The sequence below is a fragment of the Erysipelothrix sp. HDW6B genome (assembly GCF_011301115.1).
In the GTDB taxonomy this organism is placed as follows: domain Bacteria; phylum Bacillota_I; class Bacilli_A; order Erysipelotrichales; family Erysipelotrichaceae; genus Erysipelothrix; species Erysipelothrix anatis.
The window spans coordinates 2,128,641-2,243,983 of the sequence record NZ_CP049860.1 but is presented as its reverse complement, the minus strand read 5'-3'; the positions used below and the strand labels follow the sequence as shown (position 1 = coordinate 2,243,983).

98 protein-coding genes, 2 tRNA genes, 11 rRNA genes and 2 other annotated features (2 of these 113 cut by a window edge) are annotated in these 115,343 nt (G+C 40.1%); of the genes, 95 read left to right on the top strand and 16 right to left on the bottom strand.

Features of this window, described 5'->3' with window-relative positions; translation table 11 throughout:
• From G7061_RS10765 to rplA, 14 genes are all read left to right on the top strand, one after another.
• Nucleotides 1-1,798, top strand: a 23S ribosomal RNA gene (locus G7061_RS10765) (it extends 1,110 nt beyond the left edge of the window).
• Nucleotides 1,799-1,863: 65 nt separating this feature from the next.
• Nucleotides 1,864-1,977 (top strand): 5S ribosomal RNA (gene rrf, locus G7061_RS10760).
• Nucleotides 1,978-2,345: 368 nt separating this feature from the next.
• Nucleotides 2,346-3,882, top strand: a 16S ribosomal RNA gene (locus tag G7061_RS10755).
• A gap of 290 nt (nucleotides 3,883-4,172) precedes the next feature.
• Nucleotides 4,173-7,080 (top strand): 23S ribosomal RNA (locus tag G7061_RS10750).
• A 65-nt stretch (nucleotides 7,081-7,145) separates the two neighbouring features.
• A 5S ribosomal RNA gene (gene rrf, locus G7061_RS10745) occupies nucleotides 7,146-7,259 on the top strand.
• Between the two features lie 368 nt (nucleotides 7,260-7,627).
• Nucleotides 7,628-9,164 (top strand): 16S ribosomal RNA (locus tag G7061_RS10740).
• 290 nt (nucleotides 9,165-9,454) lie between these two features.
• Nucleotides 9,455-12,362, top strand: a 23S ribosomal RNA gene (locus tag G7061_RS10735).
• 65 nt (nucleotides 12,363-12,427) lie between these two features.
• A 5S ribosomal RNA gene (rrf, locus tag G7061_RS10730) occupies nucleotides 12,428-12,541 on the top strand.
• Nucleotides 12,542-12,909: 368 nt separating this feature from the next.
• Nucleotides 12,910-14,446, top strand: a 16S ribosomal RNA gene (locus tag G7061_RS10725).
• A gap of 290 nt (nucleotides 14,447-14,736) precedes the next feature.
• A 23S ribosomal RNA gene (locus G7061_RS10720) occupies nucleotides 14,737-17,644 on the top strand.
• 65 nt (nucleotides 17,645-17,709) lie between these two features.
• A 5S ribosomal RNA gene (rrf, locus tag G7061_RS10715) occupies nucleotides 17,710-17,823 on the top strand.
• Together the 16S, 23S and 5S rRNA genes form the textbook arrangement of a ribosomal RNA operon.
• 75 nt (nucleotides 17,824-17,898) lie before the next feature.
• Nucleotides 17,899-18,816 (top strand): aldo/keto reductase family oxidoreductase, encoded by a 918-nt coding sequence (locus tag G7061_RS10710; protein ID WP_166121211.1) that lies wholly within the window; start codon nucleotides 17,899-17,901, stop codon nucleotides 18,814-18,816.
• Nucleotides 18,817-18,952: 136 nt separating this feature from the next.
• Nucleotides 18,953-19,375, top strand: a complete 423-nt coding sequence (rplK, locus tag G7061_RS10705; RefSeq protein WP_159639533.1) for a 50S ribosomal protein L11 — start codon at nucleotides 18,953-18,955, stop codon at nucleotides 19,373-19,375.
• A gap of 5 nt (nucleotides 19,376-19,380) precedes the next feature.
• Entirely contained in the window at nucleotides 19,381-20,064 is a 684-nt protein-coding gene (gene rplA / locus G7061_RS10700; protein ID WP_159637785.1) for a 50S ribosomal protein L1, read from the top strand.
• A 230-nt stretch (nucleotides 20,065-20,294) separates the two neighbouring features.
• Here the strand turns inward: rplA and G7061_RS10695 are convergent, their stop codons facing one another.
• From G7061_RS10695 to G7061_RS10680, 4 genes are all read right to left on the bottom strand, one after another.
• Nucleotides 20,295-21,014, bottom strand: coding sequence for a YaaA family protein (locus tag G7061_RS10695; protein ID WP_159639532.1), 720 nt, complete (start codon nucleotides 21,012-21,014; stop codon nucleotides 20,295-20,297).
• Nucleotides 21,011-21,370: an arsenate reductase family protein gene (locus G7061_RS10690; protein ID WP_166121207.1), complete on the bottom strand. Its 360-nt coding sequence runs from the start codon at nucleotides 21,368-21,370 to the stop codon at nucleotides 21,011-21,013. Before G7061_RS10690 ends, G7061_RS10695 begins: the two co-directional genes overlap by 4 nt.
• A 24-nt stretch (nucleotides 21,371-21,394) precedes the next feature.
• Complete coding sequence (locus tag G7061_RS10685) at nucleotides 21,395-21,913, bottom strand: hypothetical protein (RefSeq protein WP_159637779.1); 519 nt, start codon at nucleotides 21,911-21,913, stop codon at nucleotides 21,395-21,397.
• A 71-nt stretch (nucleotides 21,914-21,984) separates the two neighbouring features.
• On the bottom strand, nucleotides 21,985-22,491 hold the full coding sequence (locus tag G7061_RS10680) for a transcription repressor NadR (RefSeq protein WP_166121204.1): 507 nt from the start codon (nucleotides 22,489-22,491) through the stop codon (nucleotides 21,985-21,987).
• Between the two features lie 139 nt (nucleotides 22,492-22,630).
• On the opposite strand from G7061_RS10680, the gene G7061_RS10675 reads away from it, so the two are divergent.
• The 15 genes from G7061_RS10675 (at nucleotide 22,631) to G7061_RS10605 (ending at nucleotide 36,732) form a co-directional block, all read left to right on the top strand.
• Nucleotides 22,631-23,638, top strand: a complete 1,008-nt coding sequence (locus tag G7061_RS10675) for a glycosyltransferase family 4 protein (RefSeq protein WP_159637775.1) — start codon at nucleotides 22,631-22,633, stop codon at nucleotides 23,636-23,638.
• Entirely contained in the window at nucleotides 23,638-24,030 is a 393-nt protein-coding gene (locus G7061_RS10670) for an arsenic metallochaperone ArsD family protein (protein WP_159639529.1), read from the top strand. Before G7061_RS10675 ends, G7061_RS10670 begins: the two co-directional genes overlap by 1 nt.
• Nucleotides 24,030-24,611, top strand: a complete 582-nt coding sequence (locus G7061_RS10665; protein ID WP_166082476.1) for a hypothetical protein — start codon at nucleotides 24,030-24,032, stop codon at nucleotides 24,609-24,611. The genes G7061_RS10670 and G7061_RS10665 overlap by 1 nt, the downstream gene beginning before the upstream one ends.
• Before the next feature lie 80 nt (nucleotides 24,612-24,691).
• A complete protein-coding gene (locus G7061_RS10660) occupies nucleotides 24,692-25,279 on the top strand; it encodes a PolC-type DNA polymerase III (RefSeq protein ID WP_159639527.1) in 588 nt (195 codons plus the stop codon).
• The gene (locus G7061_RS10655) at nucleotides 25,266-25,820 is read left to right on the top strand and encodes a haloacid dehalogenase-like hydrolase (RefSeq protein WP_159639526.1); all 555 of its coding nucleotides are present in this window, start codon (nucleotides 25,266-25,268) and stop codon (nucleotides 25,818-25,820) included. The genes G7061_RS10660 and G7061_RS10655 overlap by 14 nt, the downstream gene beginning before the upstream one ends.
• Before the next feature lie 142 nt (nucleotides 25,821-25,962).
• Nucleotides 25,963-26,994, top strand: coding sequence for a helicase-related protein (locus G7061_RS10650; protein ID WP_166121200.1), 1,032 nt, complete (start codon nucleotides 25,963-25,965; stop codon nucleotides 26,992-26,994).
• Nucleotides 26,995-27,080: 86 nt separating this feature from the next.
• Nucleotides 27,081-27,545 (top strand): ComF family protein, encoded by a 465-nt coding sequence (locus G7061_RS10645; protein WP_159637763.1) that lies wholly within the window; start codon nucleotides 27,081-27,083, stop codon nucleotides 27,543-27,545.
• Nucleotides 27,546-27,626: 81 nt separating this feature from the next.
• Nucleotides 27,627-27,824, top strand: coding sequence for a cold-shock protein (locus G7061_RS10640; protein ID WP_159637761.1), 198 nt, complete (start codon nucleotides 27,627-27,629; stop codon nucleotides 27,822-27,824).
• A gap of 86 nt (nucleotides 27,825-27,910) precedes the next feature.
• On the top strand, nucleotides 27,911-30,253 hold the full coding sequence (secA, locus tag G7061_RS10635) for a preprotein translocase subunit SecA (RefSeq protein ID WP_166121197.1): 2,343 nt from the start codon (nucleotides 27,911-27,913) through the stop codon (nucleotides 30,251-30,253).
• 29 nt (nucleotides 30,254-30,282) lie between these two features.
• Nucleotides 30,283-31,387, top strand: a protein-coding gene (gene prfB, locus G7061_RS10630; protein ID WP_205700097.1) for a peptide chain release factor 2 whose coding sequence is annotated in 2 segments (ribosomal slippage) — nucleotides 30,283-30,354 and nucleotides 30,356-31,387 — 1,104 coding nt in all. Because the reading frame shifts where the segments join, the coding sequence is not laid out codon by codon here.
• Nucleotides 31,388-32,233: a YitT family protein gene (locus tag G7061_RS10625; RefSeq protein ID WP_166121194.1), complete on the top strand. Its 846-nt coding sequence runs from the start codon at nucleotides 31,388-31,390 to the stop codon at nucleotides 32,231-32,233.
• A 62-nt stretch (nucleotides 32,234-32,295) separates the two neighbouring features.
• Nucleotides 32,296-32,985, top strand: a complete 690-nt coding sequence (ftsE, locus tag G7061_RS10620; protein ID WP_159639521.1) for a cell division ATP-binding protein FtsE — start codon at nucleotides 32,296-32,298, stop codon at nucleotides 32,983-32,985.
• The gene (gene ftsX, locus G7061_RS10615) at nucleotides 32,978-33,880 is read left to right on the top strand and encodes a permease-like cell division protein FtsX (RefSeq protein ID WP_159639520.1); all 903 of its coding nucleotides are present in this window, start codon (nucleotides 32,978-32,980) and stop codon (nucleotides 33,878-33,880) included. The genes ftsE and ftsX overlap by 8 nt, the downstream gene beginning before the upstream one ends.
• The gene (locus G7061_RS10970) at nucleotides 33,877-35,346 is read left to right on the top strand and encodes a murein hydrolase activator EnvC (RefSeq protein WP_159646700.1); all 1,470 of its coding nucleotides are present in this window, start codon (nucleotides 33,877-33,879) and stop codon (nucleotides 35,344-35,346) included. Before ftsX ends, G7061_RS10970 begins: the two co-directional genes overlap by 4 nt.
• Nucleotides 35,347-35,364: 18 nt before the next feature.
• On the top strand, nucleotides 35,365-36,732 hold the full coding sequence (locus G7061_RS10605; RefSeq protein ID WP_159637749.1) for a murein hydrolase activator EnvC: 1,368 nt from the start codon (nucleotides 35,365-35,367) through the stop codon (nucleotides 36,730-36,732).
• Between the two features lie 23 nt (nucleotides 36,733-36,755).
• On the opposite strand, the gene G7061_RS10600 is transcribed toward G7061_RS10605, so the two are convergent.
• Nucleotides 36,756-37,304: a TIGR00730 family Rossman fold protein gene (locus G7061_RS10600; protein ID WP_159637747.1), complete on the bottom strand. Its 549-nt coding sequence runs from the start codon at nucleotides 37,302-37,304 to the stop codon at nucleotides 36,756-36,758.
• 78 nt (nucleotides 37,305-37,382) lie between these two features.
• Between G7061_RS10600 and G7061_RS10595 the strand changes: the two genes are divergently transcribed.
• The 39 genes from G7061_RS10595 (at nucleotide 37,383) to G7061_RS10405 (ending at nucleotide 80,254) form a co-directional block, all read left to right on the top strand.
• Entirely contained in the window at nucleotides 37,383-37,949 is a 567-nt protein-coding gene (locus G7061_RS10595; protein ID WP_159637745.1) for an NAD(P)H-dependent oxidoreductase, read from the top strand.
• Between the two features lie 60 nt (nucleotides 37,950-38,009).
• Complete coding sequence (locus G7061_RS10590) at nucleotides 38,010-39,506, top strand: S41 family peptidase (RefSeq protein WP_166121190.1); 1,497 nt, start codon at nucleotides 38,010-38,012, stop codon at nucleotides 39,504-39,506.
• Nucleotides 39,496-41,469, top strand: coding sequence for an excinuclease ABC subunit UvrB (gene uvrB, locus G7061_RS10585; RefSeq protein WP_159639516.1), 1,974 nt, complete (start codon nucleotides 39,496-39,498; stop codon nucleotides 41,467-41,469). Before G7061_RS10590 ends, uvrB begins: the two co-directional genes overlap by 11 nt.
• A 121-nt stretch (nucleotides 41,470-41,590) precedes the next feature.
• Nucleotides 41,591-42,484, top strand: coding sequence for an aminoglycoside 6-adenylyltransferase (locus G7061_RS10580; RefSeq protein WP_166082465.1), 894 nt, complete (start codon nucleotides 41,591-41,593; stop codon nucleotides 42,482-42,484).
• On the top strand, nucleotides 42,481-45,306 hold the full coding sequence (gene uvrA / locus G7061_RS10575; protein WP_166121187.1) for an excinuclease ABC subunit UvrA: 2,826 nt from the start codon (nucleotides 42,481-42,483) through the stop codon (nucleotides 45,304-45,306). The genes G7061_RS10580 and uvrA overlap by 4 nt, the downstream gene beginning before the upstream one ends.
• 2 nt (nucleotides 45,307-45,308) lie before the next feature.
• Nucleotides 45,309-46,256, top strand: coding sequence for an HPr(Ser) kinase/phosphatase (gene hprK, locus G7061_RS10570; protein ID WP_159637734.1), 948 nt, complete (start codon nucleotides 45,309-45,311; stop codon nucleotides 46,254-46,256).
• Entirely contained in the window at nucleotides 46,256-47,713 is a 1,458-nt protein-coding gene (lgt, locus tag G7061_RS10565; protein WP_159639514.1) for a prolipoprotein diacylglyceryl transferase, read from the top strand. Before hprK ends, lgt begins: the two co-directional genes overlap by 1 nt.
• A complete protein-coding gene (locus tag G7061_RS10560; protein ID WP_166082462.1) occupies nucleotides 47,692-48,630 on the top strand; it encodes an NAD(P)/FAD-dependent oxidoreductase in 939 nt (312 codons plus the stop codon). Before lgt ends, G7061_RS10560 begins: the two co-directional genes overlap by 22 nt.
• 39 nt (nucleotides 48,631-48,669) lie before the next feature.
• Nucleotides 48,670-49,542: an RNase adapter RapZ gene (rapZ, locus tag G7061_RS10555; RefSeq protein WP_159637728.1), complete on the top strand. Its 873-nt coding sequence runs from the start codon at nucleotides 48,670-48,672 to the stop codon at nucleotides 49,540-49,542.
• Nucleotides 49,539-50,498 (top strand): uridine diphosphate-N-acetylglucosamine-binding protein YvcK, encoded by a 960-nt coding sequence (yvcK, locus tag G7061_RS10550; RefSeq protein ID WP_159639512.1) that lies wholly within the window; start codon nucleotides 49,539-49,541, stop codon nucleotides 50,496-50,498. Before rapZ ends, yvcK begins: the two co-directional genes overlap by 4 nt.
• Nucleotides 50,477-51,421 carry a DNA-binding protein WhiA gene (gene whiA, locus G7061_RS10545; protein WP_159637724.1) on the top strand — a complete coding sequence of 315 codons (945 nt, stop codon included), beginning with the start codon at nucleotides 50,477-50,479 and terminating at the stop codon, nucleotides 51,419-51,421. The genes yvcK and whiA overlap by 22 nt, the downstream gene beginning before the upstream one ends.
• A gap of 67 nt (nucleotides 51,422-51,488) precedes the next feature.
• Entirely contained in the window at nucleotides 51,489-52,004 is a 516-nt protein-coding gene (locus G7061_RS10540) for a GNAT family N-acetyltransferase (protein ID WP_159637722.1), read from the top strand.
• Between the two features lie 74 nt (nucleotides 52,005-52,078).
• Nucleotides 52,079-52,351, top strand: a complete 273-nt coding sequence (locus G7061_RS10535) for a DUF4834 family protein (protein ID WP_159637720.1) — start codon at nucleotides 52,079-52,081, stop codon at nucleotides 52,349-52,351.
• 18 nt (nucleotides 52,352-52,369) lie between these two features.
• The gene (locus G7061_RS10530) at nucleotides 52,370-53,248 is read left to right on the top strand and encodes a hypothetical protein (protein ID WP_166121182.1); all 879 of its coding nucleotides are present in this window, start codon (nucleotides 52,370-52,372) and stop codon (nucleotides 53,246-53,248) included.
• 77 nt (nucleotides 53,249-53,325) lie between these two features.
• Nucleotides 53,326-54,330, top strand: coding sequence for a type I glyceraldehyde-3-phosphate dehydrogenase (gap, locus tag G7061_RS10525; protein ID WP_159637716.1), 1,005 nt, complete (start codon nucleotides 53,326-53,328; stop codon nucleotides 54,328-54,330).
• A 158-nt stretch (nucleotides 54,331-54,488) separates the two neighbouring features.
• Complete coding sequence (cysS, locus tag G7061_RS10520; RefSeq protein ID WP_166121178.1) at nucleotides 54,489-55,826, top strand: cysteine--tRNA ligase; 1,338 nt, start codon at nucleotides 54,489-54,491, stop codon at nucleotides 55,824-55,826.
• Nucleotides 55,826-56,203 (top strand): Mini-ribonuclease 3, encoded by a 378-nt coding sequence (locus tag G7061_RS10515; RefSeq protein ID WP_159639510.1) that lies wholly within the window; start codon nucleotides 55,826-55,828, stop codon nucleotides 56,201-56,203. The genes cysS and G7061_RS10515 overlap by 1 nt, the downstream gene beginning before the upstream one ends.
• Nucleotides 56,203-56,922 (top strand): 23S rRNA (guanosine(2251)-2'-O)-methyltransferase RlmB, encoded by a 720-nt coding sequence (gene rlmB, locus G7061_RS10510; RefSeq protein ID WP_159637710.1) that lies wholly within the window; start codon nucleotides 56,203-56,205, stop codon nucleotides 56,920-56,922. Before G7061_RS10515 ends, rlmB begins: the two co-directional genes overlap by 1 nt.
• A gap of 14 nt (nucleotides 56,923-56,936) precedes the next feature.
• Nucleotides 56,937-57,548 (top strand): sigma-70 family RNA polymerase sigma factor, encoded by a 612-nt coding sequence (locus G7061_RS10505; protein ID WP_159639509.1) that lies wholly within the window; start codon nucleotides 56,937-56,939, stop codon nucleotides 57,546-57,548.
• Between the two features lie 138 nt (nucleotides 57,549-57,686).
• A complete protein-coding gene (gene rpmG, locus G7061_RS10500) occupies nucleotides 57,687-57,845 on the top strand; it encodes a 50S ribosomal protein L33 (protein ID WP_159637706.1) in 159 nt (52 codons plus the stop codon).
• 12 nt (nucleotides 57,846-57,857) lie between these two features.
• Nucleotides 57,858-58,040 carry a preprotein translocase subunit SecE gene (gene secE / locus G7061_RS10495; protein ID WP_159637704.1) on the top strand — a complete coding sequence of 61 codons (183 nt, stop codon included), beginning with the start codon at nucleotides 57,858-57,860 and terminating at the stop codon, nucleotides 58,038-58,040.
• A gap of 6 nt (nucleotides 58,041-58,046) precedes the next feature.
• Complete coding sequence (nusG, locus tag G7061_RS10490) at nucleotides 58,047-58,583, top strand: transcription termination/antitermination protein NusG (RefSeq protein WP_159637702.1); 537 nt, start codon at nucleotides 58,047-58,049, stop codon at nucleotides 58,581-58,583.
• 111 nt (nucleotides 58,584-58,694) lie between these two features.
• Entirely contained in the window at nucleotides 58,695-59,633 is a 939-nt protein-coding gene (gene mvk, locus G7061_RS10485; protein WP_159639508.1) for a mevalonate kinase, read from the top strand.
• 1 nt (nucleotide 59,634) lies between these two features.
• Entirely contained in the window at nucleotides 59,635-60,576 is a 942-nt protein-coding gene (mvaD, locus tag G7061_RS10480; RefSeq protein ID WP_166121174.1) for a diphosphomevalonate decarboxylase, read from the top strand.
• Nucleotides 60,573-61,589 (top strand): phosphomevalonate kinase, encoded by a 1,017-nt coding sequence (locus G7061_RS10475; protein ID WP_255466687.1) that lies wholly within the window; start codon nucleotides 60,573-60,575, stop codon nucleotides 61,587-61,589. Before mvaD ends, G7061_RS10475 begins: the two co-directional genes overlap by 4 nt.
• Nucleotides 61,582-62,601: a type 2 isopentenyl-diphosphate Delta-isomerase gene (gene fni / locus G7061_RS10470; RefSeq protein WP_207948894.1), complete on the top strand. Its 1,020-nt coding sequence runs from the start codon at nucleotides 61,582-61,584 to the stop codon at nucleotides 62,599-62,601. Before G7061_RS10475 ends, fni begins: the two co-directional genes overlap by 8 nt.
• Nucleotides 62,588-64,162 (top strand): ABC transporter substrate-binding protein, encoded by a 1,575-nt coding sequence (locus G7061_RS10465; RefSeq protein ID WP_166121169.1) that lies wholly within the window; start codon nucleotides 62,588-62,590, stop codon nucleotides 64,160-64,162. The genes fni and G7061_RS10465 overlap by 14 nt, the downstream gene beginning before the upstream one ends.
• A 13-nt stretch (nucleotides 64,163-64,175) precedes the next feature.
• Nucleotides 64,176-64,841: a uracil-DNA glycosylase gene (ung, locus tag G7061_RS10460; RefSeq protein WP_305038667.1), complete on the top strand. Its 666-nt coding sequence runs from the start codon at nucleotides 64,176-64,178 to the stop codon at nucleotides 64,839-64,841.
• Nucleotides 64,834-66,051, top strand: a complete 1,218-nt coding sequence (locus G7061_RS10455; RefSeq protein ID WP_166121162.1) for a folylpolyglutamate synthase/dihydrofolate synthase family protein — start codon at nucleotides 64,834-64,836, stop codon at nucleotides 66,049-66,051. Before ung ends, G7061_RS10455 begins: the two co-directional genes overlap by 8 nt.
• A gap of 132 nt (nucleotides 66,052-66,183) precedes the next feature.
• Nucleotides 66,184-67,596 (top strand): alpha-amylase, encoded by a 1,413-nt coding sequence (locus tag G7061_RS10450; RefSeq protein WP_166121159.1) that lies wholly within the window; start codon nucleotides 66,184-66,186, stop codon nucleotides 67,594-67,596.
• Nucleotides 67,580-69,334: an alpha-amylase family glycosyl hydrolase gene (locus G7061_RS10445; RefSeq protein ID WP_166121156.1), complete on the top strand. Its 1,755-nt coding sequence runs from the start codon at nucleotides 67,580-67,582 to the stop codon at nucleotides 69,332-69,334. The genes G7061_RS10450 and G7061_RS10445 overlap by 17 nt, the downstream gene beginning before the upstream one ends.
• A 94-nt stretch (nucleotides 69,335-69,428) precedes the next feature.
• On the top strand, nucleotides 69,429-70,625 hold the full coding sequence (locus G7061_RS10440) for an extracellular solute-binding protein (RefSeq protein WP_159639500.1): 1,197 nt from the start codon (nucleotides 69,429-69,431) through the stop codon (nucleotides 70,623-70,625).
• Between the two features lie 44 nt (nucleotides 70,626-70,669).
• Complete coding sequence (locus tag G7061_RS10435; protein WP_166121153.1) at nucleotides 70,670-72,025, top strand: carbohydrate ABC transporter permease; 1,356 nt, start codon at nucleotides 70,670-70,672, stop codon at nucleotides 72,023-72,025.
• Nucleotides 72,022-72,876: a sugar ABC transporter permease gene (locus G7061_RS10430; RefSeq protein WP_201288199.1), complete on the top strand. Its 855-nt coding sequence runs from the start codon at nucleotides 72,022-72,024 to the stop codon at nucleotides 72,874-72,876. Before G7061_RS10435 ends, G7061_RS10430 begins: the two co-directional genes overlap by 4 nt.
• On the top strand, nucleotides 72,876-74,360 hold the full coding sequence (locus G7061_RS10425; RefSeq protein WP_166121149.1) for an alpha-amylase family glycosyl hydrolase: 1,485 nt from the start codon (nucleotides 72,876-72,878) through the stop codon (nucleotides 74,358-74,360). The genes G7061_RS10430 and G7061_RS10425 overlap by 1 nt, the downstream gene beginning before the upstream one ends.
• A gap of 94 nt (nucleotides 74,361-74,454) precedes the next feature.
• Nucleotides 74,455-75,444, top strand: coding sequence for a LacI family DNA-binding transcriptional regulator (locus G7061_RS10420; RefSeq protein ID WP_159637659.1), 990 nt, complete (start codon nucleotides 74,455-74,457; stop codon nucleotides 75,442-75,444).
• A gap of 60 nt (nucleotides 75,445-75,504) precedes the next feature.
• Complete coding sequence (gene glgP / locus G7061_RS10415; protein ID WP_166121146.1) at nucleotides 75,505-77,745, top strand: glycogen/starch/alpha-glucan family phosphorylase; 2,241 nt, start codon at nucleotides 75,505-75,507, stop codon at nucleotides 77,743-77,745.
• A gap of 1 nt (nucleotide 77,746) precedes the next feature.
• Nucleotides 77,747-79,180 (top strand): 4-alpha-glucanotransferase, encoded by a 1,434-nt coding sequence (gene malQ, locus G7061_RS10410; RefSeq protein WP_166121143.1) that lies wholly within the window; start codon nucleotides 77,747-77,749, stop codon nucleotides 79,178-79,180.
• 90 nt (nucleotides 79,181-79,270) lie between these two features.
• A complete protein-coding gene (locus G7061_RS10405) occupies nucleotides 79,271-80,254 on the top strand; it encodes a linear amide C-N hydrolase (protein ID WP_166121140.1) in 984 nt (327 codons plus the stop codon).
• 151 nt (nucleotides 80,255-80,405) lie between these two features.
• On the opposite strand, the gene G7061_RS10400 is transcribed toward G7061_RS10405, so the two are convergent.
• The 3 genes from G7061_RS10400 to G7061_RS10390 all read right to left on the bottom strand — a co-directional run bounded on the left by G7061_RS10400 (nucleotide 80,406) and on the right by G7061_RS10390 (nucleotide 83,723).
• Nucleotides 80,406-81,140, bottom strand: a complete 735-nt coding sequence (locus tag G7061_RS10400; RefSeq protein WP_159637611.1) for an amino acid ABC transporter ATP-binding protein — start codon at nucleotides 81,138-81,140, stop codon at nucleotides 80,406-80,408.
• Complete coding sequence (locus tag G7061_RS10920) at nucleotides 81,133-82,629, bottom strand: ABC transporter substrate-binding protein/permease (RefSeq protein ID WP_166082442.1); 1,497 nt, start codon at nucleotides 82,627-82,629, stop codon at nucleotides 81,133-81,135. Before G7061_RS10920 ends, G7061_RS10400 begins: the two co-directional genes overlap by 8 nt.
• Before the next feature lie 43 nt (nucleotides 82,630-82,672).
• Nucleotides 82,673-82,879: a binding site (T-box leader), on the bottom strand.
• 38 nt (nucleotides 82,880-82,917) lie between these two features.
• Nucleotides 82,918-83,126: a binding site (T-box leader), on the bottom strand.
• 45 nt (nucleotides 83,127-83,171) lie between these two features.
• Nucleotides 83,172-83,723 carry a GNAT family N-acetyltransferase gene (locus tag G7061_RS10390; RefSeq protein ID WP_166121137.1) on the bottom strand — a complete coding sequence of 184 codons (552 nt, stop codon included), beginning with the start codon at nucleotides 83,721-83,723 and terminating at the stop codon, nucleotides 83,172-83,174.
• Between the two features lie 91 nt (nucleotides 83,724-83,814).
• Here G7061_RS10390 and G7061_RS10385 point away from each other — a divergent pair, with 91 nt between their 5' ends.
• The 8 genes from G7061_RS10385 to G7061_RS10350 all read left to right on the top strand — a co-directional run bounded on the left by G7061_RS10385 (nucleotide 83,815) and on the right by G7061_RS10350 (nucleotide 92,734).
• Nucleotides 83,815-84,456: a response regulator transcription factor gene (locus G7061_RS10385; protein ID WP_166121133.1), complete on the top strand. Its 642-nt coding sequence runs from the start codon at nucleotides 83,815-83,817 to the stop codon at nucleotides 84,454-84,456.
• Nucleotides 84,453-85,415: a sensor histidine kinase KdpD gene (locus tag G7061_RS10380; protein WP_166121130.1), complete on the top strand. Its 963-nt coding sequence runs from the start codon at nucleotides 84,453-84,455 to the stop codon at nucleotides 85,413-85,415. The genes G7061_RS10385 and G7061_RS10380 overlap by 4 nt, the downstream gene beginning before the upstream one ends.
• A gap of 48 nt (nucleotides 85,416-85,463) precedes the next feature.
• A complete protein-coding gene (locus tag G7061_RS10375; protein ID WP_166121127.1) occupies nucleotides 85,464-86,144 on the top strand; it encodes an ABC transporter ATP-binding protein in 681 nt (226 codons plus the stop codon).
• Nucleotides 86,141-88,669, top strand: a complete 2,529-nt coding sequence (locus tag G7061_RS10370; protein ID WP_166121124.1) for an ABC transporter permease — start codon at nucleotides 86,141-86,143, stop codon at nucleotides 88,667-88,669. Before G7061_RS10375 ends, G7061_RS10370 begins: the two co-directional genes overlap by 4 nt.
• 63 nt (nucleotides 88,670-88,732) lie before the next feature.
• Complete coding sequence (locus G7061_RS10365; protein WP_166121120.1) at nucleotides 88,733-90,103, top strand: multicopper oxidase family protein; 1,371 nt, start codon at nucleotides 88,733-88,735, stop codon at nucleotides 90,101-90,103.
• Nucleotides 90,104-90,229: 126 nt separating this feature from the next.
• Entirely contained in the window at nucleotides 90,230-91,192 is a 963-nt protein-coding gene (locus G7061_RS10360) for an ATP-binding cassette domain-containing protein (RefSeq protein ID WP_166121117.1), read from the top strand.
• Nucleotides 91,189-91,968, top strand: coding sequence for an ABC transporter permease (locus tag G7061_RS10355; protein WP_159646653.1), 780 nt, complete (start codon nucleotides 91,189-91,191; stop codon nucleotides 91,966-91,968). Before G7061_RS10360 ends, G7061_RS10355 begins: the two co-directional genes overlap by 4 nt.
• 1 nt (nucleotide 91,969) lies before the next feature.
• Entirely contained in the window at nucleotides 91,970-92,734 is a 765-nt protein-coding gene (locus G7061_RS10350) for an ABC transporter permease (protein ID WP_159646652.1), read from the top strand.
• A 17-nt stretch (nucleotides 92,735-92,751) separates the two neighbouring features.
• On the opposite strand, the gene G7061_RS10345 is transcribed toward G7061_RS10350, so the two are convergent.
• Complete coding sequence (locus tag G7061_RS10345; protein WP_166121114.1) at nucleotides 92,752-93,675, bottom strand: GNAT family N-acetyltransferase; 924 nt, start codon at nucleotides 93,673-93,675, stop codon at nucleotides 92,752-92,754.
• Between the two features lie 28 nt (nucleotides 93,676-93,703).
• Complete coding sequence (locus tag G7061_RS10340; RefSeq protein WP_166121111.1) at nucleotides 93,704-95,119, bottom strand: aminotransferase class I/II-fold pyridoxal phosphate-dependent enzyme; 1,416 nt, start codon at nucleotides 95,117-95,119, stop codon at nucleotides 93,704-93,706.
• A 106-nt stretch (nucleotides 95,120-95,225) separates the two neighbouring features.
• Here G7061_RS10340 and G7061_RS10335 point away from each other — a divergent pair, with 106 nt between their 5' ends.
• Nucleotides 95,226-96,098: a LysR family transcriptional regulator gene (locus tag G7061_RS10335; protein WP_159637496.1), complete on the top strand. Its 873-nt coding sequence runs from the start codon at nucleotides 95,226-95,228 to the stop codon at nucleotides 96,096-96,098.
• A gap of 31 nt (nucleotides 96,099-96,129) precedes the next feature.
• Here G7061_RS10335 and G7061_RS10330 read toward each other — a convergent pair whose 3' ends face one another.
• The 3 genes from G7061_RS10330 to G7061_RS10320 form a co-directional block, all read right to left on the bottom strand.
• Nucleotides 96,130-96,363: a hypothetical protein gene (locus G7061_RS10330; RefSeq protein WP_166121107.1), complete on the bottom strand. Its 234-nt coding sequence runs from the start codon at nucleotides 96,361-96,363 to the stop codon at nucleotides 96,130-96,132.
• Nucleotides 96,360-96,962: a TetR/AcrR family transcriptional regulator gene (locus G7061_RS10325; protein ID WP_166121104.1), complete on the bottom strand. Its 603-nt coding sequence runs from the start codon at nucleotides 96,960-96,962 to the stop codon at nucleotides 96,360-96,362. Before G7061_RS10325 ends, G7061_RS10330 begins: the two co-directional genes overlap by 4 nt.
• A gap of 109 nt (nucleotides 96,963-97,071) precedes the next feature.
• Nucleotides 97,072-98,085: a sugar phosphate nucleotidyltransferase gene (locus G7061_RS10320; protein ID WP_166121101.1), complete on the bottom strand. Its 1,014-nt coding sequence runs from the start codon at nucleotides 98,083-98,085 to the stop codon at nucleotides 97,072-97,074.
• 115 nt (nucleotides 98,086-98,200) lie between these two features.
• Between G7061_RS10320 and G7061_RS10315 the strand changes: the two genes are divergently transcribed.
• The 6 genes from G7061_RS10315 to G7061_RS10295 all read left to right on the top strand — a co-directional run bounded on the left by G7061_RS10315 (nucleotide 98,201) and on the right by G7061_RS10295 (nucleotide 102,071).
• Nucleotides 98,201-98,635 carry a GNAT family N-acetyltransferase gene (locus G7061_RS10315; RefSeq protein ID WP_166082431.1) on the top strand — a complete coding sequence of 145 codons (435 nt, stop codon included), beginning with the start codon at nucleotides 98,201-98,203 and terminating at the stop codon, nucleotides 98,633-98,635.
• Nucleotides 98,636-98,751: 116 nt separating this feature from the next.
• Entirely contained in the window at nucleotides 98,752-100,014 is a 1,263-nt protein-coding gene (locus G7061_RS10310) for a hypothetical protein (RefSeq protein ID WP_166121098.1), read from the top strand.
• Between the two features lie 12 nt (nucleotides 100,015-100,026).
• Entirely contained in the window at nucleotides 100,027-100,200 is a 174-nt protein-coding gene (locus tag G7061_RS10915; RefSeq protein ID WP_240914418.1) for a hypothetical protein, read from the top strand.
• Nucleotides 100,173-101,159 carry an SPFH domain-containing protein gene (locus G7061_RS10305; RefSeq protein WP_370456911.1) on the top strand — a complete coding sequence of 329 codons (987 nt, stop codon included), beginning with the start codon at nucleotides 100,173-100,175 and terminating at the stop codon, nucleotides 101,157-101,159. Before G7061_RS10915 ends, G7061_RS10305 begins: the two co-directional genes overlap by 28 nt.
• Complete coding sequence (locus G7061_RS10300) at nucleotides 101,149-101,511, top strand: hypothetical protein (protein WP_159646644.1); 363 nt, start codon at nucleotides 101,149-101,151, stop codon at nucleotides 101,509-101,511. Before G7061_RS10305 ends, G7061_RS10300 begins: the two co-directional genes overlap by 11 nt.
• Before the next feature lie 2 nt (nucleotides 101,512-101,513).
• Entirely contained in the window at nucleotides 101,514-102,071 is a 558-nt protein-coding gene (locus G7061_RS10295; protein WP_159646643.1) for a hypothetical protein, read from the top strand.
• An 86-nt stretch (nucleotides 102,072-102,157) separates the two neighbouring features.
• On the opposite strand, the gene G7061_RS10290 is transcribed toward G7061_RS10295, so the two are convergent.
• A tRNA-His gene (locus G7061_RS10290) sits at nucleotides 102,158-102,234 on the bottom strand.
• A gap of 188 nt (nucleotides 102,235-102,422) precedes the next feature.
• Between G7061_RS10290 and G7061_RS10285 the strand changes: the two genes are divergently transcribed.
• The 3 genes from G7061_RS10285 to G7061_RS10275 all read left to right on the top strand — a co-directional run bounded on the left by G7061_RS10285 (nucleotide 102,423) and on the right by G7061_RS10275 (nucleotide 104,986).
• Nucleotides 102,423-103,307 (top strand): LytTR family transcriptional regulator DNA-binding domain-containing protein, encoded by an 885-nt coding sequence (locus G7061_RS10285; protein WP_166121095.1) that lies wholly within the window; start codon nucleotides 102,423-102,425, stop codon nucleotides 103,305-103,307.
• A 124-nt stretch (nucleotides 103,308-103,431) separates the two neighbouring features.
• On the top strand, nucleotides 103,432-104,280 hold the full coding sequence (locus G7061_RS10280; protein ID WP_159646641.1) for an ABC transporter ATP-binding protein: 849 nt from the start codon (nucleotides 103,432-103,434) through the stop codon (nucleotides 104,278-104,280).
• Nucleotides 104,267-104,986 (top strand): ABC transporter permease, encoded by a 720-nt coding sequence (locus G7061_RS10275; protein WP_166121092.1) that lies wholly within the window; start codon nucleotides 104,267-104,269, stop codon nucleotides 104,984-104,986. The genes G7061_RS10280 and G7061_RS10275 overlap by 14 nt, the downstream gene beginning before the upstream one ends.
• 47 nt (nucleotides 104,987-105,033) lie before the next feature.
• Here G7061_RS10275 and G7061_RS10270 read toward each other — a convergent pair.
• Nucleotides 105,034-105,110 (bottom strand) — tRNA-His (locus tag G7061_RS10270).
• Nucleotides 105,111-105,214: 104 nt separating this feature from the next.
• On the opposite strand from G7061_RS10270, the gene G7061_RS10265 reads away from it, so the two are divergent.
• Genes G7061_RS10265 through G7061_RS10245 form a run of 5 tightly spaced genes read left to right on the top strand, consistent with a single transcriptional unit; the run spans nucleotide 105,215 to nucleotide 109,636 of the window.
• Entirely contained in the window at nucleotides 105,215-106,051 is an 837-nt protein-coding gene (locus G7061_RS10265) for a DegV family protein (protein ID WP_159637438.1), read from the top strand.
• A 12-nt stretch (nucleotides 106,052-106,063) separates the two neighbouring features.
• A complete protein-coding gene (argS, locus tag G7061_RS10260) occupies nucleotides 106,064-107,704 on the top strand; it encodes an arginine--tRNA ligase (RefSeq protein WP_159639470.1) in 1,641 nt (546 codons plus the stop codon).
• Nucleotides 107,705-107,758: 54 nt separating this feature from the next.
• Nucleotides 107,759-108,118, top strand: a complete 360-nt coding sequence (locus G7061_RS10255; protein WP_159639469.1) for a GntR family transcriptional regulator — start codon at nucleotides 107,759-107,761, stop codon at nucleotides 108,116-108,118.
• Nucleotide 108,119: 1 nt separating this feature from the next.
• On the top strand, nucleotides 108,120-108,821 hold the full coding sequence (locus tag G7061_RS10250; protein WP_159637402.1) for an ATP-binding cassette domain-containing protein: 702 nt from the start codon (nucleotides 108,120-108,122) through the stop codon (nucleotides 108,819-108,821).
• Nucleotides 108,815-109,636, top strand: coding sequence for a hypothetical protein (locus G7061_RS10245; protein ID WP_166121088.1), 822 nt, complete (start codon nucleotides 108,815-108,817; stop codon nucleotides 109,634-109,636). The genes G7061_RS10250 and G7061_RS10245 overlap by 7 nt, the downstream gene beginning before the upstream one ends.
• A gap of 43 nt (nucleotides 109,637-109,679) precedes the next feature.
• Here G7061_RS10245 and yfcE read toward each other — a convergent pair whose 3' ends face one another.
• Nucleotides 109,680-110,216: a phosphodiesterase gene (gene yfcE, locus G7061_RS10240; RefSeq protein ID WP_159639467.1), complete on the bottom strand. Its 537-nt coding sequence runs from the start codon at nucleotides 110,214-110,216 to the stop codon at nucleotides 109,680-109,682.
• Nucleotides 110,217-110,331: 115 nt separating this feature from the next.
• Here yfcE and G7061_RS10235 point away from each other — a divergent pair, with 115 nt between their 5' ends.
• The 4 genes from G7061_RS10235 to G7061_RS10220 all read left to right on the top strand — a co-directional run.
• Entirely contained in the window at nucleotides 110,332-111,042 is a 711-nt protein-coding gene (locus G7061_RS10235; protein ID WP_159639466.1) for a hypothetical protein, read from the top strand.
• A complete protein-coding gene (locus tag G7061_RS10230; protein WP_166121085.1) occupies nucleotides 111,008-112,900 on the top strand; it encodes an LCP family protein in 1,893 nt (630 codons plus the stop codon). The genes G7061_RS10235 and G7061_RS10230 overlap by 35 nt, the downstream gene beginning before the upstream one ends.
• Nucleotides 112,901-112,984: 84 nt before the next feature.
• Complete coding sequence (locus G7061_RS10225; protein ID WP_166121082.1) at nucleotides 112,985-114,946, top strand: LCP family protein; 1,962 nt, start codon at nucleotides 112,985-112,987, stop codon at nucleotides 114,944-114,946.
• Nucleotides 114,947-115,082: 136 nt separating this feature from the next.
• Nucleotides 115,083-115,343, top strand: the 5' portion of a protein-coding gene (locus G7061_RS10220) for a diacylglycerol kinase family protein (RefSeq protein ID WP_159646633.1). 624 nt of this gene lie beyond the right edge of the window; the window shows 261 of its 885 coding nt (coding positions 1-261); it begins with the start codon at nucleotides 115,083-115,085; its stop codon lies beyond the right edge, outside the window.

Sequence of the window (115,343 nt, the reverse complement as noted above, 5' to 3'; positions counted from 1 at the left end):
CACCCTTGAAAGAGTGCGTAACAGCTCACTAGTCGAGTGACCCTGCGCCGAAAATTTACCGGGGCTAAGTATGATACCGAAACTGCGAATTTGTAGTAATACAAGTGGTAGGGGAGCGTTCTATACAGCGTTGAAGATGTACCGTGAGGAGCGTTGGAGCGTATAGAAGTGAGAATGCCGGTGTGAGTAGCGAAATGTCAGTGAGAATCTGACACACCGATTGCCTAAGGTTTCCAGGGGAAGGCTCGTCCGCCCTGGGTAAGTCGGGACCTAAGATGAGGCTGAAAAGCGTAGTCGATGGACAACAGGTTGATATTCCTGTACCCGAGCCATAAGTGAAGGAATGACAGAGAAGGCTAGGTTAAGCCGGCGAATGGAAGAGCCGGTTTAAGCGAAGGAGCCGTATGGTAGGCAAATCCGCCATATAAAGCAAAGGCGTTATGAGGAGTGAACCCGTGAGGAAGTAGCGAAGTAACCGATGCCAGCTCTCAAGAAAAGTTTCTAGCGTTAATTATGGTTTGGCCCGTACCAAAACCGACACAGGTAGGCAAGGAGAGAATCCTGAGGTGAGCGAGAGAACTGTTGCCAAGGAACTCGGCAAAATGACCCCGTAACTTCGGGAGAAGGGGTGCTCTTTTTAGAGAAGAGCCGCAGTGAAGAGGCCCAAGCGACTGTTTAACTAAAACACAGCTCTCTGCAAAGTCGCAAGACGAAGTATAGGGGGTGACGCCTGCCCGGTGCTGGAAGGTTAAGGGGATGTGTTAGACCATGAGTCGAAGCATTGAACTGAAGCCCCAGTGAACGGCGGCCGTAACTATAACGGTCCTAAGGTAGCGAAATTCCTTGTCGGGTAAGTTCCGACCCGCACGAAAGGCGTAACGATTTGGGCGCTGTCTCGGCAGCAGACTCGGTGAAATCTTAGTACCGGTAAAGATGCCGGTTACCCGCAACTAGACGGAAAGACCCCATGGAGCTTTACTGTAGCTTGATATTGATCTTTGAATTTACATGTACAGGATAGGTGGGAGACTATGAAGCATGAACGCTAGTTTATGTGGAGTCGCCATTGGGATACCACTCTTGTAAGTTTGAAGATCTAACCGCGACCCGTAATCCGGGTCCGGGAGAGTGTCAGGTGGGCAGTTTGACTGGGGCGGTCGCCTCCTAAAGAGTAACGGAGGCGCCCAAAGGTACCCTCAGATTGGTTGGAAATCAATCGACGAGCGTAAAGGCAGAAGGGTGCTTGACTGCGAGACCTACAAGTCGAGCAGGGACGAAAGTCGGGCTTAGTGATCCGGCGGTACCACGTGGAAGGGCCGTCGCTTAACGGATAAAAGCTACCCTGGGGATAACAGGCTGATCTCGCCCAAGAGTTCACATCGACGGCGAGGTTTGGCACCTCGATGTCGGCTCATCGCATCCTGGAGCTGAATTCGGTTCCAAGGGTTGGGCTGTCCGCCCATTAAAGCGGTACGCGAGCTGGGTTCAGAACGTCGTGAGACAGTTCGGTCCCTATCTGTTGTGGGCGTAGGAAATTTGAGGAGCGCTGTCCCTAGTACGAGAGGACCGGGATGGACATACCGCTGGTGTACCAGTTGTCCTGCCAAGGGCATGGCTGGGTAGCTAAGTATGGACTGGATAAGCGCTGAAAGCATCTAAGCACGAAGCCAACTCCAAGATGAGATTTCCCATACGTAAGTAGTAAGACCCCTGAGAGACGATCAGGTTGATAGGTCAGAGGTGGAAGCATAGTGATATGTGTAGCTGACTGATACTAATAGGTCGAGGTTTTAATCACAATAACGACTATTTGAAAAGATACAAAGTCTTCTGTTATTCAGTTTTGAGAGATTACTCTCATGATCTGGTGATTCTAGCAAAGTGGTCACACCTGTTCCCATCTCGAACACAGAAGTTAAGCACTTTAGCGGCGACAATATCTAGCCCAGCGTTAGTGAAGATAGCTCATTGCCAGGTAATTCGACATCCATTTGGATGTCTTTTTTTTATGCAATTGAGCGAAAGGCATAAGCGGAAGAAAAGGATTAAAAAGAAGGGGTAGAAAAAGGATAAAAAGAAAAGGGAAGTCAGGGTAAAAAGGGTGAAGAAAACATGATGAAGTGTGTATAAAAAAGGAGAAATAGAGTGAAACTAGAGAAAGTTAAATCTCTTTTAAATAAATGTGAAAAATGCGTTGACACAAGTGATATAGGGTGGTATTATGTACAAGCGTTCAAGGGAACTTGGGTGCGAAATGGTCTTTGAAAACTAAACAGGAAACGTCAATTTCAAAAGAAATACAAGAAATAAACAAAACTCGTCAGAGTATAAAAATGAGAAAGAATCAAATGGAGAGTTTGATCCTGGCTCAGGATGAACGCTGGCGGCGTGCCTAATACATGCAAGTCGAACGAAGAGCGTAAGAAGCTTGCTTCTTACAATCTTAGTGGCGAACGGGTGAGTAATACATAAGCAACCTGCCTCAATGCCTGGGATAACTGATGGAAACGTCAGCTAATACCGGATAGGTTAAGTCAAGACATCTTGATTTAATTAAAGATGGGATACATCACAATGAGATGGGCTTATGGCGCATTAGTTAGTTGGTGAGGTAACGGCTCACCAAGACGATGATGCGTAGCCGACCTGAGAGGGTGACCGGCCACACTGGGACTGAGACACGGCCCAGACTCCTACGGGAGGCAGCAGTAGGGAATTTTCGGCAATGGGGGAAACCCTGACCGAGCAACGCCGCGTGAGTGAAGAAGGCCTTCGGGTTGTAAAGCTCTGTTGTAAGGGAAGAACGATAGTTAGAGGGAATGCTAGCTATATGACGGTACCTTACCAGAAAGCCACGGCTAACTACGTGCCAGCAGCCGCGGTAATACGTAGGTGGCAAGCGTTATCCGGAATTATTGGGCGTAAAGGGAGCGCAGGCGGTTTATTAAGTTTATGGTGAAAGTTCGGGGCTCAACCCCGTGATGCCATAGAAACTGGTAGACTTGAGTACAGGAGAGGTTAGTGGAATTCCATGTGTAGCGGTAAAATGCGTAGATATATGGAGGAACACCAGTGGCGAAGGCGGCTAACTGGCCTGTAACTGACGCTGAGGCTCGAAAGCGTGGGGAGCAAATAGGATTAGATACCCTAGTAGTCCACGCCGTAAACGATGGATACTAAGTGTTGGAGAAATTCAGTGCTGTAGTTAACGCAATAAGTATCCCGCCTGGGGAGTATGCGCGCAAGCGTAAAACTCAAAGGAATTGACGGGGGCCCGCACAAGCGGTGGAGTATGTGGTTTAATTCGAAGCAACGCGAAGAACCTTACCAGGTCTTGACATACCGCGCAAAAGCATAGAGATATGTAATAGTTATGGCGGATACAGGTGGTGCATGGTTGTCGTCAGCTCGTGTCGTGAGATGTTGGGTTAAGTCCCGCAACGAGCGCAACCCTTGTCTTCAGTTACCAGCATTAAGTTGGGGACTCTGGAGAGACTGCCGGTGATAAACCGGAGGAAGGTGGGGATGACGTCAAATCATCATGCCCCTTATGATCTGGGCTACACACGTACTACAATGGCGTATACAGAGGGCAGCGAAGCAGTGATGTGAAGCGAATCTCAGAAAGTACGTCTCAGTTCGGATTGGAGTCTGCAACTCGACTCCATGAAGTCGGAATCGCTAGTAATCGCGAATCAGCATGTCGCGGTGAATACGTTCTCGGGCCTTGTACACACCGCCCGTCAAACCATGAGAGTTGGTAATACCCGAAGCCGGTGGTCTAACCCGAAAGGGAGGAAGCCGTCGAAGGTAGGACCGATGATTGGGGTTAAGTCGTAACAAGGTATCCCTACCGGAAGGTGGGGATGGATCACCTCCTTTCTAAGGAGTAATAACTTAGTAAGAAGCAGAAGTTGACACAAGAGTTTCCTGTTTAGTTTTGAGAGGCTATTAAGCTTTTCAAAAGAATGATCTTTGAAAACTGAATAACAGAAGAGATAGATAGACATAAAGTTATCAACAGAATATCTTTTCGAATAGTTGTATAAACTAGATTTACATCAAGTTAAACAAACAGTAACTAAAAGCAATTAAAAGCAAAGCGAACACACGTTTATCGAAGCGATAAACACAAAAACTGATTTTAAACAATCAGGCGCGAAATTACATGTGATTAAATATGTAAGGGCGTACGGTGGATGCCTAGGCACTAAGAGCCGATGAAGGACGCGACTAACAGCGAAATGCTCCGGGGAGAGGTACGTACTCAACGATCCGGAGGTATCCGAATGGGGGAACCCAGTACTGGTAATGCAGTATTACATATAGATGAATACATAGTCTATAGTGAGGCAACCTTGCGAATTGAAACATCTTAGTAGCAAGAGGAAAAGAAAACAACAGTGATTCCCTGAGTAGTGGCGAGCGAAACGGGAAGAGCCCAAACCATCTTCGAGATGGGGTAGTAGGACCACAATGTGGGATTAATTAAAGCTAGTCGAATGGCATTGAAAGGCCAGTCGTAGAAGGTGCAAACCCTGTAGACGAAAGCTGCGATTACCCTAGTGGAATCCTGAGTACGGCGAGGCACGTGAAACCTTGTCGGAATCAACCGGGACCACCCGGTAAGGCTAAATACTCCTTAGTGACCGATAGTGAACCAGTACCGTGAGGGAAAGGTGAAAAGAACCGCGGAAGCGGAGTGAAATAGATCCTGAAACCGTATGCTTACAAGAAGTCAGAGCCCGTTAAAGGGTGATGGCGTGCCTTTTGTAGAATGAACCGGCGAGTTACTCATAATGTGCAAGGTTAAGTTGGAAAAGACGGAGCCGAAGCGAAAGCGAGTCTTAATAGGGCGCGAAGTACATTGTGGTAGACCCGAAACAGAGTGATCTAGCCATGACCAGGTTGAAGTTTGGGTGAAACCAAATGGAGGACCGAACCGACCATCGTTGAAAAGCTGGCGGATGAGTTGTGGCTAGGGGTGAAATACCAATCGAACTCTGATATAGCTGGTTCTCCCCGAAATAGCTTTAGGGCTAGCGTCATCGTAAGGCCACTGGAGGTAGAGCACTGAATGTATGATGGCCCCATCTCGGGGTACTGAATATAATCAAACTCCGAATGCCAGTGGAGAAGTAGATGGCAGTCAGACTATGGGTGATAAGGTCCGTAGTCAAAAGGGAAACAGCCCAGATCGCCAGTTAAGGTCCCAAAATTCATGCTAAGTGGAAAAGGATGTGGGGATGCACAGACAACTAGGAGGTTGGCTTAGAAGCAGCCACCCTTGAAAGAGTGCGTAACAGCTCACTAGTCGAGTGACCCTGCGCCGAAAATTTACCGGGGCTAAGTATGATACCGAAACTGCGAATTTGTAGTAATACAAGTGGTAGGGGAGCGTTCTATACAGCGTTGAAGATGTACCGTGAGGAGCGTTGGAGCGTATAGAAGTGAGAATGCCGGTGTGAGTAGCGAAATGTCAGTGAGAATCTGACACACCGATTGCCTAAGGTTTCCAGGGGAAGGCTCGTCCGCCCTGGGTAAGTCGGGACCTAAGATGAGGCTGAAAAGCGTAGTCGATGGACAACAGGTTGATATTCCTGTACCCGAGCCATAAGTGAAGGAATGACAGAGAAGGCTAGGTTAAGCCGGCGAATGGAAGAGCCGGTTTAAGCGAAGGAGCCGTATGGTAGGCAAATCCGCCATATAAAGCAAAGGCGTTATGAGGAGTGAACCCGTGAGGAAGTAGCGAAGTAACCGATGCCAGCTCTCAAGAAAAGTTTCTAGCGTTAATTATGGTTTGGCCCGTACCAAAACCGACACAGGTAGGCAAGGAGAGAATCCTGAGGTGAGCGAGAGAACTGTTGCCAAGGAACTCGGCAAAATGACCCCGTAACTTCGGGAGAAGGGGTGCTCTTTTTAGAGAAGAGCCGCAGTGAAGAGGCCCAAGCGACTGTTTAACTAAAACACAGCTCTCTGCAAAGTCGCAAGACGAAGTATAGGGGGTGACGCCTGCCCGGTGCTGGAAGGTTAAGGGGATGTGTTAGACCATGAGTCGAAGCATTGAACTGAAGCCCCAGTGAACGGCGGCCGTAACTATAACGGTCCTAAGGTAGCGAAATTCCTTGTCGGGTAAGTTCCGACCCGCACGAAAGGCGTAACGATTTGGGCGCTGTCTCGGCAGCAGACTCGGTGAAATCTTAGTACCGGTAAAGATGCCGGTTACCCGCAACTAGACGGAAAGACCCCATGGAGCTTTACTGTAGCTTGATATTGATCTTTGAATTTACATGTACAGGATAGGTGGGAGACTATGAAGCATGAACGCTAGTTTATGTGGAGTCGCCATTGGGATACCACTCTTGTAAGTTTGAAGATCTAACCGCGACCCGTAATCCGGGTCCGGGAGAGTGTCAGGTGGGCAGTTTGACTGGGGCGGTCGCCTCCTAAAGAGTAACGGAGGCGCCCAAAGGTACCCTCAGATTGGTTGGAAATCAATCGACGAGCGTAAAGGCAGAAGGGTGCTTGACTGCGAGACCTACAAGTCGAGCAGGGACGAAAGTCGGGCTTAGTGATCCGGCGGTACCACGTGGAAGGGCCGTCGCTTAACGGATAAAAGCTACCCTGGGGATAACAGGCTGATCTCGCCCAAGAGTTCACATCGACGGCGAGGTTTGGCACCTCGATGTCGGCTCATCGCATCCTGGAGCTGAATTCGGTTCCAAGGGTTGGGCTGTCCGCCCATTAAAGCGGTACGCGAGCTGGGTTCAGAACGTCGTGAGACAGTTCGGTCCCTATCTGTTGTGGGCGTAGGAAATTTGAGGAGCGCTGTCCCTAGTACGAGAGGACCGGGATGGACATACCGCTGGTGTACCAGTTGTCCTGCCAAGGGCATGGCTGGGTAGCTAAGTATGGACTGGATAAGCGCTGAAAGCATCTAAGCACGAAGCCAACTCCAAGATGAGATTTCCCATACGTAAGTAGTAAGACCCCTGAGAGACGATCAGGTTGATAGGTCAGAGGTGGAAGCATAGTGATATGTGTAGCTGACTGATACTAATAGGTCGAGGTTTTAATCACAATAACGACTATTTGAAAAGATACAAAGTCTTCTGTTATTCAGTTTTGAGAGATTACTCTCATGATCTGGTGATTCTAGCAAAGTGGTCACACCTGTTCCCATCTCGAACACAGAAGTTAAGCACTTTAGCGGCGACAATATCTAGCCCAGCGTTAGTGAAGATAGCTCATTGCCAGGTAATTCGACATCCATTTGGATGTCTTTTTTTTATGCAATTGAGAGAAAGGCATAAGCGGAAGAAAAGGATTAAAAAGAAGGGGTAGAAAAAGGATAAAAAGAAAAGGGAAGTCAGGGTAAAAAGGGTGAAGAAAACATGATGAAGTGTGTATAAAAAAGGAGAAATAGAGTGAAACTAGAGAAAGTTAAATCTCTTTTAAATAAATGTGAAAAATGCGTTGACACAAGTGATATAGGGTGGTATTATGTACAAGCGTTCAAGGGAACTTGGGTGCGAAATGGTCTTTGAAAACTAAACAGGAAACGTCAATTTCAAAAGAAATACAAGAAATAAACAAAACTCGTCAGAGTATAAAAATGAGAAAGAATCAAATGGAGAGTTTGATCCTGGCTCAGGATGAACGCTGGCGGCGTGCCTAATACATGCAAGTCGAACGAAGAGCGTAAGAAGCTTGCTTCTTACAATCTTAGTGGCGAACGGGTGAGTAATACATAAGCAACCTGCCTCAATGCCTGGGATAACTGATGGAAACGTCAGCTAATACCGGATAGGTTAAGTCAAGACATCTTGATTTAATTAAAGATGGGATACATCACAATGAGATGGGCTTATGGCGCATTAGTTAGTTGGTGAGGTAACGGCTCACCAAGACGATGATGCGTAGCCGACCTGAGAGGGTGACCGGCCACACTGGGACTGAGACACGGCCCAGACTCCTACGGGAGGCAGCAGTAGGGAATTTTCGGCAATGGGGGAAACCCTGACCGAGCAACGCCGCGTGAGTGAAGAAGGCCTTCGGGTTGTAAAGCTCTGTTGTAAGGGAAGAACGATAGTTAGAGGGAATGCTAGCTATATGACGGTACCTTACCAGAAAGCCACGGCTAACTACGTGCCAGCAGCCGCGGTAATACGTAGGTGGCAAGCGTTATCCGGAATTATTGGGCGTAAAGGGAGCGCAGGCGGTTTATTAAGTTTATGGTGAAAGTTCGGGGCTCAACCCCGTGATGCCATAGAAACTGGTAGACTTGAGTACAGGAGAGGTTAGTGGAATTCCATGTGTAGCGGTAAAATGCGTAGATATATGGAGGAACACCAGTGGCGAAGGCGGCTAACTGGCCTGTAACTGACGCTGAGGCTCGAAAGCGTGGGGAGCAAATAGGATTAGATACCCTAGTAGTCCACGCCGTAAACGATGGATACTAAGTGTTGGAGAAATTCAGTGCTGTAGTTAACGCAATAAGTATCCCGCCTGGGGAGTATGCGCGCAAGCGTAAAACTCAAAGGAATTGACGGGGGCCCGCACAAGCGGTGGAGTATGTGGTTTAATTCGAAGCAACGCGAAGAACCTTACCAGGTCTTGACATACCGCGCAAAAGCATAGAGATATGTAATAGTTATGGCGGATACAGGTGGTGCATGGTTGTCGTCAGCTCGTGTCGTGAGATGTTGGGTTAAGTCCCGCAACGAGCGCAACCCTTGTCTTCAGTTACCAGCATTAAGTTGGGGACTCTGGAGAGACTGCCGGTGATAAACCGGAGGAAGGTGGGGATGACGTCAAATCATCATGCCCCTTATGATCTGGGCTACACACGTACTACAATGGCGTATACAGAGGGCAGCGAAGCAGTGATGTGAAGCGAATCTCAGAAAGTACGTCTCAGTTCGGATTGGAGTCTGCAACTCGACTCCATGAAGTCGGAATCGCTAGTAATCGCGAATCAGCATGTCGCGGTGAATACGTTCTCGGGCCTTGTACACACCGCCCGTCAAACCATGAGAGTTGGTAATACCCGAAGCCGGTGGTCTAACCCGAAAGGGAGGAAGCCGTCGAAGGTAGGACCGATGATTGGGGTTAAGTCGTAACAAGGTATCCCTACCGGAAGGTGGGGATGGATCACCTCCTTTCTAAGGAGTAATAACTTAGTAAGAAGCAGAAGTTGACACAAGAGTTTCCTGTTTAGTTTTGAGAGGCTATTAAGCTTTTCAAAAGAATGATCTTTGAAAACTGAATAACAGAAGAGATAGATAGACATAAAGTTATCAACAGAATATCTTTTCGAATAGTTGTATAAACTAGATTTACATCAAGTTAAACAAACAGTAACTAAAAGCAATTAAAAGCAAAGCGAACACACGTTTATCGAAGCGATAAACACAAAAACTGATTTTAAACAATCAGGCGCGAAATTACATGTGATTAAATATGTAAGGGCGTACGGTGGATGCCTAGGCACTAAGAGCCGATGAAGGACGCGACTAACAGCGAAATGCTCCGGGGAGAGGTACGTACTCAACGATCCGGAGGTATCCGAATGGGGGAACCCAGTACTGGTAATGCAGTATTACATATAGATGAATACATAGTCTATAGTGAGGCAACCTTGCGAATTGAAACATCTTAGTAGCAAGAGGAAAAGAAAACAACAGTGATTCCCTGAGTAGTGGCGAGCGAAACGGGAAGAGCCCAAACCATCTTCGAGATGGGGTAGTAGGACCACAATGTGGGATTAATTAAAGCTAGTCGAATGGCATTGAAAGGCCAGTCGTAGAAGGTGCAAACCCTGTAGACGAAAGCTGCGATTACCCTAGTGGAATCCTGAGTACGGCGAGGCACGTGAAACCTTGTCGGAATCAACCGGGACCACCCGGTAAGGCTAAATACTCCTTAGTGACCGATAGTGAACCAGTACCGTGAGGGAAAGGTGAAAAGAACCGCGGAAGCGGAGTGAAATAGATCCTGAAACCGTATGCTTACAAGAAGTCAGAGCCCGTTAAAGGGTGATGGCGTGCCTTTTGTAGAATGAACCGGCGAGTTACTCATAATGTGCAAGGTTAAGTTGGAAAAGACGGAGCCGAAGCGAAAGCGAGTCTTAATAGGGCGCGAAGTACATTGTGGTAGACCCGAAACAGAGTGATCTAGCCATGACCAGGTTGAAGTTTGGGTGAAACCAAATGGAGGACCGAACCGACCATCGTTGAAAAGCTGGCGGATGAGTTGTGGCTAGGGGTGAAATACCAATCGAACTCTGATATAGCTGGTTCTCCCCGAAATAGCTTTAGGGCTAGCGTCATCGTAAGGCCACTGGAGGTAGAGCACTGAATGTATGATGGCCCCATCTCGGGGTACTGAATATAATCAAACTCCGAATGCCAGTGGAGAAGTAGATGGCAGTCAGACTATGGGTGATAAGGTCCGTAGTCAAAAGGGAAACAGCCCAGATCGCCAGTTAAGGTCCCAAAATTCATGCTAAGTGGAAAAGGATGTGGGGATGCACAGACAACTAGGAGGTTGGCTTAGAAGCAGCCACCCTTGAAAGAGTGCGTAACAGCTCACTAGTCGAGTGACCCTGCGCCGAAAATTTACCGGGGCTAAGTATGATACCGAAACTGCGAATTTGTAGTAATACAAGTGGTAGGGGAGCGTTCTATACAGCGTTGAAGATGTACCGTGAGGAGCGTTGGAGCGTATAGAAGTGAGAATGCCGGTGTGAGTAGCGAAATGTCAGTGAGAATCTGACACACCGATTGCCTAAGGTTTCCAGGGGAAGGCTCGTCCGCCCTGGGTAAGTCGGGACCTAAGATGAGGCTGAAAAGCGTAGTCGATGGACAACAGGTTGATATTCCTGTACCCGAGCCATAAGTGAAGGAATGACAGAGAAGGCTAGGTTAAGCCGGCGAATGGAAGAGCCGGTTTAAGCGAAGGAGCCGTATGGTAGGCAAATCCGCCATATAAAGCAAAGGCGTTATGAGGAGTGAACCCGTGAGGAAGTAGCGAAGTAACCGATGCCAGCTCTCAAGAAAAGTTTCTAGCGTTAATTATGGTTTGGCCCGTACCAAAACCGACACAGGTAGGCAAGGAGAGAATCCTGAGGTGAGCGAGAGAACTGTTGCCAAGGAACTCGGCAAAATGACCCCGTAACTTCGGGAGAAGGGGTGCTCTTTTTAGAGAAGAGCCGCAGTGAAGAGGCCCAAGCGACTGTTTAACTAAAACACAGCTCTCTGCAAAGTCGCAAGACGAAGTATAGGGGGTGACGCCTGCCCGGTGCTGGAAGGTTAAGGGGATGTGTTAGACCATGAGTCGAAGCATTGAACTGAAGCCCCAGTGAACGGCGGCCGTAACTATAACGGTCCTAAGGTAGCGAAATTCCTTGTCGGGTAAGTTCCGACCCGCACGAAAGGCGTAACGATTTGGGCGCTGTCTCGGCAGCAGACTCGGTGAAATCTTAGTACCGGTAAAGATGCCGGTTACCCGCAACTAGACGGAAAGACCCCATGGAGCTTTACTGTAGCTTGATATTGATCTTTGAATTTACATGTACAGGATAGGTGGGAGACTATGAAGCATGAACGCTAGTTTATGTGGAGTCGCCATTGGGATACCACTCTTGTAAGTTTGAAGATCTAACCGCGACCCGTAATCCGGGTCCGGGAGAGTGTCAGGTGGGCAGTTTGACTGGGGCGGTCGCCTCCTAAAGAGTAACGGAGGCGCCCAAAGGTACCCTCAGATTGGTTGGAAATCAATCGACGAGCGTAAAGGCAGAAGGGTGCTTGACTGCGAGACCTACAAGTCGAGCAGGGACGAAAGTCGGGCTTAGTGATCCGGCGGTACCACGTGGAAGGGCCGTCGCTTAACGGATAAAAGCTACCCTGGGGATAACAGGCTGATCTCGCCCAAGAGTTCACATCGACGGCGAGGTTTGGCACCTCGATGTCGGCTCATCGCATCCTGGAGCTGAATTCGGTTCCAAGGGTTGGGCTGTCCGCCCATTAAAGCGGTACGCGAGCTGGGTTCAGAACGTCGTGAGACAGTTCGGTCCCTATCTGTTGTGGGCGTAGGAAATTTGAGGAGCGCTGTCCCTAGTACGAGAGGACCGGGATGGACATACCGCTGGTGTACCAGTTGTCCTGCCAAGGGCATGGCTGGGTAGCTAAGTATGGACTGGATAAGCGCTGAAAGCATCTAAGCACGAAGCCAACTCCAAGATGAGATTTCCCATACGTAAGTAGTAAGACCCCTGAGAGACGATCAGGTTGATAGGTCAGAGGTGGAAGCATAGTGATATGTGTAGCTGACTGATACTAATAGGTCGAGGTTTTAATCACAATAACGACTATTTGAAAAGATACAAAGTCTTCTGTTATTCAGTTTTGAGAGATTACTCTCATGATCTGGTGATTCTAGCAAAGTGGTCACACCTGTTCCCATCTCGAACACAGAAGTTAAGCACTTTAGCGGCGACAATATCTAGCCCAGCGTTAGTGAAGATAGCTCATTGCCAGGTAATTCGACATCCATTTGGATGTCTTTTTTTTATGCAATTGAGAGAAAGGCATAAGCGGAAGAAAAGGATTAAAAAGAAGGGGTAGAAAAAGGATAAAAAGAAAAGGGAAGTCAGGGTAAAAAGGGTGAAGAAAACATGATGAAGTGTGTATAAAAAAGGAGAAATAGAGTGAAACTAGAGAAAGTTAAATCTCTTTTAAATAAATGTGAAAAATGCGTTGACACAAGTGATATAGGGTGGTATTATGTACAAGCGTTCAAGGGAACTTGGGTGCGAAATGGTCTTTGAAAACTAAACAGGAAACGTCAATTTCAAAAGAAATACAAGAAATAAACAAAACTCGTCAGAGTATAAAAATGAGAAAGAATCAAATGGAGAGTTTGATCCTGGCTCAGGATGAACGCTGGCGGCGTGCCTAATACATGCAAGTCGAACGAAGAGCGTAAGAAGCTTGCTTCTTACAATCTTAGTGGCGAACGGGTGAGTAATACATAAGCAACCTGCCTCAATGCCTGGGATAACTGATGGAAACGTCAGCTAATACCGGATAGGTTAAGTCAAGACATCTTGATTTAATTAAAGATGGGATACATCACAATGAGATGGGCTTATGGCGCATTAGTTAGTTGGTGAGGTAACGGCTCACCAAGACGATGATGCGTAGCCGACCTGAGAGGGTGACCGGCCACACTGGGACTGAGACACGGCCCAGACTCCTACGGGAGGCAGCAGTAGGGAATTTTCGGCAATGGGGGAAACCCTGACCGAGCAACGCCGCGTGAGTGAAGAAGGCCTTCGGGTTGTAAAGCTCTGTTGTAAGGGAAGAACGATAGTTAGAGGGAATGCTAGCTATATGACGGTACCTTACCAGAAAGCCACGGCTAACTACGTGCCAGCAGCCGCGGTAATACGTAGGTGGCAAGCGTTATCCGGAATTATTGGGCGTAAAGGGAGCGCAGGCGGTTTATTAAGTTTATGGTGAAAGTTCGGGGCTCAACCCCGTGATGCCATAGAAACTGGTAGACTTGAGTACAGGAGAGGTTAGTGGAATTCCATGTGTAGCGGTAAAATGCGTAGATATATGGAGGAACACCAGTGGCGAAGGCGGCTAACTGGCCTGTAACTGACGCTGAGGCTCGAAAGCGTGGGGAGCAAATAGGATTAGATACCCTAGTAGTCCACGCCGTAAACGATGGATACTAAGTGTTGGAGAAATTCAGTGCTGTAGTTAACGCAATAAGTATCCCGCCTGGGGAGTATGCGCGCAAGCGTAAAACTCAAAGGAATTGACGGGGGCCCGCACAAGCGGTGGAGTATGTGGTTTAATTCGAAGCAACGCGAAGAACCTTACCAGGTCTTGACATACCGCGCAAAAGCATAGAGATATGTAATAGTTATGGCGGATACAGGTGGTGCATGGTTGTCGTCAGCTCGTGTCGTGAGATGTTGGGTTAAGTCCCGCAACGAGCGCAACCCTTGTCTTCAGTTACCAGCATTAAGTTGGGGACTCTGGAGAGACTGCCGGTGATAAACCGGAGGAAGGTGGGGATGACGTCAAATCATCATGCCCCTTATGATCTGGGCTACACACGTACTACAATGGCGTATACAGAGGGCAGCGAAGCAGTGATGTGAAGCGAATCTCAGAAAGTACGTCTCAGTTCGGATTGGAGTCTGCAACTCGACTCCATGAAGTCGGAATCGCTAGTAATCGCGAATCAGCATGTCGCGGTGAATACGTTCTCGGGCCTTGTACACACCGCCCGTCAAACCATGAGAGTTGGTAATACCCGAAGCCGGTGGTCTAACCCGAAAGGGAGGAAGCCGTCGAAGGTAGGACCGATGATTGGGGTTAAGTCGTAACAAGGTATCCCTACCGGAAGGTGGGGATGGATCACCTCCTTTCTAAGGAGTAATAACTTAGTAAGAAGCAGAAGTTGACACAAGAGTTTCCTGTTTAGTTTTGAGAGGCTATTAAGCTTTTCAAAAGAATGATCTTTGAAAACTGAATAACAGAAGAGATAGATAGACATAAAGTTATCAACAGAATATCTTTTCGAATAGTTGTATAAACTAGATTTACATCAAGTTAAACAAACAGTAACTAAAAGCAATTAAAAGCAAAGCGAACACACGTTTATCGAAGCGATAAACACAAAAACTGATTTTAAACAATCAGGCGCGAAATTACATGTGATTAAATATGTAAGGGCGTACGGTGGATGCCTAGGCACTAAGAGCCGATGAAGGACGCGACTAACAGCGAAATGCTCCGGGGAGAGGTACGTACTCAACGATCCGGAGGTATCCGAATGGGGGAACCCAGTACTGGTAATGCAGTATTACATATAGATGAATACATAGTCTATAGTGAGGCAACCTTGCGAATTGAAACATCTTAGTAGCAAGAGGAAAAGAAAACAACAGTGATTCCCTGAGTAGTGGCGAGCGAAACGGGAAGAGCCCAAACCATCTTCGAGATGGGGTAGTAGGACCACAATGTGGGATTAATTAAAGCTAGTCGAATGGCATTGAAAGGCCAGTCGTAGAAGGTGCAAACCCTGTAGACGAAAGCTGCGATTACCCTAGTGGAATCCTGAGTACGGCGAGGCACGTGAAACCTTGTCGGAATCAACCGGGACCACCCGGTAAGGCTAAATACTCCTTAGTGACCGATAGTGAACCAGTACCGTGAGGGAAAGGTGAAAAGAACCGCGGAAGCGGAGTGAAATAGATCCTGAAACCGTATGCTTACAAGAAGTCAGAGCCCGTTAAAGGGTGATGGCGTGCCTTTTGTAGAATGAACCGGCGAGTTACTCATAATGTGCAAGGTTAAGTTGGAAAAGACGGAGCCGAAGCGAAAGCGAGTCTTAATAGGGCGCGAAGTACATTGTGGTAGACCCGAAACAGAGTGATCTAGCCATGACCAGGTTGAAGTTTGGGTGAAACCAAATGGAGGACCGAACCGACCATCGTTGAAAAGCTGGCGGATGAGTTGTGGCTAGGGGTGAAATACCAATCGAACTCTGATATAGCTGGTTCTCCCCGAAATAGCTTTAGGGCTAGCGTCATCGTAAGGCCACTGGAGGTAGAGCACTGAATGTATGATGGCCCCATCTCGGGGTACTGAATATAATCAAACTCCGAATGCCAGTGGAGAAGTAGATGGCAGTCAGACTATGGGTGATAAGGTCCGTAGTCAAAAGGGAAACAGCCCAGATCGCCAGTTAAGGTCCCAAAATTCATGCTAAGTGGAAAAGGATGTGGGGATGCACAGACAACTAGGAGGTTGGCTTAGAAGCAGCCACCCTTGAAAGAGTGCGTAACAGCTCACTAGTCGAGTGACCCTGCGCCGAAAATTTACCGGGGCTAAGTATGATACCGAAACTGCGAATTTGTAGTAATACAAGTGGTAGGGGAGCGTTCTATACAGCGTTGAAGATGTACCGTGAGGAGCGTTGGAGCGTATAGAAGTGAGAATGCCGGTGTGAGTAGCGAAATGTCAGTGAGAATCTGACACACCGATTGCCTAAGGTTTCCAGGGGAAGGCTCGTCCGCCCTGGGTAAGTCGGGACCTAAGATGAGGCTGAAAAGCGTAGTCGATGGACAACAGGTTGATATTCCTGTACCCGAGCCATAAGTGAAGGAATGACAGAGAAGGCTAGGTTAAGCCGGCGAATGGAAGAGCCGGTTTAAGCGAAGGAGCCGTATGGTAGGCAAATCCGCCATATAAAGCAAAGGCGTTATGAGGAGTGAACCCGTGAGGAAGTAGCGAAGTAACCGATGCCAGCTCTCAAGAAAAGTTTCTAGCGTTAATTATGGTTTGGCCCGTACCAAAACCGACACAGGTAGGCAAGGAGAGAATCCTGAGGTGAGCGAGAGAACTGTTGCCAAGGAACTCGGCAAAATGACCCCGTAACTTCGGGAGAAGGGGTGCTCTTTTTAGAGAAGAGCCGCAGTGAAGAGGCCCAAGCGACTGTTTAACTAAAACACAGCTCTCTGCAAAGTCGCAAGACGAAGTATAGGGGGTGACGCCTGCCCGGTGCTGGAAGGTTAAGGGGATGTGTTAGACCATGAGTCGAAGCATTGAACTGAAGCCCCAGTGAACGGCGGCCGTAACTATAACGGTCCTAAGGTAGCGAAATTCCTTGTCGGGTAAGTTCCGACCCGCACGAAAGGCGTAACGATTTGGGCGCTGTCTCGGCAGCAGACTCGGTGAAATCTTAGTACCGGTAAAGATGCCGGTTACCCGCAACTAGACGGAAAGACCCCATGGAGCTTTACTGTAGCTTGATATTGATCTTTGAATTTACATGTACAGGATAGGTGGGAGACTATGAAGCATGAACGCTAGTTTATGTGGAGTCGCCATTGGGATACCACTCTTGTAAGTTTGAAGATCTAACCGCGACCCGTAATCCGGGTCCGGGAGAGTGTCAGGTGGGCAGTTTGACTGGGGCGGTCGCCTCCTAAAGAGTAACGGAGGCGCCCAAAGGTACCCTCAGATTGGTTGGAAATCAATCGACGAGCGTAAAGGCAGAAGGGTGCTTGACTGCGAGACCTACAAGTCGAGCAGGGACGAAAGTCGGGCTTAGTGATCCGGCGGTACCACGTGGAAGGGCCGTCGCTTAACGGATAAAAGCTACCCTGGGGATAACAGGCTGATCTCGCCCAAGAGTTCACATCGACGGCGAGGTTTGGCACCTCGATGTCGGCTCATCGCATCCTGGAGCTGAATTCGGTTCCAAGGGTTGGGCTGTCCGCCCATTAAAGCGGTACGCGAGCTGGGTTCAGAACGTCGTGAGACAGTTCGGTCCCTATCTGTTGTGGGCGTAGGAAATTTGAGGAGCGCTGTCCCTAGTACGAGAGGACCGGGATGGACATACCGCTGGTGTACCAGTTGTCCTGCCAAGGGCATGGCTGGGTAGCTAAGTATGGACTGGATAAGCGCTGAAAGCATCTAAGCACGAAGCCAACTCCAAGATGAGATTTCCCATACGTAAGTAGTAAGACCCCTGAGAGACGATCAGGTTGATAGGTCAGAGGTGGAAGCATAGTGATATGTGTAGCTGACTGATACTAATAGGTCGAGGTTTTAATCACAATAACGACTATTTGAAAAGATACAAAGTCTTCTGTTATTCAGTTTTGAGAGATTACTCTCATGATCTGGTGATTCTAGCAAAGTGGTCACACCTGTTCCCATCTCGAACACAGAAGTTAAGCACTTTAGCGGCGACAATATCTAGCCCAGCGTTAGTGAAGATAGCTCATTGCCAGGTAATTCGACATCCATTTGGATGTCTTTTTTTTATGCAATTTATGATATAGTTAGACTATAAAATTAGGAGGATTCTATGAAGTATTTTAAACTTGGAAAAAGTAATCTTGAAGTATCAAATATTGGACTTGGATGTATGCGTATGGCTGGTAAATCATTGGATGAAGCAAAAGAAATCGTAAAAGTGTCAATAGATTCTGGTATTAACTTTTTTGACCATGCTGATATCTATGGTAAAGGTGAATCGGAAGTAATTTTTGGCCAAGCGGTTAAGTCTTTAGATATAGATAGAGACTCAATTATAGTGCAATCAAAATGCGGTATTAGAGATGGTATGTTTGACTTCTCAAAGGAACATATAATTAGTTCTGTTCATGAATCCTTAAAACGTCTTCAGATGGATTACTTGGATGTATTAGTTCTTCATAGACCGGATACACTGTTTGATCCGCTTGAAGTTAATGAGGCATTCAAACAATTGCATAGTGAGGGTATTGTTCGCAATTTTGGAGTAAGCAATCAAAATCCATATCAAATAGAATTGCTAAAGACCGAGTTGGAGTTTCCTATCTTAACTAATCAAGTACAGTTTTCGATTCGTCACACTCCGATGATCGACGCTGGTTTTAACGTTAACATGAAGACGGATGCTGCAGTAGGTTATGCAATGGGAATCCTTGAACATGCAAGAATGAATGGAATTACTTTACAAGCGTGGTCGCCATTTTATAGTGGACACTTTGAAGAGATTTTTTTAGATAATCCAAAATTCGAAGCACTGAATGAATTGCTAACCAATATTGGAGTTAAATATGGTGTTGCAAAAGATGCGATTGCAGTTAGTTGGATTTTAACACACCCAGCTCAAATGCAAGTTCTAGTCGGAAGCATGACTCCTAGACGTATAGAGAGTATTGCAAAAGGTTCTGGAATAGTTCTGACAAGGTCAGAGTGGTATGAAATTTATAGAGCTGCAGGTAATATCTTACCTTAATTTTTAGGTACTATAATGTTGACTTAGTTGTATCAAAAGTATATAATAATTAAGCCTGTTTATAGGCATTTTCGTGTGGGAGAGTGTGCAACATTCGATAACCACACCACAGACAAAAATCAAGGAGGAATGTCGTGTGAGTAAAAAAATTGCAAAAATTGCCAAACTTCAATTCCCTGCTGGAGGAGCTAAACCAGGACCTGCATTAGCTGGTGTTGGAATTAACATGCCTCAATTCACAACTGCATTTAACGATGCAACACGTGATCGCGCAGGAGATATCGTACCTGTTGTTATTACAGTATTTGATGATAAATCATTTGATTTCGCTTTAAAAACAACACCTGCTTCAATTTTATTAAAACGTGCAGCTGGAATCAAAAGTGGTTCAGCAACACCAAGCAAAGCTATTGCTGGAACAATCACAGAAGCACAATTGCGTGAAATTGCAGAGTACAAATTACCTGACTTAAACGCAAATGACGTTGAAGGTGCTATGCGTATTGTTGCTGGTACAGCAAAAAATATGGGTATCGCAATTGAAGGAATGGAGGCATAATTCAAATGGCTAAAAAAACTAAAAACTACAAAAAAGTTGGAGAATTAGTCGATCGTTCAAAAGTTTATACAATCGAAGAAGCATTGAAAACTTTAAGAGAAGCTAACTTTGTTAAATTCGATCCAACAGTCGAAATTTCATATAACCTAAATGTTGATCCACGTCACGCTGATCAACAAATCCGTGGAGCAATGGTATTGCCACATGGTACAGGTCGTTCACAAAAAGTATTAGTTGTAACTCAAGGTGCTAAAGAGCAAGAAGCAAAAGATGCAGGAGCAGATTTTGTTGGTGGTAAAGAAATTCTTGAGGAAGTAAAAAATGGATGGTTTGACTTCGATGTTATCGTTGCTACACCAGACATGATGGGTGAATTAGGTAAACTAGGACGCGTTCTAGGACCTAAAGGATTAATGCCTAACCCTAAAACAGGAACTGTAACTATGGATGTTACAAAAGCTGTTGAAGAAATCAAAAAAGGTAAAATCGAATACCGTGTTGATAAAGAATCAAACATCAATACAATTATTGGTAAACTTTCATTTGATGATTCAGCAATCATTGAAAACTTTAAAGCACTTAACGACACAATCGTTAAAGCACGTCCTGCTGCTGTAAAAGGTACTTACATTAAGAACCTTGTAATTACTACAACAATGGGTCCTGGATTAAAAGTTGCAATTGACTAAAACTACTAAAGAAGCCTCGGCTTCTTTTTTTTATTTAATTTTGAGAAAATACATCATGTAAATATCAATAAATAGATGTAGTTATCGTCATTGAATGTCAATAGTTCCGTATATTTCCTGGACATCAATACAATTTTCATTCGCTAAGGTTGCTGCGTATGCATAAAAAAACCGTACCGTATTGGTGCGGTTTTACTATAAATTAATAGTTATACTGTCTAAATCTCTAGCTAGTTTGTTGAATGAATATATACAAACGTTGAATCATTTGAAAGATCGCGTTGAAATTTGTATCCGTTGACAGAGATTGATTTAAGAGCATTAACTGTGCTTACTTTATTCTTGACGATTTCTTGCACAAATGCACCTCTTGCAGATTTAACATAAGTTGATTTTGCTGTATATTTAACTCCATCAAATTCTCTAAACTCTATATTAATAACGGGACCATCGATTTTTGAAAAGTCTACAGAGTTTGAATACTCTTTTGAGGCTAAATTAACTACAGGCAATTGGAGTGAATTTATATACTCTGTCACATAATCTGTCCAATAGTTATATAAATCTATAGAAATAGCGCTTAGATAATCCAAACGATATGGTGCAATAGTATCAAAAGGCTTATGTAAGCCAAAGAGTGAAGAAAGTATAATTAAGTGTGTATTAGCATATTCAAGATCAGTTTTTGACCATGAATCTACATTCATAGATTTAAATGAAGCACCTTTAAATGAAAATATTGCAGCACCACAAGGATGGTAGTTATTAATCATTTCTAGAGATTTATAGACAATTTTGTCGGAAGCCTTATAAACTTTTTTTGCTTGATTGAAATCAAGTTGATTGAGTTCATTAAATATCAAAAGAGATTCTTTGTTAAATATAGGTACTTGATGATAGTTCAATGGTGACTCAACCATCGTTTTCGTTGGGGAAATTAATGTAATCATTTTTCGAACAACTCTAAGTAATCACTTTCTTTAAATCCTACCAAGACTTTATTATCATGAATTAGAATTGGCCGCTTCACGAGTCGACCAGATGTTGCGAGTAAATCGATAGCTTCATCATCGGTTAAAGTTGGAAGTTTATCTTTCAAGTGTAGCTCTCGATACATAATACCTGACGTATTGAAAAAGGATTTTAGTGGAAGCCCACTTGTTTTTATCCATGAATGTAATTCTTCAGATGTTGGGTTTTCGTCCATTATTTCGCGTAGATCAAAGTCGACGCTAAGTAATCTGAGTAGCTTTTCTGCTTTCTTACAGGTTGAGCATTTCTTATAGCAAATAAATTGTGTTTTCATATCACTGCCTCCAAGCCAGTAACACTATCTTATCACAGTTTTTACTTTGCCGAAGACTGTTTGAGCAATGAAGAAATCAATTATACTGTGGATAAACCCGCCGATACCAACAAGAAGTATGATATTAACGATGTAACTACTATTCTGGGCTAGAGTTTTAGTGAAGTAAAATGGTGTGACTACCAGAACTTCTGAACTTGCGTGGATAATGGCAATGATAATATTGAAAATAAGTAACTGTTTTTTACTTTTGATAAGTGCAGGGTGCTTTTGCAAATATAGAGCACCGATCGTAGCGAAGATAACATGTGATAGAGCACGTGCAGCAATTTCCGGTGTAGTTGTCATAAGAAAGCCGAAGGCTGTCCCTAGAGCCACAGAAACCGCCGTTACGGGGGATATAAACATTGCAATGAAGATTGGCACGTGTGACGCTAGTGTATAGGATGCTGGGGGCAAAATGAACTTAGGCATAAAAGTGGGAATCGCAATTCCCATTGCAATTAAAATGGCACTCAAGGTAATATTCTTTGTTGTTTTCATAGTTTCTCCTAGGTGTCTTGACACCTAGGACTATAGTAAATAAATAAAAGCTAGGTGTCAAGACACCTAGCTTAGTTTGATTCATAAAGAAGATTATGTTTTCTCAGAAGTTTAAGAATACATTGATAGTGTGCATCATCATTGCATGCAATCGTGTGGATATGAATGCCATCTGTAAGTGAAGACAGTAGCGTTCCATTTTTATTAATGAATGCCTCAATATCTTCATGCGTATTGATATTGAGTTGACCAGTAATTTCACCATAAATTGGGTGTTCCACGGTCACATCAATCACAGAAACATCATTGTCGACCAGTAACGACAATTCTCTTCGTGTGTCTTCATTATGGTGTGCGACAGGAATAATATAGTGAGGGCGTTTATCGGTTTGATTGATAATATAGCCTCGCGGTGTCGCTTGGATTTTAACACCTTGTGCTCGCAAAAGTGCGATATCACCTACGATAATTTGTCGAGAAACCTTAAAGATACTGGCAATATACTGGGCACTAAGTGGGCTTTTTTGTTCTCGCATAAGTAATTCAACAATCGAAATCCTTCGTTTTTCTCCGGTCATTATACTCCCTCAATCTTTCTATATAGTTAATGAATTTATCTTCTAAATACAGTAGGATTTTTATCGCAGTTTGCGAATTGACAGTGAAAGTACATAGTGGTACTGTATTAGTAATAATGATACAGCAAAGGTGGTATTTATGAAAGTCTTATTATATCAACGAGGTGAAAAAGCCTTAAGTAAATCAGGAATTGGGAGAGCAATGAAGCATCAAGTCAGAGCATTGACAGAAGCGGGTGTTCCATTTACAACTGATGAAAATGATTCTTATGATATCGTACACATTAACACAGTCGATCTAGCGGCACGTGCTATGGCTAATAAAGCCCGTAAAGAGGGGAAAAAAGTCGTATACCATGCTCACTCAACAGAGGAAGATTTTAGAAATTCTTTCATATTCTCTAACCAACTATCACCACTTTTTAAAATGCATATTATTTCAAGTTATGAGTTAGGTGATTATATATTAACACCGACTCCATATGCTAAAGAAATTCTTGAATCGTATGGTATAGAGAAACCCATTCAAGCTGTTTCTAACGGTATAGACTTGGCTCGTTTTACACATGATGACTCGAAGGTAAAGGCATTTAGAGAATATTTCAACTTACCGGAAGATCGTAAAGTGATTATTTCAGTCGGATTGTATTTTGAGCGTAAAGGACTCCCCGATTTTATGGAAGTCGCACGTGCATTGCCGGAGTACACATTTATTTGGTTTGGACACACGCCACTAGCGAGTGTCACATCTAAGGTTAGAGATGCAATTCGTGAGAAGCCGAATAATGTAATTTTGCCTGGATACATAAAGGGTGACATTATCGAAGGTGCTTATGCATCAGCAGATGTATTCTTTTTCCCATCGTATGAAGAAACTGAAGGAATCGTAGTCTTGGAGGCTTTAGCTTCCCGTTGTCAAACCATTGTTCGTGATATTGGTGTCTATGACCCATGGTTGGTTCATGAGGAAAGTTGTTATAAAGGAAATTCAATCCGTGACTTTGTCTACTTGATTCGAGCATATTTAAGGGATGAATTACCCTCGACAACAGAGGCTGCATATAAAGTTGCCGAAGAACGAAGTATAAAAGAAATTGGAATTCAATTGAAGGATGTTTATGAGCGAGTGTTAAAGGGGGAGTATTGATGGAATTAAAAATTTATGAATCGTCAGTAGATTTGGCAACCTCGTTATTAGGTATTAGTACAGATATTAGACGTGAAAATTTTGATAAATTAATTGATACGTTGCAAGATAGCGGCATTAATATTCAACGTATTGATGATAATCACGCATCAAACCAGTTTAACCTAATATTGCCTGTTCTTGTCTTGGATGGCGAGATTGTTCATTCGGGGGCATATCCTAAAGCTAAGGAATTGTCTGCCATTCTGAAGATAGATGAATCGATTTTTTCTGGAATTGTGGAAAAAAGTGAGTTATTTACTGCTGCAAATACTGGCAGAATCGGTTTGTGTTGTGGTGTAGGGACAGATGTCTATCTAGATCCGTATGACGACGACATGGAGGATTTTTAATGATAAAAAAAATTTCTATCGTTGGTGTTTTTTTAGTCTTATTGATAGGATGTGGCTCTAAAGACCCTGAAATAGTTAAGCCGGTAGAGCCTGAAATCGTTTTGGAAACGTCACTAAATTTGTCTCTAAAAGGCGTAAAGTACGTTCTACCGGCTCCGTATCAAGAGTTCGTTGCGAATGGGTGGGTTCCTGAACAGGATATTGATCAAGTAATGCCGCCAAAAACAAAAATGAGTAATATGTATTTAAGAAATAATGACAATATCATAAAAGTAACGTTTAGTAACGACAGTGACCAAGAAGTGACAATGTCAGATGCAAAAATTGCAGAGATATATGCTGAAAATAGAACTTTTGGCGGCGATGTATCCGTAGATATCGTAGTAAATGAGTTTTTGACATTTGAAACGCCTTTAAGTGATGTAGAAGCAAGGTTTGGCGTTTATGAGTTAAAGTCGAATGAGGTATTTGATGAATATACGTTTATACTGAGTCCTGTTGAAAAACTTGTAATAAGTTATCATAAGGATGGTAGTGACGGAAACCAAAGCCGTTGGATTGGTGTTGTGGATTACAAATAACCCTGCTGACAGGGTTATTTTTATGCTTAGTTTTAGTACAGGGATAGTTATGTTACAATATCTCTAGAACAGAGGTAGTTATGCGATATGTAGGCAAAAATTTGTTGCAATTTGTAACAAACTTTACAGTAATCGATTTAGAAACAACAGGTCGAAGTAATAAATTTCATGACATTACAGAGATTAGCGCAATTCGTTATCGAAATGGTGTTGTTGTGGATTCTTTTTCTACACTTGTTAAGGCAAGAAATAGTATCCTTCCTTTTGTGGTATCCTTAACGGGCATAACAGACGAGATGCTTGAGGACGCACCTTATATCGAAGAAGTGATAGAGGAAGTGGTTGCATTTATTGGTGATGATATTATTCTTGGTCATAATGTGCAATTTGATTACTTTTTGATTTATGACGCTTACAGTGTTTGTATGGATGGGATCATGCGTAATGACTATATTGATACACTCCGTATCTCGAGATTGTTAAATAAAGATATTAAAAACCACAAATTAGAAACTTTATGTGAGTATTTTGGCGTTGAACGAAAGATCGGTCATCGTGGATTTGATGACAGCCTTCAAACAGCGCAGGTTTTCCTTAAAATGAGAGAAAAATACTTAACGTTGCGTGAGCAAAAGCGTGAAAGAGAGGGTTATTATGAACGTATATGATTGGGATAAAACGATTTATGATGGAGATAGTTCAATTGACTTCTACAAGTTTAACTTGAGGAAAGATAAGAAGCTATCTAAGTTATGGTTGAAACAAACGAAAGCAGCTGCTGATTATAAACGCGGTAAAATCAGTAAAACTGAAATGAAAACTGTATTTTATGAGTATTTTAAAGAGATTGAGGATATTGATTTACGTGTTTTAGAGTTTTGGGCAGAGCATAAGCACAAAATTAAACAATGGTACTTTGATCAACGTCGTGAGGATGATTTAATTATCTCTGCTTCTCCTGAGTTTCTTTTGGAACCGATTGTTGTTGAAGAATTGGGATTAAGTTTAATTGCAAGTCGGGTGGATAAACATACTGGTGCTCATGATGGTGAAAACTGTTATGCTGCTGAAAAAGTCCGTCGTATGCGAGAGTTGTATGATTTATCTGAAATGGAGTCATTTTATTCTGATTCTTATTCAGATGACCCATTAGCTCAGTATGCGAAAGAAAGCTATTTTGTTGTCGGAAATGATTTAAAACCATGGTAACAGTTTGAACTGTTACTTTTTTTTTAGGATTTCTATCATAGTTATCATATTTGATAGAGGTGATGTAATGAGAATGTGCTGGAAGTGTTTGGAGGATAACGAAAACTTGATTTCGGAGTCTTTTTGTAAGAGATGTTGCTTTATGCAATATTTTAATCTTGAAGATGAATCGAGTTTACCACATAAAAATGCAATAGAAAAGCGATCTTTAAAGCTTACAAATATACAGCAACGTGCGAGTAATCAGATTATCGATCGTATCTTGAAACAGTCAATCTTCGTTGATGCAGTTTGTGGAGCGGGTAAAACAGAAATCTGTATTCCTGTTTTACGATATCTCCTTGAAAAGGGATTAAATGTTGGGTGGGCAATTCCGAGACGAGAAGTCGTTATTGAACTAGCAGAACGAATTCAGTCGTATTTGGAAGACTATCATGTTACTGCAGTATTTGGTGGATGTGTTGATAAATTGGCGGGTGATTTGATTATTTGCACAACGCATCAACTTTTTCGTTATCCTCAGTATTTTGATGTCCTGATACTCGATGAGCCGGATGCATTTCCGTTTGTGAATGACGCCCTTCTTCTGCGTTTTGCAAAACTAGCTTGTCGAGGGACGTTTTTATATCTATCTGCCACATATGATGTTGATCATGTACATCGTATTGTTGTTCCATTACGACCCAGCGGTAAACTTCTACCAGTTCCTACTGTCAAATGTCGATATTTTCCAATTATTACATTGCTTCAAGATCTTATGAATTTGAAAGGGGAAATGGTACTTATATTCGTTCCAACTATGAAAATAGGAAAGGGTATATCGCGACTCTTGCGGTGTGCGTTGATAACCTCGGAATGCGTTGACAAGGAAAGTATTTTATCAACATTCCGGGAAAAGCGAAATTGGATTGTTTGTACAACAATATTGGAGCGGGGGGTTACCTTCGAAAATTGTTATGTTTGTGTTTATGAAGCACATCACAGGGTTTTTAGTGAATCGTCACTTGTTCAAATTGCAGGGCGGGTAATGAGAGGAATGAAACCATTAAAAGGTACTGTTGTTTTCTACTGTCGCGAGTATTCAACTTCGTTACTATCGTGTGTCGATCGAATCAAAATTGCGAACGATGCTGCGCGGGGTGTTTTAAATCAGTCGATGCAGGAAAAGGCATAATTGACTATTTTTTTGATAATCCGCATTTGTGTGGATTGTGCCAGTTATCAACAAACGTATTGAAATTAAAAATTGGAGAATTTGAGGTGCTCAGTTTCTACAAATACGAAACTACGGTTCGGGTCTTGCTGTTGCGATATAAAGATGGCCGTGATCGTTCATTAGCGAAACCTATCATGTGGCGAGTTAAGAAAAAATTAAAGAAATACACACGTGATAAAATGGTTGTAGTTGTTCCGTCGCGTCGAGATTCTCAAATATCACGAAGTTTTCATCATGTCGAGTATCTTCTTGATTGTGCTGGAATTGTCTCGCACTCTATTTTTGAAAACAAAGCATTGCATGACCAAACTAACGTATCAGATCGAACCGACATTGCTAATAATATTATCCTAGTTGCGTTCACAAAAATAAAAAACAAAGATGTAGTAGTTGTTGACGATATTATTAGTTCAGGATCGAGTTTAGAGGCTTGTATGAGACTTGTTAAGCCTTATGTTAAAAGTGTTAAGGGCATTTCAATTTCATATTCTAAGCGTTTCGAAAAATAAAAGTAAGCGATTTCACTTGTCTTTTAAGTGGCTCTGACGTATAATCAAACATGTCAGATGTAGAAAGGTATAGGATTTGAAATGCAAGGAAAAGTAAAAAAGTTCAATAAGAACAAAGGATTCGGATTTATCACAACAACAGAAGATAGTGATGTATTCTTTCACTATTCACACCTTGTGATGGAGGGGTTCAAGACTATCGAAGAAGGAACTGATGTCGAGTTCGAATTAATGGATACCGAGCGAGGCTTACAGGCACATAACATCGTTAGAATCTAAAGAAAAGTTGGCATCTGCCAACTTTTTTAATGATTTCATATCAATAATGATTATGATACAATAAAAAATGAATGGAGGCATGAAATATGGCTGGATTTTTTAATAATTTATTTAGCGGAGACCGCAAAATTCTTAATGAAGTAGAAAAGACTGCTCATGCTATTGATGCGCTGAAAGATGAGATTCGCGCACTCTCAGACGAAGAGCTAAAAAACAAAACAGAAATCTTTAAACAACGCCTCAACAATGGTGAAACATTGGATGACTTATTGGTTGAATCCTTTGCAGTTGCACGTGAAGCCGCATACCGTGTAATTGGAGAATTTCCATATATTGTTCAATTAATGGGTGGAATCATTTTACATCGTGGCGATATCGCTGAAATGCGTACCGGTGAAGGGAAAACATTAACAGCAATATTACCAACATACTTAAACGCATTAGATGGCAAAGGGGTTCATGTCATTACAGTTAATGAATACCTTGCGTCCCGTGATGCGGAGTGGATGGGTGAGATTCACCGCTTCTTAGGACTGACTGTAGGTACAAACTTACGTCAATTATCTGCATCACAAAAACGTGAAGTATATGAAATGGATATTACGTATACGACGAACTCTGAAGTAGGATTTGATTATTTACGTGATAACATGGTCACTCGTATCGAGGATCGCGTATTACGTCCACTTAATTTTGCGTTAATCGATGAGGTTGACTCGATTCTTATTGATGAATCACGTACACCTTTAATTATTTCAGGTGGTGCTCGTGAAGGTGCTCGTTTGTATGAACAAGCAGATAAATTTGCTAAGAAACTTTCACAAGGTGCCGATTATGTAGTCGATGTTAAATCAAAAACTGTACAACTTACGGAGTCAGGTGTTGAAAAAGCAGAAAATACATTTAAAGTAAATAACCTTTATGATTTAGACAACACAGCATTACTTCACCATATCAACAATGCATTGAAGGCAAACTACACAATGTTGAAAGATATTGAGTATGTTGTTCAAGACAACCAAATCATAATCGTTGACCAATTTACAGGTCGTTTGATGGAGGGTCGTGAGTATTCGGATGGTTTACATCAAGCACTAAGTGCAAAAGAAAATGTCGCTATCAAGCAAGAAAGTGTCACACTTGCTACGATTACATACCAAAACTTCTTCCGTCTTTACAACAAATTATCTGGGATGACTGGTACAGCTAAAACTGAAGAAGAAGAATTCTTAGAAATCTATAATATGCGTGTCTTAGTCATTCCAACGAATCGACCAGTAGTACGTATGGATAAAGAAGACTTAATTTTTGGAACAAAGAAAGCTAAATTTGAAGCACTTATTCAACAAGTTAAAGAAATTCATGAGACAGGGCAACCTGTACTTGTGGGTACTGTTGCAGTTGAAACATCAGAGTATCTAAGTATGATGATGACACAACGCAAAATCAAACATGAAATTTTGAATGCTAAGAACCATGCTCGTGAAGCGCAAATTATTGAACGCGCAGGACGTAAAGGTTCAGTAACAATCGCTACCAACATGGCTGGTCGTGGAACTGACATCAAACTAGATGACGAATCACGTGCACTTGGTGGACTAGCGGTTATTGGTAGTGAACGTCACGAATCACGTCGTATTGATAACCAGTTACGTGGTCGTTCTGGACGTCAAGGAGATCCTGGAATGTCTCGTTTCTTCGTATCATTTGAAGACGATCTTATGATTCGTTATGGAAGTGAACGTTGGGAATCGGTCACATCGCGTCTTGGTGATGTTGCGGTTGAAAATAAAACTCTAACAAAACAAATTAGTGCAGCACAAAAGCGTGTTGAAGGAATAAACTTTGACATTCGTAAAACATTGCTTGATTACGATGATGTTTTACGTCAACAACGCGAAATTATGTATGAACAACGTAACTACATTCTTGAAAATGATGACGTTCATAGTATCATTTTAGAAATGTTCGAACGTGTTATCTCAAATACAATTGGTTCATTTAGAAATATGGAAAGTAAAGATCAGTCAGTCGATATCAATGGTTTAGTCGAAGCGCTTGAAAAACTGGGCCTTATTACTGATGCCGTTAACGAAGCATCTTTAAGTGCCATGAATGTGAATGAACTTCAAGCATTTATTGTTGGTGATGCATGGGGTCGCTACGAAGCAAAAATTGCGGAAGTATCTGACCAATTTACACGCGTCGAAAAAGATATGGCACTTCGTATGATTGACCGTTCTTGGATTGATCATATTGATGCAATGAGCAAGTTACGCGAAGGAATTCATTTACGTTCCTATGCTCAAGAAAAACCACTACAAGCATATGTAAACGAAGGTTTTGAAATGTTTGACGAGATGCTAGGTGCAATCGCTCAGGACATTGTAATGTTCTGCATCAATGTAAAAATTGAATACAGACAGTAGATTTAAAGAATAGATAAGGGTGATGAATTTTGGAATTATTTGAAATAGCTCAAATTTTGGAAGAATCATTAGATTCATTGAAAGCGCTCGGTGATTCACTTTGACTTGGCTCAAAAACAAAGCAAAGTCGAAGCATTAGAAGCAGAGATGGTGGTTGAAGGGTTTTGGGATGATCATAAAAGAAGTGCCCAACATATTCAGACACTAAACCAAATTAAAAAAATAGTTGAAACATATAATCAACTAATAAAAAGAATTGATGATGGCCTTGATACATTAGCATTGCTCAAGGAAGAATTCGATGAAGAGTTCAAAGAAATGCTTGAACTAGAAGTTAAAGATATTGAGAAGGAATTAGATTCGTTCTCAATAATGATTTTACTGAGCCATGATTATGATCAAAAAAATGCAATTGTAGAGATACATCCGGGTGCTGGTGGTACTGAAAGCCAGGACTTTGCGGAGATGTTGTATCGTATGTATACACGTTGGGCCCAAGACAAAAAATACAAAGTCTCGGTTCTTAACTATTTGGATGGTGATGAGGCAGGTCTAAAAGCAGTTTCTTTCTTAGTCAGTGGACCATTAGCTTATGGTTATTTAAAAGCTGAAAAAGGGGTACATCGTCTTGTACGAATAAGCCCGTTTGATTCATCGGGTAGACGCCATACATCGTTTGCATCGGTTGATGTCGCGCCAGAATTTGACAATAGTATAGAAATTGTCATCAATCCGGAAGACATTGACGTCGATACAATGCGCGCATCTGGAGCGGGTGGGCAGCACGTTAATAAAACCGATTCTGCAGTGCGTATTACGCATAAAGAATCGGGAATTGTCGTGACTTGTCAAACCGGTAGAAGTCAATTGCAAAACCGAGAAGAAGCGCTTATGATGCTTAAAAGTAAACTATACCAACGTGAAATTGAGCAACAACAAGCAAATCTAGCGGCAATTAAAGGGGAGCAAAAACTTATTGAGTGGGGATCACAGATTCGTTCATATGTTATGCACCCATATTCAATGGTAAAAGATCATCGTACAAAGCAGGAAACAAGTCAAGTTGACGATGTTTTAGACGGTGAAATTGATGACTTTATTGAAGCATTCTTGAAAATGAACGTAGGTGTATAGATGAAACAATACCAAGACAAAATAACAAATGCGCTCTTATTGGTGCTCGGAAATTTTGTGCTTGCGTGTGGTGTTACATTCTTTATTCTACCAAACAATATTTTATCGGGCGGTGTGGCAGGAGTTGCCGTCGCCCTTTATCCTATTCTAAGGGTGGAGCCAAGAATTATGATGAACATCATAATCGGGCTCGCTTTCTTAATGGGTCTAGTATTCTTGGGGAAAAAGTTTGCATTAAAAACACTAGCAAGTAGCATATTATATCCGCTTTTCGTTAATTTACTGAGTTTAATCCCGTTCAATGCAACACTTGATCCTCTAATCGCATCACTGTTCGGCGGTATTTTTATGGGGATTGGTCTCGGATTAACGTTTAAAACAGGTGCAAGTACAGGAGGGATGGACATACCACCTCTCATTTTATCGCGTTATACTGGAATCCGTGTGTCAGTCTATATTTTTGCAGTAGATGCAGCAACGGTACTCTTGGGATTCCACAGCTACACATTGAATCAGGTTCTTATGGGGTTCATTTCCATTTATGCATCAACTAAAGCTATCGATAAAATATCTCTCATTGGTGGTATTGATGCGCGACAAGTTACGATTATTTCAGATGAGTATGAGTCGATTTTGGACTATCTTCATAACAATATTGATCGTGGTTCAACAATCATTACAGCACGTGGTGGTTATACACAAGATCGCAAAGAAATTGTCATGACCGTGATAAGTAAAAAACAATATAATGACCTTGAAAAGGCGGTTCTTTCGATAGACTCGGAAGCCTTCTTAGTTGTATCGAATGCAACGGAAGTCCATGGCAAGGGCTTCAGGACGGTCTAGTTTCACGCAAACTTCAAAAGGCGTATGCTATAATTTAAAATGAATAAAGGAGTGAGAGATAGATGCTAGTTCTAAAAGACGTATCAAAAAAATATAAAAATGGTGTCAATGCACTATATGACATCAATCTATCTGTAGACCAAGGTGAATTTGTCTACATAATTGGTCCTACTGGTAGTGGGAAATCCACACTAATTAAGCTCCTAGATGGTGAAGAAATTCCAACTTCAGGAAGTGTTAATGTAGGAGACTATAACGTTGGAAAGTTACGACATTCCAAAGTTCCTATTTATCGACGAAGAATTGGTGTCGTATTTCAAGATTTCAAACTCTTAGAACGTAAAACTGTTTTTGAGAATATTGCGTTTGCCCTCGAAGTAGTGAATACACCAAACGCCAAGATTCGATCACGTGTTCGTGAAGTCTTAAGATTGGTTGATCTGAGTGAAAAAGCGAATGCATTCCCTCAAGAGTTAAGTGGTGGACAACAACAAAGAGTTGCTATCGCAAGAGCAATTGCTAATAAACCTCAATTGCTTATTGCTGATGAACCAACAGGTAACTTAGACCCTGAAAAATCAAATGAGATTATTATGTTGTTAGAGCGTATAAATCGAGAAGAAGAAACAACTGTACTTATGGTTACGCATGATGTAGATATTGTAAATAATAACAAAAAACGTACGATTGCCTTAGATGCTGGACATATTGTTGCAGATTTAACATCTGGAGGATACATCAGTCATGAATAGAGTATTAAGACATATTAAAGAAGGATTCTTGGGAATGGTGCGTAACTTTGCGCTGTCATTGTCAAGTATTTCATCTGTTACTGTGACGCTATTAATTATGGCGCTTTTCTTATTGTTAAGTGCAAACCTAGGTGTAATCACGAAACAAATTGAAGAGAGTGTTCAAATCGCTGTTCACGTTAATAATAACTATGAGAGTCAAGAAAACATCGACCGAATCTCTAAAGCGATTGAGGTTATCCCCAATGTAAAATCTGTAGGTTTTTCATCGAAGGAAGAAGAGTTAGAGATGTTTATTAAAAACTCAGGTGAAGACGCAGAGTTACTCTTTGGATCATTTAGGGGTGAATCTAACCCAATGCCGCTTACATTTTTAGTTCAAGCTGAAAAGGGCGAGTATTTGAAACAAATTACCCAGGAAATACTAAAAATCGAAGGTATTGATGATGCGATTTATGGTGGCGATGCGACATCTACCTTTGTGCACGGTTTGGAACAAGTTCGTAATATTGGATTTGCAATTGTCATCGCATTGGGTGTAGTTGCAGTATTCTTAATTTCAAATACGATTCGTGTATCGATTCATTCACGTCGTCGTGAAATCGGTATTATGCGTACCGTAGGTGCTACTAACTGGTACATCAGATGGCCATTCATTATTGAAGGAATGTTGATTGGTTTGATTGGCTCATTTGTTCCAATTCTTATCACAATCTTCGGGTATCAATATTTATTTGAATCAGTCGGTGGATTCTTATTTTCGAAAATGTTTGTATTGGTATCACCAACACCGATGGTATACCAAATATCTATTGTATTGGCACTAATTGGTTCAACTGTTGGAGCAATTGGTAGTGTCTTTTCTGTCGGGAAGTTCTTAAGGTGGACGCGATGAAAAAAATATTTCGAAACACAATTCAAGTAGTGATAGTATTATCAATGATGATCTTAGTGTCAACATCTGTTTATGCTACGTCTGATGATGAATATGAAAATAACCTCACTTACTATCAAGAGCTGTGTCGCGGAATAGAAAGTGAAAGTGTTAAAGCAACTTGTGATGGTTACCGCTCATTTCTTGAACGTCGTGCTGGAAACAAAGAAGCAGAACGTGCTGAAATTGCAAACCGTCGTGAAAAAATAGATACAGATTTAAAGAGTAATTTATCGATTCTTGGTGAGTACGAAGGAAAGATAAAGGATCTTGAAACGCAAATTAAATCGCTAGAGGCTCAAATTGTACAAAATGAGGCTCAAATTGCACTAATAGAAATTCAAATAGCGCAACGATTAGAAGACATTAAAGGTTTAGAGGAAGACATTAAAGCATACATGGTCAAGAGTCAATCAACCATGCGTGTAAATGGATACATCGAGTTCTTAATGGGAGCAACTGATTTCTCCGATATCATTCGACGCGTTGAGGGCTTGAATGCAATTAAAAGATCAAATGAGAAGATGATCGATGCTTTCAAAGAACAACAATTGAAACTTCAAGAAGATCGTGCATTAATCGAAAATGAGAAATTTGCGATTGAATTGAATAAAAAGGCAATTGAATCTGAACGTGAACTCGCAAAAGCATATGAAGCGGAAATTCAGTATGTCTATGCGAAATTATCTGAACAAAAAGACATTTTGGATGTAGCAGATGCCCAAGTTCAAAATGAAATTACAATTAGTAACGATCTAGCAAGTCAAATTGGTGATCTTGTCTTGGTTCCCAAACCAGAGCCTGAAAAACCAGATCCGGAGAAACCGGTTGATCCTGGAAACCCAGATCCTGAAAACCCTGACCCAGAGAACCCAGGTCCTGGAGAAGGATCTACTGATATATATCATCCTGTTCCGGGTACATCATTGACGGCTACTGTATGGCAGTATCCGTGGGGTGGATGGCATCTCGGTAATGATTTGGGTGCTGATATAGGAACTCCATTAAGAGCAATCGGTAATGGTGTCATTGTGGTTGCGCAAGGTGGTTGTGGAAATAATGCTGACGGCTGTAACGGTGGACTCGGAAATCATATTTCAATGATTTTCCAAGATGGTGATCGTTCGTACGGCGCATTGTTCATGCACTTATCAAGCACCGCAGTGGGACAACTTGCTGTTGTTCCTGCTGGAACTGTGATTGGTTACACTGGAAACTCAGGAACATCGACAGGGCCCCACGTCCATATTGAAATTTTCGATTTGGGGCCTGGTACTGTCGTTGATGGATTAAATCTATGGAATAATGGTCATCGAACTGCTCAATTTGGACTTGGTGGATCAAGTGGTGGAAATTCATCACTATGTGATTATCGTGGAAGTTATCCATGCCGAACAAATCCAGGTCGCTATGTATACAGCACATAATCAATAGATGAGGTGAACATGAAACGAATTTTAAAAAATACAATTATTATCTCAATTATTTTGATGATGCTACTTGGCGTACTTGCCCCGATATTCGCTAGTAATCGTGATGATTTCGAATCTAATCCAGGGAAGTATGACCAACTTTGTAGCTCATATTCCGAGTCGTCAGCGCAAGTTTGTCGTGAATACCGCGCTTACTTGTTAGAGCGTGCTCAAAACAATCAAGCAGCAAAAAATGAAATCTCAAATAAACTTAAAGATATTGAGACGAATTTGATGGAAAATCTTGGACTTATTCAAGAGTTTGAAAATCAAATTACTGCATTAGATGCGAATATAAAAACACTAGAACTTGAAATTGCGCAAAAGGAACAACATATTCAAGAACTTCAAGTTGAAATCCAAACTCGTGAAACTGAAATTGCAAAACTTGAGGAAGAAATTAAAACGTATATGGTTCAGAGTCAAATGAACATGCGTGTCAACGGATATATAGAATTCCTTATGGGCGCAACTGATTTCTCCGATATTATGCGTCGTGTTGTTGGAATGAACAGTATTCGTCGATATAATGAATCTCTGATTGATAACTTCAAGTCTCAAAAACAAGCGCTCGAAGAAACAAAAGCTGCGGTCGCAACTGAAATTGAGAATATCGAACTTAATAAAAGTTTAGTCGTTGTCGACAAAGAAAATATTGTATATCTTCAAGCCGGTGTACAAAAAATTTATGATGAATTAGTCATTCAAAAAGTTAACTTTGAAATGCAAGAAGCACAAGTTCAAGCAGCAATCGAACTTGACCAAGCAACTGCTGATGCAATCAATGCAATCCCTCCAACGAATGGCTTATCAAGTCCTGTACCAACTGGAAGAAAGACCGAATCAGTATGGGGATATAGCTGGGGTGGAACGCACCTTGGGGTAGACTTATCTGCTGGTTATTTTGAACCAATCTATGCTGTTGGTAATGGCGTAGTTGTGGTAACTCAAGGTGGATGTGATACGTATTCAAGTTTTGGTTGCAATAGTGGCCTTGGAAATCATCTCTCAATGATTTTCGAATCAAATGGCAAAGTCTATGGTGCGTTGATCATGCATATGGCAAATGGATCATTTAAAGTTGGTCCAGGTAGCGTTGTGAACCAAGGTCAACAAGTAGGCGGTGTCGGAAACTCAGGAAATTCTATCGGGTCACACGCCCATATCGAAATATTTGATTTAGGAGTCGGTTCGGTTTCAGAAGGGGTATCAATGTGGAATAGCACATGGCGTACTGCTCAATTTGGTTTGGGTGGTTCTGACCGTGGTCAAAGCAGTCGTTGTGAATATAAAGGATCAACACCGTGCCGTATTGACCCAGAAGCATTCTTAGGTGTTTAAAAAAAGGTGTATCAATGAACAGTTTAGTTCAGAGATACACCTTTTACTATGGCGTCAACAATTGCTTCTGATGTTGCTTCAAATTGAATTGCTTCAAGATGTGATGGGTACATAAATGTGTTGGCCACGGATGTTTTTAAGAATTCATGAATTCCGTCATAATAACCATCAATGTTTGCAAAACCAACAGGTTTGTTGAAATATTCAATTTGATTTAATGTTATTACCTCAAAGATTTCATCCATTGTGCCACAGCCACCAGGAAATGCAACGAATGCGTCAGACATCTCATTCATCATCGTTTTACGAACACTCATGTCGTCTACAATTACAAGTTCTGTAAGTCCAGGATGCGCAATTTCTTTATCAACTAAAATCTTGGGCATGACCCCAATGACTTTACCATCCAAAGCGATCATCTCATCGGCGATGATCCCCATAATGCCTGAACGGGCCCCACCATACACCATCGTTATATCTTTAGATACCAATGTCTTTGCTAAAATCTTTGCTTCTTTCACAATGTTGTGGTTACTCGTATCGCGCGAACCACAGAAAACAGCTAACTTCATATAAACCCTCCGCTTTTAAGGTCATTATACCATGTGTGAATAAGCATGGTTGATAAAATAGACAATGGAGGATTTAAAATGAAAACAACAATCGTATATACACATCCATGGGATGGAAGTTTTAATCATCACGTTTTAGAAGTGACGAAAGCGCAATTGCTGTCGAAAGGTCACGACGTGGATGTCATCGATCTCCATCAAGACGGGTTTGATCCAGCATTTCATGCTGAAGATTTGAAATTGTTTGGCAAAGGTGAGTACAATGATCCGAAAGCTGAAGATTACATGAAGCGCTTAAAAGCCAGTGATGAAGTCATCTTTGTATTTCCTGTTTGGTGGTATGGAGCACCGGCTATGCTCAAAGGTTTCTTTGACAAGGTATTCTTAAAAGGACATACTTACGACATGGATGAAAATCATAATTTAGTTGGAAAATTAGATATCAATAAAGCTGCAGTTTTTACAACTGGAAACATAAGTAAAGAAATTTTTGAACATATTGGCGATCCAATCAACAAAACAATGATCGAAGCGTTGTTTGGAACCGTGGGTATTAAGAATGTCACGTGGCTACATTGCAAGACAGTGCACATGGAAGAAACACGAAACCAGTTCCTGTTAGAAATTGAACAATACTTGAAATAAATCCCTTAACTGGGATTTTTATTATATGCTGTGATAAACTTAGTACATTGAGGTGGAATCGTGGATAAAGAAGAAAATAACAAACATCAAATTCGTCTAGAGCGTCATAAATGGCCTGACGAAATTAACCGAGAAAAAAAGAAAAAGAAAGTTATCATTGCGACTGCATCAGCGGTGGTTATTGCGTTCTTGCTAGGATGGCAAGGAAATAGGCTTCTTAATAGTATTATAGGTAACGGCAAGAACTCAGAAGCACTTGCTCTTTTTGAGCGTGTATACTCTGATGTTCGTTCAAGTTGGTTTTTTGTGAATGATATGGAAGATCCGGATAAGACGTTGGTTGAAAATGCCATTAAAGGCATGTTGCAGCGTAATGGTGACCAGCATACTGTGTATATGACGGATGAAGAAACAAAAAAATTGAATGATTCGATTAATATGTCTTTCGTTGGTATCGGGGTTACATATATGGAGGCGTCCGATACAAATATGGTAACAAACGTTATCCAAGGATCACCAGCTGAAGCGGGTGGAATCTTGGCGGGTGATGTTATTTCTAAAGTTGATGGTGTTTCTACTTTTTCAAGTGATATCCCAATAAAAGAAATGATTCAAGGGGAAGCTGGACAGCCAATTGAGATGGAAGTCTTAAGAGCGGGCAAACCAGTTACTTTGGAGGTCATTCGTGGTCGTGTTGAGGCGTTAGCATTCGGCGAAGTTTTAGAACCAGGTGTTGGCTACATCGAAATGAAATCATTTGGTCGTGGTCTTGCCGATGTAACGGAGTCTATTTTAAAAGATTTTAAAGCCAAGGGTGTCAAGAATTTAGTTATCGATTTACGTGATAACGGTGGCGGATATTTAGATGCGATTCAGGATGTTGCGCGCCTATTCCTTGATGAAGGGGCAATCGTTTATCAAGAACATTTTACGAATGGTAAAACAGAAACTTATACGGTTAAAAATTCAGTCGCATTAAACTATAAGTTTGACGATATTACAATTTTGATTAATGAGGGGACTGCAAGTGCTTCAGAGGTCCTTACATTAGCCTTAACCGAAAATCTTGGAGCTAAAACAGTTGGTATGAAGAGTTATGGAAAAGGGACAGTCCAAACGCAACGAATCTATGGCGACAGTTCTAACTTGAAAATTACAATTGCGGAATGGCGCAGTCCCAGTGATATTAGTATCAATAATGTTGGTATTTTACCAGATCACGAAGTTAAGTTACCTGATGTATTCTACGCATCATATCCACTCATTGGGACTTCAGAATTTGCATATGATACAGTCAGTATCGCTGCATCCTATGCCCAACATGCACTCACTTATCTTGGATATCACAATGGTCGAACGGATGGTTACTATGATAGTGCCACACATGACGCAATTTTAGCGTATGCAAATGCGGAAACAATAAATACTGATGGAACAATAAATCAAGCACTTCTACAACGGATGTATAGTTCTGTCTTATACAATTGGAATGGAAATCGTGCAGTTGATGACATTCAACTCATTAAAGCATTGGAGGTTGCGAAACATGGATCATAAATTTAAACTAGAATCCCGTTTTGAACCAAAAGGTGACCAAGTTAAAGCAATTAAGGAACTAACAGAAGGTATTCTTGCTGGCAAGAAGGATCAAGTACTGTTGGGAGCAACGGGTACTGGTAAAACGTTTACGATTTCACAGGTCATTCAGAAATTGAACCGTCCTACGCTTGTATTTGTTCATAATAAGACACTTGCGGGTCAGTTGTATTCTGAGTTTAAAGAGTTTTTCCCACATAATCGTGTTGAGTATTTTGTTTCGAACTTTGACTATTATCAACCAGAAGCATATTTACCAGGATCGGATACGTATATTGAGAAGAGTTCGATGATAAACCAAGAACTCGATATGCTGCGTCATGCAGCTCAAAACTCTGTCTTACAACGTCGCGATACAATCATTGTTGCTTCGGTTGCGAGTATTTATGCTACCGCTGATCCTGAGTACTATAAGGCAATGCTTTATGTAATGCGAGTTGGCCAGGAGATTTCGCGTGAAACACTGTTGATGGACCTTGTTAAGCGACAATATGTTCGGAATGATATTGAACAATCACGGGGAACGTTTCGAGTTCGTGGTGATGTCGTAGAGATTGTGCGTGGGGATACGGATGATATCGTTGTTCGTGTCGAATTCTTTGGTGATGAAATTGATCGTATCGTTGAAGTGGATCGTATTACTGGTAATGTAAAGCAAGGATATAAGATTTATGATATATTTCCTGCAAACGAATATGCTCGTGATATGGATCAAATTAAAATTGCTGCAGATGCAATTGAAGAAGAGTTAAAAGAACGTCTGGAGTATTTTGAAAAGGAAAATAAACTTGTTGAGTATCAACGACTTGAGCAACGGACAAAGTATGATTTAGAGAATCTTCGTGAGTTTGGGATAACTTCGGGTATCGAAAACTACTCAATGCATATTGATGGGCGACCACCAGAGCAAAGACCGTACACGTTGTTTGATTATTTCCCAGATGATTATTTGTTTGTAGTGGATGAGTCGCACGTTTCTCTTCCACAGATTCGTGGGATGTATAATGGTGACCAATCAAGGAAACGAACATTGGTTGAATTTGGGTTCCGCTTGCCGAGCGCATTGAATAATAGACCGATGACTTTTGAAGAATTTGAAACTGTCCAAAATCAAACAATTTATGTCTCTGCAACACCGGGTGACTATGAGATGGAAAAGGTTAATCATGAAATTGTCGAGCAAATTATTCGACCAACAGGATTGTTGGATCCGACTCTAGAAATTAAACCAAGTCGCGGTCAAGTTGATGATATTGTTGATCAAATTTTAGTGCGACGCGAGCGTAATGAACGTGTGTTAATTACGACACTTACTGTAAAAATGGCGGAAGATTTAACCAGTTACTTATTAGAAACTGGCATTAAAGTCGCATACATTCATCACGAGACTAAAACGTTAGAACGTATTGAAATCCTTCGTGATTTACGTTTGGGCAAATATGATGTCCTCGTTGGAATTAACTTACTTCGTGAAGGGCTTGACCTCCCTGAGGTAAGTTTAATCACAATTTTAGATGCAGATAAAGAAGGTTTCTTACGTTCATATCGATCGCTTGTCCAAATTGTAGGACGTGCAGCGCGTAATGCGAATGGTCATGTTATTATGTACGCTGATAAAATTACTGACTCAATGCAACGTACAATTGATGAGACGCAACGCCGTCGTGATATTCAAATTGCATATAATGAGGAACACGGTATTACACCAACTACTATCATTAAACCAGTTCGTGATATTATTGCTGGAAAAGAAACTGCTGCTCTAACTGCCAAAGTTAGAAGTGGAAAACGTGATAAGAAAGCAATTGTTGAATTGATTGAACGTCTTGAGAAAGAAATGCGTGAAGCGGCAGCTATTCTCGATTTCGAGCGTGCAGCACAGCTTCGTGATGTTATCATGGAAATGAAATCAGAAAATCTATAGCAACCTTCGGGTTGCTTTTTTTGAGTGAAACATTCTTGAAACATGTAGTATTTATTGCAATTCGTTTTGCGAGCAACATGAATTGACCGTATAATGAAACAAATGGGAATGGAGAATCACTATGCACCAAAATGAACAATTGATGGATATCGTTAAAGATATTGCTGCACAAAGCCCGTACATCTATGTTGTAGCAATGAATGGCTCTCGCGTGAATACGAATGTAGGCGCTGATGCGTGGCAGGATTATGATGTGGTTTATATTGTTGAGGATGTTTCAATCTTTGTGAAAGATCGCAGTTGGTTGGATTTTTTTCCAAAACGTTTAATTATGCAAGTGCCAACGGACATGGGAAGTAATCAACCATGGCCTACTTTTTTGATGCAGTTTGAAAATGGTGATCGTGTTGATTTAATGTTCGTCCCAGTTACAGATTTAGCGACGTATTTGCAATCAGATTCGCTTGTGAAAATAATCATGGATAAAGAGGGTATGTTGGAGGGATATGACTTGCAGGAACCCGATGATTCTAAATACTGGATTCAAAAAGCAACACACTCAGACTATCAAGACAGTGTTAATGAATTCTTGTGGCTCTCTCTCTATGTAACTAAAGGGTTGAAGCGGAAGGAACTTTTGTACGCCATTGATCACCTGTCAATCATGCGCGACGAGTTATTGAAGATGATGACATGGATGGTAGGTAATAAAACAAATCATAAAATCAGTCTTGGTAAGAATCATCGTTTGTTGAAAGTATTCATCGAAGAAGATATGTGGGCACGATTTATGACGACCTATAATTTATCAGATGCAGAATTGATTTGGGATGCGTTAGAAACGCTATTGTCACTCTATGAAATTGTTGCAGACCGCGTAGCGGATAACCAACATTTTACATACGATCGTGGCCAATATCACGCGATTCGAAATACAATTCTTGCGTTGCGCAAGGACACAAATCTCTACTCAATCCATGATATAATAAGAGATGCAAGTTTGGAGGTATTATGAACAACGATAAAATTGTAATTAAAGGTGCAAAAGAAAATAATTTAAAAAATGTAAGCTTGGAAATTCCACGTAATAAATTGGTAATCATGACAGGTCTATCCGGTTCCGGAAAGACCTCACTTGCTTTTGATACGATTTATGCCGAAGGGCAACGTCGCTATGTTGAATCACTTAGCTCATACGCACGTCAATTCCTGGGGAATATGGAAAAGCCTGATGTTGAGCTCATTGAAGGATTGTCGCCAGCAATTGCGATTGATCAAAAAACGACGAGTAATAACCCACGTTCAACAGTCGGAACTGTAACTGAAATCTATGACTACTTACGTCTTATGTATGCTCGTGTTGGTGTTCCATACTGCCCAATCCATGGGATTGAAATTACCTCGCAAACAATCAAACAAATGGTTGATCGCATTATGGATTTTGAAGATCAAGCACGCCTCGAAATCCTAGCACCAATTGTTAAGGATCAAAAGGGAGAGCATAAAGAGCTTCTTGAATCCATGCGCAAAGAGGGATTTGTCCGTGCATACATTAATGGTGAAATGGTTCAACTTGATGAACCTTATACAGTTGAAAAGAATAAGAAAAATTCAATCTCAATTGTTGTCGATCGTATTATTAAAAAAGAAGACAGTCGCTTCCGCTTGAGTGACTCGCTCGAAACAGCAATAAAAATTAGCGATGGAATCGTAAATGTTAAAGTCGGATCGGAAATTCATATTTTTTCTAGTAAATTTGCATGTCCAGTCTGTGGCTTCAGTGTACCGTCGATTGAACCGCGCCTTTTCTCGTTTAACTCTCCGATGGGAGCGTGTCATACATGTAACGGATTAGGCATTACTCAATCTGTTGATGTTGATTATCTCATTCCTGATCCTACGTTAACGATTATGGAAGGTGGCATCCGCTACTACAAAAATATTGTTGGTAGTCAAAATATAGAGTGGCAAACATTCGAACAATTGATGAAATTTGCGAAGGTCAATGCGGACACACCAATCAATAAAATTCCGAAAGCAAAACTCGATATTTTACTGTATGGATCACAAGTTCCAGTGAAGTACATCATCGAATCCCGTTCGGGAAATGTGTTCCATAGAACAGAAGTAATTGAAGGTGTTGTGAATCTCATTGAACGTCGTTTCCAGGAAACAACCTCAACATCATCTCGTGAGTGGTATGGTTCATTCCATAGTGAATCAACATGTACAACGTGCCATGGTTCTCGTTTGAATGAAAGTGCACTGAGTGTCAAAGTTGATAACACAAATATTAGTGAATTTACCCATCAGTCCATACGTGATGCACTTCATTTTATGGAGCATTTGGAACTTGAGCCGATGAAGGCAGAAATTGCAGAACTTGTAATTCAAGAAATCGTAGGACGTTTGTCATTCCTAAAAGATGTTGGATTGGATTACTTAACATTAGACCGAATTGCAGGTAGCCTTTCAGGAGGTGAATCGCAGCGTATTCGACTTGCAACGCAAATTGGATCACGCCTTACAGGTGTTCTTTATGTTCTGGATGAGCCATCGATTGGACTTCATCAACGCGATAATGCCCGACTCATCGAAACCTTGAAAAATATGCGTGATCTAGGGAATACACTTTTAGTTGTTGAGCATGATGAAGAAACAATGGAAGAAAGTGACTGGATTGTTGATATTGGACCTGGTGCAGGAGCACTCGGTGGCGAAGTTATTGCGAATGGACCATTGTCAGAAATCATTGATAATGAAGCATCATTAACTGCTGCATATCTAAGTGGTCGTCGTAAAATCCCAACTCCGACGAAGCGTCGTAAAGGAAATAAACTTGCGATTGAAATTGTTGGAGCAAGTGAAAATAACTTAAAGAATCTAACGATAAAATTCCCGCTCGGTACACTCACAAGTGTGACTGGGGTCAGTGGAAGTGGTAAATCATCGCTAGTTAATGAAGTATTAAGCAAAGCAGTCTACCAATCATTAGGTCGTCAACGTATCAAACCAGGAAAACATAAACGTATTAAAGGACTTGAAAACATTGATAAGCTAATTACGATTGATCAAAACCCAATTGGTCGAACACCACGTTCGAATCCAGCAACCTATACAGGTGTCTTTGATGATATTCGTGATCTCTTTGCGAAGACTCAAGAAGCGAAGATGCGTGGTTATGATAAAGGCCGTTTCTCATTTAACGTAGCAGGGGGTCGTTGTGAAGTTTGTAAAGGTGATGGTGTCAAACGTATCTCTATGCACTTCCTACCAGATGTTTATGTTAAATGTACAGAATGTGATGGACGCCGTTATAACGAAGAAACTCTGCAAGTTCGATACAAAGATAAAACTATCTATGATGTCTTAGAAATGAGCATCGATGAAGGCGTTGTTTTCTTCGATGCAATTTCTAAAATTCGTAAAGGATTGCAAACATTGAGTGATGTAGGACTTGGCTATATTAAGTTAGGGCAATCAGCAACAACACTATCAGGTGGAGAAGCACAACGTGTAAAACTTGCAAGTGAGCTCCAACGTCCATCAACAGGAAAAACAATGTTTGTTCTTGATGAGCCAACAACAGGATTGCACAGTTATGATGTAGAAAAACTGATTGGTGTACTCCAACATATTGTTGATAATGGTGACACAGTCGTCGTTATTGAGCACAACCTTGATGTAATTAAGAATGCAGACTACGTTATTGATTTAGGACCTGAAGGTGGTGACGGCGGTGGAACACTTGTTGCCAAAGGAACACCAGAAGCTATTATTAAAGTGGCCGAAAGTCATACAGGACAGTATTTGAAAAAAGTATTAGATAAGGGGTAGTTATGGAAGAAAGAAAAACAACAACAGTACGTGTACTTGTTGAACATTTAAAGCTTACACAATTAACCGGAGATGATGCATCATTGAATCGTTTGGTCACAGTACCCAATACGAATCGTCCTGGACTTGAATTATCCGGATTCTTCGATTATGCGGAGAATAAACGGATCGTAATCATCGGTAAAAAGGAAACAGCATTTATTAAAGGTTTACCAGAATCTGAACAATTCAAACCATGGGATTTTCTGACATCTGAAGAAACACCGCTTATCTTAATTACAAGTAGTAATCCTTTACCGAAAGTCCTAGCTGAAATTGCGACTGAGAAAAATTTCCCAGTATTTCGTACGGAACGCGCAAGTTCAGATGTCATGGTCGATATGGTAACATTCTTAGATGAAGAACTTGCTCCGACAACAAATGTTCATGGAGGACTCATGAATGTCTACGGTCGTGGCGTACTTATTATTGGTGGCAGTGGAATGGGGAAATCGGAGCTAGCTCTTGAACTCATCAATCGAGGCCACTCATTGGTTGCTGATGATCGTGTTGATATTAGTCGTGTCAAAGATATGATTATTGGCTCAGCACCTGAACTTTTACGCGGAATGTTAGAGATTCGAGGAATTGGAATCATTGATATTACGAAAATGTTTGGGACTCATGCTTACCTCGAAGCGAAAGAAGTCGATTTCGTCGTCGAACTTGAAAAGTGGGACGATTCAAAAGAGTACCGACGCGTTGGCATTGAACAAGATGCTCATTATGATGCCTTTGGGTTACAAATTCCACACCTAGTGTTTCCCGTCCGAGAAGGTCGAAATATGGCCGTATTGGTAGAATCAGCAGTGCGTGATTTTATTTTGAAACAACGAGGCGTTGACACTGCTGCGGAATTTGATGCCCGCGTCATGAACTTTATTCAAAAACAAAATGAGGAGCATAAATAATGATTGAATTTTTTCCAAACACTAAAATATTTCTAGAAATAGGACCTGTATCCATTACGTGGTATGCAGTACTCATTATGACAGGAGCAATTATTGCTTTTGTTATTAGTAAACGAAATTTATTAAAAGTTGGTTATAAAGCGGACGATATCGACGATATCTTTATTGGATCGCTGTTAAGTGGATTTGCTGGAGCACGTATCTGGTATATCTTGTTCTTTGACTTTAAGCAATACCTCAAAGATCCAATGATGATTTTTAAAATTTGGGAAGGGGGACTCGCAATTCAAGGAGGCCTCATTGCCGGTGCAATTTTCTGCTATTTCTATATGAAACGTAAGCGTATTAATTTTGTTCAAGCCGCAGATCTAATTTTACCTAATGTTTTGATTGCACAAGCAATTGGTCGTTGGGGAAACTTCATGAACCAAGAAGCATTTGGTGGTGTCGTTTCAGAATCATTCTTTAATGGATTTCCAACATTTATCAAAGACATGATGTTTATCAATGGGAATTACCACCATCCAACATTCCTTTATGAAAGTGTTGCTAATATCGTTGGTTGGATTCTCATCGTGCTCGTTTTGAAACGCTTCAGTCGTATCAAACGTGGTGATCTAACATTTGCATACCTTATGTGGTATGGTGCTACACGATTCTTTATTGAGGGGCTTCGAACAGACAGTCTTTATTTCTTCAATATTCGTATCGCACAATTAATATCCGTCATATTCTTGCTTGTTGGCTTATTTGGATATCTTGGTGGATTCCAAAAAATTATTGGAAAGCCAAAGCCAATTATCCTTTGGGATTTTGATGGGACACTTGGAAACACACAAGAACTTATTATTAAAACATTTAAAAAAGTATTTGAAATTCATAAACCAGACTATAACTTAAGTGATGAAGAAGTTCGTTCATTCTTAGGGCCTACGTTAGAAGATACGTTTAAGAAGCATTTTGATGCTGATCGCGTGGATGCCATTATTGATGAATACCGTGAAATAAATATTGCGATGCATGCGGATTACGTTACCGAAATGGAACACGCATCAGAAGTCTTAACAGCTCTAAAAAATGATGGTTACCGTATGGGAATAGTATCAAATAAACAAACTGCATCCCTTATGGTCGGTGTTGAACTTCTTGAAATGCAAGATTTCTTCGAAGTTGTACTGGGAAGTGATCTATTCAGTCCAGAGAAACCTGATCCTGCTGGAATTGATCTTGCCTTAGAACAAATGAATGTCGATAAGGGTGGTGTTATCTATATTGGAGATACCCCAAGTGATATCATCGCTGGACAGCGGGCAGGTTCATTTACAATTGGTTACGTATTTGATAAAATGCGTGAGAAAGAACTTCGTGAGACCAATCCAAATCGTGTGATTGATGACTTACGCGAAGTTCAAGAAATTTTGAAGGAGGATCATGAATGGACAATAACTATGATGTAATTATCATTGGAGCAGGACCTGCGGGATTAACTGCTGCAGTCTACGCTGGGCGTGCTGGTTTGAAAACAGCAATGTTAGAATATGAAGCACCTGGTGGAAAAATGATCAAAACAGATATCGTATGTAATTATCCTGGAGTCGATAATGTTTCAGGTGTAGACTTATCCATGAAAATGTTTGAACATTCCACAGCTTACGGAGCTGAATACATCTATGGTGAAGTATCAGAAATCATCGATGAAGGGGAATGGAAAATCGTTAAAGCGAGTGGCACTGAGTACAAGACACATGCTGTAATTATTGCAACCGGAACCAATGAACGCACATTAGGTTTTGCTGATGATGAACGTCTTTTAGGAAAAGGGTTGTCATACTGTGCAGTTTGTGATGGCGCATTCTTTAAAAACAAAGATGTCGTCGTTATCGGTGGTGGTAACTCAGCACTTGAGGAATCGGTATACTTAACACAATTTGCGAATAAAGTTGACCTTGTAATCCGTCGCGACGTATTCCGTGGTGATGAAGCAAATCAACGTCAAGTACTCAATAACCCCAAAATTAATGTAATCCGTAAACACGTTCCCGTAGACTATATTGTTACAGACGAAGGAAAAGTTGGCGGTATCAAATTTAAAGATGTTGAAACCGGTGAAGAATTAGATGTTGCATCGGAAGGAGTCTTCCCATATATTGGTGCGATTCCAGCAACGGGATTCCTAGCTAATCATGAAGGTATGGTTGATGAAGAAGGGTATTTAATTGTAAATGAGCAATTGGAGACTGTCATTCCTGGAATCTTTGGTGCAGGTGATGTTATTCAAAAGCATCTACGTCAAATCGTCACTGCAACAAGTGATGGTGCGATTACAGCACAAAACGCATTCCACCATATACAAAATCTAAAATCTAAGGTATAACCTTAGATTTTTGCTATAATAGAGGTAAGAGGTGTTAATATGAATCATCTAAATAAACCAAAAATTGTATTAGTAACCGGACTTTCAGGCGCAGGAAAAACCAGTGCAATGGCTGTCTTAGAAGACATGGGTTATCATTGCATAGACCGCTTCCCTGCTGCTTTGATTGATAATCTTATCGATGAAATTATTGCAAAGAAAACGCCTGGATATGAAAATGTTGCATTATCAGTAACTGCAAAAGACTTTTTTAAATTCTATAAACGTTTAAAAGGTATTGATGCCGAACTTACGGTGCTCTTCCTGGATGCCTCAAAAGAACAACTGCTTTTACGATACAAATACAACCGTCGTAACCATCCGCTTGTGGTAGCAGGACTTGCAAATAGCCTGGAAGAAGGACTTGATGCGGAGATAACAGAGTTTTCAGAAATAAAATCATTCGCAAGTATTATCATAGATACGACATTCTTAACAGCGCAAAATTTAACACAAAGAATTCAACGCTTCTTTAGTGTTGAAGGTAAACAAACGCTAAATATTAGTTTCATCTCATTTGGGTATCGTAAAGGTTTACCGCGAGATGCAGACCTTGTTTTCGACGTACGTTTCTTAAACAATCCATATTGGGAAGAATCACTTCGTGAAAAAACTGGAAACGATGTCGCAGTTTACAACTACGTATTGGATGATCCAAAAACTCAAGAGTATTTAGAATATTTGAAACCGTTTTTAGATTATTCCTTTGATAAATACGTGGAAGAATCCAAACATTTATTAACCGTTGCAATTGGCTGTACAGGGGGGCAACACCGTTCTGTGTCAATTGTCAATTGGCTCTATGATCAATACCGTAAAGACTACACATCGTTCAAAAACCATCGTGATGTGAAGGACGAAAAAGCAGTATGAATGTTGTAGTTGTCGGTGGTGGAAAAGGGCAATCTGCACTGCTTCGCGGACTTAAGAACGTTGAAGGAATTAATTTAAAAGCAATCGTAACTGTCGCTGATGATGGTGGAAGTACAGGGCGTTTGCGCGAAGAATTTAATTTACCCGCAATGGGTGATATTCGAAACGTTATGCTTTCGCTTGCCGAGTCAGAAACGTTACTCTCAGTTATTATGAACTATCGCTTTGATGAAGGAACACGCTCGTCACTGGCGGGGCATAATTTGGGCAACTTAATTTTCACCGCGCTTGCAACAGCATCTGGAAACTTTATGGAAGTCATCACGCAGTTGTCACAAGTTCTCAATGTCAAAGGGGAAGTTATCCCGGCATCAATGGATTTTATTACCCTATGTGCGCGTATGGAAGATGGCACCATTGTACGCGGAGAATCCAATATTCCTAAGTATAGTAACACCATTGATCACGTCTACTATGATGTCGATGTGAAAGCAACAGAGAATGCTGTTGCAGCAATTATGGAAGCGGACGTAATAGTGATGGGTGTGGGGTCTGTATATACATCGATTTTACCAAATCTCATCATTCCCGAAATTAAAGAAGCCATTCGCCAAACGAAAGCAAAAAAAGTATATTACTGTAACGCAATGAGCCAACCTGGAGAAACTGATGGCTATACTGCTGAAGATCATGTTAATGCGATTCTCAAACACATTGATGCATCACTTGATCTAGTCGTAGCAGCTTCAGATCCAATTTCAAAAGAAGTCTTGGAACATTACGAAGAAGAAAATAGTTACCCAGTTCTCTTTAGAACACAAAATCATACCTATCCTGTTCTACAACAAGATTTATTGCATTTTGATAATAATCGAATCCGTCATGATCATGATAAAGTAGAAAAAGGATTCAAAGAAGTTTTGGAGGCATTAGGATGTCCTTTAGCAGTGAAGTAAAACATGAAATAACTACCGTCCCGTTCAAGCCATGTTGCGAACGTGCTTTATTGTCTGCATTTTTGCATATAAACTCAAATTTGCTGATTGTTAATAAGCAGATGCAATTACAAATTGAAACAGAAAATGCAGCGATTGCAAAACGAATGTATCAAATAATTAAGAATCGGTACGAAGTTCAAATCGAATTAACAGTGGTACGAAAACAAAGACTCAACAAGAGTAACGTTTACGTCTTGCGAGTTTTAGAAAAGGGCATTGAAATTTTAGAAGATGTGGGAATCTATTCATCCAAAGGGATGCGAGAAACACCGTCTAAAATCATAACGCTCAAAGAGTGTTGTGCAAAAGCTTATCTAGCAGGAGCTTTCTTAGCGAGTGGTAGCATTAATGCTCCTACAACCGCTAACTATCATCTAGAAGTCTCAACGGCTGAAGAATCGCTATCTCGCTATATCATGCGTTTAATGAAAATGTTTGATATCGGTGCGAAGGTTACCGAACGTCGTGGACGCTACATTGTTTATGTCAAAGCAGCAGACCAAATAGCAGACTTCTTAAAAATAACAGGAGCACATTCAAAAACACTTGAATTTGAAGATGTTCGTATTCAACGAGATTTTAGAAATTCTCTAACTCGCCTTGATAACTGCGAAGTTGCGAATGAAGTAAAAACAATAAAAGCGGGGAATGCACAAATTGATGCCATTCAAAAGTTAATCGAACATAATCGATACAGTCATATTGAAGAACGCCTCATTCAGGTTGGAGATTTGCGTATGGAAAACCCTGAGACAAGCCTCAATGAGCTTATCGACCTCTATCAAGAAAAGTATAATGAACCCATTAGTAAATCAGGACTACAACATCGCTTTAAAAAGCTGATTGAGTTAGCTGGTAAAATCGAAGAATCAGAACAATAGGTAGTGAAGTCTTAAGCAATGCTTAAGACTTCTTTAGAATTACGTGACAAGGAGACATCATTACGAAATGATTTTTACATTACGAGAAGCAAAGCCTTCCGATGCCCAACGTCTTTTTGAGGTATCCTGTGACGAGGATGTCATGGAATATTACGGAACGGAAGCATATACAAGTATTGAACAAGCGCATCATGAACTTGATTGGTTTCATGAACTGTCGGCAACAAAAACTGGCTTTAGATGGGTTATTGCTGATGAACATGATATGTACATTGGAAACATTGGTGTTTTTGGATTTGACCCTAAAAATAACCGAGTCGAAATGGGATATCAATTAGATAAAGCATATTGGGGAAAAGGAATCATGACTGATGCAATTCAGACGGTACTTTATCACTGCTTTAATCAATATTACTACAATCGTGTTCAAGCGGTAATTGATCCTTTAAACATTGGTTCGCGTCGGGTCCTCGAAAAAAATGGATTTGTGCGTGAGGGACTATTACGTGATTATGAGTTTGAACGTGGACATTATGTCGATATTGAGATGTATGCAATCCTCGCTAAAGACTACATTATGTGATGGTTGCGTGAATGTTGCGATAAACACTCTGGCATCTGTTTTTTCATGATATAATGTGCGAAAGGTGGTATATTATGAGTTATTTAATTTTATTACTAATTATGGTAGTTTTTGTGATGTTATTGCCGCAGTTAGTGGGAATATTTCTAGTCATTTGGTTAGTCTACACAATTCTGAGAGTTTTTGGCGTAATCCGTCGAGAAAAACAACCACAACAAAATCAACAATATACGCAGTATACAAACAACCAAAGCAATTCACAGTATCAAAATCAATCAACGCAACGACCTAAAGGTGATGTCATTGATGTTGAATTTACCGAACATGAAGTAGACGATAAAAACTAATCGATTTGGAGGTATTCTATGTTGCGCCATGCAAACCCAACAGATCTTGCTGATCTAAAAGCTAAGTTTGAACGAGAGGTCCATGAAAATGTGGATTCGATAGCAATCGGATCCTTTTTGACGCATGACAATACGTTTGTGTTTCAAAATGAATCCAGTAAAATGGGTCATGCAGTTATTATGCCTAAAGTACTCGAACTTCATGGTAAACGGTTGAAAGCTTCATATATCATCGATATAGATGATGAAGATGAAACAATCTTGGAAGAACTTGTTGCGGCATCATCGCATGAAGAGTTGGTGACCTTGCTCCAATCGAGCGACGCACGAAAATATGAAGCTATCGGATTTGAGCCTGTAGTAGAAATAATGGAGTACAACATTCAAGCATCATCGCTTCCTGAGTTAGGTGTTGAGGGAATTGTTTTGGATCCCGTGAATCAAGATTTAGTGAGTGTTTATAATCGTTTTATGAAGCATTTTACTGGATACTTTATTCGTGATGCATCAAGTTTCGAAGCAATGAAGAAAGAATTAGATTCGATTCGTGGTGGGATTATTGGATTTAGCGAAAATGGGATTCTTGTTGGCTATGCAATCTATGAGAACAAAGGTAGTTTCATGAAAATACGAGAATGTATCTATGAAAAGAGTGGACACTTGTTAAGAATGCTGTCATTTCTATCAAGAGGGAAATCGCGGATTATTCTTCAAACATCTGTTTCTGAACATATTAATCGACTCATTCCAGATGCGAAAAGAGTTAAGAAACACTTTCTTTTAGCCCGTATAAATGATAAACAATTATTCGAACGCCTGTTTCACATAAAAATTATTAGTTCATACTCTGGCTTCAATGCGTTCGGAAAGCCACTATGGAATAGGGATTTTTACTAGATTGATAGCAGTATCACAATTGACAATAGATACCAATGGTATATAATATAAAGGTCAATAAGGAGGATTTATAGACTATGGCAGTAAAAGTAGCAATTAACGGTTTTGGCCGTATTGGACGTTTGGCAACACGCTTAATGATCGGTTCAGAAGATATGGAAATCGTAGCAATCAACGATTTAACAGATGCAGCAACATTAGCTCACTTGTTAAAATATGATTCAGCACAAGGACGTTTCGATAAAGAAATCGAAGTTAAAGACGGTGCATTCGTAATCGACGGAAAAGAAATCAAAGTTCTTAGCGAACGTGATCCTAAAAACTTACCTTGGAAAGAATTAGGAATCGACGTAGTTATCGAAAGTACAGGAATCTTCACAACTGAAGAAAAAGCTGGACTTCACCTTGAAGCAGGAGCACGTAAAGTTATCATTTCAGCTCCAGCAACAGGAAACATCAAAACAGTTGTTTACAACACAAACCACGACATCTTAGACGGTTCAGAAACAATCATCTCAGGTGCTTCATGTACAACAAACTGCTTAGCTCCAATGGCTAAAGTATTACAAGACCAATTTGGTATCGTAAGTGGAACAATGACAACAATTCATGCTTACACAAACGACCAAAACACATTAGACGGTCCTCATCCAAAAGGTGATTTACGTCGTGCTCGTGCAGCAGCAGAAAACATCATTCCTAACTCAACAGGAGCAGCTAAAGCAATCGGTTTAGTAATCCCTGAGTTACAAGGTAAATTAGATGGTGGAGCACACCGTGTTCCAGTTATCACAGGTTCAATCACAGAACTTGTTGCTGTTGTTGAAAAAGACGTAACAGTAGAATCAATTAACGCAGCTATGAAAGCAGCAGTTAACGAATCATACGGATATACTGAAGATCCAATCGTATCATCAGACGTAATCGGTATGGCTTACGGTTCACTATTTGACGCAACACAAACTAAAGTTACAACACTTGGTGGTGTAAACTTGGTTAAAGTTGCTGCATGGTATGACAACGAAATGTCATATACAAACCAATTAGTACGTACAGCACACCACGTTGCTTCAAAATTCTAATTGATAGACAATTAACCTTTAAAGATACAGCGTCTGCTGTATCTTTTTTTTGCCTATAAATCCAAAAGAAGAATACAATCAAAGTAGGAAAGATAGACTGCAATGGTGTATACTTAACACTATAGAAATGTATAACGATACATATTACTGGAGGTCCCATGAAACTATACAATTCAAAACATAATAAAATAGAAACATTTAGCCCGATTGAACCTGGCAAAGTGATGATGTATGTCTGCGGGCCAACAGTGTACAATCACCCCCATATTGGAAATGCAAGACCGATTGTTGTTTTCGATTTGCTACGACGCATTCTTGATGCAATTGGCTACGACGTGAAGATGGTGTCGAACTTTACGGATGTTGACGATAACATTATTAAAAAAGCACAACATGAAGGTGTTGATGAAACGGTTATTACGCAACGTTACATTGATGCCTATAATAAAGTTCGTACTGAATTACATGCAGAAGGAATCGATGCAACACCTAAAGTAACTGAAACAATGGATCGAATCATTGAGTTTATCGCAGAGCTTGTCGATAAAGGATTTGCTTATGAAGGCAATGGCGACGTTTATTTCCGAGTAACGAAAGTTAAAGATTATGGAGAAATCTCCTCGCAACGTATTGAAGATTTAATGGTTGGTGCGAGAATCGAAGAAAATACTAATAAAGAAAACCCCCTTGATTTTGCCTTATGGAAGTTTACTAATGATGACGGCATCAAATGGGATTCACCCTGGGGAAAAGGACGTCCTGGGTGGCATACTGAGTGTGTCGTTATGATAAATGATGAATTTAAGCAAGAGCGTATTGATATTCACGGTGGTGGTCAGGATTTGAAATTCCCACACCATGAAAACGAATCAGCACAATCCAAAGCAATTCATAATCATGATTTAGCGAACTATTGGGTTCATAATGCAATGTTGAATCTTGATGGGGCTAAAATGAGCAAATCTTTGGGGAATGTTCAATGGGCTCAAGAGTATATTGATACATTGGGTTCTAATCTTACACGTTGGGTACTCTTATCAACACACTATCGACTCGTCCTCAATATAACTGATACGCTTGTGGAACAATCGCGGAAAGAACTCCAAAAAATTGAACAAGGTCTCAACAAAGCGTATATCGCCTTGGAACTTGCTAATGTTGAAATTATGGAAGGTTATGATGTTGCTTTATATGATGCGTTTTTAGATGCATTAAAAGATGACATGAATGTGGCGAATGCGACAATGGTTCTCTTTGATGCAGTGAAAGTTCTCAATCAAGCCTTACGAACGAAGGAAATTGATGCGCAAGTGGTAAGTGATTATGTACAAACGGTAGAAAAAATGATAAATATCCTGGGGATAAAAATTCCAAGAATCACCCTTACAGAATCGGATAAAGGACTTTTTGCGGAATGGAATGAGGCCAAACAATCAAAAGATTTTGAAGCCGCAGATAATGCACGCGCAGCACTCATAGAACGGGGTTTAATCTAATGTCACAGCTCTCTGGAAACGTTTTAGCATTTATTGGAGATGCTGTCCTTTCGCTTCAAGTGCGCCAACATTTAGTTGCGCAAGGAATCACGAAAACAAAACAATTGCAAGAATTATCAACCCGATTTGTCAGTGCAAAATCTCAAGCATTGTTCATGAAGAACCTTTTAGAAAACGATGCATTAACTGAAGAAGAAATGGTAATGTATAAACGTGGACGAAATGCCAAAAGTACATCGATAGCCAAAAATGCAGATGTGACAACCTATCGCATTGCAACAGGATTCGAAGCACTTTGGGGATATCTCTATGAAACACAACAAACTGAACGTCTGGACCAATTGTGGAACGCGTTCATAGAAACGGTAGAACTATAATGTCAGAATATATCTTTGGAAAAAATACAGTAACAGCATACTTAAAGAGTGGTCAAAAACCCAAGAACGTCTATTTATTCAATAAAGGGAGTTATCCCGAAATTGTAGCGATTGCAAAAGAAAAGAACATCAATATCCAATTTGTGGATAAATTTCGTTTGGACAAAATGGTAAAAGGCGTCCATCAAGGAGCTGTCATTGAAATCCAAGACTATCGTTACGCTGACATTGAAACGATTGTTAAGAATGCAAAACACAAGTTAATTGTTGTTTGCGATCAATTGGAAGACCCACACAATCTTGGAGCCATTTTGCGAAGCTCAGATGCTGCAGGTGTGGATGGTGTTGTTATTGGTAAACATCGAAGTGTTAGTTTAACTGCTACTGTTGCGAAGGTATCAACAGGTGCGATTAATACAGTCCCGGTTGCGCAGGTTACTAACCTAGTTCAAACGGTTCAGTACCTCAAACAACAAGGATATTGGGTTGTTGCTGCTGAAAATGCAGTGGATGCCGTATCGTATGATCAGTTCAATGTTGACATGCCAATCGCATTAGTCGTAGGTTCAGAAGGTAAGGGAATATCCCGACTCATGAAAAAAGAATGTGATATTCTCACTACAATTCCAATGTTTGGTACAGTTAACTCTTTAAATGTCTCTGTTGCAACAGGCATCCTTCTCTTTGAAATCGTCAGACGTCGAAACTTGCTAAAATAAGATAGGAGTTATTAATGCCTGGAGATTATGAATATCTTTACATGATTCGACAGAATCATACAGAAGCACTAACTACATTAATGAATAATTACAAAGGTCTAATTTGGAAACGAACGCACGTTTTTTGGCGAATGTACTCACCACAAGGTATTGGTATCGATGATGTGTTTCAGAATGCGTCATTAGGCTTCATCGAAGCGATTTATATGTATAAAGAGAGTATGGATGTAGGCCTTGCGCATTTTATAGCCATCTGTATCGATTCACACATTCAAAGTAGTCTTCGTAAGTGTCGTGGAAAGTCATACACACTTTTAGATTCAAAGCGCTCCTTAGATATGACAATAAATGAAGATGCGTCACTTTTTCTTAGTGATATCCTCATTGAAAAAGATGTTCGAAAAGATCCGCAATTTATGTCACACTACTATGAGGCACTGAGCGACCTCAATAAAATATTAGATGGACTGAGTGAAGTCGAACGAACCGTTTATAACCTTCGTGAGGCTGGTTATAGTTATGTCGAAATTTCTGAGCTGCTTAATATTAGTAAAAAGCAGATAGATAATACTTTGCAGAAAGTGCGTCGGCTGGTCCATAAGTCATCGGAATACAGTAAAAAATAAAGATGGTGATAAAGGGATAACCTTTATCATCATTTTAAATTATAAAATAAAGAATGATCGTATCAAGATAACGTATCAAATTGACACTCAGTTTCGATTATGATAAAGTTATAGAGCACGAAAGTGGGTTTTTTTATAATGTCAAACAAAAGAGAAAAAGTGATTCTAATTTGTACAGAGTGTCTCTCAAGAAACTACTCAACAAGTCGAAATCATACAAACGCAAGTGAGCGTTTAGAGATTAAAAAGTTTTGCAAACGATGCGGAAAACATACATTGCATCGCGATTCTAAATAGGAGGTTTTAGTTATGAGTTGGTTTACAATTGCAGGAATTAAAGAAGAAATTCGTAAAATCCATTGGCCAAGCCGAAAAGAACTTTCAAGCAATACGGTTATTGCGATTTCGTTTATTCTTTTCTTTGTAGTCTATTTCCTATTCACAGAAATTGTGTCAATCGAAGCATTAAAATTACTTGGAATTGGTGGATAATAAACTATGGAAGATAAACAATGGTATGTCGTTAATACTTATGCTGGTCATGAAAACCGTGTTAAGGAAAATTTAGAACGACGTGTTGAGTCAATGGGAATTGAGGATTCATTATTCCGCATTCTTGTTGCTGAAGAAAAAGAAATTGAATATAAAAATGGTAAAAAAGTAGAGAAGATGCGTAATCTTTTCCCAGGATACCTTTTCGTTGAAATGATTATGACTGATGAAGCATGGTATGTTGTTCGTAATACACCAGGTGTCACAGGATTTATCGGATCATCAGGTGGTGGAGCGAAGCCGTTCCCAGTTTCACCAGAAGAAATTGAATCAATCTTACAACGTATGGGTATGAGTGATCAAAAACTTATCGTAGATTTCGAAATTGGAGATACAGTTCGAATTTTATCCGGACCGTTTGCCGGAATCGAAGGTACAGTTGACAGTATGAATGATGATTCACAGTCAGCGATGGTTCTTACAATTCTCTTTGGACGTGAAACACCTACAGAAATTTCATACACAGATATTGAACGTATCTAATACTAACTCTCTAACCATCTGGCTAGAGAGTTTTCTTTATGTAATTTCATGAATTTATGTGAAGCGATTATTTGTAAATAAAATGATGTATAATAGATACGGATGGTAAATATGAATCAAATTGGAATCGGAATCGCAACAGGAAAAATAATCTTGATTGGTGAGCATGCTGTCGTTTATGGTAAACCAGCAATTGCCTTACCTTTTTATGCTGCGAAAATTGAAACAACAGTAACAATAACACAATCAGAATCAACCATAGATTGTGTCTTTTATACGGGGAAATTAAATACAGCACCGGAATCGATAGAAGGAATAACAGCCTTGATTCATGCTGTTTTAAAATATTTAAATAAAGAAAACGTTAATATTGATATCAACATCAACTCAATGCTTCCAGCGTCACGAGGACTCGGGTCCAGTGCGGCTGTATCTGTATCGATTGTCCGTGCATTGTTTGATGCTTTTGAGATTAAAATTACAGAAGATATTATGAAAGAACTTGTCTTAGTGGCGGAGTCAATTCACCATCTTAATCCAAGTGGTTTGGATGCAAACACAATTACACGTGGTGTGCCAACGTTATTTGAACGGGATAAACTGATGGACTCAATTGCCATGAACATGGATGGTTACTTGGTTGTTGCAGATACAGGTGTACTAGGAAATACAAAAGAAGCAGTTGCTACTTTTGGGACCCAACTGGAATGTGAGCCTGAAAAGATGAAACCTTATTTGGATGAGTTTACACAACTCGCAATGAAAACAGTTCGCGGTCTTGAACTGAATGATATTGCGAGTGTAGGTGAAGCAATGAACCGTGCGCATGAGCTATTGCGCCTCTTTGGTGTGTCAGAAACGACTTTGGATACTTTAGTTAATGCAGCACGTCGTGCAGGTGCAGTTGGTGCTAAATTGACGGGTAGTGGTCAAGGTGGATGCATGATTGCGCTTGCGCCTAATTTAACAGTTGCCTCAGAAATTTCAGCAGTCTTAAAAGGTCATGGAGCAGTTCAAACATGGCAGTATCACTTAAAGGAAATGGTGTAATATGAAAACAGTTCGTGCACATACAAACATTGCGCTGATTAAGTATTGGGGCAAAAAAGACAATGCGTTAAAAATTCCGCATAATTCGAGTTTATCATTGACACTCGATCAATTCTATACTGAAACACGGGTTGAATACGATGCTTCATTAACACAAGACCAATTTATGTTGGATGGAGCATGGGTTGATGATAAAACCAGCCAACGCGTTTATTGGTTTATGGACCGAATTCGTGAGCGATACGGTATTCAAGAGTATGCCCGCATTATATCGGAAAATCATGTACCGAAAGAAGCAGGACTCGCATCAAGTGCGTCAGCTTTCGCTGCGCTTGCTAAAGCTGCGACTTTAGACTTAAATCTTGACGACAGGGAAATATCAAGGCTTGCTCGTTTGGGCTCTGGAAGTGCGTCACGATCGGTCTACGGGGATTTCGTACGATGGAATCGTGGTACTTCTGATGAAGACAGTTTTGCTGAACCAATTACCATGGAGCCCTGGTCTGATTTTAGAATGATTGTTTGTATCTTAAATGATCAGATAAAACCTTTTTCGAGTACGGATGCAATGAACACAACTGTGGCAGACTCACCATATTATGATTCATGGGTTGCATCAACAGAAGCAGATCTCATACAACTGGAAGAAGCTGTCAAAAATCATGATATCGAACGTGTCGGTGTAATTTCACAAACCAATGCATTGAAAATGCATGCCTCTTTAATGGCGGTGAATATGTGGTATTTTGAACCTATGACGGTAGAAATTATGAATCGGGTCCGTCAACTGCAAAAATCAATTCCAGCATACTTTACAATGGACGCTGGGCCAAATGTCAAAATTATGACAACTGCGGCTCATGTTGAAACCATTTTAGAAGCACTGCCATCATCAGTTACAACAGTTGTTTGTAAGTCAGGACCAGGGCTTATCGTTTTATGAGATTCCCTGGGAAATTGTTTTTAATGGGTGAATATGCAGTGATGGAACCAGGGTTTCCATCAGTTGTAATGGCTGTTGATAAAACAATTAATACGAAAATTTGCGCGACAGATGCATTTACAATTGTGAGTCAGTATGGTCAGTTATCCGGTAAGACGCTTTTAACTGATACTGAAGGTATGCGTTATGTATCGGCGGCATTGCGAACTGTCAACCGTTTTTATCCACTTCAAGAACCGTTTCACCTCACCATTGAAAGCGAGTTAGAATCGGTCAATCATCAGAAGTATGGGTTGGGTTCGTCAGGCGTTGTAATTGTTGCGGTAATTGCATCGGTCCTTGATTTTTACCGAATTTCAATATCAAAAACAGAATTATTTAAGATGGCGGTACTGGCACAACTTGAGATGAATGAATTGAGTTCTGGTGGTGATTTGGCTGCAGCGGTCTTTGGTGGCATTATTATCTATGAACGTTATGATGTCCAATGGTTGAAAACTCATCAGGCTTCACCGGATATTCTCCATCTAGAATGGCCCCTCCTTAAGATTGAACCTTTGCAAGATGATATATTTAAAATTCATGTTGGCTGGACGCAGTCCGTCAATAGAACGGTCTCGTATCTTAAAACGTACTATCGACGTGCAGATGAGGATCCTTTGACGTACAGAGCATTATTGTTGGGCTCTAAATCGTGTGTCGATTCATTTATCAACGCTTGGCAAGATAGTAATTATGAAGGAGTTCGTTCATCAATGCATCATTACCGTAAATGGATGCAAGCAGTTGCATCATGGACGCAACTCGATATTGAAACGGCAGCACTAACAGCTCTTATCGAAAAAGCAGAAGTTTTAAATTTAGGTGCGAAAATCTCTGGCTCTGGTGGTGGTGACTGCGGAATTGCAATTTACGAGCCCCATAATTATGAAAAAATTATCAAATTAGACATGGAATGGAAAAAAAATGATATTGTATCATTAGATGTAGAGGTATTTAGACATTATGAGTAGTATACGATCCCAACGAAAAGACGATCACGTCGCACATGCATTGGAACAAAACGGTTTCAAAAACGATTTTGAGTTAGTGCGTTTTATCCACAATAGTTTACCGAATATGAATTTTTCGGATGTTGACTTAAGTAGCCATTATTTTGGTCATGCTTTTGAGTATCCGGTTTATATTAATGCGATGACGGGTGGTAGTGATAAAACACGTGAAATCAATCAAAAACTTGCAATGATTGCGAAGCATTTTGGTCTTGCAATGGCCGTGGGTTCGCAGCATGTTGCCTTAGATGATGCATCACAAATTCCAAGTTTTTCAATTGTTCGTGAAACAAACCCAGATGGATTTATAATTGGTAATATTAATGCGAATGCATCAGTCGATGATGCTATCCGTGCGATTCAAATGATTAAAGCAGATGCCTTGGGTATCCACATTAATATTGCGCAAGAAATTACAATGGATGAAGGGGACCGTGACTTTGCACACTGGTTAGATCATATTGAAGCCATTATTCGTAGTGTTGATGTTCCTGTAATCGTTAAAGAAGTAGGCTTTGGCATGAGTGATGAAACAGTCCGTCAATTGCTTGATCGCGGCGTACGCTATGTTGACGTGAGTGGTCGCGGTGGTACCAATTTCATCATGATTGAAAATGCTCGCTCTGAACGAAAACGTTATGATTATCTTGCGGATTGGGGTTTAACACCAGTTGAATCCTTACTCATGACACAGCCCTATCACCATCAAGCACAGATGTTAGCCTCAGGTGGAGTAACGAATCCCTTGGATGTCATGAAACTGCTCCGATTGGGAGCGCATGGTGTTGGTATTTCAGGATACTTCCTCAAAGCAGCACACTTAGAAACAGATGCAATGTTTGATGAAGTCGAACTTTTCCTTGAGGATTTAAAGAAACTCATGGTGCTGATCGGTGCTTCAGACTTAACAGCATTGCGTAAACGTAAAATTCAACTATTAGAGAGATTGGTGATGTACGATGAAACAAAATAAACCCACAATAATAGGGATTGTCCTTGTTTTAGTTGTGGCTTTATTTGCAACATCGTACTTTGTGATTGCGAACCGATGTACTTTAGATGGACAATCGGTATGTTATGACAAAGAAACAGAACGCTTCTTGATCGAAGAGAATGCAACATTAAAGATTCAAGTCGAAAGTGAAGCATTGGGTGAATATGTCGTTGCGACATGGAATGAGGCACATCCTAATCATATTGATGCCATCACCTACGAAGTTGCAGCCCCACTAACTGCAAAACAATTGAATGAACCCTTTCAAACAGATATCTTGGTAACAAAGCAGAATGATGCAGCGTACTTCCTCGATAAATTCCATGATATGGGTGGGAAACTCGACTCGATTGTTGGATCGAAGATCCCTGTACAAATACAGGATACCATTAACTTAACGGGCTATTATTTTATTCAAAATAGTATCTCGGGTCCGACTTTTGCATACAATGAGACCTTAATGAAATCACTCGGCTATAATATCGAAGACAGTGATACGTCAGGGCTACCGGATGTTTTTGATTCATGGACAAAAATCATGAACCAAAGTAAAACATTGAATGAACAAGTAGATGTTATTTTTCCTTTGACTTTCACCGATCAACAAAGTTTTTATCCAATGTTAACAGCGGGTCGTTGGACATTGAATTTCACCAAAAAAGGATCCAATCCTGGATTTAATACACGTGAGTTCCGAGAGGGATTAGAACTTATTGATGCGATGGGAGATATCGTCTGGGATCGAACAGTTGCTAAAGATTTCCCAGATCCCAATGCGCCAATTCCAACAGAAACAAAACAAGATGATCATACAAATGCAAAAGATGGGGAATCGGATGCTCAAAAACCAAGCACTACTCCAGACAAACCAAGTGATTCTGAAAACACGACTGAAACGAACACAGACCAAGCCACGACAGCAGATGGTGATTCTGATGTGAAAGCACCAGTAGTTCCTACAGTTAAACGAAATGTTGCTGAAGAGTTAACATGGCAATATGAAAAAGCATTCTATGAAAACCGAGCTCTTTTCACAATTATTAACGACTTTGACATGGCCGCACAATATGAGGAAAGCACAGGACAAAAATATGTCTATGCACCATTCCCATCCTATCAAGATCACCGTTTATCACCGATGGCAGAGACTGATGGTTATGTAGTTTCAAAAGATGTACAGTATCCTTCAGCTGCTGCAGAAGTCATTCGGATTCTGCGTTCGCCAGAAGCTGTCTCAATTCACAATACATCCACAGGAAAAATCCCAGTATATCATAAAACATATATCGATGAATTGAAGATTGAAGACAGACATACGAAAGAACGTATTTTTGCTTACAATACAAGCGATACTCCGCCTGTCATGGCATTAGATAACAATCCTAATGTGCTCGCGCGTACGTTGTACTCAGAGGTTGATATCATGCAACCCTTGCGTGACCTTTATAATGGAAAAATAGATGTCAAAAAAGCGCAAGAAGAAATTCAAAAGCTTGCTGACGAATGGATTGCGAAAAATGATATACTAAAAGAAGCGTAAGCTTCTTTTTTTAATGGAGGTATCTATGAGTACATGGCAAGAACTACTTCAAGAAGAATTTGAAAAACCTTACTTTATTTCATTGACGCAATTTGTTCGGGAACGCCGCCTGGAAGTTCCAGTTTATCCGCCCGAACAAGATGTTTTTGCTGCATTTGATGATACACCGCTTGATACCGTGAAGGTCGTGATTTTGGGACAAGACCCTTACCATCAACCAGGGCAGGCGATGGGTCTTAGTTTTTCCGTACATAAAGATATTCCACTTCCGAAAAGTCTCATCAATATGTATAAAGAATTAGAACGAGATTTAGGAATTGTTAACACACACGGTGATTTGTCCTCGTGGGCAAAACAAGGTGTCTTCATGCTTAATACAATTTTGACGGTGGAGGAAAGTCAACCGTTGTCTCATCAAAAAAAAGGATGGGAGACATTTACGGATACAGTTATTGCAACGCTTGGAAGTCAAGATAAACCAATTGTTTTCGTCTTGTGGGGTAAGAAGGCACAAGAAAAAAAAGCACTGATAAAAAAACATCATATTTTTGTTGAAAGCAGTCATCCTTCACCATTGGGTGCCTATCGCGGATTTAATGGATCGCGCCCTTTCTCAACTATAAATCACCATTTAGAAGAACTTGGCGAAACGCCAATTGATTGGAGTCTCAATGTATAACGATATTCATATAGCTTTAGATGCGTTGATGCAACGTAAGAACCAAACATACGGCATCGATCACTTTAGAAAACTTTTGAAAAGTATGGGCAATCCCCAAGACCAACTGCAGACAATTCATATTGGGGGAACCAATGGGAAAGGTTCAACTACAAACTACACACGCTCAATCTTGCAAGAAGCAGGGTTTCGTGTGGGAACATTTACATCGCCACATCTCATTGTTCACAATGATCGAATTCGCATCAATAATGTGCCAATTGCGGACGATATCTTCTTAAACTATATCAATCAAACATATCCTCTATGGGATGAACATCATCTGAGCATGTTTGAGATTGATATGTTGATTTCAATTCACTATTTCTTGGATGAAGGTGTCGATTATGTTATCTATGAAGTAGGTTTAGGCGGCCGTTTGGACGCAACCAATGTAATTAACCCAGAGATATGTGCTATTACGAATATTGGTCTCGATCACCAAGGGATATTAGGTGATACGATTACAGCAATTGCACATGAAAAGGCTGGTATTATCAAAGAGGGTGTGCAGCTTGTCACAACAATCCAAGATCGCGAAGCTTTGGATGTGATGATTAATACGGTGCACGACCACCATGGAAAACTAAAACAATTATGCATTCCTCGTTACAAGCGCGTGGACAAATCCTATTTTTTTGAACATGAAAATGTAGCGTATACACTTACAAATCAAGGCAGTTATCAAGTCGGTAATGCAGCGTTAGCGGCGTCAATCGTTCGGTTCATAATTCCAGAATTAGCGGCCGATGTCTTTCAACGCGGTGTCCGTCTTGCGTCATGGGCAGGACGTTTTGAAGAAATATTGCCCAATGTTTACGTTGATGGTGCACATAATGAAATGGGAATTGAGCGTTTGGTTCAAAGTGCTGAGATTTTACCACGTCCACATGTTGCCGTTTTCGCAGCACTTAAGGACAAAGAATATGAGAATATGGTGCATCAACTTACGGAGGCATTTGATGCAGTGATTGTTACAGAGTTTGATTTTTTCCGTGCTGCTCGAGCACAAGAACTTGCAGAAAATCAAAATGTCCAAACAATGACACCTTATACACAAGCGATTGATACAGCCCTCGAGAATCAAGGAACAGGGAGTATCATCGTAACGGGTTCACTTTATTTTATTTCGGAAGCACGAGAGTATTTAATTAAAAAGGTCAATGAATGACCTTTTTTTTCACGCTAATGGCACAAATGGAATCGGTAATGTTTTTGTCGATTGATTCATCGGCTTCTTGGTTGCAATTTTATACGCGTTGTATATAATGAACATGAGGAAAACGTTTTCTCGGAGGTTTGCATGAAACGTATTTTATTACAAAATTTTGAGTGGTATATGAAACCAGAAACGAATCTATGGGCAGAAATTGCACGTGATGCTTATCAGTATGCGCAAGATGGAATTACGGAATCATGGTTGCCACCAGCATATAAAGCTAAGAATGGAATTAATGATGTTGGGTATGGAGTCTATGATTTATACGATCTTGGTGAATTTAATCAGAAGAACACGGTTCGGACCAAGTATGGAACATGTTCAGAATATGAGCAAGCAATCAAAGCACTTCAAGCGCAGCGTATTAAAGTCTATGCAGATATTGTCTTAAATCATAAAATGGGTGCTGATGGCGTTGAGCGTGTGAATGCGACGGTATCACATGCCACGAATCGTCTAAATATGAAACACCAAACTGAGATAGAAGCATGGACAGTTTTTAATTTCGATAATCGTAATAACATGTATTCAGATTTTAAGTGGAACAAGCATCATTTCAAAGCAGTGGACTTTGATCATCGCTCTAAGACATCTGAAATCTATCTTTTTGATGGGAAGTCATGGTCTGAGAACATCGATGTTGAGCTAGGAAATTATGACTACCTTATGGGTGCAGATATTGATGTGTCGAACCCTGAAGTGCGCCAACATTTAAAAGATTGGGGTCACTGGTATACCAAGCGTTTCGGTTTGGATGGCTACCGAATTGATGCTGTTAAGCATATTGATTTTGACTTTTATTATGAGTGGCTTCAGGAAATGCAGTCTGAGGGACCGAAGTTTGCAGTCGGTGAATATTGGAGCCCTGATTTGCGAGCGCTTCATAACTATCTTCAAGAAACACAGTACAGTATGTCATTGTTTGATGTCCCATTACACTTTAACTTTCATATTGCGAGTTTTCTTGGAGATAACTATGATTTACGAAAAATATTCAATGGCACACTCGTTGCAACACAACCTGATTTTGCAGTTACATTTGTGGACAATCACGATACCCAAGTGGGCCAATCGCTGGAGTCGTATGTCAAACATTGGTTTCGTTATCATGCGTATGCATTGATTCTATTACGTACTGAAGGTGTACCGTGTGTATTTTATCCTGATTATAAAACGCATCTTCCCAAATTGGCACGCATGATGCGCGTATCACATCGACTTAATGGTAAACAGTTCGATATGATTGATGATACTCATGTTATTGGATGGAGTTTTGACGGCGACTATCCTGGGGCGGTCGTCATGAGTAACCGCTACAATAGTATTAAAAAAATGTATGTTGGAAAACAACATGCGGGTAAAGAGTTTGTTGATTTAATGGAACACACTGAAGGTGTGGTAACGATCAATGAGAAGGGAATTGGCTTGTTCCCGGTTGCTGCTAAAGTATGCAGCATCTATATAACAAAGGAGAATTATCATGAAAGTATTTTATGATACACTTGGAAAATTAACGTGGCGTGAACCCATTAATTTATATTATCATGGTGTGCTAATTGAAAATGGTGTTGTACCTAATTTAGAATTGGGAATTGACCATGTTGTGACGGATCAATTTGGAACGGTCTATCCAATCATTTATCGTGGTATTGTACATACGACTTGGTTTGATACTACCTTTGATGCAACGCATGAGCGCTTAGGCAGTTACGTTGAAGCAGATGAAACGACTTTTAGTGTTTTTGCTCCAACGGCAATCGCAGTTTATTTACGGATTGATGAAGCTCATATTTTGATGCACCGCAAGGCTAATGGTGTCTATACGCACACGATTGCACAAAATCTTCATGGAACAGTTTATAACTATGAAGTTCATGTTAATGGGGACGTCAATATCACAACAGATATTTACGCAAAAGCATCGATGCCGAATGGTTCTGCCAGCGTGGTGGTTGATTTTAATCAAATGCATCTTGAAACGAATTCAATTGAGCCTCGTTCAGGAGTCATTTTGGAAACTCAGGTTCGTGATTTTTCAATGGACCCGAATGTTGCATTTAAGTATCGTGGTAAGTTCCTTGGCATGTTGGAATCTCATGGCGACTATGGGATGCAACATATCCTTGATATGGGAGTCAGCCATATTCAGCTAATGCCAATCAATGATTTTGGAAGTGTTGATGAACTCAATCCTTTGGAAAACTATAACTGGGGCTATGACCCAATGCAGTATATGGCATTGGAAGGATCATACAGTACCGATCCCAATGATCCACTTCGTGCCATTTCGGAGTTTTCTACATTGGTGAATGGTTATCACAAACACGGTATAGGTGTTAATGTTGACGTTGTTTTTAATCACGTCTATGAAGTCGCACCATCAGCATTTCATCAAACGGTTCCATACTACTACTTCCGTTACGACAATGTCTTCGAACATTACAATGGAACATTTTGTGGGAATGAGGTCGCATCAGAGCGCCCGATGGTTCGAAAAATGATCGTTGATGCGTGTCGCTACTACGTAGAAACTTTTAAAATTGATGGTTACCGTTTTGATTTGATGGGCATTATGGATATTGATACCATGCTCGCAATTCAAGAAGCCGTTCCTAATACAACTCTTTATGGTGAAGGTTGGCATATGGCATCGGGTCTTCCCGATAGTCTTAAAGCAAGTATGGAGAATACCGCGAGCTTGCCAAGTATCGGCCATTTCAATGATCAATTCCGAAATCTAGTAGGAGGAGACACGGATGCTCGTAATTTAGGATATGTCGATACGGGGCTGACGCCACTCATAAAAGAAAGTATTTTGGGAAGTAGTAATCTTTTCGCTGACGCTGCTTTAAGTATTAATTACATTGAATGCCATGATAATTATGCCCTTGCAGATAAAGTTGTTTTAAATCATAAGCAGGTGGAAGCCATCGATGTCTTAAATGCCTTGGTGATTTTATCGAAGGGTGTTCCTTTCATGCAAATAGGTCAAAGTTTCTTCCGAAATAAACAACGCAACCATAACTCCTATAATTTACCAGATGCAATAAATCGGATTGATTGGTCTTTTGTGAAGACATATCGCGATTATCATGAAAATGTGAAGCGATTCATTGAATTTAGAACAAAAAACAAAAATTATTCTATAAATTTTGTAGGTGATGAAATTGTGTTCAAAGGTACTCATGGAGCGATATCTGTAACACCTAACAATGTTATCTTCCACGATGAATAATGTAAACGTATACATTTCCCTCTTTACAAATACAAAAGTCTTGTTATAATATGCTTAAGAAAACGATTTCCTAAATCGTGAGGAGGAAGAAGTAGTGAAACGATTTGTTAAAGTTATGACGGTACTTATGGTATCACTAGCACTAGCAGGATGTTCATCAGGCAAGCCAGCATCCGAAACAATTAATCTGAAAGTATGGGGTTCCCAAGATTCTCAAGAGTTCCTATCAAAACGTATTGAGAAGTTCAAAGAACTAAACACGGACAAGACATACAATATTGAATTAGGTGTTGTCGGGGAACCTGACGCACGTGATTATGTAACACAAGATATCGCAGCAGCTGCAGATGTCTTCGCATTTGCTAATGACCAAATCACAGACTTGGTTGAAGCAGGTGCATTATATGAAATCACTATAGACAAAGAACGTATTGTTAAAGACAATGTTCCGGGATCAGTTGATGCAGCAACAATTGATGGTAAACTCTATGCTTACCCAATGACTGCAGATAATGGATACTTCATGTACTATGACAAGAGTGTCTTCACAGAAGAAGATGTTAAGTCATTAGATTCAATGGTTAAAGTTGCTGAAGAAAAAAATAAAAAAATCTTCATGGACGTTTCAAACGGTTGGTATAATGCATCATTCTTCTTAGGAGCTGGTGGAAAACTTGCTATTGAAAACGGTAAACAAGTCACTGACTTCAATAATGCTCGTGGACTTCAAGTTGGTGAATACATGCGTTCATTCACAGCATCACCAGCATTCTTAACTGGCGATGACACAGTTTTACAAGCTGGTATGGGTGATACAATTGCTGCTGGTGTATCTGGAACATGGGTTGCAGAATCAATGGAAAAAACATTGGGTGATAACTATGCAGCGACAAAACTTCCAACATTCAACATTGGGGGCGAAGATGTTCAAATGGCAAGCTTCGGTGGTTATAAACTCATGGGTGTTAAAACAAAAACAGAACATCCAATTGAAGCAATGGCATTAGCAGACTTCTTAACAAATGAAGAAAGTCAATTAGAACGTTTCAACACATTGAAACTTGGACCATCAAATATTAAAGCTGCAGAAAGTGAAGCAGTTCAAGCTAACGTTGCATTAAGCGCTTTAGCAGAACAAGCACAATTCGCACACAGTCAAAAGAGTGTCCTTTCAAACTACTGGACACCATCTGAAGCATTCGGCCTTGCACTTGAAGATAAGAATCCTGCACCTATGCAAGAACTCTTAGATCAAATGGTCAAACAAATTCAAGAAGGTGTAATAGAGTAACAATTAGGGGCGTAAGCCCCTTTATTTATTAAGGAGAACGTGAAATGGAGAAACTAACTCTACCGTTTAAAAGGTATATCAACGGATTTGTTAAGGGTGATACAGCCACACGATGCGCATACTTTATCATGGGTTCGGGGGCCTTCTTAAGAAAGCAATTTATAAAAGGATACCTGTATCTATCCGCACAAATTCTATTTGTGTTGTATATGCTACGATTTGGTGTAAACCAGCTCGCAGGGCTCGTGACATTAGGAACTAATGTCCAAGGAAAAGTCTTTGACGAAGCATTGGGGATTTATATTTATACTGAGGGTGATAACTCGATGCTTATGCTTCTATTTGGAGTATTTTGTATCTTTATCATTTTAGGATTTTTACTGATTTACTTTATTAGTGTTAAAGGGGCAATTAACAATCAAAAAATGATTGAAGAAGGGCACCCTTTACCAACATTCAAAGAAGAACTTAAAACACTTCTTAACGAACGCTTCCACATTACAATTTTAGCGCTACCAACAATTTTGACCTTTGCATTCACAATTGCACCGCTAATTTTTATGATTTTAATTGCATTTACCAACTTTGATAAAAATCACCAACCTCCAGGTAATATCTTCGGCTGGGTTGGAATCAAAAACTTTACAGATATGCTCTATAATAATAAAATCATTTCTGGAACATTCTTTGCATTATTGAAATGGACCTTTATTTGGGCAATCTTTGCAACATTCTTGAACTATATCTTTGGAATGTTGTTAGCGATGCTTATCAACGCCAAAGGCATTAAAATTAAGAAATTCTGGCGAACAATTTTTATTATCTCGATTGCGATTCCGCAATTTGTAAGTTTAATGATAATGAGTCAACTATTACACGATCTTGGCCCTGTTAATGTCTTGCTACAAAACTGGGGTATCATCAACGAACCGATTCGTTTCTTAACGAACGGTACACTGGCCAAGATAACAGTTATTGTTGTTAACTTATGGGTTGGGGTTCCTTATACAATGTTAATCACATCTGGAATCCTTATGAACATTCCACAAGATATGTACGAAAGTGCACGAATTGATGGTGCCGGACCGGTCCGCCAATTCTTTAGCATTACGTTACCGTACATGTTAAGTGTTACGACACCTTATCTTATTACACAGTTCATTGGTAACCTCAATAACTTTAACTTAATTTATCTATTAACAGGTGGTGGTCCATTATCCTTGAATTACTACCAAGCTGGTGAAACTGACCTCTTAGTAACGTGGCTCTATAAGCTAACGCTTACAGACAAAAACTACGCACTTGCATCAACGGTCGGTATTATTATCTTCATTATCAGTGCAGTATTATCATTAGTAGTCTTTAGAAGGGTTACATCGAAGGAGAGTGATTTCCAATGATCCGAGGTATTAAAGCAAAACGCCGTGCAACAAGTGCAGCAGGCCATACTGTCCTAACAATCCTAAGTTTTATCTGGTTACTACCAGTAGCATGGGTTGTCATGACATCGTTCCGTGGAGAAGGCGGAGCATTTACAAGTTACATTATTCCTAAAACATGGACACTCGATAACTATACACGTCTGTTTACAGATACGACCTTATTTAACTTTCCACGTTGGTTTATGAACACGTTGATTGTTGCTATCTTTACATGTGCGATTTCGACTGTTATTACACTTGCAACATCGTATGCATTTTCACGATTACGCTTCAAATTGCGTAAACCCATGATGAATGTGGTATTAGTTATTGGGATGTTCCCTGGCTTTATGGCAATGATTGCAATTTATTATCTAATTAAAGCAATTGGGTTGGACCAATCACTAGCGGCACTTGTACTTGTTTATTCAGGTGGAGCAGCGATGGGTTACTATATCTCCAAAGGATTCTTTGATACGATTCCAAAGGCCATCGATGAATCAGCGATTATTGATGGTGCGACTCGTAACGATATTTTCTGGAAAATTACGTTACCACTTTCAAAACCAATTATTGTCTATACTGTATTAACATCATTCTTAGCACCATGGGTTGATTTTATCTTTGTAAGTTTTATCATGCGTGATAACTACAATAACTATACAGTCGCTCTAGGACTCTTCGAGATGTTGAAACGTGAGAACATCTATCAATACTTTACCCGCTTCTGTGCGGCAGCGGTACTGATTGCGATTCCGATTACAATTCTCTTTATCTTTATGCAAAAATACTATGTAACAGGTGTTACCGGAGGCTCTGTTAAAGGATAATGAAAAAATTGAGTTTACTTCTAATCTTAGTCTTAATGATTTCAGGATGTGCATCGTCACAAACATCGTATGTCCATCCTGAAGTACCTTCAGTCTATTACGAAATATTTGTTGCATCGTATTATGACAGTAATGGTGACGGTATGGGTGATCTTGATGGTGTTCGTGAGAAACTTCCATATATCCAAGAAACATTGGGGATTTCAAATGTATGGTTTATGCCTGTGATGCCATCACCGTCATATCATAAGTATGATGTCACCGATTATAAGGCAATTGATCCTCAGTATGGGGATTTGGAATCAATGAAAAACTTATTAACCGCAATGGAATCTCGAAGCATGACCTTGATTCTCGATTTGGTACTCAATCATACATCTATTGAGCATCCATGGTTTACCCAGGCAGTTGCTGCGAAACAGACCAACACATGTGATTCAAACAAATATTGTGAATACTACAATTTCAGTGATACGTGGCAAACGGGATATCGTGAATATGCACCGGGTATTTGGTATGAATCGGTGTTCTCTGAACATATGCCAGATTTAAATTTGGATAGTTTAGAAGTGCGTCGTGAAATCTCGGATATCGTTACATATTGGCTCGACATGGGTGTTAAAGGCTTTCGTCTTGATGCAACCAGTCATTATTATGCTGATGATGTAGCGCGTAACAATGAATTTTTAGATTGGCTCAATACTGAAGTAAAAACACATACAAAAGATGCATATATCGTTGCGGAAGCATGGATTCCGAATGCGATTGTAACGGATATGTATGCATCAAATATTGACTCTTTCTTTAATTTTGGTCTCAGCCAAGCCAACGGTATGATTGCAAAGAGCGTGAAAAAAGGTGACGGTCAATCACTTGCACAGTTTGTTGCAGAATATAATCAAGCAATTAAAGTTAATAATGAAAATGCTTTAGATGCACCCTTTTTATCGAATCATGATCAGGGTCGATCCGCAACATACTTTAATGATGTAGATCAACAGAAGATGGCTGCGTCATTATACTTGATGATGCCAGGAAATCCGTTTGTTTACTACGGCGAAGAGATTGGGATGAAGGGAAGCGGTGTTGATGAAAACAAACGCTTGCCTATGGTCTGGTCTCAAAAAGAAACAACGGGTCAAACGAAAGCACCACAAAATGCGGACTATACAGTACCTTTTGATTCGTCAGTTGCGGATCAAGAAAAGGATAAAGCATCGTTACTTAATCATTATGCACACGCAATTAAAATCCGGAATAAGTATCCGCAGCTGGTTACGAGCTCACCCACTGCAGTGACATCCAGTGCAGCATTATACGTCATGAGACATGACGATATTACTGTTATTCATAATTTATCGCAGGAATTACAAACGCTGCCAGGCTCGTATTCCATTCTAGATACCATTCAAGGATCTGCAAAAGCATCGTCAGATGGATTGCAAATCGAAGGCATGAGTAGTATTATCGTTAGAGACAAATAAAACAAAAGATATGTGATACTTGCTGAAAAAAGCGTGATTTTCCACGTATTTACAGTCAGGATGCTATAATTAATCAGTGTAAGGGAGGCAACACATGGCCAGTATAAATGATGTCGCTAAAAAAGCAGGCGTAGGGGTTTCAACTGTTTCTAAGGTTTTAAACAACTACAATAATATTAGTGATGCAACACGTGCAAAAGTACTTGCAGCAGTTGAAGAACTCAACTATGTGCCAAACTCCATTGCATCTGCATTATCATCCAAGCAAGGCAAAAGGGTGGCGTTGGTCATTTTTATCAACAACCACCGCCAAGCAATTGATGAAATTAATATGCAGTATCTCTTTGGGGCGATGAATCATTCCAAAGAACTTAAAATTGAAGTAATACCTGTCTTCTCTAATCTTCTTGAAGGAAAGAATGCGAAAGAAATTCTTCAGCATTTTAATTCACTTCGAGTGAGTGCAGTTATCTACTATGGATTATCGAAAGAAGCTGTCTCGTACAAAGAATTGATAGATATGGATGTGTTCCCAAGTGTTGTGGTTGATGCACCAATCATTGGTCCACGAACTAGTTATGTCATGGTTGATCATGAAACGGCCCAATACGATATTGCCGTCAAAATGATCAAACGTCATAAAGCGAAACGTATTTTATATTTGGCTGGACGTCGTGATGGCTATGTCACAGACTTAAGAATGCAAGGTGTTGTGAATGCTTGCGATGAGTTGGGTGTCACCATGAATGCGCAATATGCAAATTTTAGTGAGAAACGGGCACGTGAATTAGTGAAACAACACGCACTAAAATCAGATCTTGTGATCTGTGCTTCAGACCTTACAGCCATTGGGGCTGTACATGGACTGAAGGAGATCGAAGAATTCCGCCCAGTTTGTGGATTTGACGGGATTACACTATTAGGGTATATTAACTATAAAATTGATACGGTACGTCAAGATTTCTACCAGGTATCGGTAAATGCGATGAATGCAGTGAGCCGCTTACTCCAAGGAAACCCATCTGAGGAAATCTTAATGGACTATGAACTGACTACGATATCATACGATGATGTCATCATGTAATAACTAGGGCGAAAGCCCTAATTATTAACATCTTTTAGAAAACGTTTTCGGAGGAAACCCATGATAAAACAAGAATTAGAACATATTTTAGATACGGATATGCGTACTGTATCGGTCGATAAATTATACGAAGCTGTGCTTGAAATTGCACAAAATCGAATTGCTAAAGTACCAGCTGTGACAGGCGAACGCAGCGTCTACTACATGTCGGCAGAGTTTCTAATTGGAAAACTATTATCCAATAATTTAATGAATTTAGGCATCTATGATGAAGTTCGCGATGTGTTAGCTGCGAATGGTCGCGATATTTCTGAAGTTGAAGATTATGAACCAGAACCATCACTAGGAAATGGTGGATTAGGACGACTTGCAGCGTGCTTTATGGATTCAATCGCAACATTAGGACTGAATGGCCAAGGGCTCGGTTTAGTCTACCACTACGGTCTGTTCCGCCAAGTGTTCCGGAATCGACTTCAAGCTGAAGAAAAAGATACGTGGTTGGACAAACCAGGTTGGTTACGTAAGACTGATTTTACAGTGCCCGTACAAATTGGCGATGTCGCAGTGACGGGTCGTATGTATGAAATTGACGTACTCGGATATAACGGTGAAAAAGCACCGCTTCGTTTATTCGATCTTGAGTCAATTGATGATTCAATCATTACAGAAGGAATTCGTTTTGATGAGCGTGCTGTGGACAAGAACCTCACATTATTCTTATATCCAGATGACTCAACCGAAGAAGGGTTACGTCTTCGCTTTGCACAACAGTATTTTATGGTTTCTGGGGGACTTGCGTGGATCTTAGAAGAACACAAAGACCATCTTGACCGTTTGGATTCTTATGCAACCATTCAAATTAACGATACACACCCATCGATGGTCATCGTGTTACTTTTAAAAGCCTTGTTGGCAGATGGTATAGCATTTAATCGTGCCGTTGAAATTATTTCAAACACCTGTGCGTACACCAACCATACAATTTTGGCAGAAGCACTTGAAAAATGGCCACTCGCATACTTTGAAGCAGTTGATGCAAGTTTAGTACCATTATTACATCAACTTCAAGATCTTGCGGCAGCACGAAGCAATGATGCTCGTACTGCGGTTATTGATCACGAAGGACGTGTACATATGGCGTCACTTGCAATCCATTTCAGTAAATCAACCAATGGTGTTGCAGCCTTACATACAGAAATCTTAAAAAACAGTGAACTCAAACCGTTCTATGATATGTATCCTGACCGATTTAATAATAAGACTAATGGAATTACATTCCGTCGTTGGCTCCAACATACCAACCGACCGCTAACTGAATTTATCGAAACACGTATTGGTGACGGATTTAAGCAGGATGCTATGGAATTATTGAAGTTAGAGCGTTTTGTGGATGATGAAGCAAGCCTTCAAGAATTACTAACAATCAAACATACGAAGAAAGAAGACCTTGCTGCATATATTGAAAAGACGGAAGGCATTAGTGTTAATGCGGATGCTATTTTCGATATTCAAATTAAACGTCTTCATGAATACAAACGCCAACAAATGAATTTACTCTATGCAATTCACATGTACCATGAAATTAAAGCGGGATATGTTCCAACACGGCCACTTACAATGTTCTTTGGTTCGAAAGCAGCACCTGCCTATACGATCGCTAAGGACATTATTCACGCTTTACTCACGCTATCCAAAGTGATTGCGGATGACGAACTCGTAAGCCAATACTTACAAATTGTCTTTGTGGAAAACTACAACGTATCGAAGGCCGAAATGTTGATTCCTGCATGTGATATCTCTGAGCAAATTTCGCTCGCATCTAAAGAAGCAAGTGGAACAGGAAACATGAAATTTATGCTGAATGGCGCTTTAACACTGGGAACTATGGATGGCGCTAACGTTGAAATCAGCGAACTTGTAGGTGATGAAAATATTTATATCTTTGGTGAATCCAGTGATACGATTATCGAACACTATGCGAAAGCTGATTATGTATCAAGAGATTATTATGAAAAGAGCCCTCAAATTAAACAGGCCGTTGATTTTATCAATGGACCGTTAATGCTTGCAAGTGGAACAAAAGAAAATCTTGATCGCTTGCATCATGAACTAATTAGCAAAGACTGGTTCATGACTTTGATTGACCTTGAAGCATACATTGCAACTAAAAACACAATGATTGCGGACTATGAAGACCGCATGACCTGGGCTAAGAAGACATTAATTAATATTGCTCGCGCAGGTTTCTTCTCAAGCGACCGTACGATTGCGGAATACAATCGTGATATTTGGAAGGTATAGTATGACACAGACAAGACGCGCTGGTGTCCTGATGCCGGTGTCCAGTTTTGAAGGGACACTTGGCATCGGTGACTTTGGATCAAGTGCTTATACTTGGATTCAAAATCTCGCAAAAACAAACGCAACTATTTGGCAAATCTTGCCACTAAACCCTGTCGGATATGGAAACAGTCCATACCAAACGTATTCATCGTTTGCAGGCGATGAAATTTATATATCGATCGAGAAGCTATATGCAACCTTGCAACTCGAGTTTGACCAAGAACCTGTTTTTGGCAAGCGCGTCAATTTTGGAGCTGTTCGTACTTTGAAAACAGCATACCTTCGTAATGCATTCCAACATTTTAAGAAAGATGCGTCTTATGATGCCTTTCTTGAAGTAGCGGTAACGTGGCTTGATGAGTATGTGACATTTATTGCTCTTAAAAAATTGAACGATAATGCGTCATGGACAGAATGGAAAGTCATGAAAGTTTCAGAGTCCGAGCTCGAATACGAACGTTTTGTTCAATATGTATTCTACATGCAGTGGATGGACCTTAAAAAGTATGCGAATGACTTAGGTATTCGCGTCGTTGGTGATATTCCGATTTACTTAGGTCATGACTCTGCTGAGGTATATCATCATCGCGATCAGTTTTTATTGAACCGTGATGGCACACCAGCTTGGGTTGCGGGTGTTCCGCCTGACTATTTCAGTACTGAAGGTCAGTTGTGGGGAAATCCTATTTATGATTGGAAAGCTATGGCACATAATGACTATGCGCTTTGGGCAGATCGTTTACGATGGAATCAAGAAATGTTTGATGTGATTAGGATTGATCACTTCCGTGCTTTTGATACCTATTGGATCATACCGGGGGAAAGTGAAACCGCACGCATTGGCGAATGGAAAATAGGCCCACGCAATCATTTCTTCGATGCTATGTACCGTCAAATTGAAAATTTGGAACTTGTAGTCGAGGATTTGGGTGATTTACGACCGGAAGTTCTTGAACTTCGTGATGACTACGATCTCATGGGTATGAAGATAATTCAATTCAATCTCAATCCGCATGAGCTTGAAGCCAACGCCCTTGTTGATTCGAATATTCTTGTTTACACAGGAACGCATGATAATCAAACTATGGCAGGTTGGACGGATGAACTCACCATCAAAAAATATAAAGAAATTACCAAAAACCTTAAGGATCTTGGCCACGATTACCCATCGTTATGGCAACAAGTCGCATCGTATACACTCTCACTAAATGCGAACTGGGCGATCCTGCCGATTCAAGATCTTATGGGACTTGATAATGAAGCACGAATCAATGAACCGGGAACAATTGGGTCTCCTAACTGGGAATGGAAACTCGATTTAAATACCGATCTCACTGATGCCTTTCAATTTCTAGCAACGCTTGTCACAGCGTTTGACAGAGTTGTTGATTAAAAACATACAATCTCCTTAAAAGACCTACACCTGTAGGTCTTTATTATTCCCCGCATAAACTATATAATATAAAAAAAGGGGGCTTTATTTATGTGTACAAGTGTTTCATTAAAGAGTCGTGATGATTTGCATTTACTTGCACGAACCATGGACTTCTCATATGATCTCTCACCAGAAATGACGATAATTCAGCGTGATTATCCACTGAAATTTGGTTTGCTTGATCAACCATTAACCAATCATTTCGCATTCTTAGGTTTATCTAAAAATATTGGTGATCATATTATGGCAGACGGATTGAATGAGTATGGACTTGCAGCTGCAGTACTATATTTTGAAGGATATGCTCATTACAATGATCGAAAAGAGGGTGCACTCAACCTTATGTCCCATGAAATTGTAAACTGGATTCTTGCATCGTATACTTCGATTGAAGAAGTGGTAGAAGCTTTTGGTCGCATTAATATTACCAATGATGCCAATCCTATGTTAGGGATTGCATCGCCATTGCACTGGGTGTTTACCGATGCAACAGGACGCAGCATCATCGTAGAACCGTTAAAAGACGGACTTAAAATCCATGAAAACAAACTGGGTGTTATGGCTAACAGTCCGGATTACGACTGGCATAAAACCAATATTCGTAACTATATAGGAGTTAATCCAAAACAAGTAGAACCTGTTGAACTCTTTGAAGAAACCTTTAAGCCATTTGGGCAGGGATCGGGTACCTTTGGTTTACCTGGTGATTACAGTCCACCTTCACGATTCATTCGTACGCTTTTTGCGAAATTAACACGCGTGCCAAACTATGGCGAGGAAGATCTAGTCAACAGCGCATATCATATTCTAAGCGGTGTTGATATTATGAAAGGATCCGTTGTGACACAACGTAACTCCTTGGACTACACGCAATACACTACATGTATGATGACAAATACGCGTACGTATTACTTTAAGATGTACAACAACTCACAAATCGTTCGTGTAAATCTTAACGACTTCACGCTGGATGGGCAAGATGCCTTAAGTCATCCTGTACCAACCCAACAAGTATTTGGTTCAATAAAATAATAAAGAGAAAGGCCGTAGGGCCTTTTTTGTATGTCTATTTACTTTAAACATGCCCACTTTGCCAATACCATCTTGTGGTATGACATATGCAGATCATCTGTTCTACTTATAGTTAAAAAAAGCAACACATGTCGATGTGTTGCTTGCTTCATTATAAAACTTTACTGAGGAATTCTTGAGTACGAGGACTTGTTGGATTATCGAAAATTTGAGAAGGTGTTCCAGCTTCTTCAATAATACCGCCGTCCATGAACAATACGGTATCACTGATGTGTTTCGCAAAGTTCATTTCGTGTGTTACGATCACAATAGTCATTCCCGAGTCTGCTAATTGATTGATAACATCCAAAACATCTTTTACCATTTCAGGGTCTAATGCACTGGTTGGTTCATCAAAGAGCATAACATCAGGATTCATTGCCAAGGCGCGCACAATCGCTAACCGTTGTTTCTGACCCCCTGATAGTTTCGTTGGGAAAGTATCAGCCTTGTCAGCCAATCCAACGCGCTCTAGGAGTTCTAATGCTTGTGCTTTAGCATCTGCCTTAGAAATACCTTTCTCAAGTGTAGGAGCTAATGTGATGTTCTCAAGTACCGTTAAATTGGGAAAGACGTTGAAGTGTTGGAAGACCATTCCAATTTCTTGGCGAATCTTGTCCAGTGATTTCCCTTTAGCACTTAAGACTTGTTCTTTAAATTCAATCGTTCCATCTGTCGGAACTTCGAGAAGATTCAAGCATCTTAGGAATGTCGATTTACCCGATCCTGAAGGCCCGATAATTGAAATAACTTGACCTTTGTTGATGGTGAAGTCGATGCCTTTGAGGACTTCGAGACTACCATAGTTCTTTTTAAGATTTTTAATTTTGATGAGTTCGTTAGTCATGGTTTGTTTGTCCTTTCTTTTCAAAGTATTGAACAACTTTTGAAAGTGAGAATGTCAGAATAAAGTAGATAACCCCAACAATCATTAATGCTTCAAGTTTCATGTGTGTTGCAGCTGAAACAATGGATTGTGATGTCATTAAACTGTTAATAAAGAAGATAGATGCTAATGATGTTTCTTTAATCATTGTGATAAATTCGTTTCCAAGTGCCGGTAAGATATTTTTAACGGCTTGTGGCATAATAACTTTAATCATCATGTTGCGATCAGAAAGACCCAAGCTCTTCGCAGCTTCAAATTGTCCTTTGTCGACAGCTTGGATTCCAGCACGGAAGATTTCTGCAACATAGGCACTGGAGTTGAAGATTAAGGCAAAGATGACCCACATTTGATCACTAATACCATTCGGGAAGAACTGTGCCCCTCCAAATACAAATAAGTAGAGTTGTAAGAGAATTGGTGTTCCACGTACCAGTTCAATATATGCAGTCGCAAACCATTGTAATGGTTTAAACTTCGACATTTTAGCGAGAGCAAGTACTGCTCCACCAATTGTTCCGAAGAAGACAACGATTAGTGATAACCAAATTGTTCCCAATGTTCCTTGCCAGAAGACATTTCCATAGGCTCCTAACAATGTAAAGACATTTGGTTTAGCGGCACCAAGTTCTCCAACCTGTGCAGATAATGCTTTCGCATCACTTAACCATTGTGTATAAAGACCAGCGTCTTTAACTGCGATAATGCTTGTATTGACTGCTTCAAGTAATTCTGGTTCACCCAATGGCATGATAACCATTGTGCCGATGGCATCGCTAACTGCAAAGAGTGTATCACTAAGTTTAAGTTCTGGATTGTTGGCAAGGAAACCTTCACCTGATTTACAGCTTACCGCAACAGCGTCTGTCTTACCAGCTTTTAGTTCTAATGCACCGTCTTCTAGAGCTGTAACGAATCGAACGTTAGCCCCTGGGAGTTGTTGCTCCGTATATTGTTGTTGGACTGAACCGTTTTGAACGGTAACTGTCGCATTATTGAAATCATCAAGTGATGTGAATGTATTGTCAGAACGAACGAGGAATCCTTGGCAAAGGGATTCGGAGTTATCGTAAGGTTCGCTGAACTGAATAACTTTAGCACGGTCATCTGTATACGTAAAACCGGATAATCCGATATCAAATTTACGTTCTTTGACAGCCGTCGGGATGTCATCAAAATTCATCGCTTTAACGGTTAACTTAACCCCTAAGTCATCCGCAATTTGTTGGGCAAGATCGATGTCAGCACCAACGTATTGATCTTGACCTAATTTTGAAGGATCAATAAACTCGAATGGTGCATAGTCAGGGGAAGTTCCAACAATGAGTTCTCCACGTTGTTGAATTTCCTCAAGCATATTTTGAGGTGGTGCGGTCTCAGTTGATGTTGTATTTGCACCACACGCTGTGAGGACTAACACCATGATGAGACTTAATAATAGTTTCTTCATATTCTTTCTCTCCTTATAATAAAAAAACTCTAGACAAGATTTGTCTAGAGACGAAGTTATCGCGGTACCACTCTAATTGCTAAATATCATTTAGCCACTCTTTTTGGTAACGCAGTATCTGCGGGTTTTGCTACTTCAGTTCACATAACCATCTTCCAAGTGCGGTTCATTATTGTTGAGTCACTAAGCTTCCACCATCCTTAGTTCGCTATCACATCCCAATAATTACTCTCTTGTTCTTTGATGTTATTGATGATCTAGAAATAAAAAAATCTCTAGATATTTGTATCTAGAGACGTCATTAACGCGGTGCCACTCTAATTGCTTATCATGTATGATAAACCACTTTCCTATAACGCTAGGTTGGCGATTAGACCTACTAAGTTCAATCTAATATCTCCCAAGTGCGGTTCGACTTATTGTTTCCTATCAGGCTTCCACCAACCCTGACTCGCTTGAGGCATTCTTAAGTTTACTCTCTTGTTCAACGATTTAAGAGTAATATACTAGGTTTCACTTGGATTGTCAAACTTTATTATTATTTATTTTGATGTGGTTTTTGAGATGACAGATCGAACCATCTCTAAACGAACCTCTTTGTCAGCAATATCTTCGTCAGAATAATGTGTTAGGTCAATGCCAATCACACGGTAGTGATGCTGCAAGTAAAAGTTAATTGCTGGGACATTACACGTCTGTGTTTCTAATACTACTTCGCGACATCCACGTGTTTGTGCAAATTCATACGCGGTGTTCATAAGCAGTGTTCCGACACCTTTTCCACGTGCGTGTTCGACTACCAAAATTTCGGATAACCGTACTCGTTGATGCCAAGTTTCCACACCAACTTCGAGATACCCAACAATCTGTTCATTGTCATCTATTGCCGCAAATACATGGGCATCTTCAAGATGATCTGGAAACAACGCACCTGTAAAGGATTTGTTTATTGGGTTCGTAAACTGTTTTTTAACCAAGCGCACACTAAATAGTTCTTGTGGGTCCACGAGAACATCATAATAAGCATCTGTAGTGTAGTTAAACTGTAAGACGACTCCTTGATATGCTTGCCGGTCTAAGGTAATTATTTTCATAGGGATGCCCCACTTTCTATCTGTACACTAATCATACCAAAAGTGACGATTTATTCACACGTATTTAAGTGTCCTCAGTTATAATGAAGGTATGAAAATATTTCTATTAGAAGATGACGCAGGCATTGTATATGGATTGCGCAAGTATTTTAAAAATAACAACTGGGATCTAACAGTTGCTTTTAGTGTTCAAGAGGGAGAACGGTTATTAAACAATACTTTTGATATCATCATTTTAGATGTTGGTTTACCGGATGGGAATGGGCTTGATTTTGCACGTTATGTTCGAAGTCAGTTTGAAACGCCCATCATTTTCCTCACAGCTATGGATGATGAAATTACCATCTTAGAAGGATTCAGTATTGGGGCTGATGACTATATTACAAAACCCTTTCGCTTAGCGGAATTAGATAGTCGTATTCGCGCGATTGCGAAGCGCTCTTTGGCACTGCGGATTCATGACGGTGATATAACCATTCATTTAAGTAACGCAACAGTGTACTATCAAGAGACGCTCATCATGCTCAGCGTTCAAGAATATCGATTACTTGTGATGTTTGTAGAACATAAAGGAGAAATTGTAAGTCGGGAACGGTTAAATCAGATGTTATGGCAAGGATCGCAATATATAACGGACAATGCGCTTACAGTTACAATTAAACGGCTTCGTGAAAAGCTTGCGAATATACGGGTTATCGAATCCGTTCATGGAAAAGGATACCGCTACTTATGAAACAACTTCGAAATCGTGATGTCAAAAAGTTTTTAATCCAAGTTAGCAGTGGATTTTTTGTTGCAGTTGTTATTGAACACTTATTACCGTTTGCGGGGCTTATTTTTTTTGCTGTATTTTCGACAATCTGTTTCTATCAGTTTGTACGCCAACGAAACCAAGCAATAGAAGGTGTAGTCGCATACCTACGAACATTAAATAGCGGAGATTACCATCACGATATTCAGGCATATGAAGAAGGGGAATTGTCTACATTGCATGCCGAGTTGAATAAAACGATGATTGCGATGAAAGGGACAGCATATCAACTACAACTACAAAAACAAGGCTTGAAAAAAGCAATGGAAGATATTTCGCATCAGCTAAAGACGCCGCTAACTGCTTTATCGATAATGGTGGAGGTCGAAACATTGGAACCAGAACTTTCTGAGACTATGTCCCTACAACTACGTCGTATGGAAAATCTTGTTTTGTCTTTAAATAAAATCGTTCAATTAGAGACTCATATGATTGTATTCAAGCTTGAACGCATTTCGCTCAATAATTTGATGACACAATTACTTACGGCAATAGAACCACAGCTTTATGAAGCTGAACTAACCGTTAATAATTTACTCCATGACATGATAATTCAGTGTGATTATAATCAAACATATGAGGCATTGTCGAATGTTTTAGTAAATAAAATAAGATATGCAAAAACTATGATTACGATCCAAACCCGCAAGAGTGGTAGGGCAACTGAGGTTGTCATCAAAGATGATGGTGTTGAAATTTCACCGCGCGATCGTGAACGGATTTTTGAAAGATTTTACAGTGGGATGAATAAAGCACCAGATAGTGTTGGTATCGGTCTGTCTATGGCTCGAGAAATTATGCACCAGCAACACGGAGCGCTTTATGTCGAAGCTGATAATTCCTTTGTTTTTCGTTTTTTAAGTGTGACGGAAGTGTCATAACTGTAGGTACTTGTTTGACTTAGAATTGGGGTGCGAGGAGGATGTACAATGGAAATACTAAAAATTGAGAATCTAAGAAAAGTATACAAGACCCCTGACTATCACGTTGATGCGCTCCAATCAATATCGCTTAGCGTTCAAAAAGGAGAGTTTATAGCTATAACTGGACCAAGTGGTAGTGGAAAGTCAACATTACTTCATATTTTAGGAGGTGTGGACCAACAAACAAGCGGTACGGTTGCCATTGATGAGTTGCAAATGGATACCTTGGACGACACCAAATTGACACTTTTCCGTAGACGTCATATTGGTTTAATCTACCAATTTTACAATCTTATTCCTATGTTGTCTGTGGAAGAGAATATTCAATTGCCTATTTTACTGGATGAAGGAATAGTGGATACGAACTATTACAATGAGCTTGTTACGATGCTGCAACTTGAAAATCGGCTTAATCATTTGCCCAATCAATTATCAGGGGGTCAGCAACAACGGGTTGCGATAGCACGGGCCTTGATGAACAAACCCTCACTGCTGCTAGCGGATGAACCGACAGGAAATCTTGATCAGGAAAATTCGCGCAGTATTATGACCATGTTACGGTATGCAAATGAAACCTATAATCAAACAATCATTTTAGTCACCCACGATATCGATATTGCACGAATGGCTGATCGTACAATTCATATCGAAGATGGGCAGATCGTATATGATGGTACTAATCAATGAGCATTCTTAACAAACTTATGAAACGACAGTTGGGTCACGATTCGTTCACAGCCGTCATGACTATTTTGAGTGTCGTACTTTCGGTCGCATTGCTGACAATGGTTGGACTGATCACCCAGACAATTTATGATGCTCAGATGCATAATCAGCTGAGTTACACCGAAAAATGGAATGCTCAATTAAACGGAACGGATTTACCCATTACCATAAGTCAAATGGAAGCATCAATTGATACTGTATCTTATAGTAGGCCACTCTTAATCAAACATGGTAACAATATTATTCGGGGCGTAATGAGTGATGCTAATTTTGATTCAATGCGATCTGATAGTGATGTAAAATACAATGGCAATCGGAACTTTATATCGGGTCGTGCTCCACTTAATGAAACGGAAGTCGCTTTTGGTTCTTATTTTGCTGACTCTATGACCCTTGGAGATACGGTTGTTGCAGTGTTGGATAATGGAGAACCAATTGACATGAGTCCGCTGACAGTTGTTGGTTTCTTTGAGAATGATGCGGGTACTGGTTATGGATACTACAGTCAGTTATCCAATCCAATGTATGCAACACAAGCAGATATTATCTTTAAACCGGGTACCCAAAGAATTGATAAATTGGTTGAAACTGCAATCGCAACAAATGGAGATAACATTCTTGTAACTTACAACCAAAGCTACAATCGCGAACTTGGAATGATGCGTGGTGTTGCGCCAGAAAAAATGCTTGCAATCGGTATTGCTGCGGTTGTGATGACTGTCTTCGGCCTTGCATCGTTCACGATGGTCCAAAATGCATTCTTTGCCACTATGAGTCGTCGGCAAAAGGATTTTGGTTTACTTCGAAGTATCGGTGCGAGTAAGAAGCAGATTCATGCAATGATGCGAAAAGAAAGTTATGTGCTTGCCGCTCTAGGAATCATCTTTGGAATTGGTGTAGGAATCTTAATGACGCGAAGTATTCAGCTGATTTATAACAATGCATCCACGCTCACAACGACTCTTAATATGGAAAGTTATGCTCCCTTTCATCTCAGGTTAACATGGCAGTTAATTGGAATCTTAATGCTTGTCGGGTTCATTTCAGTCATGATACCGATTGAATTTATGATTACTAAAATGTATCGGATGACAGCATTGGAAACAATAAAAGAATCGACGCGTTATAAACGCAAAGGGCAATTACCGCTTTGGGCCCGATTGAGCCGCAAAGAACCCATTCGTCTAGCTGGAAAATCAATGCAACGTGACGGGTATAAGTATCGAGGAATTCGAGTCGCAATTGTGATTGTAGTGATGCTTACGGTTTTTGTTGTCTCATTATTTCAAACGGTATTGAGACATGCAGTTCCCCAACCGGATGCTTATAATCTGTTTTTTAGATTGGATAATGGCGGTGAGGTACCAGCTCTCGATACGCTTGCGCAACAAGAGCCGTTTGTTCAAGAAATCGCCAAAGTCTTGCATAACAGCGATCATACCAATCAGGTAGTGATTACACGAACATTTCCAATCAATATATCAGAACTGATGATGGGGGACATCGATTACTCAAAATCCATCTATAATGCAGATTTAAGTGAATCTTATACAGTCGCAAAACAAATGAATTCGACGAAGATGATAGTTCTAGATGATTCGTTATTTGCGTCGGTATTCCAGAAGACTTCGTCAAACGAACCGATGCTTGTGATTGATAATTATTATGAAGGATATCTGGAAAAAGGATCTGAGTACGTTCAATATGCGGGTCCGATTTTGGATTTTGAAGGCATTGAAACGGTGACATTGACAAACAGTGATCATCAAAATGTTAATGTTAAAATTCATCAAGTTATAAATGAGGATAATACAAATTTAGATATACTTAGAATAGGACATGGACAAATGGCCAGCCCTATCATTTTGATAAACATGACAACATTCAATGAGATTAATAAAGTGCTTTCAGGTCCCTCAGCGTATGAAGAGAACTATAAACCGTTCTCCGAAACGATATTTAACATATCCAGTAGCGATGCGATGGCAACCGAGGAATTATTAACGAAACATTTTCCGGGACTTCATATTGATAATAATCAAACGAGGTATGAGTCTCGTGTGATTGTGCTTGCAACAGTGGATAATATCACAAAATTAATTACAGGAATGATTGGATTTATCGTTTTTGCTAATTTAATTAGTATGTCAATGATTCTGTATCGTGAACGTCGCAGTGAATTTGCAATGATGCGATCAATGGGCATGACGCAAACACAACTAAGTAAGACAGTAATGGTAGAAAGCGCAATCGTAACAGTGCGCCCCATGATGATCGGATTAGTGCTCGGTGTGCTTGGGTATTCTGCAATGATCTACATTATGAATAAGGATCTACCTGCAGTGGATCAGATGCCATTTTATCTCGATATTCGAAGTATTGTGTTACTCGCAATTGCAATTGTAGTGATATGCATAATTAATGCTAAAGTAGCCTTGCGCACTCTTGAACGACATAGTATTATCGAAAATTTGAAACGACTTTAGTCGTTTCTTTTTTATGTCATACTTTTGCCCTATTTGATGTGTATGCTTATGAGGAGGTGGATAATGAAAAAACTAACAATATTACTTCTGCTCTTAGTTTTGCTAGTGGGTTGCACCCAAAGCCAAGAAACGGAGCCTTTAGAAGCACCAAAACAAGTCGTTCAAACAAAGGATCATGATCCGTATCGGATTGAATATGATGCAGTCTCTGATACAGATACAACGCATGACATAAAGGTGATTGAAACAACGCAAACATTCAATTCTCAAACTTTAAACCGTTATATGTATACCGATCAAGACAACACGGCATATCCGGCAGGGTATCCAATCGTTGTAAAAAAAGATACAGAACTAACCTTGAATGTTGAGAATCAAACGCAAACGGATACGAATATTCACTGGCACGGTTTATCCTTACCCAATGATCAAGACGGTCCTGCGTTACTGATAAACCCTCAACAGACCTTTCAATATAAGTTCACGCCTGACTATCAAGGGACCTACTGGTACCATTCACATAATCGTCCGGTTCGAGACCAAGTTGATTTTGGGATGTATGGGCCGTTGGTTATTTTAGAACCAGAAGATGCAAAATATACGATAGATCAAATCCTAGTGATTGATGACTGGGCTGTAAATCAAGTCAGCGGTCATATGCAAATTGAAGGTGATACGGATACAGTTAATGGAAAAACAGGGTCTGAAATTAAGCCAATTTCTTTTAACAATTCGGATTTAGTGAAGTTACGATTTATTCAGGCAGCAACAGCGAAGAGTACAGTTATTACCTTTCCATTTGAGGTCAATGTAACGCATACCGATGGGATGCCACTTGAAGCCCCTTTTAAAACAACCGAATTAGAAATTGCACCAGGAGAGCGCTATGATGTTGAATTAACCCATCAAGGAAATACAAATGAGACATTTGCAATCACCAATGATCGTAATCAAGGATTTAAGATTCCTTTGATTTATGAGGCGAAAGAGGAAGGAAATCCTCAAACAACTACAAATCAACAACCATCGCTTTACCAAATCGCGGAAACTGCAATTCCACAACAACCCAATGTATCAATACGAATGGGTTCAACCATGAGTCGTGGTATGGGTCATGAGTGGACATTAAATGATGAAGTTTTCCCCAATACGGAATCGTTCAATCTACAAAAAGATACTGTCTACCGTATACGTTTTACCAATGAAAATCGTATGAACAATCATCCGATGCATATCCATGGGGCTCATTTTAAAATTTTAAGTGTGAATGGCGAAGCCGTTGAAAAAACAGTGTGGAAAGATACTGTTGACGTACCAGCTGGGAGCTCTATAGATATTGCCATCCAATTTAAAAACCCTGGCGAGTGGATGCTTCATTGCCATATTTTAGATCACGAAGATGGTGGTATGATGACGAGTATTATTGTGGAATAAAAAGTACACGAGTGTGTTATGAAAATATAGAAACAACCTTAAATATGTGGTATGATACTTCCACTATGGGTCCGCTTCTCGGTGTGTAATGACCCTTAATTTTGATTTAGAAATTAAGGAGGCATTATGATACAAATAGAGCATATTTCTAAAACATATAAAGTACCCATCCGTGAGGGTGGTATCAAAGAAGCAATCCGTGCCCTTTACAATCGTCAATACCAAATCATTAAGGCTTTAGACGATATTAGCTATACCATTCCCAAGGGTCAAATTGTTGGTTACATCGGTCCAAATGGAGCGGGGAAAAGTACGACGATTAAAATTATGACAGGCATTTTACAACCCGATACTGGATCATGCACCATCAACGGTCGTGATCCTTTTCGTTCGCGAAAAGAGCATGCCAAACAAATTGGGGTTGTCTTTGGCCAACGGACACAGTTATGGTGGGATATTCCCGTTATTGATTCATTTGAACTACTCAAAGATATCTACGAGATTTCCGATGAAGATTACCAGCACCGATTGTCGGAACTTTCGACACTCTTAGATCTCAATCCGTTATTAAAGATACCCACTCGACAATTGAGCTTAGGGCAGCGAATGCGGTGTGATATTGCTGCTGCATTAATCCACAATCCGAAGGTGCTGTTTTTGGATGAACCAACGATTGGGTTGGATGCACCTTCAAAAATAGCAGTTCGCCGATTTATTAAATCAATCAATAAACGCTTTGAAACAACAATCGTTTTAACAACTCACGACATGCAAGATATTGAATCGTTGGTAGACCGAATTATATTAATAGGCAAGGGACGTATTTTATTTGATGGTACTATGCGCATGCTTAAAAATCAGTATGAACTCGAAAAGCAGATCAAGATTCGTTTCAACGGCAGGCTTATTGAGCATTCGAGCTATGTTATCGAGTTGCAAGACGACCAAACTGCAACGCTTCGTGTTGTCGGTGCCGTCAGTGATGCGGTCCGTGTTTTAAGTGGTACCGTTGATATCGTGGATATGGAAATTGTGAGCACATCTTTAGATGATATTATCGTCAAGGCCTACGAGGCATATCAAATATGAAACTGTATCTATCGTTTTTTAAAATACGTTTTAAAGCGGGTCTTCAATACCGTGCTGCAGCCCTTTCGGGAATGATAACCCAATTTGCATGGGGCTTTATGCTTATTGTCATGTTAGGGGTCTTTAACGGTAGTACGATGGCACCCGCCGATTTATCAACGTACGTGTGGCTTAATCAAGCGTTACTTGCCTTAACTGCGATTTGGGCACTGGATAGTAGTGTATTCGAAACGATTGAAAATGGTGATGTCGCTTATGAAGCAGTGAAACCGGTGAATCTTTACACACTGTGGTTTGTTCGCAATGTGGCCCATCGGCTATCGCGTTGTGCATTACGGTTTGCGCCAATTCTTCTGATTGCATTGTGGTTACCAGCACCCTTTACATTACGGTTGCCATCAACACCTACCCACTTCTTAGGATTTCTCCTCTCACTTGCACTTACAGTCACAATTGAAGTTGCGATAACAATGTGGATGTATGTCTTTGTTATGCATACGAAGTCATCATTGGGTATCCGAACATTCTTTGTAGCTTTGTTTGAAATGTTTTCTGGAAGCAGTATTCCCTATGCTTTCTTTCCGATTGCATTTCAAAACATCCTCAAATTAACCTTCTTTTACGGTTTGCAAACAGCTACATTTAATCTTTATCTTGGTCTTGCAGAACCACTTTCAACTCTGAGCATACAATTCTTTTGGGCCTGTGTCCTAATTGGTACGGGGTATGTTGCAATGCAGTACAAACTCAAGTCATTCGAAATTGTGGGAGGATAATATGAAACTGTATTTTAAAATCGTTGCAATGCATGTTAAGTCACAATTACAACATCGAACCGCATTTCTTGCGCTATCTTTAGGACAGGCTTTATTAACATTTAGTGGTATTTTTGCAGTTATAATTTTAGCGTCCAATGTTACGACAGTTGAGGGGTTCAGCACACCAGAAATTTTGCTTGCGGGCGCAGTTGTAACTTTATCATTCGCAATTGCAGAATGCGTCTTTCGTGGGTTTGATACCTTTCCAAGGTTGTTGAGCAACGGTCAATTTGATCGTATCCTCGTCCGGCCTCAAAATGTGCTGCTTCAGGTCTTAGGGAGCACAATGGAATTAAGTCGGTTCGGAAGAATTGTAGTTGCGAGTATCATTCTTGTGGTGGTCTCACAAACTGTAGTGCTATACCATATTTGGTTACTGGTAATCATGGTTGTGTCTGGGATCGTTCTTTTTGGTTCTTTATTTATAATTTATGGATCCTGTAGTTTCTTTACGACTGATTCCTTAGAAGTGTTCAATATTTTAACGGATGGTGGTCGTGAGTTTGGCCAAATGCCGTATGGTTTGTATGGAAAGAATATCCTAAAAGTATTAACCTTCATACTCCCTTTGGCATGTTTTCAATATTATCCGTTGTTGGTAGTACTTGGACGTGATGTTCCAACATACTTTCAATGGACGCCGCTTGCGTGCTTTCTCTTCGTGATTCCTGCATTGGTGATGTGGCGATGGGGACGTAATCATTATCGATCAACGGGATCATAAAAAAGACTGGTGTCACATTACTGTGATTGCCAGTCTTTTAATAGATATCCAAAGTAGTGAATGTCATACCAAATATCGTCGTAGCGGAATGCTTCCCGTTTGGTTCCTTCATGCTTGAAGCCTAGTTTCTCATAAACATGACGGGCTCTCGGGTTGAAGTCAAAGACATCCAACTCGATACGGTGCAGTCCTAAAGTTCCGAATGCATAGCCTAATAGAAGTTGAATTGCTTCGCTTCCATAACCAAAGTTTGCATGTGCTGGATCCATAAGAATCCGAAGATTGCAAATATTCAGGATTTCATCCCATTCGTTCAAGACGATTTCCCCAACGACAATGTCATTTGCGACAATAGCTAAGTCGAGGCGGTCGGTTGCACTTGGTAGTGATTGATACCATGTTGTATAACGTTGAAGATCTGCTTCGGTGGGTGCTTTTTGAGCATCCTTAGATGTAAAAGCACTTCCGGTTAAAAAGGTCACTTCGGGAATGTTGATGATTTCAATCATTCGTGGAATGTCTTCAGTCTCAAAACGACGAAGTTGAATATTTTTGCCGATCAGTGTTGGTTTATGTTCGAAAATCGTTTCGGTTGTTTCGCCATCCATCCGTTTTGATAACGTTAAGATATCGTCAATTGATTGAGCACTTAAATCCATGGTGAGAATTGTTTGAAAGGTTGCCAATTCATTTGCACTCAATACATTAAATTCTGTTGGGTATGTTGGTGAAGTTTCCGGTGTTTCAAGATAATGCTGCTTGAGAACGAGATAATGATACATCAAATTGGGTTCGATATGAGCGCCTTGTTCGATGCGTGTATCGAGTAAATCTTTAATTGTCTTTTGGTGAATTTCTCCGAAAGGAAAAACGTGTTTGAAGTAATCTTGAGCATCTTGCTCTTGTTGCTGTTTGGTTCGAAAAAGTTTTTGTAAGTCCATAAGGCCACCTCTACCTTAAGTATACAAATTATGCACTATGGGCTGCAACATATTCTTGTGCATATGTATTTAAACGATTGAGTGTGCTTATAATATCGTGTTCGGAAGTAGCTGGATTGGTGCTACACATACGAACGACAGTCTTTGATTTTAATTCTGTTGTGAATACGCCCGCAAATCCTGAATCTACAATGGACTTCGCGATGCTTGCATTTAGGGCATCGTTTTCTTCTTTTGAATAGTTGGGGTGATTGTAACGGAAATTGATAATTGCGAAATGTGCATGAGATACAATTTCCCAGTTTTCCATCGTGCTCAGTGTGAGTTCTCCTAACTCTGCTAATGTTTGACCATAATCGACACGGCGGCTAAATTCGTCCGTACCAAGAACTTGCAGTGTGAGCCATAATTTTAGCGCACGTGCGGGCCGAGTTAGTTCAATTCCTAAAGAAGAAAAGTCGACTGAACCACCATCAATATCTTGCAGATATTCCGGCGTTGCACTAAAACTATTGAGAAGGTCTTGTTTGTCCTTAACGATAATCATGGCACAGCTGTAAGTTTGGAACAGTAATTTGTGAGCATCCCAGCTTACGCTGTCTGCACGCTCGATGCCTGCTAAATGATGACGTTGGGTTGTCGATAACAAGAACGATGCGCCATAGGCACCATCCACATGGAGCCAAATACCATATAATGCTGCGATGTCGGCAATGCCATGAAGGGGGTCGACTGTTCCTGTATTGGTTGTTCCTGCGCTCGCAATAATTGTTGTTGGGACAAGGCCATTCGAGAGATCTTGTTCGATCATTGTTTGAAGTTGATGGACGTCCATTTGGAAAGCATTGTTGGTTGGAACAAAACGCAATTGCTTGCGGGTGTACCCGATAATATACAATGCTTTTTCAACAGAGTGGTGTGTTTGGTCGGATAAATATACCACACCAAGATGACGGTTATCTTCGGATAATATTTTGTCACGTGCTGCAATAACACCTGTTAAGTTAGCCATGGAACCACCTGAGACAAAGACACCACCAGCTTTTCCGGTGAAGCCAATTTGTTGAGCTAGCCATTGGATGACGTTTTCTTCGATAGTACTTGCGGAAGAACTGTTAATCCAGTTACTTGCATGTACATTAAACGCTTGAGTCATGACATCACCTAACCATGACAACTTTGATGCAGGTCCGGGGATAAACCCAAATGCGCGGGTATGGTCTTGTTTTAGGATATGTGGATAAACGTCTGTGAGTAGTTCTTGGACAACCGCATCAACGCTTCGCCCTTCCTTGCTAAAGGTTTGGTTTGCGAAGTATGCAATGGTTTCGTCCGGAGCAACACTGCGAGCTGGGGCATCGGTTGTATCATTAAAATAGGCGTTGATAAACGCAAGTGCGGCTTCATAGACCGCTTGATCTTCTGATAGATTTAAATTTTTCATGGGGAACTCCTTTACAATGCTTTCGATTAAATATACCATGTCAGTATACATAAGAAAAATTAAACTAATTAATGTGACCTATAAATAATATTAATAGGAGGTACCCATGGATTTACGACACATTCAATCATTTGTAAAGGTTGTGGAAAAGCAAAGCTTTAGTAAGGCTGCGCAGGAGTTGGGTTATACTCAAGCAGCAATCACAATTCAGATTAAACAACTTGAAGAAACGCTTGGCACGAAGTTGTTTGACCGAATCCATCGCAAAGTGCGCTTAACTGAAGATGGCGAAGCCTTTATTTTTTATGCTAACGATATTTTACGTACATTCAATCGTGCGCGATCTTTCAAGCATGATGAGGAATCGGTAAAGACAATTATTCGCGTTGGGACCGTCGGTTCGTTGGGAAGTCACTTCTTCCCGGATTTTATCTATACGTTTAGCCAACAATATCCGTTAGTTGAACTCAAAATAATTATTGGCACGACGAAAAGTCTGACTGATATGTTACATCGTAACGAAATTGATATCATGTACACGATTGACGAACTCATTTACGAGCCCGAACTTGTAAACATGATGCGAGAACCTGAGCCAATTTATTTTGTAACTAAAGATCCAAACATTAAAGCACAAAAATATTCGTTGGATGCTATTAGTGATTATCCGTTTTTACTCACAGAAAAAGGAGAAGCGTATCGGTATGAACTCGAACGTCACCTTGCACATGAATCGGTTGATCTCAACGCGATTGTTGAAGTGGGTGAGATCGGAATTATTACAAAAGTGCTCAAGAAAGGTTTGGGAATTGCGTACCTTCCATATTTTTCAGTTAAAGATGATGTTGACAGTCATGCACTAAACATTGTTGATGTCGATATTCCCCACGTTACAATGTGGCGCCAAGTTATGGTGCATGAAAAGAAATTTTTAAGCAAAGGTATGAAGGATTTTTTAGAAACGATCACCAAAATATAAAAACACCACTTCATGTGGTGTTTTTACAGTCTTAGTCGCGCTTACTCTCGCGTAGCGTGAAATAGGTTCCGATACCTGCTAAAGCGGAGAGGACGAGTAATCCTTTAGAGTTAAAAATAATGCCAGCACCTAACAAGACTGTTGCTACAGTGCCATTGATTTTAGCGTGTTTCCGAAGGCTTTCGTTGTCATCTTTTGGTAATGTCACGTTGACACCTATTTTCTTATTTATTGCATTTATTTTTTGGTTGATTTCGCGAATCATTTGATTTCCTCCTTTGTGATGTGTGGTAGTGTCGCGCGCAGCAACAGTTCATAAATTTCGTGCTGGGAATGCGTTGTTTGATGATCAATTTTGAGTGTGGCGAGTAGTGTGTTGAGCGTGTCAAATGTAAAAGTATCAGAAATAGTAGACGTAAGATGGCACGTTTTTAATGCTGCTTCAAAGCTGTCATAATTACTCGAAAAAAGTGATTCTACCTGTTGTGGATCAAGTTTTTTGAGAAACAACGAGAAGTCATGATTGTTGAACGTATACAGGAACGGTTTGGAAGCATATTCTTGATACAACATTAAATTTAGAGCAATAAAGCCTTCAGATGATGGTTGAGCTTGGGTTATTTGTTTTGCCCGTTGCGCAAGCTCGTTTTGAATATACATAAAGGCCGCATAGAATAAGTCCTCTTTGGTCTCAAAGAGTAAGTAAAATGAACCGGTTGCTATATTCGCATCAGCTGTTAGTTTTGCGATACTCGTTTTTGAATAACCGTAAGTTGTCCAGAACTGTACGCATGATTGAATAAGTTGGTGACGCAAGATATTTTTATCTGTTTCAGAGAATCCCTTTGGTCCAGTTTTCATCATAATCTCCAATCGTGAATAATTTAGTTATAATATTCATAATCAGAGTATAATCGTAATTCAAGAATATTTCAAGTAAAAAAAACACCCGGTTTAAGTGGGTGTTTAAAAATTAACGTTGTTTGATTGTAGGCGAAGCACTGTATTCATAAAGATAAGGGACGCCATGGACACTAAAGTTAAAAGCAAGTGGATACGCAGACTCTTTGACTACGTCAATGTCTTGAATGTCACGTAAAGGAACATTCAATGTTGTCATAATTTCATTGAGAATGGGGCTATCTGTTGTTTCGAGGTATCGAGCGTCAAATTGTTGAAGTTCGTGAAGGGCATCAAACTCTTGGATGATACCATCTTCATATTGTTTGGCACGAAGATCAAACGCATCAATGTGTTGGATGTATAGTTTTTCCCAGAGGTTTTCCCGGGTTTCGAGTTTCTCATATTCTTGAACAAGAAGTGCGGAGAACGCAGTAGAGAAGGCACGATCATAATAGACGTGTCCCAACATACACCAAGTACCTTCGCCTATAACGACATCAAGAATTTTTCCATCAGCATCTGCACTGACATAATACTCTCCCGCTTCAGAGACTTCATGCTTGACAACAGGATATGTTGCATGAAGTTCATAAGCATGAAATACATTCTCAGTAAAGTAATTATCGGATGAACAAATGTATGTATTCTTTAGTTTATCCAAGACGAGCATTAGTGTTGAAGTGTTATTGTAGCGGTTGAAATCATGGTTAATCACAATGTTAACATTAAATTTGTCACCCAAGTATTCAAACAACTCGTACTTGTAACCAAGAACTAATGTAATATCTGTAATACCAACAGCTTGGAGTTGTTTGATTTGACGTTCAATTAAAATTTCGTCTTTAACTAATAAAAGGCTCTTTGGTTTTTCAAATGAAAGAGGCGCAAAGCGAGAAGCCATTCCCGCAGCCATAATGACGGCATTATCAACTTTATACGGCTCCAGTGCGTTCAAGCCAGCATCGGTAATGTTGAGATCAGCATCAATGAATCCCAATTCAAGCAAATGTTGAGATTGTGAATCTGTGTTGTGAAGTTTTTTTTCGTAAGCATTTCGTAAGTAAGTGAATTCTGTTGCGTTCATAGTAACTCCTTAAGGCATTGCCCATTTAATCTATGGATATCTTACACCAATCAATTATGAACTTCAATGACGCATAAATCACAATATTTGTTATACTATAAGAAAGGAGTTAATCATGAAAATTAAACGTATAGAGTCATTAGATGCACAACAAATTGCAATCTTGGTCGACATTTGGGAACGTGCGGTCTTTGAGACGCATGACTTCTTACAAATCGGGGACTTCCGTAAATATAAAACAATGATTCCTAATTATTTTGAATATACGGATGTTGTTTTAGGCGCTTATGAAGGAGATCAATGTGTCGGATTTGCAGCCCGTAAAGGCGTGAATCTCGATATGCTCTTTGTAGACCCAATTTATTTTGGCAAGGGAATTGGTAAGCAACTTCTTAAAGCAATGGAAGCATTGGGTGTAACAACCCTCGATGTAAACGAAGACAATCCTAATGCTCACGCATTTTATGAAGCAATGGGTTATCGTGTGGTGCGTCGAAGTGCTGTGGATGATGAAGGTAAGCCTTATCCAATTCTTCATATGGAAAAGTAAGCAATTAATTGCTTACTTTTTTTTCGCTGTGGAAGTATTACATATCGTTGAATGTTTGCTGGAATTTTGTGATATGATTATCATACAAATAAATAGTAAGTATTGGGGTAAGAAATATGGGTAAAATACTGAATTCAAAAGGACGCATTGAGTTTTCATTCAATGCATTTAAAAAATGGGCAATAAACTATAAGCTATTTAATATTCTTATGGTTATTGCGGTAGTGTTAATCGGGTACACCCTTTGGGAAGATCGACCCAATTCAATGCGGACACCATTTTACACAAATACGCGTAACTATAATGAAGTAACAGGAAGTTACGATTTTAACGAATTTTATGAATTGCTATCGCAAGAGAAGGGTGCATCGGTTAAAGATGTACATTTTAAGCTTGAGACACCTTATTGTTATGAAATGAATGATGTTTCACTTTGTGTTAAAGGGTACGAACTATTCCAAACAGAAAGCAATGTGCCATTAACATCAGTCTATAAATACAATAAAGCAAGCCACTTTGTGATTTTGCGGATGGAAGTTGCGAACAATCGTGATAATCCAATTACAATTGGAGAATTCCGCCAGACATACGGATCAGTTTCCGACTTTACAAAATCTCTAAGCAATGAAGAATTTGAGATTCCCAACAACATTGGGAGCTTTGGTCGTGACGCACCATTTAACGTAAATCCGCATGAAACATATGATGGCTATTTATTCTATCCACTAACAAGTGAAGCATACCGACAATTATACTTTGAAGGAAGTTACTGGATTGAGATGCCAGATATTCTAGATACTTCGACATTCGATGATCGAAATCTTATGGGAATATCCAAAATGATTGAGCTGCCAATGGTAGAACCTGTCATGGCAGCTTATCTTGAAACGGTCAACAATTTACCGATTGATCAAACAACACGAAATACAAGTTTCTCAAAAGTATCAACACGCTATGAACCACATGTATCGATGATAAATGCTCAAGAGACAATCGCGGTCACAATCGATACGATAGAAGAAGGTTATGCTGAATACCGTCCATATTATATTCATGAACGGAAAAATCGTTCATACCTCCTTGGCAAAACAAACTATCAAGTCGTAAAAATACGGTTGACGAATTTGGGAATGTCATCGATTAATACACAGGTACTCAACGCTTCACTGGATTTAACATCAAGTAATTACAAATCAACGGGATACCTCGTGGCATCACGACTGCAAGTTGATGCCAATGGGACAGCCGATCTTATTTTCGAATTTTTAAGAGATGAACGCGGCACGAATGCTCTTGTTCCAAATGAGACATATCGCTTTATCTTATCAAATGATAGAAAGGAAATTCTGCTTGAGGGTGAATTCAAGCTAGAACAATAGGGGGATAATAAAATGGCAATGATCGATATCGTAAAATATGAAGGTGACAATCAAGAATTCGCATGGAAATTCCCAAATGATGCACTTTCAACAAAATCACAAGTAATCGTTAATGAATCACAAGTGGCAGTGCTCTTTAAAGGGGGAAAGCATATGATATCTTCGAACCCGGACGCCATACTTTAAATACAGAAAATATTCCATTACTCAATACAATCATCAACCTTCCGTTTGGTGGAGAATCGCCATTCAAAGCCGAAATATGGTATGTCAATATGGTTCATGCCCTGGATGTAAAATGGGGAACACAGACACCTGTGAATATTCAAGATCCGAAATATGGTATCTATGTTCCTGTGAGTGCTTATGGACAATTCGGAATGACGATACATGATCCTAAAACATTCTTGAAAAAGATGGTCGGAACCATTCCAAGTTTCGGGCGCGAACATATCACGAAATATTTTAGAGGCATGTATACCAGCCATGTAAAAGATGAAATTTCGACGTATCTTCTTGAAAAGAAAATTCCTGTCTTGGATTTAGGTGCGTACTTAACGGAACTGTCTGCCTTTATGAAACAACAAATGAAACCGGAATTTGATGCCTATGGGATTGAATTACTCAATTTCTATGTTGAAGACATTAGTACGGATGACGATGATGAAGGTGTTGTTCGTCTCAAAAAAGCACTATCAAAACGCGCAGAAATGGATATCATCGGCTATGAATACAAAGAAGAACGAACATTCGATGCATTAGTGGGTGCTGCACAAAATGAAGGAAGCACAGGCGGCTTCATGGGAGCTGGAATTGGTTTGGGTGTCGGAAGTGCTGTGGGTCAAAACCTCGGAGCAGCCATGAACGACGTTACTCAAAGCGTTTTGACATCAGATACGAAGACATGCAGCAATTGCAATCATCCTGTAAAAGAAGGTGACAAGTTCTGTGGAAATTGTGCGCAGATCTTGGAAGAGCCAGAACGACACTGCACATGTGGGGCAGTTGTAGGAGAACAGCAAAAGTTCTGTCATGAATGTGGTCAAAGCCTACATAAGAAATGTGTTGCTTGTGATACACCACTTAAAAACGATGCGAAGTTCTGCCCAGAGTGCGGAAAGGCGGTTGTAGAAGATGAAGCGTAAAGCAGATACAGCCCTAGTCTCGGGGATAATTATTATCGCCTTAACCGTACTTATAGGAGTACTAGCAGATATATTGGGTTCAAGTTATATTGTTTGGGTTTTGGTTGCGGAATTACTTGCGACAGGACTAACCTACCAATCTTTACAAAAAAATACACTGACCAAGATTGCAGTGATGCCAATCATGGTTGTATATGTTTTGCTTGCAATGGTCTTTGCGATAATTATGTTCGCAATTCCAAATTCCTCAGAAGCTATTTTGCATATTGGTGAAGCTGTCCTACTTGGAGCTGTCATTATTGCCTATCTTGTCATTAATACAACTGCGCATGCAAATCATAAGGAATCATAGTCATGGCGAAGTTAAGTGAGAGAAAAAAGGACTTGCGCCGCAGTGAATCCGGTAAAGTTCTTAAAAAACAAGCATTGCGTAATATCGGGATCGCCGTATATGTATTTGGGATGTTTACGTGGTATCAGCAAGCGTTTGGTGATTATTACTATGCATTTGAAATGGGTAAGTACTTTGCCTTTGTATTTATCGCGGTAGGTCTTTTGATGATTTATCGAGCAACGCGCTTTAATCTACAAATTGACATGTACAATCAATATTACTATTGGATATACCAAAACGAAATGTTTACACTTCAGGAACTTGCGAAGGCAAGTGACAAATCAGAAGCGACAATTATTCGAGAAATTAATAGTTTGATTAATGATGGTTTTCTTAAAAACATTCATTTGAATGAAAAACTGCGAACCGTTGAAGGGGCCTTCGTCACATCTGTCAAAGAACAGATTCAACGCAAGGTTATTCGTTGTAGTGGTTGCGGTGCTCGTAATGAAGTCGTTGAAAATGAGACTCGTGAATGCGAATATTGTGGACGCAAACTTGTTTATAACCACAAATAAAATAACCCACTCAGCAATTTGAGTGGGTTATTCTTTTCAACGGCATATAAAAAACACGTGGAAATTCACGTGTTTGAATATCATCATGGGGCGACCGACGGGACTTGAACCCGCGAGTGCCGGAGCCACAACCCGGTGCGTTAACCAACTTCGCCACGATCGCCATGTGCTTTGACATTATAGCCCAAATACCTGGCGGTGTAAACAGATTATTCAAAAAAAATTGATGAACGACAATGAATTCAAAAGTGATGCATGTACGCACCACTTTTGTTGCTCTTTAGACTGTCAAAAAAAGAAGTTTACGACATCTAATATTTGATACAATAAAGAATAGAATGGGGAATAACTATGACTAATTTTGATTTAATCCAGCTCTTAAATGAAGGTGTGCAGTCGGTTCATATTGAATGTGACCACGATACGTTTGTTGAAATTCAGAAAAAACTACCACAAACCAATTTAATTACGATTGCCTTTGATGATGGTATGTACGAGTTTATGAAAGTTAGTAAGCTCCTCAATTTCTATAAAGATATTAATCATTCGCACGTAGATATCTATGATGTGATGACTTGTTTGGATTTACATCGATATGCGCAACATAAAGTATCTCAGCTTGATACGGGAGTTAAACGCCGTTTGATGATCGCACAGGCATTGCTTATGAATCCACAGTTAATCCTGATTGAAGATCCCTTAGCCAATCTCGATAACACGTCGGCGAAAATAATTGTTGGTGCAATCGAATCGATGAGTGAGACGACTCGTATTATTACCACTTCACCATCTTTTCGGAATGTGTGTTTAATGCCCGGAAACTTGTACTACAGTCGTAACGAAACCATTATTCCAATTTATGAATCAGTTCAAAATATCATGCCAAGCATTCAGACAACGAATACACTCGTGGTGAAAAGTAAAGGCAACGAATATGTCATTGATATTCAAGATATTTATTATGCAGAGAGTATCGATTCCGTAACCCACATCTATGTCAAAAATTCGTTAATCCCAACCCAATTTACACTGGAGGAATTAGAGACACAATTGCAAGCATACCAATTTTTTAGATGCCATCGATCCTATCTTGTTAACATTCCCAAGGTTTCAGAAATTCAACAATGGACCCGTAATAGTTACGTACTCGTCTTAACGGGACAAAGCGATGTGGAGATTCCCCTTAGCAAACGACGCTATAGTGAATTTAAAGCAGTGCTCCACTCAGGCCAATAATGCGCCACTCAGAGAATAATATGCAGTATTCACGGGCTTTCTCACGCCATTCGGTGAAAGAAGCTTAAAATCAAATTAAGAACCTCTATACTGGTCTTAGGCAAACAAGCCAGGAGGTTTATGTATGAATAAAATCGTATCAATTAACGATTTATCAATCGCATTTAACACTAAAAAAGTTTTAAAGCATATGTCCTTTGATGTGTACGAAGGAGAAATATTCGGGTTCTTAGGACCAAGTGGTGCTGGGAAAACCACAACAATCAAAGCTCTTACCAAACAACTACGAGTTCGCCCCAATAGTATTGAACTATTTGGGAAACCACTTGAAGATCATAATGCATCAGTTTATGACCGACTTGGTATTATGACGGATAGCAATGATGTGTATGATGCACTCAGTGTGTATGATAATTTAAAATTCTTTGCCAATCTGAAGCATGTTGATTTGGACCAAGTTGATCAATTGCTGAAAGAAATTGGTCTCTATGAGGATCGAAAGACACTCGCTAAAAAGCTATCCCGCGGGATGCGACAACGCCTCATCCTTGCTACAGCACTCATCCACAAACCCGCACTATTATTTTTGGATGAACCAACCGCCGCTTTGGACCCAAAGACAACCGCTGATATCCATAACCTGTTTCAACGGATTAATCAGAATGGAACAACTATCTTCTTAACCACACATTCAATGGAAGAAGCTGATAAACTGTGTGATCGTATTGCATTTCTAGACAATGGAACCATTGTTGAGATGGGGTCATCAGAGGCACTAAAACTTAAATATGCAGAAAATGAAGTCATTGTTCATTACAATGACGGTACACAAAAGCGAGTCACGAAAGATCAACAAGGACTTCAAGAACTTGCGAATGAAACGAAAATTATTAACACAATTCACTCGATAGAGCCTAACTTAGAAACAATATTCTTAGCAGTAACAGGGAGAAATAATTATGACAATGCGTAAATGGAAAGCACTTATTCAAAAAGACTTTAAATTAACATTCAGCAATAAAAGTTTTCTGGTTATTATGCTTATGCCAGTAATCTTTGCTGTTTTTTACACGACGATACTGCCAATGCCACCAGGACCAGAAGCGGATATGATTATCTTAATTATGATTACGGTTTTAGGTTTGATGATGCTCGGATCTTCGGCGATGGGGATGTCGATTGCTGAAGAAAAAGAAAAGAAGACATTGCGATCACTAATGTTGTCTGATGTATCCGGTTTGGAATTCTTAGTAAGCAAGATGATCGTTGTCACGCTACTCTTTACGTTGATTCAAGTTGTATGCTTCCTAATTGTAGGTGTTGCGCTTAATTATTTACCATATTATATATTATTGGTATTTCTGAGTGTACTCTCACTACTATTCATAAGTTCTATTATTGGATTAATAGCACCAAATCAACAAGCTGTTGGAATCTATGGATTACCTGTAATGATGTTGACGGCAGCACCTATGTTTTCGATTATGGGTGAAAATAGTGTCGTGCTAACAATCAGCAAATTCTTACCTACAGGACCGATCACGTTGATGCTCTTTCGTGAAGTGGATCCCAGTTTAGTTTATCCAAGTTGGTTAGGATATGGATCGATGCTCTTATGGATTGTCATTGCCATACTCGCATTTACGACCTATTATAAGCGAAAACAACTCGATAATTAGACATAATAAAAAAGCTCCCTTGTTCAAGGGAGCTTGTATTTTTATCATGGGGCGACCGACGGGACTTGAACCCGCGAGTGCCGGAGCCACAACCCGGTGCGTTAACCAACTTCGCCACGACCGCCATATGCTTTGACATTATAGCCCATAAAAAATCGTTTGTAAATAGGGTATATTAAAAATAACGAAATATGATATAGTTACTGTAATAATGGAGGAAAAAACACGATGAAAATTGCAGTGATCACAGACTCATCCGCAGGAATTTCTAAGGCACAAGCTGAAGAATACGGAATCTACGTGGCACGTATGCCAATAACCATAGACGGGAAAGAATATATGGAAGAAGAAGGGATTTCACGTGAAGACCTCATTGCAGCAATGCGACGTGGTTCAACTGTTGGAACATCTCAGCCACCATTGGGGGCAATGATGGAACAATTTGAAACACTCTTAAAGACATATGACCATATTATATTTCTTCCCATTTCAAGTAAGTTAAGCGGTACATTTCAAACAGTCTCAAGCATTATCGATGACTTTGATCGCCGTATAACTGTAATTGATTCAAAATTTGTGGCAGCTCCATTACTTTTATTATCAAAAGATGTAAAACAAATGGTGGATAATGGTATGACACCCGATGCGATTAAAAGCCATGTGGAACAAAATGCAGACATGTTTGCACCATTGATTCCCGAAGATATTCAATACCTCAAACGAGGGGGGCGAATTACGCCAACGGCAGCCGCGATTGCAAACTTACTGAAAATCATTCCTGTTCTTAAAGTTGCGAACGGTGAAATTGATTTATTGGAAAAAGTACGTACTCATAAAAAAGCAGTAAAAGTTGGTGTTGAGAAAGTAACAGAAGGCCGCAATCCAGAAGCATACCATTGGGTCGTGCTTGACGGAGATTGCGATCCTAAATTACTACAACAAACGATTGATGATGTTGAGAAAATTACGGGACAAACGGTTATTCGTGAGTTGTTGTATCCAATTGTCCTTGCCCATACAGGGCCCGGTTCAATTTCAATCGCAGCTTACAAAAAGATTATTTAAGAGGAGTAAATCATGAATTCAATTGAAACAAATCTAGTCGCAGCGCTAGAAACCATCATAAAAGAAGCATTCGGTATCGATCATGAACCGGGCTTAGTTATGTTAGAAATTCCAAACAAATCTGAAATGGGTGATTATTCATCCAATATTGCAATGCGCTTAACCAAACGTGTGGGGAAAAATCCACGCGAAATAGCAACTATTATTACAGAAGCCATTGCAGCAAACCCAATGATCCAAAAGGTGGAAGTTGCGGGACCAGGATTTATTAACTTTTTTATGAAACCATCAGTATTGGGCGATGTTATCAATACGGTCTTAGATGCTAAAGATAACTATGGTCGCTCCACAGTAGGCGCTGGAAAAAGTGTCCTTGTAGAGTACGTTAGTGCAAACCCAACAGGACAACTTCATGTTGGACATGCTCGCGGTGCGGCATGGGGTGATTCATTAACACGAATCATGACGTATGCAGGTTATGATGTCTTACGTGAATATTATGTTAATGACCTTGGAAATCAAATCACAATGCTAAGCCATTCACTGTATGCACGTTATCAACAAGCGTATGGTATTGAAGCTGTGATGCCTGAAGACGGCTATCATGGTGAAGACATTAAACAAATTGCCCAAGATGTTATTGCACGTGAAGGTGACGCATGGCTCACAAAACCACAAGAAGAATGGGAACCATTCTTTAAAAAAATTGGTATTGAGTTTGAACTGGAACGTATTGAACGTGATCTTGGTAAATTTGGGGTTTCATTCGACTCATGGGTCAGTGAAAAATCCGTTTACGACAATGGTAGTGTTGTCCGTCGCTTAGAAGAAATGAAAGCAAATGGCGAAACTTATGAAAAAGATGATGCATTATGGTTTGCATCCACAAAATATGGTGATGATAAAGACCGAGTGCTGATTAAATCAGATGGTTCATACACATATCTTGTACCAGATATTGCTTACCACCTCTACAAACTAGAACGTGGTTATCAACGTCTTCTCAACCTTTGGGGTGGCGATCATCATGGATATATTCCACGAATGAATGCTGCGCTTGAGTCCTTTGGATATAAAGACGTCATGGATGTCGATATCATTCAAATGGTACGCCTTGTGGAAAATGGGGAAGAAGTTAAGATGTCCAAACGTACAGGAAATGCTGTAGGTCTTGTGGATCTTATTGATGATATTGGTGTTGATGCAGCCCGTTATTTCTTTGCAAGCCGTGCACTACAGACACCACTTGATTTTGATTTGGGTCTTGCCCGAACACAATCAAATGACAACCCTGTTTTTTACGCACAATATGCGCATGCGCGCATCGCATCAATCTTGCGTCAAGCAGGTGATGTAAATCGTGTACCTGTTATTGATTTACTAACACATCAAAAAGAAGTAGAGCTACTTAAACATATTAACGAATTCAGCTCTGTAGTTGCGGATACAGCTAAAAATCGTACCGTTCATAAAATTACAAACTATATTCAAGAATTAGCAGCATATTTCCATAGTTTCTATGGAGAATTAAAAGTCAATGATCCAAGTAATCCAGCTTTAACACAACAACGTCTAAACTTACTTGTGGCAACACAAATTACATTAAAAAATGCACTAAACCTTGTTGGGGTTTCAGCACCTGAACAAATGTAGTTGCACATCCTAGTGTATCAGTGTATTATATAAGTATCACAAGGAGGTCATGGCATGTCGTTAAATAAAAGTACGGTAGCAATCTACCGACAAATAATTGACTACTTTCAATATGAAATAGCATCAGGCCGTGCTGTACCAGGGGAACGTATTGATTCGATTCGTAACTTAGCACTTAAGTTTAAGGTGAATCCAAATACAGTACAAAAAGGCTTAACAGAATTAGAACGTGATGGATTTATCATCACAGATAGAACAAACGGAAAATTTGTGACAGAGGATGAAGTTAAAATTCAAGAATTGAAACAGAAACTAACGCACGATTTAACTGTTGACTTTGTTCAAAGGGCGAAAGATTTAAATATAGGCAGCGAGGCACTTCTAGAAGCAGTCACGCTGGTGTGGGAGGAATAATATGAATCAACCATTCTTAAGTATGCGTAATGTATCGAAACAATACGGATCATATCCTGTGCTTCGAGGCATTAATTTAGAATTAGACGGTGGTAAGATTATCGGTTTGTGTGGACCTAACGGTTCTGGAAAAACAACGATGATTAAATCCATAATGGGATTACTCAGAGATTTTGATGGCGAAATTTTGGTCCAAGGTAATGAAATTGGTGCAATTTCAAAAGCAAAAATCTCATATTTACCTGATGTAGAATATTTAGAACCAACACTTACAGGAATCAATGCAGCAAAACTGTATAAAGATATCTACCCTGATTTTGACATGGCAGTGTTAGAAGACTTGTTCTTAAAACTAAAACTGGATCCAACGATGCCAGTTTCCAAAATGTCAAAAGGGATGCGTGAAAAATTTCAGCTAGCATTGTGCTTGTCAAGAAAAGCTGATATCTATATTTTTGATGAACCGATTGCAGGGGTTGACCCAGCATCACGTGATTCAATTTTAGATACAATTCTTGGTAATTATGCAAACGATGCGTTATTGATTATTGCCACGCACTTAATTGCTGATATTGAGCCAGTCTTGGATGAAGTTGTTTTCCTTAAAGAAGGACAAATTCACCTTCACCGAAACTGTGATGATCTACGTGAAGAGTACAATGCATCGGTTAATGATGTATTCCGTGAGGTGTTCAAATGGTAATCAAACTTGTTAAAAACGAAATTAAAGCAACAGCAAAATCATTCTTGCCAGTGCTTATTATGACAATTATTGGTGCAGTCCTTGCCGTTGTCATTGTGTTCCAAATGAAAGATGTCACAAGTGGTCTTGAACTAACGACATTCGGATCAATTTTCCTTGGTGTCGCGATGCTAGCAATCTATGCCATGATTATTGCATCAATTGTACTAACCTATAAAGCACTTATTGATATGCTTTACAAAGGTATTTATAAGAAAAGTGCTTATCGCTTATTTACATACCCTGCATCATCAACTGAAATTTTCATAGCCAAAACAATTACAGCATCCTTCTGGAGTCTTGTTTCATTTGGAGGAATCTTTGCCATTTACTTTGGTGCAATCAGTATTTTCTTTATCGATGCATCCACATGGCGTCAAATTACCAAAATCTTTAGTTTCTTATTTGGCTCAATCTTTGAAGGGAATGCAACCTTTGCATCATTCCTCATTGTACTTGGTCAATTTACACAAACAATCTTGTGGGTATCCGTATTATTGTTTGCAGGAAGTATTGCGAACTCAAGCCGATTCAGAAACAATCGTGGTTTATTAACATTTGTATTCTTTATCGGAATGTATTTCCTAATTTTAATTATGTCAAATCTCATGTTACCAGGATCTGGATTTGACATCACGAGTATCGAAAATGGCACAGGTGGTGGAATTTCAAATTCATACCAAGTCATATCATTGATTAAAGATGTTATTTTTATCATTATTAGTGGTGTTGGAACGATTTGGTTCTGGAACAACAAACTTGAAGTCTTAAACTAAAACAAATAAAAACTCCGGTGTAAATATCGGAGTTTTTGTGTGCTTAAAAATCTAAGGTCATGTAAGGTTTGTGGTCCAACGTTAGTATTGATATTGATGAATCGCTGAGATATCCGTAAGAATTAGGATGTCCGCCCTTTGGGAGTGCAATTGAACCAGGATTATACATAAGGGTGTTACCGGATATTTCGAGGACAGGGATGTGCGTATGGCCTGAAATAAAGATGTCAGCGTTTGATTGAGGGCCAAACGTATTCGGATCAACCAAGTGTCCGTGCGTAATATATATCTTCTTATTATTAAGTTGTGTCAGGGTGTAGTCTTGCATCATTGGAAAGTTCAACAACATTTGGTCGACTTCAGCATCGCAATTACCACGTACCGCTAAAATAGGAACGGTTACGGCATTTAATAAATCGGCAACAGCTTGTGGATTGTAGTCATCCAAGATTGGATTTCGTGGACCATGATAGAGGGAATCACCGACCAAGATTATTTGATCATAAGGCAGAGGCGTTGCTAAAACCTCCTGCAACCGCTGGTGACTTCCGTGGATATCGGAAATAATTAATGTATTCATCGTAATACCTCCTAAAACTATTATAAAAGAAAATGTGAAGTCGTGTAACACAATTCACGAAATTGACATAAACTACAAGTCTTAGTATGCTAAAATAACTACAGGAAGTGGACATATGAAAAATACAACCAAACAATCAAAAGGACTTGTGCTCTTTATAACAATACTATCACTTGCAATTATGAGTGTTGGGGGCTTTTACATTATGAAGGGATTTCAAGGAAACAAAAATAATTCTGGTGTCGGAACCGTAAGTCAAAATAATTTTTATACATTACGTAAAAATGCAACACCACATCAAAAGGAAATCTATGATCAATTATCGGATGCACTAAATCAAGATGTGCGTGACGATCAAAAAATAGCTGGGCTTGTAGCTCAGAGTTTTGTTGCGGATTTCTATACATGGACAAATAAAACAAAATTTAACGATGTTGGAGGACTCCAGTTTATTCACCAAGATATTCGAAAACCTGTCTTTGACCAGGCACTCGATAATATTTATGGGGATATGAACTATTACCTTCAAAAAGGCGACATTGCCAATACGTTGGAGGTCAATCAGTCAACAACGAAACCAACAACGAATGTTAAATTTTTAATGCAGGAAGAGGAAATGGATGAAGACGGTGTTATCACGAAAGAAGCTATCACAGTTGATGCTTTCCAAGTTGAAATCACATGGACTTATAAAGAAGCAACTGCAGTGAAAACCGGAGACTTCCAAAAATCATCGACCATAACAATCGTGAAAGATACCGATGGCTTATACTCAATCGTGGAGGTAACTGATGGACAACCAACAGACACCAACAACCAAGCCTAAATTTTCATTGTGGGACAATGTATACGTTGGGATGGGCGTAGCGCTTATCAGCAACGGACTTGTTATCGCACTACTCTTTATAGTAGGAAACTACATGAAAATCCATGCAGAGTACTTTACGTGGGCAATAGGAATCCTTGTGATTCTTGCGTTACTTCTTAATATTACATTCCTCGTGGGATATGCAAAAAATAAACGCGTATTTCGCATCGTAACGGTCGTCTTTGGGTTACTCCTAATAACCGTGGGGAGTGTTGCAACATACTACCTTTACCGTACGGATTTCCTCATTAATCAAATTGTTAATACGACAGGTCAAGAGAATGTCGAGCATGTCGTTGTATCTATTGATGGTACACTAACAGAAAATGATTTAGATGGAAAACGTGTTGGATTTGTAACAAGCACAAATCCTGAGTTTGCACCGTTGATGCAAGATACGATTCATCGTTACTCACGGACAGTCGAGTTCGTTGAATATCCAAGCAACAAAGAACTCGTCCAAGCGGCGATTGATAAGGAAATTCCATTTGCTGTCTTACCGAAAAACTATACACGTGTTGCGGAAACAGTGGATGCTCCAGTGAATCCATTTGAAAAATCGAAAGCAATTATTCAATTTTCAACATCGATAACATCAGATATTTCGAGTGTCGATGTTATTAAAGAACCGTTTACCATGCTTATGCTGGGAAACAATGACAACTTATCAGACTCAATCATTCTGGCAACCTTTAATCCACAAACGATGAAAGCAACGATGACAAGTATTCCTCGTGACAGTTATGTTCCAATTGCATGCTACCCTGGACAGTCATCAGATAAAATCAACCATGCTCGAGGTATCAGCCGTGAATGTATGATTGATACTGTGGAAAACTTCTTAGATATCCAAGTGGATTTCTACTTCGAAACAGACTTCTATGCACTCGTTAAGATTGTTGATGCTTTAGGAGGCCTTGAAATTGAATCGCCACATCAATTTGCGGGATCATTCCCAATTGAAGGATCAAATCCTGTGGAGTACGATGATATCACTGTTCCTGCAGGTCTTAATCATTTAGATGGTAAGCAAGTTGTTACCTTTGCACGTGAACGTCATACGTTCCCTGATGGTGACTTTGCCCGTCAACGAAACCAACAATATGTAATTCAAGAAGTTGCGAAGAAGATTATCAACACCCGCAATCCGAATACCCTTGTAAGTGTTCTCGATGGCGCAAAAGATAACATTTCTACGAACATGTCAGTCAGTGATATGACAGGACTTATGGGGTATGCAATTCAAAGTATTCAATCATCACCACTTGAACCTATGGATACCTTCAGAATTACACAGTCGCAAGTTTTAGGCGTTCCGGATTTCGTGGGTGATGCGTCTGTGGTTCGTCCATACTCAACATATGTCAATAACACACGTACATTGATCGATCAAAATATGGAAAAAGAACCTCGATTGCAAAATGATACATCCTTTGGCTTTACACTCTTAAAACCCTATGATGCTTTCACTCAAAATCCAGATTTAGAACCATTTGATGGGCTATTCTGGTCACCGAACGGTCCGACACGCTTACCGGTGTCAGAACGCGAAGAGACAACAGAGCAGGAACAAACAAGAGAGCCACAAACAAATAATCAAAACGAATCTCAACAGAATACACAAACAGAACGTCCGACTGATAACGAAGAAGAAGCGGTGGAAGAAACAAAACCACCAATTACGAAACCAACAGAACCGGAAACCAAACCTGATACGGATAATGAGAACCAAAAACCAGACGATAACTCAGGAACAAATTCAACAAAACCAGATTCAGGTTCATCTGGTCAAGCACAAAAGCCAACGAATAGTTAGCACAGAAATTGTAATTTAATGAAAGCAAAACCGTCGTGTGCACGTCATTGCAGCGATGGTTTTATTTCGATAAGGAGGCAACCGATGCGACACCGAAAACAACCCAAAGCCAAGCGTTTTTTTGATGCACCATTCTATGGTATTCTCATAACCTTTGCAACCAATATTGTAATAGCGATGATGATCGTTCTTGCAGGTAATTATATGAAAATCCATTCGGAGTACTTTACGATGGGAATTGGAATATTGGTTATTCTAGCACTTGTCTTAAATCTAACGTTCTTAATCGGGTATGCGAAACGTGTTCGATTCATGCGAACTATCACTGTTTTCTTTGGAATTGCTTTACTTACAGTGAGTGGAGTTGCTACTTATTATCTATATAAAACAGATTCTTTAATAAACCAAATTATCAACATTTCGGGAGAAGAAAGTATTGACTACGTTATTGTCTCAATTGATGGAACGAAAACAGACAAAGATTTAGCCGGCGCGAAAGTGGGTTATATTCAAAGTGTCAATCCAGAATTTGAAACGCTTATTCAAGAGAATGTACAGAGATACTCACGAACTTCGGAACTGGTCGAATATAAAGATACCAAGAGTTTGGTGGATGCAGCCCTTAACAAAGAAATTCCGTTTGCGGTACTTCCTAAGAACTACACACGACTTGCTGAAACTGTTGATGCACCTGTGAATCCGTTCGAGCCATCAAAGAGTATTGTGAATTTTTCGGCGTCTGTATCTTCAGAAGTATCTAATGTTGATGTTGTACGTGAACCCTTTACCTTACTCATGCTGGGAAACAATGATAATCTATCCGATTCCATCATTCTTGCAACATTCAACCCAAACACGATGAAAGCAACAATGACAAGTGTCCCACGTGATAGTTATGTCCCTATAGCATGTTACCCAGGCCAAACTTTTGATAAAATAAATCATTCGCGTGGTATTAGCCGTGAATGCATGATTGATACTGTGGAGAATTTCCTTGATGTTGATATCGATTTCTACTTTGAAACAGATTTTTATGCTCTAGAGAAAATTGTCGACGCGCTTGGGGGACTAGATATTGAGTCGCCATTACAATTCGCGGGTTCATTCCCAATTGAAGACTCAAATCCAGTCGAATACGAACCAATAACTGTACCTGAAGGTATGAATCATCTCGACGGAAAACAAGTTGTTACATTTGCCCGCGAACGCTATAGCTTCGCAGATAATGATTTTGCTCGCCAACGAAACCAACAGTATGTCATTCGAGAGATAGCGGCAGCTATTATTAATACTCGCAATCCCAATACACTCGTAAATATTTTGGATGGAGCTAAAAACAATATTTCAACGAACATGTCCGTTAATCACATGACATCTCTGATGGGGTATGCAATCACAAGTATCCAAACGTCACCACTAGAACCAATGGAGACATTCAGAATTGTCCAATCACAAATACTTGGAGAACCCGATGAAGCACCGAATGGTGCAAGCGTAATTCGTCCATATACTACGTATGTGCATAATACGCGAACACTCATCGATCAAAATATGGAGACAACTCCGCAGCTTCAAGGCGATACAGCCTTCGGTTTCACGTTTTCAAAACCATATGATGCGTTTACTCAAAACCCTGACTTAGAAACATTTGATGGACGCTTGTGGTCAGAGAATGAGTTAAAGAGTAATCGAGATCGTTCAAAAGATAAGTCCATTGCGAATCAAGAAACCAAGATAAATGGTATCAATGATTCGAAAACATCACAAACGAACTCCAAAAATACGCAGGACTCAAATAGCTCAAAAAACGAAAGCATCGATAGTATGACTGCAAATGGCGAAGTTAAAGTACCAGACTTTAGCACGATGAGTCGTGACGCTATCAATAAATGGGCAACAAAGCATAAAATTGACATCGAATTTGCACAATCAGAACAGAGTTCAGAAATGTTCAATGATGGCCAATTTTGGTCGCAATCGAGTCTTGAGGGTGATGTACTACCACAAGGGTCCACAATTGTGATTCATTATGTTGTGAGAACATAAAAATGTGTTTACAATTGTAATCGTTTATGCAAGAATTAATAGAGAAGGATAAGGAAGTGATGCCACTTCCTTTCGTCTTTGTTGAAAAGAAAGTCGGACTGTACGATAATAGTAACGTTAAAACAGGAGAAGTTTTATGAAACACGTATTTATTATTAATCCAATTTCAGGACTGGGGAATGTAAAAGATGTTGCTGGTTGGGTTCATGAATATTTTGAAAAAAGTAATGAAAGTTATGAAATTCGTTTTACGGAATCTGTTGGTCATGCGCAACGCATTGCATCTGAATATACAGAAGAAGTCGTCTTATATTCCGTTGGTGGTGATGGAACAGCCCACGAGATTCTAAACGGAATGCACTTTGACTCACAACTCGCAATAATACCTGTGGGAACA

What these genes read in the sequence shown, in the direction of transcription:
- G7061_RS10710 (WP_166121211.1), top strand. Translation starts at nt 17,899, where the DNA reads ATGAAGTATTTTAAACTTGGAAAAAGTAATCTTGAAGTATCAAATATT.
- rplA (WP_159637785.1), top strand. Translation starts at nt 19,381, where the DNA reads ATGGCTAAAAAAACTAAAAACTACAAAAAAGTTGGAGAATTAGTCGAT.
- G7061_RS10695 (WP_159639532.1), bottom strand. Translation starts at nt 21,014, where the DNA reads ATGATTACATTAATTTCCCCAACGAAAACGATGGTTGAGTCACCATTG.
- G7061_RS10690 (WP_166121207.1), bottom strand. Translation starts at nt 21,370, where the DNA reads ATGAAAACACAATTTATTTGCTATAAGAAATGCTCAACCTGTAAGAAA.
- G7061_RS10685 (WP_159637779.1), bottom strand. Translation starts at nt 21,913, where the DNA reads ATGAAAACAACAAAGAATATTACCTTGAGTGCCATTTTAATTGCAATG.
- G7061_RS10680 (WP_166121204.1), bottom strand. Translation starts at nt 22,491, where the DNA reads ATGACCGGAGAAAAACGAAGGATTTCGATTGTTGAATTACTTATGCGA.
- G7061_RS10675 (WP_159637775.1), top strand. Translation starts at nt 22,631, where the DNA reads ATGAAAGTCTTATTATATCAACGAGGTGAAAAAGCCTTAAGTAAATCA.
- G7061_RS10670 (WP_159639529.1), top strand. Translation starts at nt 23,638, where the DNA reads ATGGAATTAAAAATTTATGAATCGTCAGTAGATTTGGCAACCTCGTTA.
- G7061_RS10665 (WP_166082476.1), top strand. Translation starts at nt 24,030, where the DNA reads ATGATAAAAAAAATTTCTATCGTTGGTGTTTTTTTAGTCTTATTGATA.
- G7061_RS10660 (WP_159639527.1), top strand. Translation starts at nt 24,692, where the DNA reads ATGCGATATGTAGGCAAAAATTTGTTGCAATTTGTAACAAACTTTACA.
- G7061_RS10655 (WP_159639526.1), top strand. Translation starts at nt 25,266, where the DNA reads ATGAACGTATATGATTGGGATAAAACGATTTATGATGGAGATAGTTCA.
- G7061_RS10650 (WP_166121200.1), top strand. Translation starts at nt 25,963, where the DNA reads ATGCAATATTTTAATCTTGAAGATGAATCGAGTTTACCACATAAAAAT.
- G7061_RS10640 (WP_159637761.1), top strand. Translation starts at nt 27,627, where the DNA reads ATGCAAGGAAAAGTAAAAAAGTTCAATAAGAACAAAGGATTCGGATTT.
- secA (WP_166121197.1), top strand. Translation starts at nt 27,911, where the DNA reads ATGGCTGGATTTTTTAATAATTTATTTAGCGGAGACCGCAAAATTCTT.
- G7061_RS10625 (WP_166121194.1), top strand. Translation starts at nt 31,388, where the DNA reads ATGAAACAATACCAAGACAAAATAACAAATGCGCTCTTATTGGTGCTC.
- ftsE (WP_159639521.1), top strand. Translation starts at nt 32,296, where the DNA reads ATGCTAGTTCTAAAAGACGTATCAAAAAAATATAAAAATGGTGTCAAT.
- ftsX (WP_159639520.1), top strand. Translation starts at nt 32,978, where the DNA reads ATGAATAGAGTATTAAGACATATTAAAGAAGGATTCTTGGGAATGGTG.
- G7061_RS10970 (WP_159646700.1), top strand. Translation starts at nt 33,877, where the DNA reads ATGAAAAAAATATTTCGAAACACAATTCAAGTAGTGATAGTATTATCA.
- G7061_RS10605 (WP_159637749.1), top strand. Translation starts at nt 35,365, where the DNA reads ATGAAACGAATTTTAAAAAATACAATTATTATCTCAATTATTTTGATG.
- G7061_RS10600 (WP_159637747.1), bottom strand. Translation starts at nt 37,304, where the DNA reads ATGAAGTTAGCTGTTTTCTGTGGTTCGCGCGATACGAGTAACCACAAC.
- G7061_RS10595 (WP_159637745.1), top strand. Translation starts at nt 37,383, where the DNA reads ATGAAAACAACAATCGTATATACACATCCATGGGATGGAAGTTTTAAT.
- uvrB (WP_159639516.1), top strand. Translation starts at nt 39,496, where the DNA reads ATGGATCATAAATTTAAACTAGAATCCCGTTTTGAACCAAAAGGTGAC.
- G7061_RS10580 (WP_166082465.1), top strand. Translation starts at nt 41,591, where the DNA reads ATGCACCAAAATGAACAATTGATGGATATCGTTAAAGATATTGCTGCA.
- uvrA (WP_166121187.1), top strand. Translation starts at nt 42,481, where the DNA reads ATGAACAACGATAAAATTGTAATTAAAGGTGCAAAAGAAAATAATTTA.
- hprK (WP_159637734.1), top strand. Translation starts at nt 45,309, where the DNA reads ATGGAAGAAAGAAAAACAACAACAGTACGTGTACTTGTTGAACATTTA.
- lgt (WP_159639514.1), top strand. Translation starts at nt 46,256, where the DNA reads ATGATTGAATTTTTTCCAAACACTAAAATATTTCTAGAAATAGGACCT.
- G7061_RS10560 (WP_166082462.1), top strand. Translation starts at nt 47,692, where the DNA reads ATGGACAATAACTATGATGTAATTATCATTGGAGCAGGACCTGCGGGA.
- rapZ (WP_159637728.1), top strand. Translation starts at nt 48,670, where the DNA reads ATGAATCATCTAAATAAACCAAAAATTGTATTAGTAACCGGACTTTCA.
- yvcK (WP_159639512.1), top strand. Translation starts at nt 49,539, where the DNA reads ATGAATGTTGTAGTTGTCGGTGGTGGAAAAGGGCAATCTGCACTGCTT.
- whiA (WP_159637724.1), top strand. Translation starts at nt 50,477, where the DNA reads ATGTCCTTTAGCAGTGAAGTAAAACATGAAATAACTACCGTCCCGTTC.
- G7061_RS10540 (WP_159637722.1), top strand. Translation starts at nt 51,489, where the DNA reads ATGATTTTTACATTACGAGAAGCAAAGCCTTCCGATGCCCAACGTCTT.
- G7061_RS10535 (WP_159637720.1), top strand. Translation starts at nt 52,079, where the DNA reads ATGAGTTATTTAATTTTATTACTAATTATGGTAGTTTTTGTGATGTTA.
- G7061_RS10530 (WP_166121182.1), top strand. Translation starts at nt 52,370, where the DNA reads ATGTTGCGCCATGCAAACCCAACAGATCTTGCTGATCTAAAAGCTAAG.
- gap (WP_159637716.1), top strand. Translation starts at nt 53,326, where the DNA reads ATGGCAGTAAAAGTAGCAATTAACGGTTTTGGCCGTATTGGACGTTTG.
- cysS (WP_166121178.1), top strand. Translation starts at nt 54,489, where the DNA reads ATGAAACTATACAATTCAAAACATAATAAAATAGAAACATTTAGCCCG.
- G7061_RS10515 (WP_159639510.1), top strand. Translation starts at nt 55,826, where the DNA reads ATGTCACAGCTCTCTGGAAACGTTTTAGCATTTATTGGAGATGCTGTC.
- rlmB (WP_159637710.1), top strand. Translation starts at nt 56,203, where the DNA reads ATGTCAGAATATATCTTTGGAAAAAATACAGTAACAGCATACTTAAAG.
- G7061_RS10505 (WP_159639509.1), top strand. Translation starts at nt 56,937, where the DNA reads ATGCCTGGAGATTATGAATATCTTTACATGATTCGACAGAATCATACA.
- rpmG (WP_159637706.1), top strand. Translation starts at nt 57,687, where the DNA reads ATGTCAAACAAAAGAGAAAAAGTGATTCTAATTTGTACAGAGTGTCTC.
- secE (WP_159637704.1), top strand. Translation starts at nt 57,858, where the DNA reads ATGAGTTGGTTTACAATTGCAGGAATTAAAGAAGAAATTCGTAAAATC.
- nusG (WP_159637702.1), top strand. Translation starts at nt 58,047, where the DNA reads ATGGAAGATAAACAATGGTATGTCGTTAATACTTATGCTGGTCATGAA.
- mvk (WP_159639508.1), top strand. Translation starts at nt 58,695, where the DNA reads ATGAATCAAATTGGAATCGGAATCGCAACAGGAAAAATAATCTTGATT.
- mvaD (WP_166121174.1), top strand. Translation starts at nt 59,635, where the DNA reads ATGAAAACAGTTCGTGCACATACAAACATTGCGCTGATTAAGTATTGG.
- G7061_RS10475 (WP_255466687.1), top strand. Translation starts at nt 60,573, where the DNA reads ATGAGATTCCCTGGGAAATTGTTTTTAATGGGTGAATATGCAGTGATG.
- fni (WP_207948894.1), top strand. Translation starts at nt 61,582, where the DNA reads ATGAGTAGTATACGATCCCAACGAAAAGACGATCACGTCGCACATGCA.
- G7061_RS10465 (WP_166121169.1), top strand. Translation starts at nt 62,588, where the DNA reads ATGAAACAAAATAAACCCACAATAATAGGGATTGTCCTTGTTTTAGTT.
- ung (WP_305038667.1), top strand. Translation starts at nt 64,176, where the DNA reads ATGGAGGTATCTATGAGTACATGGCAAGAACTACTTCAAGAAGAATTT.
- G7061_RS10455 (WP_166121162.1), top strand. Translation starts at nt 64,834, where the DNA reads ATGTATAACGATATTCATATAGCTTTAGATGCGTTGATGCAACGTAAG.
- G7061_RS10450 (WP_166121159.1), top strand. Translation starts at nt 66,184, where the DNA reads ATGAAACGTATTTTATTACAAAATTTTGAGTGGTATATGAAACCAGAA.
- G7061_RS10445 (WP_166121156.1), top strand. Translation starts at nt 67,580, where the DNA reads ATGAAAGTATTTTATGATACACTTGGAAAATTAACGTGGCGTGAACCC.
- G7061_RS10435 (WP_166121153.1), top strand. Translation starts at nt 70,670, where the DNA reads ATGGAGAAACTAACTCTACCGTTTAAAAGGTATATCAACGGATTTGTT.
- G7061_RS10430 (WP_201288199.1), top strand. Translation starts at nt 72,022, where the DNA reads ATGATCCGAGGTATTAAAGCAAAACGCCGTGCAACAAGTGCAGCAGGC.
- G7061_RS10425 (WP_166121149.1), top strand. Translation starts at nt 72,876, where the DNA reads ATGAAAAAATTGAGTTTACTTCTAATCTTAGTCTTAATGATTTCAGGA.
- G7061_RS10420 (WP_159637659.1), top strand. Translation starts at nt 74,455, where the DNA reads ATGGCCAGTATAAATGATGTCGCTAAAAAAGCAGGCGTAGGGGTTTCA.
- glgP (WP_166121146.1), top strand. Translation starts at nt 75,505, where the DNA reads ATGATAAAACAAGAATTAGAACATATTTTAGATACGGATATGCGTACT.
- malQ (WP_166121143.1), top strand. Translation starts at nt 77,747, where the DNA reads ATGACACAGACAAGACGCGCTGGTGTCCTGATGCCGGTGTCCAGTTTT.
- G7061_RS10405 (WP_166121140.1), top strand. Translation starts at nt 79,271, where the DNA reads ATGTGTACAAGTGTTTCATTAAAGAGTCGTGATGATTTGCATTTACTT.
- G7061_RS10400 (WP_159637611.1), bottom strand. Translation starts at nt 81,140, where the DNA reads ATGACTAACGAACTCATCAAAATTAAAAATCTTAAAAAGAACTATGGT.
- G7061_RS10920 (WP_166082442.1), bottom strand. Translation starts at nt 82,629, where the DNA reads ATGAAGAAACTATTATTAAGTCTCATCATGGTGTTAGTCCTCACAGCG.
- G7061_RS10390 (WP_166121137.1), bottom strand. Translation starts at nt 83,723, where the DNA reads ATGAAAATAATTACCTTAGACCGGCAAGCATATCAAGGAGTCGTCTTA.
- G7061_RS10385 (WP_166121133.1), top strand. Translation starts at nt 83,815, where the DNA reads ATGAAAATATTTCTATTAGAAGATGACGCAGGCATTGTATATGGATTG.
- G7061_RS10380 (WP_166121130.1), top strand. Translation starts at nt 84,453, where the DNA reads ATGAAACAACTTCGAAATCGTGATGTCAAAAAGTTTTTAATCCAAGTT.
- G7061_RS10375 (WP_166121127.1), top strand. Translation starts at nt 85,464, where the DNA reads ATGGAAATACTAAAAATTGAGAATCTAAGAAAAGTATACAAGACCCCT.
- G7061_RS10370 (WP_166121124.1), top strand. Translation starts at nt 86,141, where the DNA reads ATGAGCATTCTTAACAAACTTATGAAACGACAGTTGGGTCACGATTCG.
- G7061_RS10365 (WP_166121120.1), top strand. Translation starts at nt 88,733, where the DNA reads ATGAAAAAACTAACAATATTACTTCTGCTCTTAGTTTTGCTAGTGGGT.
- G7061_RS10360 (WP_166121117.1), top strand. Translation starts at nt 90,230, where the DNA reads ATGATACAAATAGAGCATATTTCTAAAACATATAAAGTACCCATCCGT.
- G7061_RS10355 (WP_159646653.1), top strand. Translation starts at nt 91,189, where the DNA reads ATGAAACTGTATCTATCGTTTTTTAAAATACGTTTTAAAGCGGGTCTT.
- G7061_RS10350 (WP_159646652.1), top strand. Translation starts at nt 91,970, where the DNA reads ATGAAACTGTATTTTAAAATCGTTGCAATGCATGTTAAGTCACAATTA.
- G7061_RS10345 (WP_166121114.1), bottom strand. Translation starts at nt 93,675, where the DNA reads ATGGACTTACAAAAACTTTTTCGAACCAAACAGCAACAAGAGCAAGAT.
- G7061_RS10340 (WP_166121111.1), bottom strand. Translation starts at nt 95,119, where the DNA reads ATGAAAAATTTAAATCTATCAGAAGATCAAGCGGTCTATGAAGCCGCA.
- G7061_RS10335 (WP_159637496.1), top strand. Translation starts at nt 95,226, where the DNA reads ATGGATTTACGACACATTCAATCATTTGTAAAGGTTGTGGAAAAGCAA.
- G7061_RS10330 (WP_166121107.1), bottom strand. Translation starts at nt 96,363, where the DNA reads ATGATTCGCGAAATCAACCAAAAAATAAATGCAATAAATAAGAAAATA.
- G7061_RS10325 (WP_166121104.1), bottom strand. Translation starts at nt 96,962, where the DNA reads ATGATGAAAACTGGACCAAAGGGATTCTCTGAAACAGATAAAAATATC.
- G7061_RS10320 (WP_166121101.1), bottom strand. Translation starts at nt 98,085, where the DNA reads ATGAACGCAACAGAATTCACTTACTTACGAAATGCTTACGAAAAAAAA.
- G7061_RS10315 (WP_166082431.1), top strand. Translation starts at nt 98,201, where the DNA reads ATGAAAATTAAACGTATAGAGTCATTAGATGCACAACAAATTGCAATC.
- G7061_RS10310 (WP_166121098.1), top strand. Translation starts at nt 98,752, where the DNA reads ATGGGTAAAATACTGAATTCAAAAGGACGCATTGAGTTTTCATTCAAT.
- G7061_RS10915 (WP_240914418.1), top strand. Translation starts at nt 100,027, where the DNA reads ATGGCAATGATCGATATCGTAAAATATGAAGGTGACAATCAAGAATTC.
- G7061_RS10300 (WP_159646644.1), top strand. Translation starts at nt 101,149, where the DNA reads ATGAAGCGTAAAGCAGATACAGCCCTAGTCTCGGGGATAATTATTATC.
- G7061_RS10295 (WP_159646643.1), top strand. Translation starts at nt 101,514, where the DNA reads ATGGCGAAGTTAAGTGAGAGAAAAAAGGACTTGCGCCGCAGTGAATCC.
- G7061_RS10285 (WP_166121095.1), top strand. Translation starts at nt 102,423, where the DNA reads ATGACTAATTTTGATTTAATCCAGCTCTTAAATGAAGGTGTGCAGTCG.
- G7061_RS10280 (WP_159646641.1), top strand. Translation starts at nt 103,432, where the DNA reads ATGAATAAAATCGTATCAATTAACGATTTATCAATCGCATTTAACACT.
- G7061_RS10275 (WP_166121092.1), top strand. Translation starts at nt 104,267, where the DNA reads ATGACAATGCGTAAATGGAAAGCACTTATTCAAAAAGACTTTAAATTA.
- G7061_RS10265 (WP_159637438.1), top strand. Translation starts at nt 105,215, where the DNA reads ATGAAAATTGCAGTGATCACAGACTCATCCGCAGGAATTTCTAAGGCA.
- argS (WP_159639470.1), top strand. Translation starts at nt 106,064, where the DNA reads ATGAATTCAATTGAAACAAATCTAGTCGCAGCGCTAGAAACCATCATA.
- G7061_RS10255 (WP_159639469.1), top strand. Translation starts at nt 107,759, where the DNA reads ATGTCGTTAAATAAAAGTACGGTAGCAATCTACCGACAAATAATTGAC.
- G7061_RS10250 (WP_159637402.1), top strand. Translation starts at nt 108,120, where the DNA reads ATGAATCAACCATTCTTAAGTATGCGTAATGTATCGAAACAATACGGA.
- G7061_RS10245 (WP_166121088.1), top strand. Translation starts at nt 108,815, where the DNA reads ATGGTAATCAAACTTGTTAAAAACGAAATTAAAGCAACAGCAAAATCA.
- yfcE (WP_159639467.1), bottom strand. Translation starts at nt 110,216, where the DNA reads ATGAATACATTAATTATTTCCGATATCCACGGAAGTCACCAGCGGTTG.
- G7061_RS10235 (WP_159639466.1), top strand. Translation starts at nt 110,332, where the DNA reads ATGAAAAATACAACCAAACAATCAAAAGGACTTGTGCTCTTTATAACA.
- G7061_RS10230 (WP_166121085.1), top strand. Translation starts at nt 111,008, where the DNA reads ATGGACAACCAACAGACACCAACAACCAAGCCTAAATTTTCATTGTGG.
- G7061_RS10225 (WP_166121082.1), top strand. Translation starts at nt 112,985, where the DNA reads ATGCGACACCGAAAACAACCCAAAGCCAAGCGTTTTTTTGATGCACCA.